Annotated in this window: 111 protein-coding genes and 1 riboswitch (1 of these 112 only partly in view); of the genes, 38 read left to right on the top strand and 73 right to left on the bottom strand. The window is 73.6% G+C overall.

What is annotated here, in order from left to right; all coding sequences use genetic code 11:
- Positions 1 to 1,088 carry the 3' portion of an ROK family transcriptional regulator gene (locus H9624_RS08140; protein WP_251839400.1) on the top strand. Its footprint begins 76 nt before the window's first position, so the window shows 1,088 of its 1,164 coding nt (coding positions 77–1,164); the start codon falls outside the window, past its left edge; it ends in the stop codon at positions 1,086 to 1,088.
- Between the two features lie 7 nt (positions 1,089 to 1,095).
- Here the strand turns inward: H9624_RS08140 and H9624_RS08135 are convergent, their stop codons facing one another.
- The gene (locus H9624_RS08135) at positions 1,096 to 2,694 is read right to left on the bottom strand and encodes a Y-family DNA polymerase (RefSeq protein ID WP_251839399.1); all 1,599 of its coding nucleotides are present in this window, start codon (positions 2,692 to 2,694) and stop codon (positions 1,096 to 1,098) included.
- Positions 2,694 to 3,572 carry a DnaE2-dependent mutagenesis accessory factor ImuA' gene (imuA', locus tag H9624_RS08130; RefSeq protein WP_251839398.1) on the bottom strand — a complete coding sequence of 293 codons (879 nt, stop codon included), beginning with the start codon at positions 3,570 to 3,572 and terminating at the stop codon, positions 2,694 to 2,696. Before imuA' ends, H9624_RS08135 begins: the two co-directional genes overlap by 1 nt.
- A 131-nt stretch (positions 3,573 to 3,703) precedes the next feature.
- Here imuA' and H9624_RS08125 point away from each other — a divergent pair, with 131 nt between their 5' ends.
- From H9624_RS08125 to H9624_RS08115, 3 genes are read left to right on the top strand one after another with little or no spacing between them, the layout of a single operon-like run.
- Complete coding sequence (locus H9624_RS08125) at positions 3,704 to 4,231, top strand: YbhB/YbcL family Raf kinase inhibitor-like protein (RefSeq protein ID WP_251839397.1); 528 nt, start codon at positions 3,704 to 3,706, stop codon at positions 4,229 to 4,231.
- Positions 4,228 to 4,803 carry a YbaK/EbsC family protein gene (locus H9624_RS08120; RefSeq protein ID WP_251839396.1) on the top strand — a complete coding sequence of 192 codons (576 nt, stop codon included), beginning with the start codon at positions 4,228 to 4,230 and terminating at the stop codon, positions 4,801 to 4,803. Before H9624_RS08125 ends, H9624_RS08120 begins: the two co-directional genes overlap by 4 nt.
- Positions 4,800 to 6,011 (top strand): MFS transporter, encoded by a 1,212-nt coding sequence (locus H9624_RS08115; protein WP_251839395.1) that lies wholly within the window; start codon positions 4,800 to 4,802, stop codon positions 6,009 to 6,011. Before H9624_RS08120 ends, H9624_RS08115 begins: the two co-directional genes overlap by 4 nt.
- Before the next feature lie 3 nt (positions 6,012 to 6,014).
- On the opposite strand, the gene H9624_RS08110 is transcribed toward H9624_RS08115, so the two are convergent.
- Positions 6,015 to 6,455 carry a hypothetical protein gene (locus H9624_RS08110; RefSeq protein ID WP_251839394.1) on the bottom strand — a complete coding sequence of 147 codons (441 nt, stop codon included), beginning with the start codon at positions 6,453 to 6,455 and terminating at the stop codon, positions 6,015 to 6,017.
- A gap of 76 nt (positions 6,456 to 6,531) precedes the next feature.
- Between H9624_RS08110 and H9624_RS08105 the strand changes: the two genes are divergently transcribed.
- Together H9624_RS08105 and H9624_RS08100 are read left to right on the top strand one after the other, a co-directional pair.
- Positions 6,532 to 6,993: a tRNA (cytidine(34)-2'-O)-methyltransferase gene (locus H9624_RS08105; protein WP_251839393.1), complete on the top strand. Its 462-nt coding sequence runs from the start codon at positions 6,532 to 6,534 to the stop codon at positions 6,991 to 6,993.
- A gap of 90 nt (positions 6,994 to 7,083) precedes the next feature.
- Positions 7,084 to 7,617, top strand: coding sequence for an OsmC family protein (locus tag H9624_RS08100; protein ID WP_251839392.1), 534 nt, complete (start codon positions 7,084 to 7,086; stop codon positions 7,615 to 7,617).
- 8 nt (positions 7,618 to 7,625) lie between these two features.
- On the opposite strand, the gene H9624_RS08095 is transcribed toward H9624_RS08100, so the two are convergent.
- Positions 7,626 to 7,988, bottom strand: coding sequence for a winged helix-turn-helix transcriptional regulator (locus H9624_RS08095; RefSeq protein ID WP_251839391.1), 363 nt, complete (start codon positions 7,986 to 7,988; stop codon positions 7,626 to 7,628).
- An 82-nt stretch (positions 7,989 to 8,070) separates the two neighbouring features.
- Between H9624_RS08095 and H9624_RS08090 the strand changes: the two genes are divergently transcribed.
- Positions 8,071 to 8,475, top strand: a complete 405-nt coding sequence (locus H9624_RS08090) for a RidA family protein (protein WP_251839390.1) — start codon at positions 8,071 to 8,073, stop codon at positions 8,473 to 8,475.
- 6 nt (positions 8,476 to 8,481) lie between these two features.
- Here the strand turns inward: H9624_RS08090 and H9624_RS08085 are convergent, their stop codons facing one another.
- From H9624_RS08085 to H9624_RS08055, 7 genes are all read right to left on the bottom strand, one after another.
- Positions 8,482 to 8,946: a hypothetical protein gene (locus H9624_RS08085; RefSeq protein ID WP_251839389.1), complete on the bottom strand. Its 465-nt coding sequence runs from the start codon at positions 8,944 to 8,946 to the stop codon at positions 8,482 to 8,484.
- 43 nt (positions 8,947 to 8,989) lie between these two features.
- Positions 8,990 to 9,811, bottom strand: coding sequence for a TrmH family RNA methyltransferase (locus tag H9624_RS08080; RefSeq protein ID WP_251839388.1), 822 nt, complete (start codon positions 9,809 to 9,811; stop codon positions 8,990 to 8,992).
- Between the two features lie 164 nt (positions 9,812 to 9,975).
- Positions 9,976 to 11,898 (bottom strand): ABC transporter ATP-binding protein, encoded by a 1,923-nt coding sequence (locus tag H9624_RS08075; protein WP_251839387.1) that lies wholly within the window; start codon positions 11,896 to 11,898, stop codon positions 9,976 to 9,978.
- On the bottom strand, positions 11,895 to 13,622 hold the full coding sequence (locus H9624_RS08070) for an ABC transporter ATP-binding protein (RefSeq protein WP_251839386.1): 1,728 nt from the start codon (positions 13,620 to 13,622) through the stop codon (positions 11,895 to 11,897). Before H9624_RS08070 ends, H9624_RS08075 begins: the two co-directional genes overlap by 4 nt.
- Before the next feature lie 265 nt (positions 13,623 to 13,887).
- A complete protein-coding gene (locus H9624_RS08065) occupies positions 13,888 to 15,204 on the bottom strand; it encodes an SPFH domain-containing protein (protein WP_251839385.1) in 1,317 nt (438 codons plus the stop codon).
- Positions 15,201 to 15,656: an NfeD family protein gene (locus H9624_RS08060; protein ID WP_251839384.1), complete on the bottom strand. Its 456-nt coding sequence runs from the start codon at positions 15,654 to 15,656 to the stop codon at positions 15,201 to 15,203. Before H9624_RS08060 ends, H9624_RS08065 begins: the two co-directional genes overlap by 4 nt.
- 24 nt (positions 15,657 to 15,680) lie before the next feature.
- Positions 15,681 to 16,475, bottom strand: coding sequence for an ABC transporter ATP-binding protein (locus tag H9624_RS08055; protein ID WP_251839383.1), 795 nt, complete (start codon positions 16,473 to 16,475; stop codon positions 15,681 to 15,683).
- A gap of 49 nt (positions 16,476 to 16,524) precedes the next feature.
- Here H9624_RS08055 and H9624_RS08050 point away from each other — a divergent pair, with 49 nt between their 5' ends.
- Positions 16,525 to 17,346, top strand: a complete 822-nt coding sequence (locus H9624_RS08050; protein ID WP_251839382.1) for an Rv1486c family protein — start codon at positions 16,525 to 16,527, stop codon at positions 17,344 to 17,346.
- A gap of 11 nt (positions 17,347 to 17,357) precedes the next feature.
- On the opposite strand, the gene glgA is transcribed toward H9624_RS08050, so the two are convergent.
- Positions 17,358 to 18,569, bottom strand: coding sequence for a glycogen synthase (gene glgA, locus H9624_RS08045; protein ID WP_251839381.1), 1,212 nt, complete (start codon positions 18,567 to 18,569; stop codon positions 17,358 to 17,360).
- A 67-nt stretch (positions 18,570 to 18,636) separates the two neighbouring features.
- Between glgA and glgC the strand changes: the two genes are divergently transcribed.
- Together glgC and serB are read left to right on the top strand one after the other, a co-directional pair.
- Positions 18,637 to 19,893 carry a glucose-1-phosphate adenylyltransferase gene (glgC, locus tag H9624_RS08040; protein WP_286010969.1) on the top strand — a complete coding sequence of 419 codons (1,257 nt, stop codon included), beginning with the start codon at positions 18,637 to 18,639 and terminating at the stop codon, positions 19,891 to 19,893.
- Between the two features lie 328 nt (positions 19,894 to 20,221).
- Complete coding sequence (gene serB, locus H9624_RS08035) at positions 20,222 to 20,896, top strand: phosphoserine phosphatase SerB (protein ID WP_504740248.1); 675 nt, start codon at positions 20,222 to 20,224, stop codon at positions 20,894 to 20,896.
- 18 nt (positions 20,897 to 20,914) lie between these two features.
- Here the strand turns inward: serB and H9624_RS08030 are convergent, their stop codons facing one another.
- The 5 genes from H9624_RS08030 to fabG form a co-directional block, all read right to left on the bottom strand.
- The gene (locus tag H9624_RS08030; protein ID WP_251839378.1) at positions 20,915 to 21,628 is read right to left on the bottom strand and encodes an ABC transporter permease; all 714 of its coding nucleotides are present in this window, start codon (positions 21,626 to 21,628) and stop codon (positions 20,915 to 20,917) included.
- Positions 21,625 to 22,377, bottom strand: a complete 753-nt coding sequence (locus tag H9624_RS08025; RefSeq protein WP_251839377.1) for an ABC transporter ATP-binding protein — start codon at positions 22,375 to 22,377, stop codon at positions 21,625 to 21,627. Before H9624_RS08025 ends, H9624_RS08030 begins: the two co-directional genes overlap by 4 nt.
- Positions 22,378 to 22,530: 153 nt before the next feature.
- The gene (locus H9624_RS08020; protein ID WP_251839376.1) at positions 22,531 to 23,037 is read right to left on the bottom strand and encodes a SixA phosphatase family protein; all 507 of its coding nucleotides are present in this window, start codon (positions 23,035 to 23,037) and stop codon (positions 22,531 to 22,533) included.
- Positions 23,038 to 23,805, bottom strand: coding sequence for an enoyl-ACP reductase FabI (fabI, locus tag H9624_RS08015; RefSeq protein ID WP_251839375.1), 768 nt, complete (start codon positions 23,803 to 23,805; stop codon positions 23,038 to 23,040). It lies immediately after the preceding gene.
- 26 nt (positions 23,806 to 23,831) lie between these two features.
- The gene (fabG, locus tag H9624_RS08010; protein WP_251839374.1) at positions 23,832 to 24,548 is read right to left on the bottom strand and encodes a 3-oxoacyl-ACP reductase FabG; all 717 of its coding nucleotides are present in this window, start codon (positions 24,546 to 24,548) and stop codon (positions 23,832 to 23,834) included.
- An 87-nt stretch (positions 24,549 to 24,635) separates the two neighbouring features.
- Between fabG and H9624_RS08005 the strand changes: the two genes are divergently transcribed.
- From H9624_RS08005 to H9624_RS07995, 3 genes are read left to right on the top strand one after another with little or no spacing between them, the layout of a single operon-like run.
- Entirely contained in the window at positions 24,636 to 24,971 is a 336-nt protein-coding gene (locus tag H9624_RS08005) for a DUF3099 domain-containing protein (RefSeq protein WP_251839373.1), read from the top strand.
- A complete protein-coding gene (locus H9624_RS08000; protein WP_251839372.1) occupies positions 24,968 to 25,186 on the top strand; it encodes a hypothetical protein in 219 nt (72 codons plus the stop codon). Before H9624_RS08005 ends, H9624_RS08000 begins: the two co-directional genes overlap by 4 nt.
- Entirely contained in the window at positions 25,183 to 26,013 is an 831-nt protein-coding gene (locus H9624_RS07995; protein ID WP_251839371.1) for an SURF1 family cytochrome oxidase biogenesis protein, read from the top strand. Before H9624_RS08000 ends, H9624_RS07995 begins: the two co-directional genes overlap by 4 nt.
- Before the next feature lie 127 nt (positions 26,014 to 26,140).
- On the opposite strand, the gene H9624_RS07990 is transcribed toward H9624_RS07995, so the two are convergent.
- From H9624_RS07990 to H9624_RS07945, 10 genes are all read right to left on the bottom strand, one after another.
- Positions 26,141 to 27,754 (bottom strand): ABC-F family ATP-binding cassette domain-containing protein, encoded by a 1,614-nt coding sequence (locus H9624_RS07990; protein WP_251839370.1) that lies wholly within the window; start codon positions 27,752 to 27,754, stop codon positions 26,141 to 26,143.
- Between the two features lie 105 nt (positions 27,755 to 27,859).
- Entirely contained in the window at positions 27,860 to 28,750 is an 891-nt protein-coding gene (gene ypfJ / locus H9624_RS07985) for a KPN_02809 family neutral zinc metallopeptidase (RefSeq protein WP_251839369.1), read from the bottom strand.
- A gap of 182 nt (positions 28,751 to 28,932) precedes the next feature.
- Positions 28,933 to 29,268: a metal-sulfur cluster assembly factor gene (locus H9624_RS07980; RefSeq protein ID WP_152189888.1), complete on the bottom strand. Its 336-nt coding sequence runs from the start codon at positions 29,266 to 29,268 to the stop codon at positions 28,933 to 28,935.
- A complete protein-coding gene (gene sufU / locus H9624_RS07975; RefSeq protein ID WP_251839368.1) occupies positions 29,265 to 29,753 on the bottom strand; it encodes a Fe-S cluster assembly sulfur transfer protein SufU in 489 nt (162 codons plus the stop codon). The genes H9624_RS07980 and sufU overlap by 4 nt, the downstream gene beginning before the upstream one ends.
- Positions 29,746 to 31,056 (bottom strand): cysteine desulfurase, encoded by a 1,311-nt coding sequence (locus H9624_RS07970; RefSeq protein WP_251839367.1) that lies wholly within the window; start codon positions 31,054 to 31,056, stop codon positions 29,746 to 29,748. Before H9624_RS07970 ends, sufU begins: the two co-directional genes overlap by 8 nt.
- Positions 31,057 to 31,076: 20 nt before the next feature.
- Positions 31,077 to 31,835, bottom strand: coding sequence for a Fe-S cluster assembly ATPase SufC (sufC, locus tag H9624_RS07965; protein ID WP_251839366.1), 759 nt, complete (start codon positions 31,833 to 31,835; stop codon positions 31,077 to 31,079).
- 30 nt (positions 31,836 to 31,865) lie between these two features.
- A complete protein-coding gene (locus H9624_RS07960; RefSeq protein ID WP_251839365.1) occupies positions 31,866 to 32,213 on the bottom strand; it encodes a non-heme iron oxygenase ferredoxin subunit in 348 nt (115 codons plus the stop codon).
- A complete protein-coding gene (gene sufD / locus H9624_RS07955) occupies positions 32,210 to 33,445 on the bottom strand; it encodes a Fe-S cluster assembly protein SufD (RefSeq protein ID WP_251839364.1) in 1,236 nt (411 codons plus the stop codon). The genes H9624_RS07960 and sufD overlap by 4 nt, the downstream gene beginning before the upstream one ends.
- Positions 33,445 to 34,875: a Fe-S cluster assembly protein SufB gene (gene sufB, locus H9624_RS07950; RefSeq protein ID WP_251839363.1), complete on the bottom strand. Its 1,431-nt coding sequence runs from the start codon at positions 34,873 to 34,875 to the stop codon at positions 33,445 to 33,447. Before sufB ends, sufD begins: the two co-directional genes overlap by 1 nt.
- On the bottom strand, positions 34,875 to 35,591 hold the full coding sequence (locus H9624_RS07945) for a helix-turn-helix transcriptional regulator (RefSeq protein WP_251839362.1): 717 nt from the start codon (positions 35,589 to 35,591) through the stop codon (positions 34,875 to 34,877). Before H9624_RS07945 ends, sufB begins: the two co-directional genes overlap by 1 nt.
- 181 nt (positions 35,592 to 35,772) lie before the next feature.
- Between H9624_RS07945 and H9624_RS07940 the strand changes: the two genes are divergently transcribed.
- Entirely contained in the window at positions 35,773 to 36,723 is a 951-nt protein-coding gene (locus tag H9624_RS07940; RefSeq protein ID WP_251839541.1) for an ABC transporter ATP-binding protein, read from the top strand.
- Positions 36,720 to 37,460, top strand: coding sequence for an ABC transporter permease (locus H9624_RS07935; protein ID WP_251839361.1), 741 nt, complete (start codon positions 36,720 to 36,722; stop codon positions 37,458 to 37,460). Before H9624_RS07940 ends, H9624_RS07935 begins: the two co-directional genes overlap by 4 nt.
- Before the next feature lie 2 nt (positions 37,461 to 37,462).
- Here the strand turns inward: H9624_RS07935 and H9624_RS07930 are convergent, their stop codons facing one another.
- Positions 37,463 to 37,837 (bottom strand): DUF5997 family protein, encoded by a 375-nt coding sequence (locus H9624_RS07930; RefSeq protein ID WP_251839360.1) that lies wholly within the window; start codon positions 37,835 to 37,837, stop codon positions 37,463 to 37,465.
- A gap of 64 nt (positions 37,838 to 37,901) precedes the next feature.
- Here H9624_RS07930 and H9624_RS07925 point away from each other — a divergent pair, with 64 nt between their 5' ends.
- A complete protein-coding gene (locus tag H9624_RS07925) occupies positions 37,902 to 38,639 on the top strand; it encodes a LysR family transcriptional regulator substrate-binding protein (RefSeq protein ID WP_251839359.1) in 738 nt (245 codons plus the stop codon).
- Between the two features lie 165 nt (positions 38,640 to 38,804).
- Here H9624_RS07925 and H9624_RS07920 read toward each other — a convergent pair whose 3' ends face one another.
- The 5 genes from H9624_RS07920 to H9624_RS07900 all read right to left on the bottom strand — a co-directional run bounded on the left by H9624_RS07920 (position 38,805) and on the right by H9624_RS07900 (position 43,291).
- On the bottom strand, positions 38,805 to 40,025 hold the full coding sequence (locus tag H9624_RS07920) for an RNA polymerase sigma factor (RefSeq protein ID WP_251839358.1): 1,221 nt from the start codon (positions 40,023 to 40,025) through the stop codon (positions 38,805 to 38,807).
- 8 nt (positions 40,026 to 40,033) lie between these two features.
- Positions 40,034 to 40,384 (bottom strand): YciI family protein, encoded by a 351-nt coding sequence (locus H9624_RS07915; protein ID WP_251839357.1) that lies wholly within the window; start codon positions 40,382 to 40,384, stop codon positions 40,034 to 40,036.
- Between the two features lie 42 nt (positions 40,385 to 40,426).
- Positions 40,427 to 40,771: a hypothetical protein gene (locus H9624_RS07910; RefSeq protein ID WP_251839356.1), complete on the bottom strand. Its 345-nt coding sequence runs from the start codon at positions 40,769 to 40,771 to the stop codon at positions 40,427 to 40,429.
- Positions 40,772 to 40,786: 15 nt separating this feature from the next.
- Positions 40,787 to 42,388 (bottom strand): signal peptide peptidase SppA, encoded by a 1,602-nt coding sequence (gene sppA / locus H9624_RS07905; RefSeq protein WP_251839355.1) that lies wholly within the window; start codon positions 42,386 to 42,388, stop codon positions 40,787 to 40,789.
- Positions 42,389 to 42,469: 81 nt separating this feature from the next.
- Positions 42,470 to 43,291, bottom strand: coding sequence for an SDR family NAD(P)-dependent oxidoreductase (locus tag H9624_RS07900; RefSeq protein WP_251839354.1), 822 nt, complete (start codon positions 43,289 to 43,291; stop codon positions 42,470 to 42,472).
- Positions 43,292 to 43,465: 174 nt separating this feature from the next.
- On the opposite strand from H9624_RS07900, the gene H9624_RS07895 reads away from it, so the two are divergent.
- On the top strand, positions 43,466 to 43,813 hold the full coding sequence (locus tag H9624_RS07895) for a DoxX family protein (RefSeq protein WP_251839353.1): 348 nt from the start codon (positions 43,466 to 43,468) through the stop codon (positions 43,811 to 43,813).
- A 3-nt stretch (positions 43,814 to 43,816) separates the two neighbouring features.
- On the opposite strand, the gene H9624_RS07890 is transcribed toward H9624_RS07895, so the two are convergent.
- Positions 43,817 to 44,194, bottom strand: coding sequence for a VOC family protein (locus tag H9624_RS07890; protein ID WP_251839352.1), 378 nt, complete (start codon positions 44,192 to 44,194; stop codon positions 43,817 to 43,819).
- 130 nt (positions 44,195 to 44,324) lie between these two features.
- Between H9624_RS07890 and H9624_RS07885 the strand changes: the two genes are divergently transcribed.
- The gene (locus tag H9624_RS07885; RefSeq protein WP_251839351.1) at positions 44,325 to 46,088 is read left to right on the top strand and encodes an alkaline phosphatase D family protein; all 1,764 of its coding nucleotides are present in this window, start codon (positions 44,325 to 44,327) and stop codon (positions 46,086 to 46,088) included.
- A 3-nt stretch (positions 46,089 to 46,091) separates the two neighbouring features.
- Here the strand turns inward: H9624_RS07885 and H9624_RS07880 are convergent, their stop codons facing one another.
- Complete coding sequence (locus H9624_RS07880) at positions 46,092 to 47,330, bottom strand: alpha-hydroxy acid oxidase (RefSeq protein WP_251839350.1); 1,239 nt, start codon at positions 47,328 to 47,330, stop codon at positions 46,092 to 46,094.
- A gap of 102 nt (positions 47,331 to 47,432) precedes the next feature.
- Here H9624_RS07880 and H9624_RS07875 point away from each other — a divergent pair, with 102 nt between their 5' ends.
- On the top strand, positions 47,433 to 48,368 hold the full coding sequence (locus H9624_RS07875) for an NAD(P)-dependent oxidoreductase (protein ID WP_251839349.1): 936 nt from the start codon (positions 47,433 to 47,435) through the stop codon (positions 48,366 to 48,368).
- A gap of 7 nt (positions 48,369 to 48,375) precedes the next feature.
- Here H9624_RS07875 and dinB read toward each other — a convergent pair whose 3' ends face one another.
- Both dinB and H9624_RS07865 read right to left on the bottom strand, forming a co-directional pair.
- On the bottom strand, positions 48,376 to 49,638 hold the full coding sequence (gene dinB, locus H9624_RS07870; protein ID WP_251839348.1) for a DNA polymerase IV: 1,263 nt from the start codon (positions 49,636 to 49,638) through the stop codon (positions 48,376 to 48,378).
- A 162-nt stretch (positions 49,639 to 49,800) separates the two neighbouring features.
- On the bottom strand, positions 49,801 to 50,634 hold the full coding sequence (locus tag H9624_RS07865; RefSeq protein WP_251839347.1) for an LLM class flavin-dependent oxidoreductase: 834 nt from the start codon (positions 50,632 to 50,634) through the stop codon (positions 49,801 to 49,803).
- Positions 50,635 to 50,693: 59 nt separating this feature from the next.
- Here H9624_RS07865 and H9624_RS07860 point away from each other — a divergent pair, with 59 nt between their 5' ends.
- Together H9624_RS07860 and H9624_RS07855 are read left to right on the top strand one after the other, a co-directional pair.
- The gene (locus H9624_RS07860; RefSeq protein ID WP_251839346.1) at positions 50,694 to 50,942 is read left to right on the top strand and encodes a hypothetical protein; all 249 of its coding nucleotides are present in this window, start codon (positions 50,694 to 50,696) and stop codon (positions 50,940 to 50,942) included.
- Positions 50,943 to 50,972: 30 nt separating this feature from the next.
- Positions 50,973 to 51,716, top strand: a complete 744-nt coding sequence (locus tag H9624_RS07855; RefSeq protein ID WP_251839345.1) for an AAA family ATPase — start codon at positions 50,973 to 50,975, stop codon at positions 51,714 to 51,716.
- A 6-nt stretch (positions 51,717 to 51,722) separates the two neighbouring features.
- Here H9624_RS07855 and H9624_RS07850 read toward each other — a convergent pair whose 3' ends face one another.
- The 6 genes from H9624_RS07850 to H9624_RS07825 form a co-directional block, all read right to left on the bottom strand.
- A complete protein-coding gene (locus H9624_RS07850) occupies positions 51,723 to 52,634 on the bottom strand; it encodes a universal stress protein (protein ID WP_251839344.1) in 912 nt (303 codons plus the stop codon).
- Between the two features lie 95 nt (positions 52,635 to 52,729).
- Positions 52,730 to 53,635 carry a universal stress protein gene (locus H9624_RS07845; protein ID WP_251839343.1) on the bottom strand — a complete coding sequence of 302 codons (906 nt, stop codon included), beginning with the start codon at positions 53,633 to 53,635 and terminating at the stop codon, positions 52,730 to 52,732.
- A gap of 71 nt (positions 53,636 to 53,706) precedes the next feature.
- Positions 53,707 to 55,203, bottom strand: a complete 1,497-nt coding sequence (locus H9624_RS07840; protein WP_251839342.1) for a UDP-N-acetylmuramoyl-L-alanyl-D-glutamate--2,6-diaminopimelate ligase — start codon at positions 55,201 to 55,203, stop codon at positions 53,707 to 53,709.
- A 37-nt stretch (positions 55,204 to 55,240) separates the two neighbouring features.
- Positions 55,241 to 55,765 (bottom strand): CarD family transcriptional regulator, encoded by a 525-nt coding sequence (locus tag H9624_RS07835; RefSeq protein WP_251839341.1) that lies wholly within the window; start codon positions 55,763 to 55,765, stop codon positions 55,241 to 55,243.
- 272 nt (positions 55,766 to 56,037) lie between these two features.
- Positions 56,038 to 57,213, bottom strand: coding sequence for an RtcB family protein (locus H9624_RS07830; protein ID WP_251839340.1), 1,176 nt, complete (start codon positions 57,211 to 57,213; stop codon positions 56,038 to 56,040).
- Positions 57,214 to 57,276: 63 nt separating this feature from the next.
- On the bottom strand, positions 57,277 to 58,485 hold the full coding sequence (locus H9624_RS07825; protein ID WP_251839339.1) for an MFS transporter: 1,209 nt from the start codon (positions 58,483 to 58,485) through the stop codon (positions 57,277 to 57,279).
- Positions 58,486 to 58,565: 80 nt separating this feature from the next.
- Between H9624_RS07825 and H9624_RS07820 the strand changes: the two genes are divergently transcribed.
- Positions 58,566 to 59,210: a FadR/GntR family transcriptional regulator gene (locus H9624_RS07820; protein ID WP_251839338.1), complete on the top strand. Its 645-nt coding sequence runs from the start codon at positions 58,566 to 58,568 to the stop codon at positions 59,208 to 59,210.
- Between the two features lie 17 nt (positions 59,211 to 59,227).
- On the top strand, positions 59,228 to 59,800 hold the full coding sequence (mug, locus tag H9624_RS07815) for a G/U mismatch-specific DNA glycosylase (protein ID WP_251839337.1): 573 nt from the start codon (positions 59,228 to 59,230) through the stop codon (positions 59,798 to 59,800).
- Between the two features lie 10 nt (positions 59,801 to 59,810).
- Here mug and H9624_RS07810 read toward each other — a convergent pair whose 3' ends face one another.
- Together H9624_RS07810 and H9624_RS07805 are read right to left on the bottom strand one after the other, a co-directional pair.
- Positions 59,811 to 59,990 carry a DUF5302 domain-containing protein gene (locus H9624_RS07810; protein ID WP_251839336.1) on the bottom strand — a complete coding sequence of 60 codons (180 nt, stop codon included), beginning with the start codon at positions 59,988 to 59,990 and terminating at the stop codon, positions 59,811 to 59,813.
- A gap of 91 nt (positions 59,991 to 60,081) precedes the next feature.
- Positions 60,082 to 61,215, bottom strand: a complete 1,134-nt coding sequence (locus H9624_RS07805; RefSeq protein ID WP_251839335.1) for a hypothetical protein — start codon at positions 61,213 to 61,215, stop codon at positions 60,082 to 60,084.
- A 63-nt stretch (positions 61,216 to 61,278) separates the two neighbouring features.
- On the opposite strand from H9624_RS07805, the gene H9624_RS07800 reads away from it, so the two are divergent.
- From H9624_RS07800 to H9624_RS07790, 3 genes are read left to right on the top strand one after another with little or no spacing between them, the layout of a single operon-like run.
- Positions 61,279 to 61,617 (top strand): DMT family transporter, encoded by a 339-nt coding sequence (locus H9624_RS07800; RefSeq protein WP_251839334.1) that lies wholly within the window; start codon positions 61,279 to 61,281, stop codon positions 61,615 to 61,617.
- Positions 61,617 to 61,934, top strand: coding sequence for a DMT family transporter (locus H9624_RS07795; RefSeq protein WP_251839333.1), 318 nt, complete (start codon positions 61,617 to 61,619; stop codon positions 61,932 to 61,934). Before H9624_RS07800 ends, H9624_RS07795 begins: the two co-directional genes overlap by 1 nt.
- Positions 61,931 to 62,536 carry a class I SAM-dependent methyltransferase gene (locus tag H9624_RS07790; protein WP_251839332.1) on the top strand — a complete coding sequence of 202 codons (606 nt, stop codon included), beginning with the start codon at positions 61,931 to 61,933 and terminating at the stop codon, positions 62,534 to 62,536. The genes H9624_RS07795 and H9624_RS07790 overlap by 4 nt, the downstream gene beginning before the upstream one ends.
- Here the strand turns inward: H9624_RS07790 and H9624_RS07785 are convergent.
- Genes H9624_RS07785 through gcvP form a run of 4 tightly spaced genes read right to left on the bottom strand, consistent with a single transcriptional unit; the run spans position 62,526 to position 67,291 of the window.
- On the bottom strand, positions 62,526 to 62,936 hold the full coding sequence (locus H9624_RS07785) for a PPOX class F420-dependent oxidoreductase (RefSeq protein WP_251839331.1): 411 nt from the start codon (positions 62,934 to 62,936) through the stop codon (positions 62,526 to 62,528). The genes H9624_RS07790 and H9624_RS07785 overlap by 11 nt on opposite strands.
- A gap of 3 nt (positions 62,937 to 62,939) precedes the next feature.
- Positions 62,940 to 63,326, bottom strand: a complete 387-nt coding sequence (gene gcvH / locus H9624_RS07780; protein WP_251839330.1) for a glycine cleavage system protein GcvH — start codon at positions 63,324 to 63,326, stop codon at positions 62,940 to 62,942.
- Between the two features lie 21 nt (positions 63,327 to 63,347).
- Positions 63,348 to 64,460, bottom strand: coding sequence for a glycine cleavage system aminomethyltransferase GcvT (gene gcvT / locus H9624_RS07775; RefSeq protein ID WP_251839329.1), 1,113 nt, complete (start codon positions 64,458 to 64,460; stop codon positions 63,348 to 63,350).
- Positions 64,457 to 67,291, bottom strand: coding sequence for an aminomethyl-transferring glycine dehydrogenase (gene gcvP / locus H9624_RS07770; protein WP_251839328.1), 2,835 nt, complete (start codon positions 67,289 to 67,291; stop codon positions 64,457 to 64,459). Before gcvP ends, gcvT begins: the two co-directional genes overlap by 4 nt.
- A 124-nt stretch (positions 67,292 to 67,415) precedes the next feature.
- Positions 67,416 to 67,506: riboswitch (glycine riboswitch) on the bottom strand.
- A gap of 108 nt (positions 67,507 to 67,614) precedes the next feature.
- Here gcvP and H9624_RS07765 point away from each other — a divergent pair.
- Complete coding sequence (locus H9624_RS07765) at positions 67,615 to 68,295, top strand: HAD hydrolase-like protein (RefSeq protein WP_251839327.1); 681 nt, start codon at positions 67,615 to 67,617, stop codon at positions 68,293 to 68,295.
- A gap of 51 nt (positions 68,296 to 68,346) precedes the next feature.
- Here H9624_RS07765 and H9624_RS07760 read toward each other — a convergent pair whose 3' ends face one another.
- Positions 68,347 to 68,796 carry a DUF4282 domain-containing protein gene (locus tag H9624_RS07760; protein WP_251839326.1) on the bottom strand — a complete coding sequence of 150 codons (450 nt, stop codon included), beginning with the start codon at positions 68,794 to 68,796 and terminating at the stop codon, positions 68,347 to 68,349.
- A 187-nt stretch (positions 68,797 to 68,983) separates the two neighbouring features.
- On the opposite strand from H9624_RS07760, the gene H9624_RS07755 reads away from it, so the two are divergent.
- The 3 genes from H9624_RS07755 to H9624_RS07745 all read left to right on the top strand — a co-directional run bounded on the left by H9624_RS07755 (position 68,984) and on the right by H9624_RS07745 (position 71,328).
- Entirely contained in the window at positions 68,984 to 69,262 is a 279-nt protein-coding gene (locus tag H9624_RS07755; protein ID WP_251839325.1) for a hypothetical protein, read from the top strand.
- A gap of 16 nt (positions 69,263 to 69,278) precedes the next feature.
- Positions 69,279 to 70,121, top strand: a complete 843-nt coding sequence (locus tag H9624_RS07750) for an SDR family oxidoreductase (protein WP_251839324.1) — start codon at positions 69,279 to 69,281, stop codon at positions 70,119 to 70,121.
- A 145-nt stretch (positions 70,122 to 70,266) separates the two neighbouring features.
- On the top strand, positions 70,267 to 71,328 hold the full coding sequence (locus H9624_RS07745; protein WP_251839323.1) for an ATP-dependent DNA ligase: 1,062 nt from the start codon (positions 70,267 to 70,269) through the stop codon (positions 71,326 to 71,328).
- Between the two features lie 18 nt (positions 71,329 to 71,346).
- Here the strand turns inward: H9624_RS07745 and H9624_RS07740 are convergent, their stop codons facing one another.
- The 5 genes from H9624_RS07740 to H9624_RS07720 form a co-directional block, all read right to left on the bottom strand.
- On the bottom strand, positions 71,347 to 73,278 hold the full coding sequence (locus tag H9624_RS07740) for a heavy metal translocating P-type ATPase (protein WP_251839322.1): 1,932 nt from the start codon (positions 73,276 to 73,278) through the stop codon (positions 71,347 to 71,349).
- Positions 73,279 to 73,369: 91 nt separating this feature from the next.
- Positions 73,370 to 74,428 (bottom strand): non-homologous end-joining DNA ligase, encoded by a 1,059-nt coding sequence (ligD, locus tag H9624_RS07735; protein WP_251839321.1) that lies wholly within the window; start codon positions 74,426 to 74,428, stop codon positions 73,370 to 73,372.
- Between the two features lie 231 nt (positions 74,429 to 74,659).
- Complete coding sequence (locus H9624_RS07730; RefSeq protein WP_251839320.1) at positions 74,660 to 76,999, bottom strand: amidase family protein; 2,340 nt, start codon at positions 76,997 to 76,999, stop codon at positions 74,660 to 74,662.
- 177 nt (positions 77,000 to 77,176) lie between these two features.
- A complete protein-coding gene (locus H9624_RS07725; protein WP_307784944.1) occupies positions 77,177 to 78,358 on the bottom strand; it encodes a Gfo/Idh/MocA family protein in 1,182 nt (393 codons plus the stop codon).
- A gap of 81 nt (positions 78,359 to 78,439) precedes the next feature.
- Positions 78,440 to 81,157, bottom strand: coding sequence for an ATP-binding protein (locus tag H9624_RS07720; RefSeq protein WP_251839319.1), 2,718 nt, complete (start codon positions 81,155 to 81,157; stop codon positions 78,440 to 78,442).
- Between the two features lie 286 nt (positions 81,158 to 81,443).
- Here H9624_RS07720 and H9624_RS07715 point away from each other — a divergent pair, with 286 nt between their 5' ends.
- From H9624_RS07715 to H9624_RS07705, 3 genes are read left to right on the top strand one after another with little or no spacing between them, the layout of a single operon-like run.
- Positions 81,444 to 82,400, top strand: a complete 957-nt coding sequence (locus tag H9624_RS07715) for an ABC transporter ATP-binding protein (RefSeq protein ID WP_251839318.1) — start codon at positions 81,444 to 81,446, stop codon at positions 82,398 to 82,400.
- 27 nt (positions 82,401 to 82,427) lie between these two features.
- Entirely contained in the window at positions 82,428 to 83,147 is a 720-nt protein-coding gene (locus H9624_RS07710; RefSeq protein WP_251839317.1) for an ABC transporter permease, read from the top strand.
- Complete coding sequence (locus H9624_RS07705) at positions 83,144 to 83,848, top strand: GOLPH3/VPS74 family protein (RefSeq protein WP_251839316.1); 705 nt, start codon at positions 83,144 to 83,146, stop codon at positions 83,846 to 83,848. The genes H9624_RS07710 and H9624_RS07705 overlap by 4 nt, the downstream gene beginning before the upstream one ends.
- A gap of 13 nt (positions 83,849 to 83,861) precedes the next feature.
- Here the strand turns inward: H9624_RS07705 and H9624_RS07700 are convergent, their stop codons facing one another.
- The 11 genes from H9624_RS07700 to iolC all read right to left on the bottom strand — a co-directional run bounded on the left by H9624_RS07700 (position 83,862) and on the right by iolC (position 95,873).
- Positions 83,862 to 84,839, bottom strand: a complete 978-nt coding sequence (locus H9624_RS07700; protein WP_251839315.1) for a Gfo/Idh/MocA family oxidoreductase — start codon at positions 84,837 to 84,839, stop codon at positions 83,862 to 83,864.
- Entirely contained in the window at positions 84,826 to 85,839 is a 1,014-nt protein-coding gene (locus H9624_RS07695; RefSeq protein ID WP_251839314.1) for a sugar ABC transporter substrate-binding protein, read from the bottom strand. Before H9624_RS07695 ends, H9624_RS07700 begins: the two co-directional genes overlap by 14 nt.
- Positions 85,836 to 86,642, bottom strand: a complete 807-nt coding sequence (locus tag H9624_RS07690; RefSeq protein ID WP_251839313.1) for an ATP-binding cassette domain-containing protein — start codon at positions 86,640 to 86,642, stop codon at positions 85,836 to 85,838. Before H9624_RS07690 ends, H9624_RS07695 begins: the two co-directional genes overlap by 4 nt.
- A complete protein-coding gene (locus tag H9624_RS07685) occupies positions 86,639 to 87,703 on the bottom strand; it encodes an ABC transporter permease (RefSeq protein ID WP_251839312.1) in 1,065 nt (354 codons plus the stop codon). Before H9624_RS07685 ends, H9624_RS07690 begins: the two co-directional genes overlap by 4 nt.
- Before the next feature lie 126 nt (positions 87,704 to 87,829).
- Positions 87,830 to 88,693, bottom strand: coding sequence for a TIM barrel protein (locus H9624_RS07680; RefSeq protein WP_251839311.1), 864 nt, complete (start codon positions 88,691 to 88,693; stop codon positions 87,830 to 87,832).
- Positions 88,690 to 89,700, bottom strand: a complete 1,011-nt coding sequence (gene iolG, locus H9624_RS07675) for an inositol 2-dehydrogenase (protein ID WP_251839310.1) — start codon at positions 89,698 to 89,700, stop codon at positions 88,690 to 88,692. The genes H9624_RS07680 and iolG overlap by 4 nt, the downstream gene beginning before the upstream one ends.
- Positions 89,701 to 89,720: 20 nt before the next feature.
- On the bottom strand, positions 89,721 to 91,220 hold the full coding sequence (locus tag H9624_RS07670; RefSeq protein ID WP_251839309.1) for a CoA-acylating methylmalonate-semialdehyde dehydrogenase: 1,500 nt from the start codon (positions 91,218 to 91,220) through the stop codon (positions 89,721 to 89,723).
- A 25-nt stretch (positions 91,221 to 91,245) separates the two neighbouring features.
- On the bottom strand, positions 91,246 to 93,150 hold the full coding sequence (gene iolD / locus H9624_RS07665) for a 3D-(3,5/4)-trihydroxycyclohexane-1,2-dione acylhydrolase (decyclizing) (RefSeq protein WP_251839308.1): 1,905 nt from the start codon (positions 93,148 to 93,150) through the stop codon (positions 91,246 to 91,248).
- Complete coding sequence (iolB, locus tag H9624_RS07660) at positions 93,147 to 94,031, bottom strand: 5-deoxy-glucuronate isomerase (protein ID WP_251839307.1); 885 nt, start codon at positions 94,029 to 94,031, stop codon at positions 93,147 to 93,149. Before iolB ends, iolD begins: the two co-directional genes overlap by 4 nt.
- Positions 94,028 to 94,894, bottom strand: a complete 867-nt coding sequence (locus H9624_RS07655; RefSeq protein ID WP_251839306.1) for a Cgl0159 family (beta/alpha)8-fold protein — start codon at positions 94,892 to 94,894, stop codon at positions 94,028 to 94,030. Before H9624_RS07655 ends, iolB begins: the two co-directional genes overlap by 4 nt.
- Positions 94,881 to 95,873 carry a 5-dehydro-2-deoxygluconokinase gene (gene iolC, locus H9624_RS07650; protein WP_251839305.1) on the bottom strand — a complete coding sequence of 331 codons (993 nt, stop codon included), beginning with the start codon at positions 95,871 to 95,873 and terminating at the stop codon, positions 94,881 to 94,883. The genes H9624_RS07655 and iolC overlap by 14 nt, the downstream gene beginning before the upstream one ends.
- A gap of 238 nt (positions 95,874 to 96,111) precedes the next feature.
- Between iolC and H9624_RS07645 the strand changes: the two genes are divergently transcribed.
- Positions 96,112 to 96,861 carry a GntR family transcriptional regulator gene (locus H9624_RS07645; RefSeq protein ID WP_251839304.1) on the top strand — a complete coding sequence of 250 codons (750 nt, stop codon included), beginning with the start codon at positions 96,112 to 96,114 and terminating at the stop codon, positions 96,859 to 96,861.
- Between the two features lie 444 nt (positions 96,862 to 97,305).
- On the opposite strand, the gene H9624_RS16490 is transcribed toward H9624_RS07645, so the two are convergent.
- From H9624_RS16490 to H9624_RS07615, 5 genes are all read right to left on the bottom strand, one after another.
- Positions 97,306 to 100,551, bottom strand: a complete 3,246-nt coding sequence (locus tag H9624_RS16490; protein ID WP_307784943.1) for a sugar-binding protein — start codon at positions 100,549 to 100,551, stop codon at positions 97,306 to 97,308.
- Between the two features lie 105 nt (positions 100,552 to 100,656).
- The gene (locus tag H9624_RS07630) at positions 100,657 to 101,475 is read right to left on the bottom strand and encodes a carbohydrate ABC transporter permease (protein ID WP_251839303.1); all 819 of its coding nucleotides are present in this window, start codon (positions 101,473 to 101,475) and stop codon (positions 100,657 to 100,659) included.
- Positions 101,472 to 102,404 carry a carbohydrate ABC transporter permease gene (locus tag H9624_RS07625; protein ID WP_251839302.1) on the bottom strand — a complete coding sequence of 311 codons (933 nt, stop codon included), beginning with the start codon at positions 102,402 to 102,404 and terminating at the stop codon, positions 101,472 to 101,474. Before H9624_RS07625 ends, H9624_RS07630 begins: the two co-directional genes overlap by 4 nt.
- Position 102,405: 1 nt before the next feature.
- The gene (locus tag H9624_RS07620; RefSeq protein WP_251839301.1) at positions 102,406 to 103,797 is read right to left on the bottom strand and encodes an extracellular solute-binding protein; all 1,392 of its coding nucleotides are present in this window, start codon (positions 103,795 to 103,797) and stop codon (positions 102,406 to 102,408) included.
- A 65-nt stretch (positions 103,798 to 103,862) separates the two neighbouring features.
- Positions 103,863 to 104,939 carry a PfkB family carbohydrate kinase gene (locus tag H9624_RS07615; protein WP_251839300.1) on the bottom strand — a complete coding sequence of 359 codons (1,077 nt, stop codon included), beginning with the start codon at positions 104,937 to 104,939 and terminating at the stop codon, positions 103,863 to 103,865.
- Positions 104,940 to 105,055: 116 nt separating this feature from the next.
- Here H9624_RS07615 and H9624_RS07610 point away from each other — a divergent pair, with 116 nt between their 5' ends.
- Together H9624_RS07610 and H9624_RS07605 are read left to right on the top strand one after the other, a co-directional pair.
- Complete coding sequence (locus H9624_RS07610; RefSeq protein WP_251839299.1) at positions 105,056 to 105,805, top strand: DeoR/GlpR family DNA-binding transcription regulator; 750 nt, start codon at positions 105,056 to 105,058, stop codon at positions 105,803 to 105,805.
- Positions 105,802 to 107,163 carry a family 4 glycosyl hydrolase gene (locus tag H9624_RS07605; protein WP_251839298.1) on the top strand — a complete coding sequence of 454 codons (1,362 nt, stop codon included), beginning with the start codon at positions 105,802 to 105,804 and terminating at the stop codon, positions 107,161 to 107,163. Before H9624_RS07610 ends, H9624_RS07605 begins: the two co-directional genes overlap by 4 nt.
- On the opposite strand, the gene H9624_RS07600 is transcribed toward H9624_RS07605, so the two are convergent.
- Positions 107,121 to 107,645, bottom strand: a complete 525-nt coding sequence (locus tag H9624_RS07600; RefSeq protein WP_251839297.1) for a DUF3995 domain-containing protein — start codon at positions 107,643 to 107,645, stop codon at positions 107,121 to 107,123. The two genes, H9624_RS07605 and H9624_RS07600, sit on opposite strands and share 43 nt — an antisense overlap.
- Before the next feature lie 81 nt (positions 107,646 to 107,726).
- Positions 107,727 to 108,224, bottom strand: a complete 498-nt coding sequence (locus H9624_RS07595) for a pyridoxamine 5'-phosphate oxidase family protein (RefSeq protein WP_251839296.1) — start codon at positions 108,222 to 108,224, stop codon at positions 107,727 to 107,729.
- A gap of 321 nt (positions 108,225 to 108,545) precedes the next feature.
- Here H9624_RS07595 and H9624_RS07590 point away from each other — a divergent pair, with 321 nt between their 5' ends.
- Together H9624_RS07590 and H9624_RS07585 are read left to right on the top strand one after the other, a co-directional pair.
- On the top strand, positions 108,546 to 109,175 hold the full coding sequence (locus tag H9624_RS07590) for a phosphotransferase family protein (protein ID WP_251839295.1): 630 nt from the start codon (positions 108,546 to 108,548) through the stop codon (positions 109,173 to 109,175).
- 432 nt (positions 109,176 to 109,607) lie between these two features.
- Complete coding sequence (locus tag H9624_RS07585) at positions 109,608 to 110,390, top strand: alpha/beta hydrolase (protein WP_251839294.1); 783 nt, start codon at positions 109,608 to 109,610, stop codon at positions 110,388 to 110,390.
- Positions 110,391 to 110,532: the final 142 nt, after the last annotated feature.

Genomic DNA, 110,532 nt, shown 5'->3' with positions numbered 1-110,532 from the left:
TCGCCCGGCGCACCGGGCTGCCGAAGTCGACCGTCTCGGGCGTCGTCGCCGCCCTCCTGACGGCGGGGACCATCCACGAGACCGGTCAGGCGACCCGGGCCCTGCCCGAGGGACGGCGCGCCGAACGAGGGCGCGGGCGGCCCGGGACGCTCCTCGCCCTCGACGCCGGGCGCGGTGAGGTCGTGGGGGTCGAGTTCGGCGCCTCCCACGTCCGGGCACGGGTGGTGGACGCCGGGCACGGCCACGGACCGGGCGCGGTGCGGCGCCTCCCGCTGGCGTACGGCGCCGGCGACGCCCTGGACGCGACGCTCGACCTCGTGCGCGAGCTCAGCGGCCGGGAGGACGCCGCCCCGCTGCTCGGTGTGGGGCTCGCCCTGGCGCTGGGGCTCGGACCGGCGGCGACGCCGGCCCCGACCGGGCCGCAGGGCATGCGTCAGGGGTGGGAGGACCTCGACCTCCCGGCGGCGCTCGCCGAGGCCCTCCGGGCGCCGGTGGTGGCGGACAACGACGCGAACTGCGCGGCGCGCGGGGAGCTCCTGTGGGGTGCGGCCCGCCCTTACGACGACCTCGTCCTGCTCAAGTTGCACGCCGGCGTCGGCGGAGCCGTGGTCATCGACCGTCAGGTGCAGACCGGCCGCCGCGGGGGCGCCGGGGAGTTCGGGCACGTGCCCGTCGACCCGCGCGGACCGCTGTGCCGGTGCGGGGGCCGGGGGTGCCTGGAGGTCTACGCCGGGGTCCCCGCCGTGCTCGAGGCGCTGACGGTCCGGCACGGGGGACTGCCGACCCCGCGCGAGGTGCTCGGGGCCGCGGCCGCCGGTGACCCGGCGTGCCGCCGCGCGCTGCGGGACGCCGGGGAGGCGACGGGGCAGGTGGCGGCCTGGCTGTGCAACGCGCTCAACCCGCAGGCGATCGTACTGACCGGGGCCCTCGCCGGGGCCGGTGAGCTGCTCGCCGGCCCGGTGCGCGAGTCGGTGGCGCGCACCGCGCTGCCGCTCAACGCCGACGTCGACGTGGTCGTCGGGACGCTGGGCCGCGACGCCGGCCCGCTGGGAGCCGCGGCGCTGGCCCTCGCCTCCCTGCCGGTCTGAGCCTCGGTCAGTCGTACAGGCCCTCCACCCACCACTGGCCCGACTCGAGGGCGAGGAGCTGGGCGACGCCGTCGGACAGGGCCACCTGGAGCCAGGCACGGCGGCGCCCCTTGCCCCACCAGCGCTCCCACATCGGCCACGGGCCGGCCCAGCCGACCACCTCGCGGCTGCCGTCGTCGTCGACCACCCGCGCGGGCTCCCCGCTGAGCCGCACGCGTCCGTCCACCGTCACCGGGGCGCCCGCGGCGTCGAGGACGACGACGGCGCGCCGCTCGTCCAGGAGGGTGGCCGGGGCGGGGTCGGGCAGCCGGCCGGGCCAGGGGGCGTCGGGACGCAGGACGGGCACGGGGTCGTCACCCCAGGCGACCAGCCGCACCCGGGTGCGCGGGTCGCGCCCGCCCTGGAGGACGGGCACGAGCACGCCCTCGGCACCGAGGAGGCCCTGGACGCGCAGCGCGGCCCGCTCGGCCTGCACCTCCCCGCGCCCGCGGCGCCCCCACAGGCCGTCGCTCACGACCCCGGCGGGGCTGATCTCCTGGGCGAGCAGCTCGAGGTGGACGAGGGGCGCGCTGGGCGGGCGGGCGCTGCGGCCCGAGAGCCAGCCGTCCAGCTGCCAGCGCACGCGGTCGGTGAGGTCGGCGGGGCTGGGGGCGACGTCCAGGCGCCAGGTGCGGGCCAGCTCGGTGCCGTCCTCGGTGCGGGCGAGCACCTGGACGCGCCCGCACACGACGCCGCGGCGCTGCAGCCGCTCGGCGAGCTCCTCGGCCAGGGCGCGGGCGGCGAAGGCGGCGACGTCGGAGCGGGCGGCGGGCGGGTCGAGGTCGGTGCGCACGGTGACGTCCTGCTCCGGGCGGCGGGGCGCGGGCACGGAGACGTCCCCGCCGCGGGCGAGGCGGTGGGCGAGCAGCCCGAGGGTGCCGAAGCGGGCGGCGACGTCACCGGGGGCCAGGGCCGCGAGCGCCCCGAGGGTGCGCAGCCCGAGCCGGCGCAGAAGGTCGGTGAGCTCGCCCAGCTCGGCGCGCCGCTCCCGGGTGGTGGCGGCGAGCTCGAGGCGGCGCACGTCCTGCGGGGCGAGGAAGGCCGGCCCCTGCCCGGGCGGCACGACGATCCCGGCCCGCGAGGCGAGGAGGGCGGCGAGCAGGCCGTCGGCCACCCCCACCTGGCACTCGGCGCCGGTGTCCTCCGCGACTGCCCCGACGAGCAGCTCGGCCAGCGCGTCCTCTCCCCCGGCGTGACGGGCCGGCCCGCGGGCGGCCATGAGGAGCACCCCGGGACGGGCGACCTCGACGCCGGCGACGACGTCCTCGACCGCCTGGACGAGCGGCTCGAAGGCGCGGGCGTCACGGTTCTCGTCCGCGGCCAGCAGGACGAGCTCGGGGCACAGGCCCTGGGCGGTGCGCCGCCGCATGCCCTGCCGCACGCCCTCCGCGCGGGCGGCCGCCGAGCAGACGAGGACGCCGCGGGAGTCGTGGACGGCGACCGGCTCGTGGCTGCCGACGACACCCTCGGCGACGGCGGCGGCCACCGGCCAGTCCGGCACCCACAGCACCGCCCGGCGCAGGGCCGACACCCCGGCCTGCGCCGGGTCCGCGGTGGGCGCCGTCATCAGGACACCGCCCGCAGGCGGGAGCCGGTACCGGCCGCCACCACCTCGGGGGCCGGAGCCGCGACCTCGCGACCGCCGTCGGCCACGACGTCCAGGCCCGTGGAGGTGAGGCGCACCCGGACCCGGCCGGCGACGCCGCTGCGGCCGCGGCCGTGCACGGTCATCTCCCCCGCCTCCACCCGCCCCCAGCCACGCCCGAGCCCGCCGGTGCGGGCCTCCCCCGCCCGGAGCACGACGTCGGCGCCCGGCCAGTGCGCCGTGCTCAGCAGCACGGCCCCGCGGGTGCGCAGCCGCGCCGACAGCAGCCGCCGGTCGCGCGCGCTCAGGGCGCGGCAGTCCCCGACGGCCAGGACGTCGACGCCGTCGACGAGGGCACCGACGACGGAGGCCGCCTCCGGCCCCGGCCTGGGCACGAGGAGGCTGCGGCCCAGGTGCAGCCCGGCGTCGGCCGCGGCCTGCAGCCCGATGTCCGGCAGGGCCGCGAGCGCGACCCAGCCCTCCCCCTGGGCGGCGGCCAGCAGGGTGAGGAGCAGGGAGGAGGAGCCGCCGACCTGGACGACGCTGCCCCGGCGCAGCCCGGCGGGCGGGAAGAAGCCGGCCAGTGCCGAGGGGACCGGCAGGTGGTCCGCGCCCGCGGCGGTGCGCGCCCCGGCTCGCGACGGGACGGGAGCGGGGGCGGCGGGCCCCTCGGGAGCCGGCACGGTGCCGGGAGCCGGCACGGCGTCGGGAGCCGGCACCGCGGGGAGGCGGGAGGCGACGGGACGGCGGGAGGAGGCGTCGTCGTCGGCAAGAACCGCCAGCCGCGTCCGCAGGCCGGCCGCCGCCTCGGCCCGTTCCAGGGCCCGGCGCGCGGTCGCCATGCGCTCTGCCGGGGTCATCGCCACCTCCACAGTCTATCGAACAGTTGTTCGATGATGACAGGTGGGACCGACATCGTCGGCGTGCCCGTCGCGGCATCCCGCGCCCCCACGCCGTAGGTTGAGAGTGAACCCACACCAAGGAGGCCTCGATGGACCTGCAGCGCCCCGTTGCACCCGCACCCTACGACCTGCTGCCCCCCGTGCCGTCCTTCACGGTGACGAGCACCGACATCACCGACGGGCAGCCCCTGGACCGGATGTTCGCCGCCGACGGCGAGAACGTCTCGCCGCAGCTCGCGTGGTCCGGCTTCCCCGAGGAGACGCAGAGCTTCCTCGTCAGCTGCTTCGACCCCGACGCCCCCACGCCGGCCGGCTACTGGCACTGGACCGTCGTCGACCTGCCCGCCGACCTCACCGAGCTCGAGCAGGGCTGGGGCGAGAGCGACCTCATGCTCCCCGGCGCGGCCTACCACGTGCGCAACGACGCCGGCACCCACGACTTCACCGGTGCGGCCCCGCCCGCCGGGGACCGCCCGCACCGCTACGTCTTCGCCGTCCACGCCCTCGACACCGACTCCCTCGAGCTCGACCCCGACGACAGCCCGACGAAGGTGGCCTTCACGGCCCTCTTCCACACCATCGCCAGGGCCGTCATCACCCCCACCTACCAGAAGTGAGCGAGCCGACGACGACGGCGGACGGCTCGGTCCGGTACGGCACCCTCACCTGGGTGCCGGCCCTGCAGCGCCCGGACCTGCTCGCCGAGCCCGTGCGCGCCGCGCTCGAGGCGCTCGAGCAGGCCGACCGGGTGCACGTCGCCGAGATCGACCCCGAGCTCGCCGACACCGCGGCGATGACCGAGGCCTACGAGCTGCCGCTGGAGGCCTCGGTCAACTGCGTCCTCGTCGCGGGCAAGCGCGCCGGCGAGGAGCGGGTGGCCGCCTGCGCGGTCCGCGCGACCACCCGGGCGGACGTCAACTCCACCGTGCGGCGCCTGCTCGACGTCCGCAAGGCCTCCTTCTGGCCGACCGACCGCGCCGTGGAGGCCTCGGGGATGGAGTACGGCGGCATCACGCCCGTCGGCCTGCCCGCCGGGTGGCGGCTGCTCGTGGACGCCGCGGTCGCCGGCGGGCCGGTGATCGTCGGCAGCGGCGTGCGCCGGTCCAAGCTGCTGCTGCCCGGCGAGGTGCTCCTCGCGCTGCCCGGCGCCGAGCCGGTCGAGGGGCTGGGCCTGGCCGCCGAGCCGTGAGCACCGCCCCCTCCTCCCGCCCTGTGCCGTCGCGTCTCCTGCGTCACGCGCGGGTGGCGACCGGCGCCCTGTTCTTCACGAACGGGGCGCTGTTCTCCAACCTGCTGCCGCGCTACCCCGCGATCAAGTCCGGGCTGGACCTCACGAACACCGAGTTCGGGCTCGTCGTCATCGCCTTCCCCGTCGGCGCGATCATCTCCGGACTCGCCGCCGCGGCGGCGATCCGCCGCTGCGGGGCGGCGAACGTCGCCGTCGCCGGCACGGTCCTCACCGCGGCCGGGCTCGTCGCCGTCGGCTGGGCGCCGGCGCTGTGGCTGATCGTCGCCGCCCTGTTCGTCGCGGGCTCGGCCGACTCGATCACCGACGTCGGGCAGAACAGCCATGGGATCGCCGTCCAGCGCGGCTACGGCCGCTCGATCATCAATTCCTTCCACGCGGTGTGGAGCGCCGGGGCGGTGACCGGCGGCCTCATGGGCACGGCGGCGGCCGCAAACGAGGTGCCGCTCGGGGTGCACCTCACGGTCTCGGGCGTGCTCTGGGTGCTCGTCGCACTCGTCGCCCGCCGCTTCACGCTCCCGGCCGGGATGTCGGTGGGGCCGCCGCTCGTCGAGGAGCACCACGCCACTGCCGGCGGCGCCGTGCCGGCGTGGCTGCGCCGCCCGCCCGTGTTCCTCGCCGCGCTCGTCCTCATCGCGATGAGCGGGACGATGGTCGAGGACGCCGGGAGCACGTGGTCCGCGGTCTTCCTCACCCAGGAGCTCGACGCCGGTCCCGCCCTGGCGGGCCTGGGCTTCGTCGCGATGGTCGGTGCCCAGCTCGTGGGCCGGGTGCTCGGGGACCCGATGACCGACCGCCTCGGTCAGCGGGCCGTCGCCCGGTTCGGCGCCGTCCTCATCCTCGTCGGCATGGGGCTGGTCGTGGTCGGGCCGTCCGCCGTCGTCGTCATCGTCGGGTTCGCGCTGGCCGGCTTCGGTTCCGCCACGCTCGTCCCCGCCGCCATGAACGCGGCCGACGACATGCCCGGCATGCGGGCCGGGAGCGCCCTCACCATTGTCTCCTGGCTCATGCGGGTGGCCTTCGTCGTCTCCCCGCCGCTCGTCGGGGCGATCGGTGACGCGCTCGGTCTGCGGGCGGGTCTGGCCGTCGTGCCGGTCCTCGCCGTGGGGACGCTGCTGCTCGCCGGGGTGCTGCGGGGCCGGGAGCGCTGAGGCTCAGGCGGGCGGGAGCCGGCGCTGGTCGCCGTCCTGCTCGACGAGCGCGGTGAAGATCTGGGCGAAGAGCTCCTCGACGCGGGCCTCGATGGCGGCGGCGTCGGTGGTCTGACCCTTGCGGTCGTGCAGGGCCATGAGCTGGATCGCGCCGTCGAGCTTGTCGGCCTGGGCCAGCCAGCCCTCGGCGCGGGTGACCTCCTCGGGGCTCGATGCCGTGGCGAGGGCGCGCTGGGCCTGCCCGCGCAGGACGTCCACGGAGCGGCGCAGCCCCTCGGGACGGGAGCGGGAGGCGCGGGCCTTGGTGAGGCTGTCGAGGATCCTCTGCGCCTGCCGGGCCAGCTCGGGGTTCTCGCGCAGCATGGCGGCCCCCTTCTTCACCACGGGGTAGACCACCGGCCCGAACTTCGCCGCGGTCTTGAGGATCGTCGTCACCTTGCCCATGTGTCCTGCTCCTTCCGTCTGCCCCGAGGTTATGTCCTCGGCCGTGCCTCCCGCGCGCCGGTGGGAGGATGTCCCGGTGTTCCATGTCATCTTCCACGAGCCGAAGATCCCGCCGAACACCGGCAACGCCATCCGGATGGTCGCGTGCACCGGGGCGACGCTCCACCTCGTCGAGCCGCTCGGCTACGAGCTGACCGACGCGCACCTGCGCCGCGCGGGGCTGGACTACCACGACCTCGCGCGCGTGGTCGTCCACCCCGACATCGACGCCGCCCTGGCGGCCGTCGCGCCGGGCCGCGTGTACGCCTTCACGGGGCACGCGACGGTGGGCTTCTCCGAGATCCGCTACGAGCCCGGCGACGCCCTGCTCTTCGGGACCGAGACGACTGGCCTGCCCGCCGAGCTGCTCGCGGACCCGCGCGTCACGGAGCGGGTGCGCATCCCGATGGTGCCCGGCGTGCGGTCGATGAACCTGTCGAACTCCGCGGCGATCGGCGTCTACGAGGCATGGCGCCAGCAGGGGTACGCCGGAGCGTGAGAAGGCGTTGCCCGTGCCGGGGGCGTGTGTTGTGATGCACACGCCCGAGCGCTGCGCGCTCACGCCAGCACCGACGGAGGACGCACGACGATGACCGCGACCAGCACCGACGAGACGCAGACCCCCTCGGCCGCCCTCCGTGCCCGCCAGCGCCCGCTCAAGGACGCCTACAAGCAGGACCCGGCCGGCGCGCTCGTCACGAGCACCGCGACGGCGCGGGTCGACCAGGGTGCGCTGACCGCCACCGTCCCGACGTGGGCGGGGGACGTCGTCGCCGGCCTCCACCCGGCCACCGGCGGTGACGGCAGCCAGGCGTGCTCGGCGGACATCGTCCTCCAGGCGCTCGTCGCCTGCGCCGGCGTCACCCTGTCCTCCGTCGCGACGGCGATGGGCGTCCAGCTGCGCTCGGCCTCGGTCACGGCCAACGGCACGTGGGACGCCCGCGGCACCCTCGGGGTCGACCGCGAGGCGCCGGTCGGGCTCAGCTCCGTGGAGGTGCTCGTCGACCTCGACACGGACGCCGACGACGCCACCGTCGCCAAGCTGCTCGAGCTCACCGAGCGCTACTGCGTCGTCGCGCGCACGCTCACCGCTCCCCCGCCGGTCACCGTCCGCCGCGCCTGACGGCGGCGCTACTCGAGGTCGAAGCGGTCGCGCGCCGCCTCGATCTCCTCCTCGTGCGCGGCCGACCAGGCGAGCAGCGCGTCGACCGGTTCGCGCACGGTCTTGCCCAGGGGCGTCATCGCGTACTCGACGGCGACGGGCCGGGTGGCCAGCACCGTGCGGCTGACGAGCCCGTTGCGCTCCAGGCGCCGCAGCGTGGCGGTGAGCGACTTCTGGGTCACGCCCGGGACGGCGCGCCGGAGGTCGTTGAAGCGGCTGGGCCCCTCGCACAGCTCACTGAGCACGTGGAGGCTCCACCGGTCGAGCACCTGACCGACGAGCTCGCGGTGCGAGGCGCTGACCTGCGCGGACAGTGACGCGGTATCGCTCATGAAACCTGGTCTCGTTGAGGTGCTCGCCGGGCGGCCGGTAGGAAGGGGATGCCCCCTTCCGCCACACCCTAGAGGAGTCCCCATGACCGTCCACCGCCTCAGCCCCGCGGGCCTCGCCCGCGACACCCCGTACCACCACGTCGCCGTCGCCACCGGTACCCGGCACGTCCACGTCGCCGGCCAGGTGGGTCAGGACCCCGACGGTGTCCTCGCCGAGGGTCTCGCCGGCCAGACGGCCCAGGCCCTGCGGAACGTCGCCGTCGGACTGCGCGCCGGCGGGGCGACCTTCCACGACGTCGTGCGGCTCACCGTCTATGTCACCGACTGGGAGGTGGAGCGGATCGCGGACTTCATGGCGGGCGTGGAGGCGGTGGCCGAGGAGGTCGGCCTGTCGCTGCCGATGCCGGCGGCGTCGCTCATCGGGGTGAGCACGCTGTACACGCCGGAGATCCTCGTCGAGGTCGAGGCGACCGCCGTCGTCGACTGACGCCGCTCAGGCGGTGACGTCGATCGACGCGAAGGGGTCCCGCGCGCACTGCATCGTCGGGTCGATCTCGCAGATCGTCTCGGCTCCCGTGAGGTCGACGGACACCTCGACGACGCCGGGCGGCACGTCGTCCGGGAGGCGCACGGTGCCGACCGCCCCACCGTCCGCACCGGGCTCGAGCACGCCGAGGGTCGCCGTGTACGGCCCGTCGGCCGAACCCTCGGCGGTCCGCTCGGACGTCAGCCGGATCTCGTAGCGCGCGCGGTCCGGCAGGCGCTGCTCGCAGCCGTCGACTACGGCGGCCCCGGCCACCTCGACGCGCAGCTCGTCGCCGGGCCCGACGGCAGCGGGCGCGAGGACCGGCTCGGCCGGCCCGCAGTACGCCGTCGTCGGCCCGGTATCGACACAGCCCGCAAGCCCCACCGCGGCGAGCAGCAGGGCGGCCGCCGTCGGCCGGGTCCGTGTGGGCACCTCACCACGGTAGCGGTGAGGGCGCCCGCCGGGGCGCGGTCGGCTACCGCGTCGCGTAGAAGACGACGGCGGCGGAGGCGGCGACGTTGAGGGAGTCGACTCCTGCAGCCATCGGGATGCGGACGACGCGGTCGGCCATCTGGAGGACCCGCGGGGCGAGGCCGTGGCCCTCGGGGCCGAAGACGAAGGCCGAGCGCTCGTGGCCCTCGGCCACGTACTCGTCGAGGCTGATCGAGTCGTCGCTCAGCGCCAGCGCGGCGACGGTGTAGCCAAGACGCTGGGCCTCCTCGATGGCGCCGGGCCACGAGTCCAGGCGGGTCCACGGCACCTGGAACACCGTGCCCATGGACACCCGGACGGAGCGGCGGTACAGCGGGTCGGCGGAGGTGGGCGTCATGAGCACGGCGTCCACCCCGAGCGCCGCGGCGCTCCGGAAGGCGGCGCCGAGGTTCGTGTGGTCGACCATGCCGTCGAAGACCGCCACCCGGCGGGCGCCGGCCACGACGTCCGCGACCTCGCGCAGCGGCGGGCGGTGCATCGCCGCCAGCGCGCCGCGGTGGAGGTGGAAGCCGGTGATCGCCTCGAGCACCGGCTCCTCGGCGACGAACACCGGCACGTCCGATCCGCCGTCGTCGGCGCCGCAGGCCCCGGTGATGACAGGCGCCATCGTCCCGAGCCACTTCTCCGCCATGAGGAAGGAGCGGGGACGGTGGCCCGCCCGGATCGCCCGCGTGATGACGTTGGTGCTCTCGGCCATGTACAGGCCGCGCTCGGTCTCCAGGCGCCGGCGCAGCGCGAGGTCGGTGAGGCCGGTGTAGTCGAGGAGGCGGTCGTCGGTGGGGTCGGTGATGCGGATGAGCGGCACCGGACCATTCTGCCGTGCGCGATCCAGCTGTCGGCGCACGGGGGTGGGGGTGCGCGATCCAGCTGTCGGCGCAAGGGGGTGGGCGTACGGGATCCAGCTGTCGGCGCACGGGGGTGGGGGGGTGCGGGATCCAGCTGTCGGCGCGAGGCGGTACCGGGGTGCCTCTACTCCTCGGCGAGGGCGGGGGCGGCGAACTGGCTGCGGTAGAGGCGGGCGTAGGCGCCGTCGGCGTCCAGGAGCTCCTCGTGGGTGCCCTGCTCGACGATGTCGCCGTGCTCCATGACGAGGATGACGTCCGCGTCACGGATGGTGCTCAGCCGGTGGGCGATGACGAAGGACGTGCGGCCGCTGCGCAGCCGGGTCATCGCCTGCTGGACGAGCATCTCGGTGCGGGTGTCGACCGAGCTCGTCGCCTCGTCGAGGATGAGGAGCTGCGGCTCGGCGAGGAAGGCGCGCGCGATGGTGATGAGCTGCTTCTCGCCGGCGGAGACGCCGCCCCCCTCCTCGTCGATGACGGTGTCGTAGCCGTCCGGCAGGCTCTGGACGAAGCGGTCGACGCTCGCCGCCTCGGCCGCCCGGTGCACGTCCTCCTCGGTGGCGCCGTCGCGGCCGAAGGCGATGTTCTCCGCGATCGTGCCCTCGAAGAGCCACGTGTCCTGCAGGACCATGCCGATCGGCTCGCGCAGGTCGTGGCGGGTCATCTCACGGGTGTCGACGCCGTCGATGAGGATGCGGCCGGAGTCGATCTCGTAGAACCGCATGAGGAGGTTGACGAGGGTGGTCTTCCCCGCCCCGGTGGGCCCGACGACGGCGACCGTCTGCCCCGGCTGGACGTCGAGGTCCAGGTGGGTGATGAGCGGACGCTCGGGGTCGTAGCTGAAGGCGATGTCCTGCAGGCGCACCGCGCCGCGCACCTGGGCGGGCCGCTTGCCCGGATCGGGGTCGGGCGACTGCTCGGCGGCGTCCATGATGTCGAAGATCCGCTCCGCGGAGGCCACACCGGACTGGACGAGGTTCGCCATCGACGCGAGCTGCGCCAGCGGCTGGGTGAACTGCCGCGAGTACTGGATGAAGGCCTGCACGGAGCCGAGGCTGAGGTCGCCCGAGGCGACCCGCAGCCCACCGACGACGGCGACGAGCACGTAGTTGAGGTTCCCGACGAACCCCATGACCGGCATGATCGTGCCGGAGATGAACTGGGAGCGGAAGCTCGCGCGGAAGAGCCGCTCGTTGTCCTCGTCGAAGCCCTCGCGCACGGCGTCCTGCGCGTTGAAGGCGGTGACGAGCTCGTGGCCGGTGAAGGCCTCCTCGACCTTCCCGCCGAGGTCACCGGTGGACTTCCACTGCGCCACGAAGTGCGGCTGCGCGCGCTTGGCGATGGTGGCCGTGGCCCACGCGGAGACCGGCACGGTGACGAGGGCGATGAGGGCGAGCTGCCAGGACAGGACGAACATCATGACGAGCACCCCGACGACCGTGACGATCGAGGTGACCACCTGGGAGAGCGTCTGCTGGAGGGTCTGGGAGACGTTGTCGATGTCGTTGGTGACGCGGGACAGGACGTCGCCGCGCGCCCGCGAGTCGAGCTCGCGCAGGGGCAGGCGGTCGATCTTGGCCTGGACGTCGCGGCGCAGCTGGAAGGCGGTGCGCTGGACGATGCCGGCGAGCATCCGCCCCTGGATCCAGAGGAACACCGCCGAGCCGATGTAGACGGCGAGGACGAGCATGGCCATGCGACCGAGCGCGTCGAAGTCGATGCCCTGCCCGGGCACGACGTTCTCCATGCCGCCGACCATCTGGGCGACCTGGTCCTGCCCCGACGCGCGCAGCGCCGCGACCGCCTGCTCGAGCGTGGAGCCCGGCGGCAGCATCCGGCCGACGACCCCGTTGAAGACAATGTCGGTGGCGCGCCCGAGCAGCGTGGGTCCGAGCACCTGGAGCCCGACGGCCACGACCGCCAGGACGAGCACGACGACCAGCCGCACCCGCTCCGGCGCCATGGCGCGGAGCAGCCGCTTCAGCGAGGCGCCGAAGTTGGCCGACTTCTCGCCCGGGGGAAGGCCCGGGCCTGGACGGTGGTGGCTCATGCCGCCTCCTGCGCGCTCAGCTGGGACAGCACGATCTCCTGGTAGGTGGGGTTGTCCTCCATGAGGCCGGCGTGGGTGCCGCGGCCCACCACCCGGCCCTCGTCGAGGACGACGATCTCGTCGGCGTCGCGGATGGTCGCCACCCGCTGGGCGACGATGAGGATGGCGGCGCCCGCGGTGGCCCCCGGCAGCCCGGCCCGCAGGCGGGCGTCGGTGGCGTAGTCGAGCGCCGAGAAGGAGTCGTCGAAGACGTAGAGGTCCGCCGGCTTGAGGAGCGCGCGGGCGATCGCCAGGCGCTGCCGCTGCCCGCCGGAGAAGTTCGAGCCGCCCTGCTCCACCCTGGCGTCCAGGCCCAGCCCGGTGACGAACTCACTCGCCTGGGCCGCCTCGAGCGCGGTCCACAGCTCCGCGTCGGTCGCCTCGGGCCGCGCGAAGCGCAGCGTCGAGGCGATGGTGCCGGAGAAGAGGTAGGCCCGCTGCGGCACGACGGAGACGCGCGCCCGCAGGTCCGCGGGCTCGAGCTCGCGCACGTCCACTCCTCCGGCTCGCACGACGCCACCGGTGGCGTCGACGAGCCGCGGCAGGAGGTTGACGAGCGTGGACTTGCCCGAGCCGGTGGAGCCGACGATCGCCGTCGTGCGTCCCGGTTCCAGGCGCAGCGAGACGTCGTGGAGCACCGGGGCGGCCGCGCCCGCGTAGCCGAAGCTCACGCCGTCGAGCTCGATGACGGTGCGCCCGGCGGGCAGCCGGCGGGGCCGCGACGGGGCGACGATCGCGGGCTCGGTGCCGAGGACCGCCTCGATGCGGTCGGCGGACACCGCGGCGCGCGGCACCATCATGAACATCATCGAGGCCATGAGGACCGACATGAGGATCTGCATGAGGTAGTTGAGGAAGGCGACCAGCGAGCCGACCTCCATCGCCCCGGAGTCGATGCGCCCGGCGCCGAACCACACGACCGCCACCGACGAGGCGTTGATGACCACCTGGACGGCGGGGAACATCAGCGCCATGAGGTAGCCGACGGTCAGGCTCGTGCCCATGAGCTCGCTGTTGGCGCGGGCGAAGCGCTGCCGCTCGCTCGGCTGGCGGTTGAAGGCGCGGATGACCCGCACACCGGAGATCTGCTCGCGCATGACGAGGTTGATCCGGTCGATGCGGCCCTGGATGAGCTTGAACAGCGGCCCCATGCGCAGCGCGATGACGACGATGAGCCCGAGCAGCACCGGGACGACGACGAGCAGCAGCGACGAGAGCCCCACGTCCTGGCGCAGCGCCATCACCACGCCGCCGACCATCATGATCGGCGCCATGACGATGACGGTGAAGGTCATGAGGGTGACCATCTGGACCTGCTGGACGTCGTTCGTCGAGCGGGTGATGAGCGAGGGGGCGCCGAAGCGGCCGGCCTCGGCCACCGAGAAGCGCTGCACCCGGCTGAAGACGGCGCGGCGAAGGTCGCGGCCCACGCTCGTCGCGGCACGCGCACCGAGGTAGACCGCGCTGATCGCGCAGGCGACCTGGACGGCGCTGATGAGGAGCATGAGCGCGCCCACGCGCATGATGTAGCCGGTGTCCCCCACGACGACGCCGTTGTCGATGATGTCGGCGTTGAGGCTGGGCAGCGACAGCGCGGCGAGCGTCTGGACGAACTGGAGCAGCACGACCACCAGGACGTCGCGGCGGTACGGGCGCAGGTGGCGCCGCAGCAGGGTGAGGAGCATGTCAGCCTTTCACTTCGCCGCCGGTGGGTCGGCTCCGTCAGGGTAAGACGCCCCACCGACATCCCCCGACCGATTTCGCTGAGGGCGGGCACGGACGATGACGCCGACGCCGTCCGGCCCGCGTTGCGTCGCCCTTTCCCCACCTGCGCCACCCGCCGGAAAGTGCGACCCGTGACCGGGAAGGACGACCCAAGGTGCAGGGACGCGGGCATGACGACGGCGCCCCCCCCCCCGGGGGGGGGGGGGCCCCCGTCGTCGTCGCTGGCTACTGCTGGGGCCAGTCGGGATCCTGCTCCGGCTGCGCCGTGGTGGGCGGGCCGGCCGTGGGGCCGGGCTGGTTCGCGCTCGGCGGCGGCGGCTGACGGTGCGAGCCCGGCGCCGGCGGCGGGGGCGTGGGCGCGCCCGCGGGCGGGGCGAAGCGCGACTGGTCGGCGGCACGGCGGCCGCCGGCCTGCGGCTCGTCCTCCGCCGGCCGCTGGCCGCGCTCGGCGGAGTCGGAGAAGGGACGGCCGGAGCGCTCCCCGGCGGCGTTCGCCTCCGACGTGGCCTGCTGCGCCTCGCTGCGGGCCTGGGCCAGCGCCTCGTCCGGGTCCTGGAGGTTCGTCTCTGCCAGGCCCGAGGCCATCGAGCTGTCGTGCGGGCCGAAGTCGACCTGCGGGGCCGGGCCGTCGTCGTCGTCGGGACCGCCGAGCGGCCCTCCCCCGCCGAAGCCCTTGGAGATCGCACCCAGGGCGGCGGTGAACTCGGTGGGGATGACGAAGAACTTGCTCGACTCCTTGTTCGCCAGCTCCGGCAGCATCTGCAGGTACTGGTAGGCGAGGAGCTTGGGGTCGGGCTTGCCGCGGTGGATGGCGTCGAAGACCTGGAGGATGGCGCGGGACTCACCCTGCGCCTTGAGGATCGCGGACTGCGCCTCGCCCTCGGCACGGAGGATCGCGGCCTGCTTCTCACCCTCGGCGGTGAGGATCTGGGACTGCTTGACGCCCTCGGCGGTGAGGATGGCGGCGCGGCGGTCCCGCTCGGCGCGCATCTGCTGCTCCATCGAGCCCTGGACGCTCTGCGGCGGGTCGATCGCCTTGAGCTCCACCCGGTTGACGCGGATGCCCCAGCGGCCGGTCGCCTCGTCGAGCACCCCGCGCAGCTGGCCGTTGATCTGGTCGCGGCTGGTGAGGGTCTGCTCGAGGTCCATCGAGCCGATGACGTTGCGCAGCGTCGTCACCGTCAGCTGCTCGATACCGGTGATGTAGTTGGCGATCTCGTAGGTCGCGGCCTTGGGGTCGGTCACCTGGAAGTAGATGACGGTGTCGATCGACACGACGAGGTTGTCGGACGTGATGACCGGCTGCGGCGGGAAGGAGACGACCTGCTCGCGGAGGTCGACACCGGCGCGGACGCGGTCGACGAACGGGATGAGGAAGTGCAGGCCCGCGTACATCACGGTGTTGAACTTGCCCAGCCGCTCGACGATGAGCGCGACGGCCTGCGGGACGATCCGCACCGCCCGCCAGATCGCGATGATGACGAAGAGGGCGAGCAGGACGAGCACGACGGTGAGCACGAGGCTCCCGGTGTTGTCGTTCACATGGCTCCTTCGGGGTAGGTGACGGGCAGGGGCGCGACGACGGCGGTCGCCCCGTCGATCCGGACCACCTGGACGGTGGTGCCCGTGGGCAGCAGGCTGCCGGGCTCGGCGGCGCGGGCGGTCCACACCTCACCGGCGAGCTTGACGCGCCCGGCGCGGTCGGTGCAGTCGACGAGGACCTCGGCGCTGCGGCCGACGTGCGCCGCGACGTTGGTGAGCGTGTCAGGGGTGGAGCGCTTGAGGTAGCCCAGCGCCCACGGGCGCACGACGGCCAGGAGCACGACGGAGACGACGGCGAAGGTGAGGATCTGGGCCCACAGCGGCGCCCCGAGCATCGCGACGCCACCGGCCGCCAGCGCACCGCCGGCGAACATGAGGAAGATGAGGTCGACGGTGAGCATCTCGACCACACCGAGGACGAGTGCTCCGCCCAACCACCACAACCACGCCATCGTCGTCCCTCCTCCGCCCCGATCCTAGCGACCGCGTCCGGCCGCGCGGGCGGTCCAGCGCCCGCGGTGCCGCTCGACCTCGAGGTCGAGGCCGAAGGCGCGCGACAGGTGCTGGGGGGTGAGGACCTCCTCCAGCGGGCCGGCCGCCTCGACGTGTCCCTCGCGCAGGAGCAGCCCGTGGGTGAAGCCCTCGGGGATCTCCTCGACGTGGTGGGTGACGAGCACGATGACGGGCGAGCGGCGGTCGGTGGCGAGCTCCCCGAGGGCGGCCATGAGCTCCTCGCGGCCCCCGAGGTCCAGGCCCGCGGCCGGCTCGTCGAGGAGGAGCAGCTCGGGGTCGGTCATGAGGGCTCGCGCGATCTGGACGCGCTTGCGCTCCCCCTCGCTGAGGGTGCCGAAGTTCCGGTCGGTGAGCTGCTCGACCCCGAAGGCGGCGAGCAGGTCCCGGGCGCGGGAGGTGTCGTAGTCGTCGTAGGACTCGCGCCAGCGGCCGGTGACGCCGTAGGAGGCGGTGAGGACGACGTCGAGCACGCGCTCGTGGCCGGGGATGCGGTCGGCGAGGGCGGCCGAGGCCAGGCCGATCCGGGTGCGCAGCTCGGAGGTGTCGACCGCGCCGAGGCGGTCCCCGAGGACACGGACCGTGCCCTCGCTGGGGAAGAGCCGACCGGCGGCCATCTGGAGCACGGTCGTCTTGCCGGCGCCGTTGGGGCCGAGCACCACCCAGCGCTCGCCGTCGTTGACCGACCAGCCCACGCCGTCGAGGATCGTCTTCGACCCGCGTCGCAGGGTCACGTCGGCAATCTCCAGCACATCGCTCATGGACCGACCCTATCCGTCACCAGGGCCGCGAGCCGTCTACGGTGGGGGCGTGCCCGAACTCGTTCTTCCTCATGCCGTGCTCGGGGCGCTGTGGCTCCCGTCCGTCGTCGCCGCCGGTCCGTCCGGGAGCGGCGAGGGGAGCGACGTCGTCGATGCCGCCCTGCGTGCCGTCGCCGGGGACGAGACGCACGTCGTCCTCCGTCCCGACGGCGAGGTCCGCTCGCTGCGTCAGATGACCGGACGCCTCGTGGGCGAGGAGCTGACGGACGTCGGCGCCGTGCTCCCCGCGCCCGGGCACGTCGCCGGGCTGCCGGGGGTGGCGCTCCTCGACGCCGTCGACGCCGGCCAGTGCCTCCTCATCCGCTCCGAGGGCGGCTCGTGGGCCGTCGTGCCGCAGGTCGAGTCCTTCGGCAGCGAGCTCGAGCCCGGCACCCTCGTGCGCTGGGTGCTCCACCCCTTCCCCTTCGCCGAGCGTCCCGTCCCCACGCTGCTCGGGCTGACCGGCTCGCTGCGGCAGGCCCGCCAGGAGATCGTCCGGGCACTCGTGACGGCCGGGGACGCGCTCGAGCAGCTCGACCTCGCCGGCTGGCGGCCGGACGTCGCCCGCGAGGCGGCGCACCTCCTGCGTGAGGACGTCTCCAGCGACCTCCTGCCCCCGGGCCTGGAGCCCGTGCGGGTGGAGGTGCTCACCCGCGCGGCGCGGCTGCTCGCCGTCGTCCAGCTCGCGCTCGAGGACGACGGCGGTGCGGTCGTGGCCCGGCAGGGTGCGGCGCGCGCGGAGGTGCTGCGCGAGCTCGAGCACACCGCCCGCCGAGCGCTGGCCGCCGCGAGCGTCAGCCACGTCTCCGGCGGTGTCGCCCGCGCCCGCTGAGGCCGGCCCCGTCAGGAGCCGGCGAGGACCTGCTCGTAGAACGCCATCGTGCGGTCGGCGATCGACTCCCAGGAGAAGTGCTCCTCGGCGCGGCGACGCCCGGCGGCGCCCATCTCGGCGGCACGGGTCTCGTCGGTGACGACGGCGGTGAGCGCGGCGGCGAGGTCGGCCTCGAAGCGCGCGGGGTCCACCGGCGTGCCGGTCCCGTCGGTGACCTGGTCGATGGGGACGAGGGTGCCGGTGACGCCGTCATCGACGACCTCGGGGATCCCACCGGTGGCCGAGCCGACGACGGGCAGGCCCACGGCCATCGCCTCGAGGTTGACGATGCCGAGGGGCTCGTAGACCGAGGGGCACACGAAGACGGTGCAGGCCGTGAGCACGGCGATGAGGTCGGCACGCGAGAGCATCTGCTCGATCCACACCACGCCCCCGCGGGTGGCCTTGAGCTCCTCGACACCGGCCTGAACCTCGGCCATGAGCGCCGGGGTGTCCGGGGCGCCGGCGCACAGGACGAGCTGGACGTCCTCGGGCAGCGCGCGGGCCGCGCGCAGCAGGTGCGGCAGGCCCTTCTGCCGGGTGATGCGCCCGACGAAGACGACGGCGGGGCGCGTCGGGTCGATGCCGTGCGAGCGGGCCACCTGCTCGGCGCGCTCGGACTCCTCCCCGGCGGGCCGCTGCCAGCCGGCGAGGTCGATGCCGTTGTGGATGACGGTGACCTTCGCGGGGTCGACGGCGGGGTAGCTGCGCAGGATGTCCTCGCGCATCCCGCCGCTCACCGCGACGACGCCCGCGGCGCCCTCGTAGGCCGTGCGCTCGGCCCAGGAGGACAGCGCGTACCCGCCACCGAGCTGCTCGGCCTTCCACGGCCGCAGCGGCTCCAGGGAGTGGGCGGACAGGACGTGGGGGACGTCGTGGAGCAGCCCGCCGAGGTGGCCCGCGAGGTTCGCGTACCAGGTGTGGGAGTGGACGATGTCGGTCCCCCGGACGGCGTCGGCCATCGCGAGGTCGACGCCGAAGGTCTGCAGGGCGGCGTTCGTGCCCGCGAGCTCGGCGACGGCGGAGTAGCCGCGCACGCCCTCCTCCCCCTCCCGGGGGCCGTCGAAGCAGTGGACCCGGACGTCGGCGCGGCTGCGCAGCACCCGGGCCAGCTCGGCGACGTGGACGCCCGCACCGCCGTACACGTGGGGCGGGTACTCCCTGGTGAGCATGTCGACACGCATGCTGGACCCTCCTCCGGGACCGACGAATAGCCTGCAGGACCATCTAAGCAGCCCTAGAGTCAGCGTCATGTCACCTCGGCGCACCCATCAACCCAGAGTCCTTGCCATCGTGCTCGCCGGCGGCGAGGGGAAACGGCTCATGCCGCTCACCGAGGAGCGCGCCAAGCCGGCCGTTCCCTTCGGCGGGATCTACCGGCTCATCGACTTCGCCCTGTCGAACATCGTCAACTCCGGCTACCTGCGCGTCGTCGTGCTCACGCAGTACAAGTCCCACAGCCTGGACCGCCACATCGCCAAGACGTGGCGCCTGTCCACGCACCTGGGCAACTACGTCGCACCCGTCCCCGCACAGCAGCGGATCGGCAAGCACTGGTTCCTCGGCAGCGCCGACGCCATCTACCAGTCGCTCAACCTCATCGACGACGAGCAGCCCGACATCGTCGTCATCGTCGGCGCGGACAACATCTACCGCATGGACTTCTCCCAGATGGTCGACCAGCACATCGACTCCGGCGCCGCGATGACCGTCGCGGGGATCCGGCAGCCGATCTCGCTGGCCGACCAGCTCGGCGTCATCGACGTCGACCCCGCCGACCCCAAGCGCATCCGCGCGTTCCTCGAGAAGCCCGCGAAGGCGCAGGGCCTGCCCGACGCCCCCGACGAGGTGCTCGCCTCCATGGGCAACTACGTCCTGTCGACCGACGCGCTCATCGAGGCGCTGCGGGTGGACGCCGAGGACCCGGACTCCAAGCACGACATGGGCGGCAGCCTCGTGCCGTGGTTCGTCGACCGCGGCCAGGCCGGCGTCTACGACTTCAAGGACAACGAGGTGCCCGGTGCCTCGGACCGCGACCGCGGCTACTGGCGCGACGTCGGCACGATCGACGCCTACTACGACTCCCACCAGGACCTCATCTCGGTCTCCCCGGTCTTCAACCTCTACAACCAGGAGTGGCCGCTGTTCACGGGCATGCCGAGCATGCCGCCGGCGAAGTTCGTCTACGGGCACCGGGAGCGGCTGGGGCACGCGCTCGACTCGCTCGTGTCCCCCGGCGTCATCGTCTCCGGCGGTGAGGTCGTGGGCTCGGTCATCTCCCCGAACACGAAGATCAACTCGTGGTCCTCGGTCCGGGACTCGGTGATCTTCGACAACGTCGACATCGGCCGCAACGCCGTCGTCGAGCGGGCGATCATCGACAAGAACGTCCGCATCGCCGACGGCGCGCACGTGGGCGTGGACCTCGAGCACGACATGGAGCGCGGCTTCGTCGTCACGGAGTCCGGCATCACGGTCGTGCCGAAGGGGGCCACGGTCCGGCGCTGAGCGCCCCCGCACCGCCGCTCGAGTCGCCCTTCCCGATCATCCGTCGCCCGTCCCGGCGCTCGGGCATGAACGGAGAGGGCGACCCGTCGTCGTGCCCCCGTAACCTGGCCCGGTGATCCGCATCGGCCTCGTCTCCGCCCGCCCGGTCCCGCCCGCGCTCCTCCAGCACGCTAGCGAGCTGCTCTCCGCCGTCGCCGACGACGTCGTCACCGCCGACACGTCCCGGCCCGGCTGGTCCGGGGTGACCGTGGAGGGGGTCGCGCGGCCCGGCGCGGCGGCGGACGTCGACGTCGCCCTCACGGCCGAGCTCCGCGGCCCGGCGACCGCGCTGGGGGTGGACGTCGCGGTGACCGCCGGTCCGCTCGCCGCCGACGGCGTGGGCCTGCTCGTCATGGACGTCGACTCCACCCTCATCACCGCGGAGGTCATCGAGCTGCTCGCCGAGCACGCCGGCACCCGCGAGCAGGTGGCCGAGGTGACGGAGCGTGCGATGCGCGGGGAGCTGGACTTCGCCGCCAGCCTGCGCGAGCGGGTCGCGACCCTGGCCGGGCTGGACGCCGGGGTGGTGGACGCGGTGCGCGAGGCCGTCGAGCTGTCCGCCGGCGCCCGCGAGCTCGTCGCGGCGGTCCACGAGCGCGGGGGGAAGGTCGCCCTCGTCTCGGGCGGCTTCCTCGAGGTCGTGGGGCCGATCGCCGAGGACCTGCGCATCGACCACCTCACCGCCAACCGGCTCGAGGTGGAGGACGGGCGGCTCACCGGCCGCACGACCGGACCGGTCGTCGACCGCGCCGCCAAGGAGCGCCACCTGCGGGCGTGGGCCGCCGAGGACGGCGTCCCGCTGGAGCGGGTGGTGGCCGTCGGCGACGGCGCCAACGACCTCGACATGCTCGGTGCCGCCGGGCTGGGCGTGGCGTACTGCGCCAAGCCGGTGGTCCAGGAGCAGGCCCGTGCGGCCGTCACCTTCCCGCGGCTGGACGCGGTGCTGGGCCTGCTCGGCCGCTGAGCCGGGCCGCCGGCGCCCTCAGGGCGTGCGCCTCCGCAGCGTCACGGCGCCGAGCACGAGGACACCGGCGATGACCCCGACGAGGACCCCGACCTCCAGCCACAGGTCGGGGCTGGACCGGGTGGAGATCTCGTTCATCGCGTCGACGGCGTAGGACAGCGGCAGGAGGTTCGACACGTACTCCAGCGCGCGCGGCAGCTCCTCGCGGGGCACGAGCAGACCGCACAGGAGGAACTGCGGCAGGATGACCGCCGGCATGAACTGCACCGCCTGGAACTCCGTGTGGGCGAAGGCCGAGACGAACAGACCGAGCGCGACGCCGAGCACCGCGCCCAGCACAGCGAGGCCGATGAGTGCCCACCAGGGCCCGGCGACCTCCAGGCCGAGCGGCCCGAGCGCCAGCCCGGTGGTGACGAGCCCCTGGACGACGGCGACGAGCCCGAAGGCCAGCGCGTAGCCGAGGATGAAGGACAGCTTGCCCGTCGGCAGCGTGAGCAGGCGCTCCAAGGTGCCCGAGCGCCGCTCGCGCAGTGTCGTCACCGAGGTGATGAGGAACATGATGATCACCGGGAACAGGGCGAGCAGCGCCGGCCCGATGCGCTGGAAGACCGGCCCTCCGTCGTACACCCACCAGAGCAGGGAGATGAGGACGCCGGGGACGACGACGATCATCGCGATGGTCCGCGGGTCGTGCCGCAGCTGCTGCAGCACGCGGACGGCGGTGGCCGTCATGGCCCGGCCTCCCCGGTGACGAGGGCGAGGAAGGCCCCCTCCGCCGTCGTCCGTCCCGTCCGCTCGAGGAGCGCCTCCGGGGTGGCCTGGGCGAGCACGCGGCCAGAGCGCAGCAGGACGAGCTCGTCGCAGCGGGTGGCCTCGTCCATGACGTGGGAGGAGACGAGGAGCGTGGTGCCGCCCGCGGCGAGGCCGCGGAACATCGTCCACAGCGACTCGCGCAGCACCGGGTCGAGCCCGACGGTCGGCTCGTCGAGCACGAGCAGCTCGGGCCGCCCGAGCAGCGCGGCACCGAGCGAGACCCGGGACGTCTCGCCGCCGGACAGGGTGTGGACCAGCTGGTCGCGGCGCCGCGCGAGGTCGACGTCGTCGAGCACCTCCTCGACGCGGTCACGCCCCACGCCCAGGACGCGGGCGAAGTACCGGAGGTTCTCACCGACGGTGAGGTCCTCGTACACGCTCGGTGACTGGGACACGTACCCCACCCGACGGCGCAGCCCCCGGCTCCCGGCCGCCTCCCCGAGCACCTCCACCGTCCCGCGGTGGACGAGCTGGACCCCGAGGATCGCCCGGAGCAGGGTCGTCTTGCCCGACCCGGACGGACCGAGCAGCCCGGTGACGCGGCCCGGTGCCACCCGCAGGTCGACGCCGTCGAGCGCCGTCGTCGACCCGCGCCGCACGTGCAGGCCGTCGGTGAGGACCGCCGGACGCGCTCGGTCCACCCCACCTGCGCCTGCCACGCTGGCCATGGGCCCACCGTAGCGAGGCGGCCCGCCCCCGGACAGGGGCCGCCGGTGCGTCCGGCCCCTGACCCGAGGTCCGCGACACGCGCGCGACACACCGGGACAGGTGACGATCAAGCGGCCGTCGCCCCGACTTCCGATCAGGTCAGCAGCAGGCGCTCAGAGCTCGGGGCGGACGATGGTGACGAGGCGGGCGGTCGAGCGGTCGAGCTCGGCCCACGGCACCGGCACCTCGAGGACCGCGGCGTTGGCGGTGCTCATCCCGAGGGACACCATCTCCGCCAGGGTGCTGCGCTCCCCGTCGAGCAGGTGCGCGAGGGAGGACATCGTCGGCTCGTGCCCGACGACGAGGACGCTCCGGACCTCCTCCGGCAGCTCGGCGAGGACGGCGAGGACGTCGCGCGGCCCGGCCTGGTAGAGCTCGTCCCGGACGTCGGCCGCGGGAGCGGCGTCCCAGCCCGACGCGACGATCTTGTACGTCTCGGTGGTCCGCAGCGCGCTCGACACGAGCGCCCGGTCCAGCCCGCCCACCTGGGCCGCGAGGATCGGCCCGAGGGAGGCCCCCTGGCGCCGGCCGTGGGCGGACAGCGGCCGCTGCTCGTCGCCCAGGCCGTTCTCCGGCTCGGCCTGGGCGTGACGCAGCAGCACGAGGGTGCGAGGGGTCACCTACTGCCCCATCGCGTGGACGCCGCCGTCGACGTGGACGATCTCCGCCGTCGTCGCCGGGAACCAGTCCGAGCACAGGGCCACGACGGCGCGGGCGGCCGGCTCGGCGTCCTTGACGTCCCAGCCGAGCGGCGCGCGCTCGGCCCAGACGCTCTCCATCTGCTCGAAGCCCGGGATGGAGGTGGCGGCCGTCGTGCGGATCGGGCCGGCGGAGACGAGGTTGACGCGGATGCCCTCCGGGCCGAGGTCGCGGGCCAGGTAGCGCGCGGTGGACTCGAAGGCGGCCTTGGCCACGCCCATCCAGTCGTAGACCGGCCACGCGAAGGACGCGTCGAAGGTGAGCCCGACGATCCCGGCGCCCTGGGTGAGCAGCGGCTGGGTCGCCACGGCGAGCGACTTGAGCGAGAAGGCCGAGACCTCCATCGCCGTCGCGACGTCGGCCCACTCCCCCGCGAGAAAGTTGCCGCCCATGACGGACTGGGGCGCGAAGCCGATCGAGTGGACCACGCCGTCGAGGTGGTCGGCGTGCTCACGCACGCGGTCGGCGAGGGCGGTGAGGTCCTCGGGGTTCGTCACGTCCAGCTCCACGACGGGTGCCTCGACCGGCAGCCGCCGGGCGGTGACCTGCGTGAGGCGCAGCTGGCGCCCGAAGGAGGTGAGGATGACCGTGGCGCCCTCCTCCTGAGCGAGGCGCGCCACGTGGAAGGCGATCGAGTTGTCCTTGAGGACGCCGGTGACCAGGAGGGTCTTGCCGTCGAGAAGTCCCATTGCTGTCTCCTGTCGCGAGGGTGAGGTCAGTGGCCCATGCCGAGTCCGCCGTCGACGGGGATGACGGCCCCGGTGACGTAGGCGGCGGCGGGCGAGGCGAGGTACTGGACGGCGCCGACGATGTCGGAGACGTCCCCGAAGCGGCCGGCGGGGATCGCGGTGCGCAGCTTGTCCTGCTGCGCCTCCGGCAGCGCGCGCGTCATGTCCGTGTCGATGAACCCGGGGGCGATGACGTTCGCGGTGATCCCGCGGGAGCCGAGCTCGCGCGTGATGGACCGGGCCATCCCGATGAGGCCGGACTTGGTGGCCGAGTAGTTGACCTGCCCGGCGTTGCCGTACATGCCGACGACGGAGCCCATGAGGATGATGCGGCCACCGCGCTTGCGGATCATGCCCTTGGACACGCGCCGCACGCAGCGGAAGACGCCGGTGAGGTTGACGTCGAGGACCTCCTCGAACTCCTCGTCGCTCATCCGCATGAGGAGCTGGTCGCGGGTCATGCCGGCGTTGGCGACGAGCACCTCGACGGGCCCGTGGGCCGCCTCGATCTCGCCGATCGCGGCGTCGACGGCGGCGGTGTCGCGCATGTCACCGCGCACGCCGAGGACGCCCTCGGGCAGCTCCCCACCGCGGTGGATCGTCGCCACCTTGTCGCCCGCGGCGACGAAGGCCTCGGCGACGGCGCGGCCGATCCCCCGGCTCGCGCCGGTGACGAGCACGCTGCGTGCGTCGGTGTCGTTCACGATGTCCTCCTGTGATGTTCGTCCGGGGGAACGGTATCCGACGGCAGCCGCCACGCGCGGGAGGCGTCCGGGAACTACCCTTGCTCGGTGAGCAGGAAACAGCGTGTTCACGCGATCACCTCGGTGGGGCGACCGCTGAGCGAGGATGTCCACGGCCGGGCCGTCCGCTACGTCATCTCGATGGCCATCCGGTCCGCGTGCCTCGTGGGGATCCTCTTCACCGACGGCTGGCTGCGCTGGGTCATGGTCGCCGGCGCGGTCCTCCTGCCGTACTTCGCCGTCGTCCTGGCCAACGCGGGCAGGGAGCACCCGACCCCAGCGGATACGCTGATGGAGCTCCAGCTCCCCGAGATCGAGGCGCCTCCCTCCGAGCAGCGCCCGACCTACCCGCCCATCGACCTGAGAGGTGGCTACCTGAGGTGACCCTGGCCGACGAGTCCGCGCCCGCCGAGCAGGTCTGCAGCGCCAAGGGCTGCCGCCAGACCGCCGCGTGGGGACTGCTGTGGAACAACCCCCGGCTGCACACCGAGGAGCGCCGCAAGACGTGGCTCGCCTGCGAGGAGCACCGCACGCACCTGGAGACCTTCCTCGGGTCGCGCTCGTTCCTGCGTGAGGTCGTGCCGGTCGCCGACCTATGAGCCGGTACCGCTTCCTGCTCTCCCGCCGGTGGGTCGGTCTCGCCGCCGTCTTCCTCGTCATCGCGGTGGCCTGCGTCTTCCTCGGTGCGTGGCAGTGGAGCCGGCACGAGGACCGGTCGGCCGCCAACGCCCTCGTCAACGGCAACTACGACAGCGCCCCGCAGCCCATCGAGGAGGTCGTCGAGGACACCGTGCCGGACGACCTCGTGTGGCGCCGGGTCGTCGTCGAGGGCAGGTACACCGGGGAGCAGGTGGTCGTGCGCAACCGTCCCGTGGACGGCAGCGCCGCCGCGCGCGTCCTCGCCGTCCTCGAGGTGGAGGAGGACGACGACGGCGGCCGGCTCGTCGTCGTCGACCGCGGGTGGGTGCCGCTCGGGGAGGGCGACCCGCAGCTGCCCGACTCCCCCGCCGGTGACGTGACGCTCGAGGGGCGCCTGCGTGCGGCCGAGGGCACCGACGAGCGGACGGCGCCCGCCGGCCAGGTGTACCGGATCGAGCCGGCCACCGTGGTCGAGGCGGCCGGCGTCGCGGGCGGTGAGCTGTTCGACGGGTACCTCCTGGCCACCGCCGAGGACGGCGCGCCGGCCGCCGGCCTGGAGCCCTTCCCCCGCCCGGACACGAGCCCGGGCAACCACCTGTCCTACGCCTTCCAGTGGTGGGTCTTCGCGCTCGGCGCGATCGTCGGCTACGTCGTCCTCGCGCGCCGCGAGGCGGCCGAGCTGGTGGGCGCGCCGCAGCGCCCCGCCGAGCCCGCGCGGTCGCCGCGGCGCCGCTCGGACGCCGACGAGGAGGACGCCCTCATCGACGCCCAGCTCCAGGACCAGTAGCCCGCCCCACGTGGCCGAGCGCTGAGTTGCTACCTATTCCCTTATCGCCGAGCGCTGAGTTGTTACCCGTCCCGCCGTCGAGCGCTGACTTGTTACCAGCCCCCGCCGCCGAGCGCTGAGTTGTTCCTCAGGCCAGGGCGATGAGCTCGCGGTAGGAGTCGTTCCACAGGTCCTCGTCGCCGTCGGGCAGGAGGAGGACGCGGTCAGGCTCGAGCGCCTCGACGGCGCCCTCGTCGTGGGTGACGAGGACGACGGCGCCGGTGAAGGTGCGCAGCGCCCCGAGGATCTCCTCCCGGGAGGCCGGGTCGAGGTTGTTCGTCGGCTCGTCGAGGAGCAGCACGTTGGCCGAGGACACGACGAGCACGGCCAGCGCGAGGCGGGTCTTCTCGCCGCCGGACAGCACCTTGGCGGGCTTCTCGGCGTCGTCCCCGGAGAAGAGGAAGGAGCCGAGGACCGAGCGCACCTGCGTGTCGGTGAGGTCCGGCGCGGCGGAACGGAGGTTCTCCACGACGGTCCGCTCGACGTCGAGGGTCTCGTGCTCCTGGGCGTAGTACCCGACCTTGAGCCCGTGACCCGGGACGACCTCCCCGGTGTCCGGCTCCTCGACGCCGCCGAGCATGCGCAGCAGCGTCGTCTTGCCCGCGCCGTTGAGGCCGAGGACGACGACCTTCGCGCCGCGGTCGATGGCGAGGTTGACGTCGGTGAAGACCTCGAGCGAGCCGTAGGACTTCGACAGGCCCTCCGCGGTGAGCGGGACCCGGCCGCAGGGCGCGGGGTCGGGGAAGCGCAGGTGGGCGACCTTGTCGGCGCGACGCGTGTCCTCCAGCCCGGCGACCATCCTCTCGGCGCGGCGGATCATGTTCTGGGCGGCAACGGCCTTGGTGGCCTTGGCGCGCATCTTGTCGGCCTGGGCGAGGAGCACCGAGGCCTTCTTCTCGGCGTTCTGGCGCTCCTTGCGACGGCGGCGCTCGTCCTGCTCACGCTGCTTGAGGTAGGCGTCCCAGCCGAGGTTGTAGACGTCCAGCTCGCCGCGGTTGGCGTCGAGGTGGAAGACGGTGTTGACCGTCGCGCGGAGCAGCTCGACGTCGTGGGAGATGACGATGAGGCCGCCGGAGAAGGTGGAGAGGTACTCGCGCAGCCACACGATCGAGTCGTGGTCGAGGTGGTTGGTCGGCTCGTCGAGCAGGAGCGTCTCGGCGCCGGAGAAGAGGATGCGGGCGAGCTCGACGCGGCGGCGCTGACCACCGGACAGGGTGTGGAGCGGCTGGTCGAGGACCCGGGTGGGCAGGCCGAGGTTGGAGGTGAGGCGCGCGGCCTCGGACTCCGCGGCCCAGCCGCCCTGGGCGTCGAACTCCGCGTCGAGGCGGGAGTAGCGCTCCATCGCCTTGACCTGGGCGTCACCGGTCTTGGTGCCCATGTCCGACTCGGCCTTGCGGATGCGGCGCAGGATGCCGTCGATGCCGCGGGCGGAGAACACGCGGTCCCGCGCGAGGACGTCCATGTCGCCGGTGCGCGGGTCCTGCGGGAGGTAGCCGATCTCGCCGGTGCGGGTGATCGTGCCGGTGTGCTGGACGACGCCGGAGGTCGCGTCCTCACCGGCGAGCAGCTTGGTGAGGGTGGTCTTGCCGGCGCCGTTGCGCCCGACCAGCCCGATCCGCATCCCGGTGTCGACGCGGAACGTCGCCTCGTGGAGCAGCTCGCGTGCGCCGATGCGCATCGAGACGTCGTGGGCGGTGATCACAGGCAGACCTCAAAGCATGGTGGGGGTGTGGGGTGCCGGCGGCAGGGCCGCGCGGCGCCATCCAGTCTACGGCCGCCCCGCCAGTCCTTTCCCAGGAGATGTGTCTCAGGGCGTCGCGACGGCGAAGGTGTCGCAGGCCGGGAGGGTGCCCTGCTCGTAGCCCGTGGTGAACCAGCGGGTGCGCTGCTCGGCGGAGCCGTGGGTCCACGTGTGGGGCTCGACGTCCCGGCCGCTCGTCTCCTGGATGCGGTCGTCGCCGACGGCGGCCGCGGCCTCGAGGGCCGACGTCACCTCGTCGCGGGTCGGCTGCTGGAGGAAGGTCTCACCGGAGTCGGGGTCGACGGTGCCGGCCGCCTGTCCGACGAACATCCCGGCGAAGCAGTCGGCCTGGAGCTCGGTACGCACGGCATCGCCGGAGGGGCCGGTGTCGGTGCGGTCGGCCTGGTCCATGATCCCGAGGGCGTGCTGGGCGTGGTGGCCCCACTCGTGGGCGACGATGTAGATCTGCGCCAGCGGCGCGTTGCGCGCGCCGAGCTGGGTCTCGAGCTGGTCGAAGAAGCCGAGGTCGAGGTAGACCGAGGAGTCGGCCGGGCAGTAGAAGGGGCCGACGGCGGCGGTGGCCGACCCGCAGCCGGTTCCGACAGAACCGGTGAAGATCTCGAAGCCGGGCATGGCGTACTGCTCCCCCACCTCCGCCATCGCGCCGTCCCAGTAGACGTCGAGGGCGTCCGCGGTGAGGACCATGCGGCACTCGGTGTGCTCGTTGGCGTCCGCGCCTGTCTGGCAGTGGCTGAGGTCCACGCCCGCGCCGCCGCTGCCCGTGTCGGTGCCACCGCCGCCGAGCAGGCCGGCGGGGTTCTGCCCCGTGAGGAGCATGATCGCCAGGACGAGCAGCAACCCTCCCCCGCCGATCCCGCCGCCGATCGCCATGCCGCGCCGTCCGCCGGACGTGCGGACCCGCCGCGAGTCGGCCCGGACTCCCTCGTTGAACGTCATGACTCGATCTTGCGACGAGAGCTCTCACCGTGCGCGCGGTGAGCTCCGCGGTTCACCTCACCAGAACCTGCGCGGACGAGGGAGCTCGGAGGAGAACCGGGGAGGTCAGCGGTGGAGGCAGACGTCGAGAGCCGGATTCCTCGGCGGAGCAAGCGGGCTCTCGGCGGATGGGCGCGGTGGGCTCAGACGTTGAAGCCGAGGGCGCGCAGCTGCTCGCGGCCGTCGGGGGTGATCTTCTCCGGGCCCCACGGCGGCATCCAGACCCAGTTGATCCGCATGTCGTTGACGAGGCCGTCGAGGGCCTGGGCGGACTGGTCCTCGATGACGTCGGTCAGCGGGCAGGCCGCCGAGGTGAGCGTCATGTCGATGACCGCGTTGTTGTGCTGGTCCACGGTCACGCCGTAGACGAGCCCGAGGTCGACGACGTTGATGCCGAGCTCGGGGTCGATGACGTCCCTCATCGCCTCCTCGACGTCCGCAGCGGTCGTCGGGGACGGGTTGGTCGTGGTGTCACTCATCGGTCCTCCTCCTGTGTGGCGGGCGCGCTGGTCAGTGCATGGGCGAGGGCGTCACGCAGCGCCATCCACCCGAGCAGGGCGCACTTGATGCGCGCCGGGTACTTCGCCACCCCGGTGAACGCGGTCGCGTCCCCCAGCGTGTCCTGCTTCTCCTCGGGCAGCTCGACCCCGCGGCCGTGCATGAGCTCGCGGAAGGTCTCGTTGATGGTGTCGACCTCGTGGACGGTCTGGCCCACGACGAGGTCGTTGAGCACCGACAGCGAGGCCTGGGAGATCGAGCAGCCCTGACCGACCCAGCCGACCTCGCCGACCCGGGGGCCGTCGTCGCCGTGGGTGAGGCGCACCCGCAGGGTCACCTGGTCCCCGCAGGTGGGGTTCACCTGGAAGGACTCGGCGTCGTAGGGGGCCAGCTCGCCCGCCCCGTGCCGCTCGCGGGCGTGGTCGAGGATGACCTGCTGGTAGAGCTGTTCCATCGGGTCAGCCATGATCGACTCCGAAGAAGTGACGCACCTTGCCGAGCTCCTCGACGAAGACGTCGATCTCCTGCTCGGTGGTGTAGATGGATGCGGACGCGCGGGCCGAGGCGTGGACCCCGAGCCGCTGGTGCACCGGCTGGGCGCAGTGGTGCCCCACGCGGACGGCGACGCCCGCGTTGTCGAGCACCTGGCCGACGTCGTGCGGGTGCACTCCGTCGACGGCGAAGGCGACGACGGCGAGACGGTCCGCCGCGTCCTGCGGGCCGAGGACCCGCACGCCGGGCACCGAGGAGATGCCGGCGAGCAGCCGCTCGGTGAGCGTGTGCTCGTGGGCGGCGACGGCGTCCATCCCCAGCTCGGCGAGGTAGTCGACCGCGGCACGCAGACCGACGGTCTGGGACACCATCTGGGTCCCGGCCTCGAAGCGCTGGGGGGCGTCGGCGTAGGTGGTGCCCTCCATGGTGACGATCTGCACCATCGAGCCGCCGGTGAGGAAGGGCGGCATCGCGGCGAGCAGCTCGCGCCGCCCGTAGAGCGCCCCGACGCCGGTGGGCCCGAGCATCTTGTGGCCGGAGAAGACGGCGAAGTCGACGTCCAGGGCGTGGAGGTCCACGGGAAGGTGGGGCACGCTCTGGCAGGCGTCGAGCAGGACGAGTGCGCCGGCCGCTCGTGCCCTGCGCACGACCTCCGCCACCGGGCTGAGCGCGCCGGTGACGTTGGAGGCGTGAGTGAGGGCGACGAGGCGGGTGCGCTCACCGATGACGTCGAAGGTGCCGGCGTCCAGCCGGCCCTCGTCGGTCAGGCCGATCCAGCGCAGGGTGGCGCCGGTGCGGGCGCACAGCTCCTGCCACGGGACGAGGTTGGCGTGGTGCTCCGCCTCGGTGACGACGATCTCGTCACCGGGACGCAGGGCGAAGAGCTCCACCGCGCGGTCCCCGCCCCGGCCGATGCTCGCGTTGGACATCGCGTACGCCACGAGGTTGATGCCCTCGGTGGCGTTCTTCGTCCACACGATCTCGTCGGTGTCGACACCGACGAAGGCCGCGACGGCCGCCCGGGCCTGCTCGTAGGCCTCGGTCGCCTCCTCGGCGAGCTGGTGCGCGCCGCGGTGGACCGCGGCGTTGCGCTGCTCGTAGAAGTCCTGCTCGGCGTCGATGACGCACTGGGGCTTCTGCGAGGTGGCCGCCGAGTCGAGGTAGACCAGCGGCCGGCCGCTGCGGGTCGTCCTGCCCAGGATCGGGAAGTCGGCGCGCACGGCCGCCAGCTCGGACGCGCTCAACGCGCCCGAGCCGGCAGTGACCGGTGCACTCATCTCTGTCCTTCCGGTGCGGGTCAGACCGCTGCCGTCACGTACTTGTCGTAGCCCTCGGCCTCGAGGCGGTCGGCCAGCTCGGGGCCACCCTCCTCGGCGACGCGGCCGTTGACGAAGACGTGGACGTAGTCGGGCTTGATGTACCGCAGCACCCGCGTGTAGTGGGTGATGAGGAGGAAGCCGGCGTCCGTCTCGGAGTGGACGCGGTTGACGCCCTCGGCGACGATGCGCAGCGCGTCGACGTCGAGGCCGGAGTCGGTCTCGTCGAGGACGGCGAACTTCGGGCGCAGGAGCTCCATCTGGAGGATCTCGTGGCGCTTCTTCTCGCCACCGGAGAAGCCGGAGTTCACGTCGCGCTGGGCGAAGACCGGGTCCATCTTGAGCTTGTCCATGGCCGCGTTGACGTCCTTGACCCAGGTCCGCAGGGCGGGGGCCTCGCCGTCGATGGCGGTCTTGGCGGTGCGGAGGAAGTTCGAGACCGTGACGCCGGGAACCTCGACCGGGTACTGCATGGCGAGGAACAGGCCGGCGCGGGCGCGCTCGTCGACGCTCATCTCGAGGACGTTCTCGCCGTCCAGGAGGATCTCGCCGTCGGTGACCTCGTACTTGGGGTGGCCGGCGATCGCGTAGGCGAGGGTCGACTTGCCCGAGCCGTTGGGGCCCATGATCGCGTGGATCTCACCGCTCTTGATGGTGAGGGTGGCGCCCTTGAGGATCTGCTTCGGGCCGTCGTTGGTCTCGACGTTGACGTGGAGGTTCTTGATCTCAAGCGTGGACATTCAGGTTCTCTTCCTTCAAGTTTCGGCGGGTCAGGCGGTGGCTGCGACGGTCGTGGTGACGTCGACGAGCACGGAGTCGCCCTGGACGGTGACGGGGTAGACGGGCACGGGCTGGGTGGCCGGCAGGCTCAGCGGCTTGCCGGTGCGCAGGTCGAAGCTGGAGCCGTGGAGCCAGCACTCGATCGCGCCGTCCTCCACCTCCCCGTCCGAGAGGCTGACCTGACCGTGGGAGCAGGTGTCGGAGATGGCGTGGTACTGCCCGTCGTTGTCGCGGACGACCGAGACCGGCACGGGCCGGCCGTCGGCGTCCTCGATGTCGACGCGCATCGCCTCACCGGGCTCGAGGTCCCCGGTGTCGCACACGTACTGGGCGCTCATGCCGTGGCGTGCTCCATCGTGCGGTCCAGCTCGGCCTCGATGGCCTCCATGAGGCGCTCGGAGACGAGCGGGACGCCGATCTGCGCGATGAGCTCGGCGAAGAAGCCACGGACGACGAGGCGGCGGGCCTCGGCCTCCGGGATGCCACGGGAGCGCAGGTAGAACAGCTGCTCGTCGTCGAAACGGCCGGTGGCGCTGGCGTGCCCGGCGCCCTCGATCTCACCGGTCTCGATCTCGAGGTTCGGCACGGAGTCCGCGCGCGCGCCCTCGGTGAGGACGAGGTTGCGGTTGAGCTCGTAGGTGTCGGTGCCCTCGGCGGCGGCCCGGATGAGGACGTCGCCGATCCACACGGTGTGGGCGTCCTGCCCCTGCAGCGCACCCTTGTAGGTGACCCGCGAGACGCAGTTCGGTGCGACGTGGTCGACGAAGAGACGGTGCTCCTGGTGCTGGCCCGCGTCGGTGAAGTAGAGACCGAGCATCTCGACGTTCCCGCCCGGCGCGCTGAGCGCGGCGTCGGGGGTCACGCGCACGACGTCGCCGCCGAGGGTGACGACGATGTGCTTGAGGCTGGCGTCCTGGCCGAGGCGGGAGCGGTGCGCCGACAGGTGCAGGGCGCCGTCCTCCCAGTCCTGGACGCTGACGAGCGTGAGGCGGGCGTTGGCCTCGACGTCGATCTCGACGGTCTGGGCCAGCTTCGCGTTGCCGCGGTGGTCCAGGACGACGATCGCCTCGCTGCTCTCCTCGGCGCGCACGAGGAGGTGCTGGGCCGCGACGCCCTCGGCGCCGGTCCCGTTGACCGTGATCATCGTGTGCGAGGCGGCCACGTGGTTCTTCGGCACCGTGACGACGAGGGCCTCGGTGAAGGACGTCCAGGCCGCGGCCGCGGTGCGGTCACCGGGGGCGCCGACCTGGCCGAGACGGGAGTCCTCGCGGCCCACGCGCTCGACGGTGACGCCGTCGCCGGCCTCGATGGTGACGTCCGGGGCCGCGCCGTCGAGCTGGTCGGCGAAGAAGCCCTGGAGGCGGTCGACCGGCGTGAAGCGCCAGTCCTCCTCGCGCCCGTTGGGCACGGGGAAGTCGGACAGCTCGAAGGAGGTGGCGCGGTCGGCGCGGGAGGCCTCCGGGACGGTGCCGCCGCCGTGGGTGTGGGCGGCGTCCGTGGTGGCGCGTGAGTGGTCGGTCTTCATCTGGTTGTTCGTCGTCCCCTTGGTCGTGTCGGTCGTCGCGGTCATCAGCCCACCGCCCCTTCCATCTGCAGCTCGATGAGGCGGTTGAGCTCGAGGGCGTACTCCATGGGCAGCTCACGCGCGATCGGCTCGACGAAGCCACGGACGATCATCGCCATGGCCTCGGGCTCCTCCATGCCGCGCGACATGAGGTAGAAGAGCTGGTCGGCGCTCACCTTCGAGACGGTGGCCTCGTGGCCCATCTCGACGTCGTCGACGCGGACGTCGACGTACGGGTAGGTGTCGGAGCGGGAGATGAGGTCGACGAGCAGCGCGTCGCACAGCACCGTGGACTTGGAGTGTGCGGCGCCCTCGAGGACCTGGACCAGGCCGCGGTAGGAGGCGCGGCCACCGCCGCGGGCCACGGACTTGGAGACGATCGACGACGAGGTGTGCGGCGCCATGTGGACCATCTTCGAGCCGGTGTCCTGGTGCTGGCCCTCGCCGGCAAAGGCGATGGACAGCGTCTCGCCCTTGGCGTGCTCGCCCATGAGGTAGACGGCCGGGTACTTCATCGTCACCTTGGAACCGATGTTGCCGTCGATCCACTCCATGGTGCCGCCCTGCTCGACGGTCGCCCGCTTGGTGACGAGGTTGTAGACGTTGTTCGACCAGTTCTGGATCGTCGTGTAGCGGACGCGGGCGTCCTTCTTGACGATGATCTCGACGACCGCGGAGTGCAGCGAGTCGCTCTGGTAGATCGGGGCGGTGCAGCCCTCGACGTAGTGCACGTAGGAGCCCTCGTCGGCGATGATCAGCGTCCGCTCGAACTGGCCCATGTTCTCGGTGTTGATCCGGAAGTAGGCCTGGAGCGGGATCTCGACGTGGACGCCCTTGGGCACGTAGACGAAGGAGCCACCGGACCACACGGCGGTGTTGAGCGCGGCGAACTTGTTGTCACCGGAAGGGATGACGGTGCCGAAGTACTCCTCGAAGATCTCCGGGTGCTCCTTGAGCGCGGTGTCCGTGTCGAGGAAGAGGACGCCCTGCTGCTCGAGGTCCTCGCGGATCTGGTGGTAGACGACCTCGGACTCGTACTGGGCGGCGACGCCGGAGACGAGACGCTGCTTCTCGGCCTCCGGGATGCCCAGGCGGTCGTAGGTGTTCTTGATGTCCTCGGGCAGGTCCTCCCAGCTGGTGGCCTGCTTCTCGGTCGACCGCACGAAGTACTTGATGTTGTCGAAGTCGATGCCGGAGAGGTCGGCGCCCCAGTTCGGCATGGGCTTCTTGTCGAAGAGGCTCAGCGCGCGCAGGCGGCGCTTGAGCATCCACTCCGGCTCGTCCTTCAGCTCGGAGATGTTGCGCACGACGTCCTGGTTGAGGCCGCGACGCGCGGTTGCACCGGCGTCATCCTTGTCGTGCCACCCGAACCGGTAGTTCCCAATCGAGGCGATCGTCTCGTCCTGGGTCATGGGTGTGTCGGTCGTACTCGTCATCAGATTCCTTCCGTCTCGTCACCGTGCGGTGACGGGGTGGTGCTCGGGCGGCCGGTCGGGACAGTCGTGGGGATGTGGGTGGTGCACACGTGCTCGCCGCCGGCAAGCGTAGCCAGCCGTTGGACGTGGACACCGAGCAGGCGGGAGAACGCGCGTGTCTCGGCGTCGCACAGCTGGTGGTAGGACTCCGCCACGGCGAGCACCGGGCAGTTGCCCTGGCACAGCTGGACCGCCAGGCCGCGCGGGCCGACGGACCGGACCGTCGCGGCGTAGCCGTCCTGGGTGAGGGCACCGGCCAGGGCGCGGGCGCGGTCGGCGACGTCCTCCCCCGCGGCCTCGACGACGGGCGCGTAGCGCTCCTCCAGGCCGCTGACCCGCTGGTTGGCGAAGTGGTCGACGGCGTCGGGCCCCGCGACGTCGCCGATGAACTGCAGCGCGTGGGTGGCGAGGTCGGAGTAGGCCTGGGACAGGCCCGAGCGGCCGGTGTCGGTGGCGACGTAGTAGCGCGCGGGGCGCCCGCGACGGCGCTGGCCCGGGCCGGAGGGCTCGTGGACGACGATGCGCTCGTCGCGCTCGAGGGCGGCGATGTGGCGCCGCACGCCGGCCGGGGTGAGGGCGAGGAGGCGGGCGAGCTCGGCGGCGCTGACAGGGCCGTGCTCGACGACGAGGCGGAGCACACGGTCCTGCGTCGCTGACTCGACGCTGGTCTCGCTCACGGCTCGCTCCTCCTTCTGTCCGGCGGGTGGGAGGCACACCTGAGGTGTGCCGTCACATTAGGGAACAGTCTCGTTGCCGAAATGCTTCCCGGCAAGGAAGGCATACCTCACTGTGGCCCGTCCCACGCTGCTGCGGCGGGGGCCGGAGCGCCCGGAGCGCGCGGTTAGGCTGGGCCGCGTGCTGACGGACTCCCCCGCCCTCCTCGTCGACGGCCTGCGTAAGCGCTACGGCGACCGGGACGTCGTCTCCGGGCTCAGCCTGCGGGCCGCCCGCGGGGAGCTGACCGCCGTCCTCGGGCCCAACGGCGCCGGGAAGACGACGACGATCGAGTGCTGCGAGGGCCTGCGCCGCCCCGACGGCGGACGGGTCGAGGTGCTCGGGCTGGACCGGGCACGCCCTGAGAGCGCCGCCGAGCTGCGCCACCGCGTGGGCGTCATGCTCCAGGAGGGCGGGCTGCCCATGGCGCCGCACGCCGGGGCCGTGCTCCGGCACGTCGCCAGCCTCCACGACCGTCCCGACGCCGCCGGCCCGCTCCTCGAGCGGCTCGGCCTGACCAAGGTCGCCCGCACCCGGGTGCGGCACCTGTCCGGCGGGCAGCGCCAGCGCCTGGCCCTCGCCTGCGCGATCGTCGGGGAGCCCGAGCTCGTCTTCCTCGACGAGCCGACCGCCGGGCTCGACCCGCAGGCACGCCTGGCCGTGTGGGACCTCGTCCGCGAGCTGCGCGAGTCGGGCACCTCGATGGTCCTCACCACCCACCTCATGTCGGAGGTGGAGGAGCTGGCCGACCACGTCGTCGTCGTCGACCGCGGGGCCACCGTCGCCGCCGGCCGCCCCGCCGAGCTGCGTGGCGCGCCGCACGTGCGCATCACTCCCCCGCCCGGGACACCGCCGGCGACGCTCGCGACGGACCTCGCCGCCGAGCTGGCCGGGCACGCCGGACTGAAGACGTCCCCGGAGCGGGGCGACGTCGTCGTGCGGGGTGAGCGGATGGACACGACCGCCCTCGCCGTCGTCGCCCGCGCCCTCGCCGACACCGGCCACGGGACCGCGGAGGTCGCCCTCACCAGGCCCACCCTCGAGGACGCCTTCCTCTCCCTCACCGGCCGCGAGCTGCGGGCGGACGCGGCGTGAGCGCGACCAGCCGCCGGGTCCTCGCGCAGACCCGGTTCGAGACCCTTGCCGTCCTGCGCAACGGGGAGCAGCTGCTGCTCACCCTCCTGCTGCCCGCGATCGCGCTCGTCGCCCTCGCGTCGACCGACCTCGTCCCGCTGCCCGGTCCGCGGGCGCACGCCGCGCTGGGCAGCGCGCTGGCGATGGCCGTGGCCTCGTCCTTCACCTCCCAGGCCATCGCCGTCGCCTTCGACCGGCGCTGGGGGGTGCTGCGCATGCTCGCGACGACGCCGCTCGGGCCGCGGGGGCTGCTCGCCGGGAAGCTCGGCGCGGTGCTCGTCGTCCTCGTCGTCCAGACGGTGCTGCTCGGCGCGATCGGGCTGGCGGTGGGCTGGCAGCCCGAGGGGCTCGACGTCGCTCAGGTGGCCGGCGCAGCCGCGCTCATGGTCGTGGGGACCGGGGTGTTCGTCACCTTCGCCCTGCTCGTCGGCGGCACCCTGCGCCCGGAGGCGGTCCTCGCGATCGCGAACCTGCTCTTCGTGCTCATGGTCGTCGGAGGCGGGCTCGTGCTGCCGCTCGACATTCTCCCCGACGCCGTCGCCACCGTGCTCGCGTTCCTGCCCCCGGGGGCGCTCGGCGAGGCGCTGCGCACGCTCCTCACCGACGGGACGGTGAACCTCGTGGCCCTCGCCGTGCTCGCCGCGTGGGCGGTGCTCGGCGGCGTGCTCGCGACGCGCGCCTTCCGCTGGGACGCCTGAGCTCAGTCCTGCTCGGCGGCGCGGCGCTCGGCGAGCCGGGCCTCCTCCGCGCGCACCCGGTTGAGGGTGACGCGCTCCTCGTTGAGCCACGTGGGCGGCTCGTCGAGCAGGGCCTTGATCTCGTCCGTGGTCAGCGGCTCGGTGACACCGGCGCGGGCGAGGCCGGAGGTCGACACGCCGAGCCGGCGGGCGACCTCCTGGCGCGGGTGCGGGCCGTTGCGGCGCAGCTCGCGCAGCCACTCCGGCGGGTCCGCCTGGAGCGCGTTGAGCTCGTCACGGGAGATCTCGCTCTGCTGGAACTCCTGCGGGGTCGCGGAGAGGAGCACCCCGAGCTTGCGAGCGGCGGTCAGGGGCTTGAGCATCTGCGGCTTGGCCATTGCTGGATCGTATCGGCCGATAGTCTCGACCCGCGCCACCCCACCCGTCCCCCGAGGAGCAGCCATGGCCGAGCCCTTCCGTGTCGGCTTCGCGCCCGGCGTCAGCCCCGGCAAGTGGTTCACCCGGTGGGAGCAGCGGCTTCCCGACTCCCCGCTGGCACCACGGCTGGTCGAGGCCGAGGACCAGCAACGGCTGCTCGCCCAGGGCGAGGTGGACATGTGCTTCGTCCGTCTGCCCCTGGAACGTGACGGGCTCCACCTCATCCCGCTCTACGAGGAGCAGCCGGTGGTCGTGGCGGCCAAGGACCACCCGGTCACCGCCTTCGACGAGGTGGACGTCGCCGACCTCGCCGCCGAGCACCTCCTCCAGGACGCCGACGCGTGCCCCGAGTGGGCCGCCGTCGCCGACGAGGTGCGCGAGGGCCGACGGGTGGAGCCGCCGCCCATGACGGTGGCGCAGGCGGTGGAGGTGGCCGCGAGCGGGGCGGGGATCCTCGTCCTGCCGATGTCCGTGGCGCGCCTGCACCAGCGCAAGGACGTGCGCGCCGTCCCGGTGACGGGTGTGGCGACCACCCGGGTGGGCCTCGCCTGGCGGGCGGACAACGAGGACCCGCGGGTGGAGACCTTCGTCGGCATCGTCCGGGGGCGCACCGAGCGCAGCTCGCGGCAGCCCGACGCGCGCCCGGCCGACAGCAGCGCCCGCCCGGAGGCCAAGCACCCCGGCCCGGGTCGTGGCCGGGGCGCCGGTGGCGGCCGCCGGCGGGGTGGACCCGGGCCGCGCAAGGGCCGTCCGGGCCGCTGAGCCTGACTCTCGCCGCCGGTGCCGCGCGCGCCGGCCGTGGGCTGCACGGCACTCCGCGCCGCGCGCGGTGACCGTGGGCTGCACCAAAGTCCCGGACACGCCGCCGACACGCCGGGACACCTGTCGCGCTGGAGGCCTCCTGCGCGACTTGTGCGCAGATCAGCGTCAGCCACCTGGGTCGAGTGAGGCGAGCCGCGCGCGCAGGTAGGACTGCTCCGCGGCGTTGGCGGTGTGCTCCAGCGCTGCCGCGTACTCCTCGGCCGCCTCCGCGCCCCGACCGAGCCGGCGGAGGAGCTCGGCGCGGACGGCGTGGAAGGGGTGGTAGCCATCGAGTCCCGTGGCCTCGACCAGTTCCAGGGCCGGTGACGCGCCGTGCACCTCCGCGACTGCCACCGCCCGGTTGAGCGCCACGACCGGCGTCGGGCTCAGGGCGAGGAGCTGGTCGTAGAGCGCGAGGATCTGCCACCAGTCGGTGTCCGCGGCCGCGGCGGCGTCGCTGTGGACGGCGGCGATGGCCGCCTGCAGCTGGTAGGGCCCGGGCCGGCCGAGCCGCAGGCACTCCCGGACGAGGTCCTGGCCCTCGGCCACGAGCGCGCGGTCCCAGCGGCTGCGGTCCTGCTCCGGCAGCGGCACGAGCGCGCCGGTGCCGTCGTCCCGCGCCGGCCGCCGGGCCTCGGTGAGCAGCATGAGCGCGAGCAACCCGCGCACCTCCGGCTCCTCGGGCAGGAGTACGAGGAGCAGCCGGCCCAGCCGGACGGCCTCGGCGCAGAGCTCGGCGCGGGCCAGCTCGTCGCCGGACGTCGCGGTGTGGCCCTCGTTGAGGACGAGATAGACGACGGCGAGGACGGGCTCCAGCCGGCCCGGAAGGTCCTCCGCGGCGGGGACGCGGTACGGGATGTGGGCGGCGCGGATCTTGTTCTTGGCACGCACCAGCCGCTGCGCCATCGCGGTCTCCCGGACGAGGAAGGCACGGGCGATCTCCCCCGTGCTCAGCCCGCCGAGCAGCTTGAGCGTGAGCGCCACCTGCGCCTCGCGGGACAGCGCGGGGTGGCAACAGGTGAAGATGAGTCGTAGTCGTTCGTCGGGCACTGGGCCCACCTCCTCGACGTCCTCGGCGGCGTGGAGCAGCGCGGCCTCGGCGAGCTTCACCCGGCCCGCGGTCTCACGCCGCAGCCGGTCGATCGCGCGCCGCCGGGCCGTGGTGACGAGCCACCCGGCCGGGCTGGGTGGCAGGCCCTGCGCCGGCCAGCGCTCGACGGCGGCGGCGAAGGCCTCCTGGGCCGCGTCCTCGGCGAGGTCGATGTCCCCGAAGGCGCGGACCAGGACGGCCACGACGCGGCCGTACTCCGCGCGGAAGACCCGCTCGACGTCCGCCGCGGAGACCATGGCCGTGCCTACTGGAAGGGTCGGACCTCGACGGGCAGGGTGGTCGCCCGCGCCAGGCGCTCGCCCCACGCCAGGGCGGCGTCGAGGTCCTCGACGTCGATGACGGTGAGGCCGCCCAGGTGCTCCTTCGCCTCGGCGAAGGGTCCGTCGGTGGTGACGACGTCCGCCCCCTGCGGCCGCAGCACGGTGGCCGTCGTGGGGGCGTGCAGCCCGCCGTCGAAGACCCACACCCCCTGGCGGTGCATGTCCTCCTTGAGCGCGGTCACCTCACGGATGATCGGCTCGAGGAACTCCGCGTCGGGGAACTCCTCCATCGTCTCGCCGTAGGGCTGGTAGATGCTCAGCAGGTACTGGCTCATCGTGTCTCTCCCCGGTGTGCGGCGCCGGTCCCTCCGGCGCTCTCACCCTCTGGACGAACGGGGACGCCCGGTTTCGACACCCGTGTTGATCCTCAGCGCGCGCTCCGAGCCCGCCATCCACACGCTGAACACGGCGACCCCCGCCTCGAACCAGTGGAGCCGCTCGTCCCAGCGCAGGGACGACGGTGCTCCCGCCGCCCGCCGCAGGAGCAGCAGACCGCCGGCCAGGTTGGCCACGCCCCAGGCCCCGTTGACCGCCGGGGACGACTCCCGTCCCGCGAGCGGGGTGAGGTGACGTCGGCCGGTGACCGCGCTCGCCAGGTGCGGCGCGCTGTTCGCCACGAGCACCCCGCTGAGGAGCGAGGTCCACCGCTGGTTCCCCCTCATGGTGTGCCCAGCCTCTCAGCGGATCCGGACGGAGCGGTCGAACCAGGTGAGGACCTTCTCCGAGCCGAAGGGCCACAGCCGCTCCACGGCTCCTGCAGGCTGCGTGGCGAAGCTCGGCAGGCCGGGCAGCGTGAGCCCCGCGGACACGGTGCGCACGGGGGCGTGCTCGCCCAGGCCGGCGAGCCGGCGGGCGGCGGCGATTCCGTCGTGGAGGTCCCCCAGCTCGTCGACGAGGCCGATGCCGGCGGCGTCCTGCCCGCTCCAGATCCGACCGCGGCCGATCTCGTCCACGCGCTCGTGGCTGAGGCTGCGGCCGGCGGCCACGCGGTCGACGAAACGGGCGTAGACCTCCTCCATCATCTTCTCCGCCCACGCGCGCTGCTCGGCGGTGAAGGGCCGGTGCGGGCTGGCGAACAGCGCGGCCTCCCGTCCGACGGTCTGCGGGTTGAGCCCCTGGCGCTCGTCGAGCTGGGCGAGGACCGGCTTGCCGACGACGACGCCGATGCTCCCGGTGATCGTGTACGGGTCGGCGACGACGTGGTCGGCGTGGGTGAGGACGTAGTAGCCCCCGGACGCGGCGACCTGCCCCATGACGGCGACGACGGGCTTGGCGCACCGCGCGACGGCGCGGCCGATGACGTCGGAGGCGAGCGCGGAGCCGCCCGGGGAGTCGACCCACAGGACGACGGCCTTGACGTGCTCGTCGCGCTCGGCCCGGCGCAGCGCGGTGACGACGGTCTCCGAGCCGGCCGTGGGTCCGGGACCGATCGGCAGCGGCGGGGTGCTCCGCGACCGGCCCGAGACGATGGCGCCGACGACGGGCACGATCGCCACGCCGTCGGCCTTCCTCGCGAGCTTGCGGGCGGAGAGGTCCGGCAGGAGCAGCTCGAGGGCGCGCGGCCAGTGCTGGTCGACGACGGTGACGATCTCGTCGTCGTAGGCGATGCGGCTGACGAGACCGGCGGCGAGCAGCTCCTCCGCGTTCGTGAAGCCGGCGCCGAGGACGGACGCGGGGTCCGCTCCGTCGGCCACGGCGTCGAGCCAGGTCCGCTCGGCGGAGTCGAGGTAGGCGGTGAGCTGCTCGCGCTCGTACTCGTCCATACGGTCCTCGGAGAAGGCCGTGAGCGCGGACTTGTACTCGCGGATGCGCAGGTTCTCGAAGGTGATGCCGTGCTTGGCGAGGAAGGCCCCGAGGAAGACCTGCTCGGCCGCGAAGCCGGGCAGCGAGACCTCGGCGGACTCGGGGACGACGACCTCGCTGGCCCGAGCGGTGACGAGCAGGGTGCGCATCGACACCTGCGGCACGTAGCCGACGACGTGCTTGCGGGCGGCCAGCCGGCCCAGCGCGGCGCCGAGGGCGCGCGCCGTGCTCAGCCCGACCTTCAGCTCGCCGACGCGCACGAGGACGCCGGTGAGCCAGTCGGCCTTGGCGAGCCTGTCCAGGCGCTCGGTGAGCGCCTCGAAGGTGTCGTCGCGCTGGAGGAGCGCCGCGGCCGCGCCCGCCGGCGCGTGCGTGGGGTAGCTGCCGTGGAGGTCGAGGACCACCCAGTCGGGGGCGCTGCCCGCGGCACGGGTGCGGCTGACGGCGAGGCGGAGCTTCTCTGGGATCAAGGCCATAAGGCACCCTAACCGGGGCCTGTGACAGCCGTCACGGACGCCTGCGGGCGGGCACCGGCGACCGGTGCCCGCCCAGGGGCCTCAGACCTTGGCGGGAGCCATGCTCTCGAGCATCGCGCCCATCTTCTTCGTGATCATCTCGGTGGTCCGGCGCGGCATGAGCCGGGAGAGAAGGTCGATCATCCGGGCGTCGCTGCCGATCGTCGCCCGGTAGGAGCCCTTCTCGACGGCGGCGATGATCTGGCGGGCGGCCTCCTGAGCCGTCGTCGTCCGCATCTTCGTGTCGCCCGCCTCGGGGTCACGCTTCGCGCCCACGCCGGAGTTCGCGCTGATGTTCGTCGCGATCGCGCCGGGGAAGACCACCGTGACGGCCACGGGGGTGTCGAGCAGCTCGGCGTACAGGCCCTCGGTGAAGAGCTTGACGGCGGCCTTGCTCGCGCCGTAGACGGACTGGCCGGGGACCGGCGAGAGGCCGCCCATGCTGCCGACGTTGACGATGCACGCGGCGGGCCGCTCGAGCAGGTGGGGCAGGAACGCCTTGCACATGTGGACCACGCCCCAGTAGTTCACCGCCATGACCTTCTCGACCTCCTCGTAGGAGAGGTCGTTGACGGGGACGAAGCGCTGGATGATCCCCGCGACGTTGAGGACGCCGTCCACCTGCCCGTGGGCGGCGATGACGGCCTCGGGCAGCGCCTCGACGGCGTCCCGGTCGGCGAGGTCGACGACGTGGGTGGAGAAGAGGCCGGCGTTGCCCGCGAGCGCCGCAGTCTCGGCGAGAGCGGCCTCGCTGACGTCGACGGCCGCGACTCCCGCGCCGCGGGCCAGCAGGTCGAGGACGACGGCGCGACCGATGCCGTTCCCGCCCCCGGTGACGACGAACACCTTGCCGGCGATCTCCATGTGCCCCAACTCCTCGTGTCGCGGCCCTCCTGGGGCCCCTCCGCTGCCGGTGTCTCCCGGCTGATCCCATCGTGCCCGGGTGAATTGCCCGGAAAGGGGGCCCATGGTCCCGCCTCCCGGCCCGCGGCCGAATTCCGAGGACAGCAGCGGCCCGGGTGGGGCACGCTCGAGCGGATGGAGACCGCACGCATCGTCCTCGCCGCCCTCACCTGCGCCCTGCTCCTCGTCGCCGCGCTGAGCAAGGTGACCGAGCAGCAGTCGATGCGCGACACGGCGGCGCACCTCGGCGTCCCGTGGCCGCGCTACCGGGCCATCGGGTACCTCGAGCTGGCGGCGGTGGCCGGGATCGTCGTCGGGCTGTGGTGGGCGTGGCTCGGGGTCGCGGCGGGTGCGGGCGTGGCGCTCCTCATGGTGGGCGCCGTCGTGTTCCACGCCCGCGCGAAGGACGCGCCGGCGGACATGGTCCCGGCGCTCGCCCTGCTCGTCCTGGCCGCCGGCTACACGCTCACCAGCCTGCGGTAGGCGCTACGCGCTCTGCCACAGGCCGACGACGTTGCCCTCCGAGTCCTTGAAGTACGCGGCGAAGCCCATGTCACCGACCGGAGTGCGGCCCTCGAGGACCTCACCGCCGTGGGACTCCACCCGGGAGAGGTCGGCGTCGATGTCGGTGCTGTCGAGGACGATGACGGTGGCGGTGTTCGACCCGGCCCGGGCAGTCATCCCGCCGCCGATGTAGCCGGGCTCGCTCGCCATGCCGTCCTGCCCCGTGGGGCCGGTCTGCACACCGACGTAGTCGAGCTCGGGCATCTCCTCCACCTGCCAGTGGAAGACGTCGCTGTAGAAGCGCTTGGCACGGTCCTTGTCCTCGAAGGGGATCTCGAAGTGGACCACTCGACCAGTCATGAGAACCTCCGCGTCCGAAGGCCGGCACCGGCGCCGGCGCTGACCCTCCGATCGTAGGACCGTGCGGGCCTGCTGCACAGACCCCACCGAACCACCGACGCGACCGGCCCCGCACGGGGACACTGCTCGCATGGCAGCCGAGCTGGTGCTGGGACCGATGGTCCGCCGCGTCGACGGGACGACGGCCGCGGTGTGGGTGGAGGTGGCCCGCGCGGCCACGGTCACCGTCCGTCTCACCGACGACGGCGGCGCCTGGTCCGCCCCTACCTTCGCCGTCCACGGGCACCACTACGCGCTCGTCGAGGTGGACGGCCTGCCTCGCGACACTCGCGTGCCGTACGAGGTGCTCGTCGACGACGACGTGTGCTGGCCTGCCCCGGCCGCCACCTTCCCCCCGAGCACGCTGGCGGCGCGAGCCGACGACGCACCGGTACGGCTGGCCTTCGGCTCGTGCCGCACGAGCGTCCCGCACGACGACGTCCACCACCTCACCCACGGCGTGGACGCCCTGCGCACCTACGCGCTGGCGCTGGCCGACGGCGAGGCGGGGCAGGCGCCGGACCTCCTCCTGCTCCTCGGTGACCAGGTCTACGCCGACGCGACGTCCGCCGAGATGCGCGAGTTCATCGAGGCGCGGCGGGACATCTCCGCGGAGCCGGGCGACGAGCTCGCGGACTTCGAGGAGTACGCCCACCTCTACCGCCTGGCCTGGGGCGAGCCGGCGCTGCGGTGGCTGCTGTCGTGGCTGCCGAGCCTGATGATCTTCGACGACCACGACGTGCGCGACGACTGGAACACCTCCCTCAGCTGGCGTCGGCAGATGGAGGCGACGAGCTGGTGGCACGGGCGCATCGTCGCCGCGCTGGGCTCCTACTGGGTCTACCAGCACCTGGGGAACATGTCCGCGACCGAGCGGGCCGAGGACCCGCTGTGGGCGGAGCTGCGGCGCCGTCAGGAGGCGGCGCCGGGCACCGAGGTCGACCTCACCGACGCCGTCGACGCCTTCGCCGAGCGGGCCGACCGCGAGCCGGAGAGCTACCGGTGGAGCTACACCCACCCGCTGGGTGGCTCCCGGCTGGTCGTCGTGGACTCGCGGGCGGCGCGGGAGCTGGAGCCGGCCCGCCGGTCGATGCTCGACGACGACGAGACGGCCTGGCTGGACGAGCAGCTGACCGGCGACGTCGAGCACCTCCTCGTGGCGACGTCGCTGCCCTTTCTCCTGCCGATGGGGCTGCACCGCGTGGAGGCGCTGGACGAGGCCCTCGCCGAGGGGAGGCTCGGGCGCCACCTGGCCCGCGCCGCGGAGTGGCTGCGCCAGGAGCTCGACCTCGAGCACTGGGGCGCGTTCAGCCGGTCCTTCACCGCCGTGGCGCAGATGGTCACCGAGGTCGCCGACGGACGGCGCGGCGCGGCGCCGTCGTCGGTGCTCTTCCTCTCCGGTGACGTCCACTTCTCCTACATCACCGAGGTGGACCGCGAGTCCGGCTCCCGGATGCTCCAGCTCGTGTGCTCCCCCATCCGCAACCCGCTCCCCCGGGCGCTGCGGGCCTTCGCGGCGCTCGGCTCCCACGGGGCCCGGCCGCTGGGCGCACTGCTGTCCCGGCTGGCGCGGCTGCCCGAGCCGCCGTGGCGCTGGCACGGGATCGCCGGGCCGTGGTTCGACAACAACCTCGCCGTCCTCGAGGTCGACGGCGAGCAGCTGCGCACCGTCTGGCTCGGTGGGCGGGTGGTCGGCGCGTCGGAGGACCGGCCCGACCTCGTCGCCGTCGCCGACCTCGAGCTCGACGTCCCGCCCGCCGGGACGGCGCACCGCCGGCCGCTCGCCCGGGTGCACCGCGACGGGCGGCGCGGGCTGCTGGCCCGGCTGCGGCGGCGCACCGGCCGCCGTCGCTGAGCCCTAGCGGCGCGGCCGCGGCACGAGGCGCTGGAGCTGGGTGACGTGCTGGGGACCGAGCTCCTCGAGGGAGGTGACCTGGAGGAGCTTCATCGTGCGGCGGACCTGGTCGGCGAGGATGGCGATCGCGCGGTCCACGCCCTGCCGGCCGCCGGCCATCAGCCCGTAGAGGTAGGCGCGGCCGATGAAGGTGAAGCGGGCGCCGAGGGCGACGCTCGCGACGATGTCGGCGCCGTTCATGATGCCGGTGTCGAGGGTGACCTCGAGGTCGCTGCCGACCTCGCGCACCACCTCCGGCAGGAGGTGGAACGGGACGGGCGCGCGGTCGAGCTGGCGCCCGCCGTGGTTGGACAGGACGATGCCGTCCACGCCGAGGTCGGCGAGCCGCTTCGCGTCGGCCACCGTCTGGACGCCCTTGACGACGATCGTGCCCGGCCACATGGCCCGGATGGTCGCGAGGTCCTCGTAGTCGATCGAGGGGTCCATCGCCGAGTCGAGCAGCTCCCCCACGGTCCCGCCGGTGGAGGACAGGGAGGCGAACTCGAGCTTGGGCGTGGTGAGGAAGTCGACCCACCACCACGGTCGCGGCACCGCGTTGGCCACGGTGCGCACGGTGAGCTGAGGCGGGATGGAGAAGCCGTTGCGGGTGTCGCGCAGCCGCGCCCCCGCCACCGGGGTGTCGACCGTGAAGAAGAGGGTGTCGAAGCCGGCCGCCGCAGCCCGCTCGACGAGGCCGTAGGAGATCTCGCGCTGCTTCATCACGTACAGCTGGAACCAGTTGCGCCCGTGGGGGTTGGCCGCCCGGACGTCCTCGATGGACGTCGTGCCCAGGGTCGAGAGGGTGAAGGGGATGCCCGCCGCCCCGGCGGCCGCAGCCCCGGCGCTCTCCCCCTCGGTGTGCATGAGCCGGGTGAAGCCGGTGGGCGCGATCCCGAAGGGCAGGGCCGAGGGCCCGCCGAAGACGGTCGTGCTCGTGTCCACCCGCGAGACGTCGCGCAGGATCGAGGGGTGGAGCTCGATGTCCTGGAAGGCCTGCCGCGCCCGGCGCAGGGACAGCTCCCCCTCCGCGGCGCCGTCGGTGTAGTCGAAGGCGGCCGCGGGGGTGCGTCGCTTGGCGATCGCGCGGAGGTCCTCGATGGTGAGCGCCGCGTCCAGGCGCCGCTTGCGGGCGTCGAGGCTGGGCCGCTTGAACTGGACCAGCTCGAGGATCTCCCGCGGGTTGGGGACCTGCCGCCTGACCATGGACCGACCTCCTCGACGTGACTGCGTGCCCGAGACTACGGCGCCGGGCACCACACCCGCCCCTGCAGGTCGAGCGGCGGATGCTGTCGGTACGGTCGGTGCATGCCTCACAGCTTTCACCGCATGCTCCTCGCCGGGCGCGACGCCGCCGGCCTCGCCGCGGACCTCGCCTCTGCCCTGCCGGCGCTCGAGACCCGCACCGTCCCGCACGGGCCCCTCTCCCCCGAGGACGCCGCCTGGGCCGACAGCTACACCGGCTACACCGTGCCGCCGAACCTCGCGGACTCCGGCGTGCGGTGGGTCCACCTGCCGATGGCGGGTGTCGACCGGGTGGTCGAGGAGCTACGGGGCACGGACGTCGTCCTCACGCGCACGGTCGGCGGCATGCCGGAGGCGATCGGCAGCTACGTCCTGGCCCACCTGCTCGCCGACGCGTGGCACCTGCGGGAGTACGCCGCCCAGCAGGAGCGGGCGCAGTGGCAACCGCTCGAGCCGGTGCGCACGCGGGGCGCCGCCGTTGTCGTCCTCGGCACCGGGGAGATCGGTGCCGGCGTCGCCCGGGTACTGCGCGCCGCCGGGTACCGGACCGTCGGCGTCAACACGCGCGGCACGGCCGCGGACCCCTTCGACGACGTCGCCGCCCTGGCCGACGCCGCCCCGCACCTGGGGTCGTGCGCGGCGCTCGTCAACGCGCTCCCGCTCACCGACGGCACCCGCGGCCTGGTCGACGCGAGCGTGCTCGACCAGCTCGACGGCGCCGTCGTCGTCAACGTCGGCCGTGGCGCGACGCTCGTGGCCGACGACCTGCGGACCGCCCTCGACGCCGGCACGGTCCGCCGCGCCGTGCTCGACGTCCACGAGACGGAGCCGCTCCCGGCCGACGACTGGCGCTGGTCCCACCCGGCGGTCACCGTGACGCCGCACGTGTCGGGGCCGACGCTGCCCGAGGACGTCGTCGAGGCCCTCGTGGCGGCACACGGCGCGCTGGCCGACGGTCGCCGGCCCCCGCACGTCGTCGACCTCGGCCGGGGCTACTGACGGCCGCTCACAGGTCCTTCTCGGCCAGCTCCCGGAACTCCTCGGGCACGCCCGCGCCGCGACCCATCGCGGCGGGCAGGTAGCCGACGGCGGAGCGGCCGAAGCGTTCCCGGGCGGCGTCCACCGAGCGGTCCAGCACCCAGCGCGCGGCCCCGGTCTCCGAGCCCGGGCGCCACGGGTCGGGCGGCGGGAGGGGCAGCTCGAGCTGGATGGCGGCCTGCGACGTCAGCTTGGACACCGAGATGCCGAGGAGAGTGATCTCGGGCCGCTCGCTCTCCTCCTCGTCGATCGCCTGCCACACGAGACGCTCGGCAACCTCGGTGAGGGTGAGCGTGGCCGACACCGGGCCCGGGAGCGTGAGGGCGCGGGTGACCGAACGCATGGCGAGGAAGCGCACCCGCACGGTGACGGTGCGTCCGGCGTGGTCCTTGGCGCGCAGCCGGCCGGCCACCCGCTCGGCGAGGTGGCTGAGGACCTCCCGGACGAGCTCGGGGGTGGCCGGGCGGCGGCCCACGGCGGACTGCGCACCGACGGAGCGGGCGCGGGTGGAGGTGCTCACCCGGCGCGGGTCCTCGTTGTGGGCCAGGCTGTGGAGCGTCCCGCCGGTCGCGTGCCCGAGGTAGCGCTCCATCGCCGAGCGCTCGGTCCGGGCGAGGTCGCCGATGGTGTGGATCCCGCGGTCCGCGAGGCGCTGCTTCGTCACCGGTCCGACACCCCAGATGAGGCCGACGGGCAGCGGGTCCAGGAAGTCGCGCTCGTCGTCGGGCTCGACGACGACGAGCCCGTCCGGCTTGGCCACCTGCGAGGCGATCTTGGCCAGGTGCTTGGTGCGAGCCGCGCCGACCGAGATGGGCAGGCCGACCTCGGTGCGGACCCGCTCGCGGAGCAGCGCCGCGATGGCAGCGGGCGGGCCGAAGAGGTGCGTGGAGCCCGAGACGTCGAGGAAGGCCTCGTCGATGGAGATGCGCTGCACGAGGGGAGTGACGTCGCCGAGGATCGCCATGACGTCGTCGGCGATGGCCTGGTAGCGGTGGAAGGAGCCGCGCACGAAGGTGAGGCCCGGGCACAGCTGCGCCGCCTTCCACCCGGCCATGCCGCCCTGGACGCCGTGCGCCTTGGCCTCGTAGGACGCGGCGAGGACGACGCCCCCGCGGTCGCTGCCGCCCACGGCGATGGGCCGCCCCCGCAGCGCGGGCTGGAGCAGCTGCTCGACCGAGGCGTAGAACGCGTCGAGGTCGGCGTGGAGGATGGTCGGTCCGGTGGTGGACACAGCCTCAGCATACTCGCACGTACGTTCGAATTGCGCGTCGTTGTGAGATCCCGCCACAACCGGCGCAGTTGCCCCTCCGTGCGCGGCGTGTCGCGTGCGGCGCACGGCGTGTCGCGCGCAGGTCTGCGCCCTTTGTGGCGGGATCGGGACGCCCCCTGGACGTCAGACCCGCGGCGGGCCGCTGCGGATGTGCGCGAGGAGGTTCTCCGGCCGCGCCTCCTCCCCCTCCCAGCGCGACTCGATCCACCAGGTCGCCCCGGCGTCGGCGAGGTCGCGGACACGGGCCTCGGCCGCCGCATCGCCCTCGCGCACCACGCCCTCGACGACGACATCGAAGCCCGCTCCCCCGTCCTCGCGCCTCTCGGCCGCGAGCGCCCGAATGTCGGCGACCATCTGTGCCGTCACCGGCTCCCCCGGCCCGCCCATGGGCTGCGGGAGGACACCGTCCCAGCGCAGCGCCCGGTCCATCGACCGCCGCGAGGGCCACGCGCCCACCACCCAGACGGGCACGCGCGGCCGCTGCACCGGCCGCGGCCGGAAGACGAGGTCCTCCACCCTGTGGTGCGTGCCGGTGTAGCTGAAGGGCTCCCCGCGCCAGGCGAGGTCGAGGATGGCGAGCGAGTCGTCGAGGAGCTCGGCGCGGGTACGTCGCTCGGTGGGTGCGCCCGAGACGCGGCTGAACGCGCCGTCGTCGACGGCACCGAGCCCCACCGGCATGACGAGACGCCCGCCGGAGAGGTGGTCCACGGTGATCGCCTCCCGCGCGACCTTCCACGGGTGGCGGCGGGCGAGGGCGAAGACCATCGCGCCGAGCCGGATCCGCGTCGTCGAGACGGCCACCGCCCCGAGCAGCGCCCACGGGTCGAAGGTGTCCATGGTCCCGACGCTGATGCCGTCCCACGTGAAGAAGCCGTCCCAGCCGGCCTCCTCGGCGGCCACCGCCATCTCCAAGACCTGCTCGACGGAACCGAAGGACGCGACGACGCCGTACCTCATGGTCCGACGGTACTCGCGCGGGTCTGGTCAGAACAGGGTCGGCGGAGGATCATGGGTCCATGGGACGCATCGTCGCGCTGCCCGCGCGGGGCGAGGTCGTCGCGGACGTCCGCGGCGGCGGTCGTGCGCTGCGCGTGTCCTGGCACCACGACGACGGCGTGGCCGTCCTCTCCCTGTGGCACGACCACGTGTGCACCGGCACCGTCCGGGTGGCCGCCGAGGACGTCCCGGCCCTGGTCGCCGCCCTCACCGAGGGACTGGCCGGCGGGTACACGAGCAGCGCGGCCCGGGTGAGCCAGGGCGGCTGAGTGTCGGCGCGTCCTGGCACAGTGGGGCGCGTGACCGCACTGCTCCGGATCGAGCTGGACCCCAAGGCCTCCGTCGACGTCGCCGCCTGGCCGGACTCCGTGCCCGCCGTCGCCCACCTGCTCGAGCACGGGCTGGAGATCCCGCCCGGCGTCACCTTCCTCGTCGGGGAGAACGGGGCGGGGAAGTCGACGATCGTCGAGGCGGTCGCCGAGGCGCTCGGCATCCCGGCCGACGGCGGGTCGACCGACCACGTCGGAGGCGCCGCGCGGGGGCGTGCCAGCGACCGCTCCGACCTCGGCGGTCGCCTGCGCCCCGTGTGGCGCGACCGCGCCGCCTGGCGCCGGGGCTTCTTCCTCCGCGCGGAGACGATGCACCGCTTCGTCAGCTACCTCGAGGACGCCTCGGCGCCGGCGGACGGGCCCGCGTCCACCCACCAGCTCCACCAGCTCAGCCACGGCGAGTCCTTCGTCGAGATGCTCACCGGCTCGTGGGTCCGCACGGCCGGCGTCGTCCTCCTCGACGAGCCCGAGTCGGCGCTGTCCTTCACGACGTCCCTCGCGCTCCTCGACGTGCTCGCCCAGCTCGCCGGCGCGGAGCGGCACGTCCTGTGCGCCACGCACTCCCCGATCCTCACCGCCCTGCCCGGTGCCCGCGTCCTCCAGCTCGACGACGCCGGGATCACCCCGGTCGTCTGGGACGAGCTGGAGGTCGTGCGTCACTGGCGCGCCTTCCTCGACGCGCCCGGGCGCTACCTGCGCCACCTCGCGGAGTAGGGCAGCTCAGCCGGCGTGCGGGGTGTCGGGGTGCTCGACCTCGACACCCGCCGGGACGACCGCAACCGTCACCTTCGCCCGGGACAGCACGCCCTGACTCACCGAGCCGAGCATGAGGCCGGCGAAACCACCCAGGCCGCGGCTGGCGACGACGAGCATCTCCACCTCGGCGGACGCCTCGACGAGAGCCGTCTCCGGGTGCTCGCGGACCACGCGGAGCTCGATGTCGACGTCCGGCAGCTCGGCGGCCACCTCCTCGACAGTCCGCCGCGCCTCCTCGGTCGCCCGGGCGACATGCTCGACGAGGGCGCCGTACCAGTTCCCGTCGGGAGCGCCGACGGGGATCTCGACGTACTCCGAGCGGATCGCCCGCACGGACGCACCGCTCGCCGCCGCGTGCTCGGCCGCGAAGAGAAGCGCTTGCGCCGCGGCCGGCGAGCCGTCGACCCCGACGACGACCGAGGTGGCGGCCTTCTCGTCCTTCTCGCGCACGACGACGACGGGGCAGTGGGCGTGCGTCGCCACCTGCTGGGAGACCGAGCCGACGATGACGCCGGTGAGCCGGCCGTGCCCCCGCGAGCCGAGGACCATCATGGCGGCGTGGTCAGACGCCTTGACGAGCTCGGGAGCGGCTCGACCGACGCGGACCTCGGTCGTCACGGCGAGGTCGGGGTGCGCGTCCTGCGCGCTCGCGACCGCGCGCTGACACATCGCCTCGCTCACTCGTGCCGGGGCGTCGGGGTCGTAGGTCCCGACGTACCCGCCGGGCGCGTGGGCGTAGGTGAACGCGTGGACGACGTGGAGCGTCGTGCCCCGGCGCGCCGCCTCGTCCGCCGCCCAGCGGACCGCTTCCTCGCTGACCGGGGACCCGTCGATCGCCACGACGATCGGGAGGGTCAGTGTGCTGTGGTTCGTCATCTTCATCGCCTCCATGTCTCTGTTTCAGGACGGACGCAGGCCGACGGAGAGGACCGTTGGTCCTCCGGGGCCAGGTCACGCAGCTCGCGGACGGCTCAGCGCACGTGCGGGTCGTCGGGGTGCTCGGGCTCCTCGCCACCGGGCACGACGGCGACGGTCGCCCTCGCCCGGGACAGCACGCCCTGGCTCACCGAGCCGAGCATGAGGCCGGCGAAGCCGCCCAGGCCGCGGCTGGCGACGACGAGCAGGCTCGCGTCGGCAGCCTCCTCGACGAGGGCCGCCTCGGGGTGGCGGCGCACGACCTGCAGCTCGATGTCCACGGCCGGGTGCTCGGCCGCGGCCTCCGCCACGGCGCGGCGTGCCGCCTCGGTCGCCTCGGTCGACCTGTCGACGAGGTCGGAGTACCAGTCGCCCGGGGGCGCACCCATCGGCAGCTCGACGTACTCGGCCCGCACGGCCCGGACGGCCGCACCGGTGGCGGCGGCGTGCTCGACGGCGAAGCGCAGCGCACCGGCCGAGGCCGGGGAACCGTCGACGCCGACGACGACGGGCCCACGCTCGGCGGTCCCGCGGACGACGACGACCGGGCAGCCGGCGTACATCGCCACCTGCTGGGACACCGACCCGATGAGCAGGCCCGTGACGCGGCCGTGGCCCCGCGCACCGAGGACGACCATGGTGGCCTCGCGGGAGGCCTTGATGAGCTCCGGGGCCGCCCGGCCCACACGCACCTCGGTGGTGACGGTGAGCCCGGGGAACGCCTCGCGGGCCTGGCGTGCCGCCCGCTCGCACACCGCGCCGCCGATCTCGAGCGGGTCTGCGGTCTCGAGCACCGTGAGGTACCCGCCGACGGCGTGCAGGTGGACGAACGCGTGGACGACGTGGAGCGAGGTGCCCCTGCGGTCCGCCTCGGCCGCCGCCCACAGGACGGCGGCGTCGGCGAGTGCGGAGCCGTCGACCCCCACGACGATCGGACGAGTGGTGTCGGATGAGCTGGTCATGGTCTTCGCCTCCCACCTCCTTGATACCGCGTCGGGTGGTGGGAGAACTGGGACCTTCGGCCCCGTGACCGCTAGGCCGTGGGGCCGGCGTCCTGCTCCCGCCGCGCGGCCAGCGCCGCGCGTGCCTCGCCCATCTCGTCCCACGGGATCGTCTCGGTGTCACGCTCCAGCGTGGCCTCCGGGCCCTTGCCGGCGAGCACGACCGTGTCCTGCGGGCCGGCCTGGCCGACCGCGTGGCGGATCGCCTCACGCCGGTCACCGATGCTCACGTAGTTCGAGCGTCCGGCCTCTCGGGCACCCCGCTCCATCTCGGTGAGGATGTCGGCCAGCGGCGTGTCCCGGTGGTCCTCCTCGGTGAAGACGGCGACGTCGGCCATCCGGGTCGCCACCTCCCCCAGCGGGGCACGCTTGGAGGGGTCCCGCGGGCCACCGGCGGAGCCGATGACCACCCACAGGCGACCCTCGGTGGTGACCCGCACGGTGGCCAGTGCCTTGTCGAGGCTCGGCGGGGTGTGGGCGAAGTCGACGATGACGCGCGGGTCCCCGTCCCGGCGCTCGCACATCTCCATGCGCCCGGGCACGCCGGGGAAGGTGGCCAGCCCGGCGACGAGCTCGGCGAGCGGGACGCCGGCCGCGTGGACCCCCGCCATGGCGGCCAGGGCGTTGGCGACGTTGAAGCGACCGATCATCGGCAGCACGGCCGCGGCGGAGCCGGCCGGGGTGTGCACGGTGAACCGCAGGTCATCCGGGCCCTCAACGACGTCCCCGGCCCACCAGTCGGCGGGCTGCCCCTCGGCGCTGTAGGTGGTGCGGCTGGGGGCCATGGGCAGCAGCTGCGTCGTCCACGGGTCGTCGGCGTTGAGGACGGCGTGCCGGGCGCGCTGGACGAGGAGGGACTTGTCGGCGAAGTACTGCTCCATCGTCCCGTGGAAGTCGAGGTGCTCCCCGGTGAGGTTCGTCCAGATGGCGACGTCGAAGTCGACGCCGCGTACGCGGTCCAGGGCCAGCGCGTGGCTGGAGGCCTCGACGACGGCGTCCGTCGCGGCGTGGTCGACCATCTCGCGCAGGATCTGCTGGACCTGCGGCGCCTCGGGGGTGGTGAAGTGGGTAGGCGGCTGACGCAGCACGCCGTCGGGCAGCTCGTAGCCGATCGTCGAGAGCAGCCCGGTGGGGCGGCCGGCGCTGCGCAGGAGGTGGCGCGCGAGGGCGGACGTCGTCGTCTTGCCGTCGGTGCCGGTGACGCCGAGGACGGTGAGCCCGCGGCTGGGGTGGCCGGCGAGGACCGACGCGGCGTCGGCGAGGGCGGCCCGGGCGCCCGCCACCCGCAGGTACGGGACCGGGCAGGTGACGCCGTCGGGCAGGCCCTCGCCGAGGACGGCGACGGCGCCGCGCTCGACGGCGTCGGCGATGAAGCCGTGGCCGTCGACGCGCGCGCCGCGCACGGCGACGAAGACGTCGCCGGGGCCGGCCCAGTCGGCCTGGTGGGTGGCACCGCGGACCTCGGTCGCGGGGTCTGCCCCTGCGGGCAGCTCGAGGTCAAGCGCGGCAGCCAGGTCACCAAGTCTCATGCGGCCAAGCCTAGGTGCCCCGGGCGGGGGCAGCGGATCAGCTCGCGGTGGCGAGCTCCTGGCCGATCGCGGGACGAACGCCCTCGAGGATCGCGGCGTCGACCATGGCGGTGATCTCGTCCTCGGTCCGGGACAGGACGAGGGCGAGCTCGGTGACGAAGGGGGCGCTCGCGTCGCGCAGCAGCTTCATCTCGCCGAAGGCGAGGCGCTTCTCCTCGTTGCTCCGGGTGAGGTCGCGGATGAGGGCGGCGATGATGAGGATCTCACCGGTGCGCAGGCGGTCGCCGTTGGCCTTGATGCGGCGCGACCAGACGGTCTCCTGCTCGGGGCTCGGCGCGAGGAGGACGTCGAGGATCTCGCGGACACCCGCGAGGTCGACGGCGGGACGGACCCCGACCTCGGCGGCGCGGTTCTCCGGCATCGTGACCTCGAGGTCGGAGTTGTGCACGTCGAGCTGCACGTAGGTCACCTTCTCCTTGCGGATGGTGCGCGTGGAGACCTTCTTGACCGTCGCCGGTCCGTGATGGGGGTGGACGACAACCTGACCAGTGGTGAAATTCAACGCGTGACCCTTCGCTAAAAGAGCGCCACACTCGGTGCCGGCAAATACCTGAATAGGCAGCCGACGACTGTCTCAAACCGCCCTACCGCTGATTTCCCGACATCGTCCGGGCGGTATGAGGACACGGAGGAATTCGCAGCCACATCCAGTGGGAGCGCCCGACCTCCGCGAGCCAGCGCATATCATCATCGCATATCTGGCAACAAATTGCCACCCCGTGGCCTGCCCCACAAATTTCCGCCAAAGCGCAATCGGTGCCGTGTGCCGCCGGCTCACTGACCCTTGACGTTGACGAGCTGCCGCAGCACGTGGTCGACGGAGACGAGGTCGGCGGCGTCGGCCATGACGACGTCGACGTCCTTGTAGGCGTCGGGGATCTCGTCGACGAAGGCGGCGAGGTCGCGGTACTCGATGCCGGCCATCCGCCGTCGCAGGTCGGCCTGGGTGAAGGTGCGTCGCGCCTGCGTGCGGGAGTAGGCGCGACCGGCCCCGTGCGGGGCGGAGCACAGGGACATCTCCTCGCCCTTGCCGGTGACGACGTAGGACGCCGTGCCCATCGAGCCCGGGATGAGCCCGCGTACACCCTCGTGGGCCGCGATGGCGCCCTTGCGCGAGACGAGACGGCGACCGCCGGCGTGCTGCTCGACGGCCGTGTAGTTGTGGTGGCAGTTGACCTCCTCGAGGCGCTGCACGTCCTCGTCGAGGAAGCGGCCCAGCTCCTCGACGACGCGGTCCATCATCACCTCGCGGTTGAGGCGGGCGAACTCCTGGGCCCAGTGGAGGTGGGAGAGGTAGGCGTGGAACTCGGCGTCGTCCTCGGTGAGGTAGGCGAGGTTGCGGTCGGCGAGGTGGTGCCCGCGGCGGTCGGCGACCCGCTGGGCCGCGGTGATGAAGCGGCGGGCGATCTGGTTGCCCACCCCGCGGCTGCCGGAGTGGAGGAAGGTCCACACCCGGCCCTCCTCGTCGGCCGTCACCTCGATGAAGTGGTTCCCGCCGCCCAGCGAACCGAGCTGCAGGCGCCAGTTCTTCGCGTAGGTCTCCGGCGTGACGTTCTCGTCGCGGGCGAGGCGCTCGAGCTCGGTGACGGCCTGCGGCGCGCGGCCCCACACCTTGCGGTTGTAGTTGCCGGGGCTGAGCGGCACCGCGCGCTCGATCGCCTCGCGGAGGACGGCGAGCGGCCTCCCGGCCCCGCGGAGGCGATCGACGGTGAACTGGGTGCGGACGGCGACCATCCCGCAGCCGATGTCCACGCCCACCGCGGCGGGGATGACCGCGCCCACCGTCGGGATGACCGAGCCGACGGTGGCCCCCATGCCGACGTGCGCGTCGGGCATGAGGGCCACGTGCGGGTCGACGATGGGCAGCTCGGCGGTGAGACGGGCCTGGGCCAGGGCCTGCGGGTCGATGATCGAGGCCCAGGAGTACAGCTTGTCCGTGACGCGCTCCATGCCCCGACCATGGCAGGTCAGCGGCGGTCCGGCACGGGCAGGTGCACCGGCAGCCGCGACCGGTCAGACGCGGGCCAGCACCGGGGCGGGGCGCACCTGGTCCTCGAGCAGCGTGGGACGGCAGGCGACGAAGCCGCTGACGAGCAGCACCGCGAGGCTGGCGAAGAGGACGACGAAGGCTCCCGTCCACGACCCGGAGCCGGCGTAGAGCGCACCGACGCCGAAGGGGCCGATGCAGGCGATGGCGTAGCCGCCGCCCTGCATGGCGCCGGACAGCACCGTGGAGCCGGCGGTCGTGCGGGTGCGGGCGTTGACGAGGGTGAGGCACAGCGGGAAGGTGCTCACGCCCAGGCCGAGGAGCACCACCCAGACGACCGCGCCGGCGTCGGGCGAGAGCAGGAGGCCGGCGTAGCCCGCCACCATGGCCGCGGTGCACACGACGACGATGACGAAGGGGTTGCGCAGCCGGATCGCCAGGGGCGGGACGACGAACGCGGCGGGCAGCCCGATGACCGAGAAGAGCGCGACGAGCGCGCCGCCGGACTCGGGGTCGGCGCCCGCGTCGATGAGGATCGCCGGGAGCCAGGTGAAGATCGCGTGGACGTTGAGGCTCGTGATGCCCATCATGAGCACGAGCGACCACAGCAGCGGCGTGCGCCACGCTCCGTGCAGCCGCTGCGGCCCGGTCTCCACCGGCGCCGCGGCGCCGCCCCCGCGTGCGGCCAGGACGACCCAGAGCACGAGGGCGACGGCGGTCGTCGTCGCCCACATCGCGATGGCCCACCGCCACCCGGCGACGAGCGCGACCGGGACGGCGGCGAGGGGGGCGACGAACTGGCCCACCTGGAGGAGCGCGATGTACATCGAGCTCACCGCCTTGAGGTGCGCCGAGAAGTACTTCTTGACGAGCGGGATGACGAGGACGTTGGACGCCCCGACCCCGACGAAGGCGACGACGGTGGAGGCGACGAGCACACCGGTCGACGGCGCCAGCGCCCGCAGCACGATGCCGCCGGTGGTGAAGGCGACGGCGATCGCGATGGTGCGCTCCAGGCCGAGCCGGCGGGCAACGGGTGCCGCGACCAGCCCGAAGACGGCGAAGCAGGCGGTGACGATCGTGCCGAACACGCCGTACAGGGACGGCCCGAAGTCGAGATCGGCACCGATCGTGTCGAGCAGCGGCGTGAACCCGGTGACCGCGGTGCGGAGGTTCAGCGCGGTCAGGACGATTGCCAGGAGGGGCAGCACGCTCGCCCGGGCCTTGTCGCTCATGTCGACCTCAAAGGTAGGATGATGGGATGAATCGGGCAGACACTAGCGCACACCAGGCACCCCTGCGCAAGGCGCCGAGCATGACCGACACCGTGACGGCGCGCTTCCACGAGGCGATCGCCTCCGGCGAGTGGCCCGTCGGCGAGCGGATCCCGGTCGAGGCCGAGCTCATGTCGTGGGTCGGCGCCGGGCGCAACACCGTGCGCGAGGCGGTCCAGTCGCTCGTCCAGGCGGGCCTCGTCCGCCGGGAGCAGGGACGTGGCACCTTCGTCATCGCCCGCTCCGAGCTCGCCACCACCCTCACCCGCCGGGCGACACGCGCCCACCGCCGCGACGGGCTCGAGCTGCGCGCCGCCCTCGACGGCGCAGCGGCCCGGATCGCCGCACAGCGCCGGGAGGCCGCGGACGTCGCCGCGCTGCAGCAGGCCCTCGACGCGCGGGCCCGCGCCTGGGAGCAGGCCGACCACCAGGTCCGCATCGCCGCCGACCTCGCGCTGCACCGCGCCGTCGTCGCCGCCACGCACAACGAGCTGTTCACCGAGCTCTACGACGGGCTCGTCCCGCTCTACGAGGAGGTGCTCGCGGACGACGTCGACGAGGACGAGGACCCGCACGCCGACGAGCACGAGCGGCTCGTCCACGCGATCGTCGACCGGCGACCGGCCGACGCGGAGGCCGCCGTCGTCGACATCCTCGCGCCCCTCATCGACGAGCTCCCCCGCTGACCTGGCAGGCTGCCCCCATGCCTGCCGACCGGCGCCCCACGCGCGAGGAGCTGCTCGCCTCGGCCGACCGCACCCTCCCGCTCGTCGTCGCGCCGGGCCTGCGGGTGCTCTTCTGCGGCATCAACCCGGGGCTCTACTCGGCGTGGTCCGGGCACCACTTCGCGCGGCCGGGCAACCGCTTCTGGCCGGCGCTGCACCGCTCCGGCTTCACGCCGCGCCAGCTCCACCCCTCGGAGCAGGAGGAGCTCCTCTCCCTGGGGCTGGGGGTGACGAACGTCGTCGAGCGCGCGTCGGCGACCGCCGCGGAGCTCTCCCCCGCCGAGCTGCGCGCCGGCGGGGAGCGGCTGCGGGCCGAGGTCGCGGAGCACCGCCCCGCGTGGCTCGCCGTGCTCGGCGTCACCGCCTACCGCACGGCCTTCGACCGGCCCCGCGCGACCTATGGCGAGCAGGACGTGCGCCTGGGCTCGACCCGGGTGTGGGTCCTGCCCAACCCGAGCGGCCTCAACGCCCACTTCACGCCGGCGCGACTGGCGGAGGCCTTCGCCGAGCTGCGCCGCGCCGTCGAGGGGCGCGGCGCAGACCCGGCGTGAGCAGCGCGGTCTAGCCGGACTTGCGGCGGAAGGTGCGCTTGCCTCCGCCGTTCACCTGGCTCCCGTGGACCGCGCCGGTGTTCTGCTGCGCCTGGTGGTTCTGGTGCGCGCGCTCGTTCTTGCGTTCGAGCGCCTGGCGCATCTTCTCCTTGGCCGTCTCGGGCTGCGGTTCCGGCGTCGTGTCAGCCATCGTCCCTCCAGGTGTCTCGTGGGCGAAGCGGTCCTGGCCAGCCTGCCCTGCCGCGGCGCGGATGGCCAGGACTTAACGCGCGCGGCGGAGCTCAGTCCGTCAGCTCGGCCAGCCGCCGACGCGCCTCCTCGACGGTGTGGCGGGCGGCCTCCTCACGGGCCTCGGCGTCCTCCCGCTCCTCGGTGGCCTGCGCCCGCTCCTCGTCCAGCTCCGCGAGCTGCTCCTCCAGCCGCTCGAGCTCGCGGCGCAGCTCCTCGGTGCGGGCGGCGGCCTGGAGCACCTGCGCCTCGATGCGCGAGAGCTCCTCGGCGGCGTCGTCCAGCTCGGTGCGGGCGTGCTCGGCCACACGCTCCCGGGCGCGCAGCTCGCGCTCCGCCCGGCGGACCTCGCGGGCGGTGTCCGCCCGCCCGGGCGTGGGCTCGGGAGCCTTGCGGCGGGTGCGGCCGACCGCCCGGTCCGGCCGGGTCTGCCGGTCCGGCTCCTCGTCGGGCTCAGCACGGCGCGGCCGGCGGCTGATCGCCCGGCGCGGCGGCGTCTGCTCCTCTGGCTCCTCCTCACGCTCGATGCCGCGGGGCCGGCGGCTGATCGCCCGGCGCGGCCTGGCGTCGTCGTCGTCCGCCGCCGGGTCCTTCCTCGCGGGAGCGGCGGGCCGGATGCGCCGCGCCGGGCGGGCCGGAGCCGCGGGCTCCTCCTCCGGCTCGGCGGTCTCGACGGCACCGGCCACCGCGAGCGCGTCCTCGAGGCCACCGCTCGGTTCGAGGGCACGCACCAGCAGCAGGCTGCGCACCGCCCGCTCGGCGTCGCGGTCGATGACGACGGCGGACCACGTCGCCTCCACCTGCTCCTGCGCCGCCCCGGACAGCCCGACGCCACGCTCCTCGGCCAGCCGCGCCGCCGTGCGGGTCACCGCACCGGTGAGCTCACGCCGGCGCCTGCTCAGCGCCCGGAGCTCGGCGGGGTCCGCGGCGACCTGCGCCACCCGCAGCTCGGCGCCGAGCTGGCCGAGAGCGTCGAGGTCCTCCGGGTGCTCCCGGGCGACCGCACCCACCGCCCACGCCGCGACCGAGGCCTTGGGCAGCGCCTTGACGGCCGTCGCCAGCTCCCGGTCGCCGGCCCGGCGCGTCGCGGCGGCACGCGCGTTGCGGGTCGCGATGAACTCGGCCGGCGGGTGGGCGTAGAGCTCCCGCGCGACGGACACCAGCTCGGCGTCGGGGGTCTGGGTCACGGCCGTAGCCTGGCACGGAAGCCCCGGCCCGCGCCCTCCCAGCGGCTCTGCGAGGATCGTCCGGTGACCTCGCTCCTCCTGGCCGGCGCCATCGTCTGCGAGGTGACCGGCTCCCTGTCCCTGCGTGCCGCCGTCGACGACCCCCGCTGGTACGCGCTCGTCGTCGTCGGCTACGTGTCCGCCTTCCTCCTCCTCGCGGCGGTGCTGCGCCGCGGGATGCCGCTCGGCGTCGCCTACGGCATCTGGGGCGCCACCGGGGTGGCGCTCACCGCGGTGCTGTCCGCGGTGATCTTCGGTGAGCCGGTCACGCTCCTCATGGCAGCGGGGATCGTCCTCATCATCGGCGGCGTCCTGCTCGTCGAGGTGGGCTCCCACCGGGCGACCGAGGCGGCGGACGCCTGATGGGCTGGCTGTTCCTCACGGGCTCGATCCTCGCCGAGGTCACCGCCACCCTCTCCCTGCGCGCCAGCGTCGACGGCCGCAGGGCGTGGCTCGCCGTCGTCGGCGTCGGCTACCTCCTCGCGTTCACCCTGCTGTCCCTCACCCTGCAGGCCGGCATCGGGATCGGTGTCGCGTACGGGATCTGGACCGCCGTCGGGGTCGCGCTCACCGCCGTCGCGAGCAAGGTGCTCTTCGACGAGCCGCTCACGCGGACGATGGTCGGCGGCATCCTCCTCATCGCCGCGGGGGTCCTCCTCGTGGAGCTGGGAGCGCGGTGACGACGACGTACTGGAACCACAACACGGCCTTCCACGGCGAGATCGTCGCGGACGCCCGACGGCGGGGCGGTCGCGTGCTCGACGTCGGGTGCGGGGAGGGACTCCTCCTCGAGCGGCTGGCCGGGGTGGCGGACGAGGCCGTCGGTCTCGAGCCGGACCCGGAGGCCGTCGCCCGCGCACGTGCCCGGGACGCGCCCCGGGCGCGGGTGGTGCAGGCGGGGCTCCTCGACTCCGGGCTGCCGGCGCTCGGGCTCTTCGACACCGTCGCCTGCGTGGCGACCCTCCACCACCTGCCGCTGCGGCCGGCGCTGCGCCGGCTCGGTGAGCTCGTCACGCCGGGCGGACGGCTCGTCGTCGTCGGGCTCGCGGCCAGCGCCTCGGTGGCCGACTGGCTCGTGTCCCTCGCGCAGGTGCTGCCGGTGCGGGTGCTCGACGTCGTGCACCGGGCGCAGGCCGACGTCGGGGTCGCGATGACCGACCCGGTCACCTCGCTCGCCGAGATCCGCGCGGCCGCCGAGGAGGTCCTCCCCGGCGCGCGGGCGCGACGGCGCCTGTACTACCGCTACTCCCTCGTGTGGGACCGGCCCCCGCTCAGCCGCTGACCGTCGGCCCGGCCTCCTCCGGGGTGAGGACGACGACGCAGCGGCGCTCCCGCTCCATCGCCGCGCGGTACTCCTCCCAGTCCTCGTGCTCCCCCGAGACGCGGCGGTAGTAGTCGACGAGGAGGTCCATCGCCTCGGGCAGCGAGACGATCTCCACGGGGCCCGTCAGCTGCACCCACGGCCCGAAGAACCGCTCGCTGAGCTGGCACAGGGACGCGCGGGGCGTGCGCCGGAGGTTGCGGACCTTGACCGCCGTCTCACGGGTGCTGATGAGGACGCGCCCGTCGTCGTCGACCGCTGCCAGGACCGGTGGCTGCTGCGCGTCGCCGCTGCGCCTGCGGGTGGCGAGGATGCCGCGCGGGTTGGCCCGCACGAACTCGAGTGCCGCGCCGGTGTCCACGGCTCAGCCCACGATCTCGGCGCCGGTGGTCTCGGCGTACTCCTCGGGCGAGAGCAGCTCGGACTCCTCCGCCACCTCGACGGCGAAGAGCCAGCCGTCCGCGAAGGGCTCGCGGTTGACGAGCGCGGGGTCGTCGACCGCCTCCTGGTTGACCGCCGTCACCGTGCCGGTGACCGGGGCGTAGAGGTCGGAGACGGACTTCGTCGACTCCACCTCCCCGCAGGTCTCCCCCGCCGTCACCTCCGCGCCGACCTCGGGCAGGTCGAGGTAGACGATGTCTCCGAGGGCGTCGGTCGCCACGGTCGTGATGCCCACGCGGACAGGTGAGACGGAGTCGTCCACCCACTCGTGCTCGGCGGTGTACTTGAGGTCGGGACGGATGGTGGCCATGGCATCTCCTCGGCAGATGGGTCAGGGACGACGGTAGAACGGACGCTCGACGACGGTGAAGGCTTCACGCCGGCCGCGCACGTCGACGTCGAGCGCGGTGCCGACCTCCGCGACGGCGCGGTCGACGACGGCGAGGGCGATCGGGTGGCCCAGGGTGGGGCTGGGCAGGCCGGAGGTGACGACGCCGACCTCCGCGTCCCCCAGCAGGACGGCTGAGCCCTGCCGCGCGGCGCGGCGGCCCTGGCCGGCGAGGCCGACGAGGACCCGCCGTCCGGGCTCGCCCGCCTCGTGGGCCGCTCGGACGCGTTCCAGCGCCGTGCGGCCGACGAAGTCCGCCGTCTTGCGGCGCAGGCCGACGATGCCGCCGAGCCCCACGGTGAAGGGGTCGACGTCGCGGCCCAGCTCGTTGCCGTACAGCGGCAGCGCGGCCTCCAGCCGCAGCGAGTCGCGCGCGGCGAGCCCGGCGGGGACCAGGCCGGCGTCCGCGCCGGCGTCCAGCAGCGCGCGCCACAGGGCGACGGCGTGCTCCCCCGGCACGAGGACCTCGACGCCGTCCTCCCCCGTGTAGCCGGTGCGGGCGAGCAGCACCCGCTGCCCGGCCACGGTGGTTTCACGGGCCCAGTAGTAGCGCAGGTCCCCGACCGGCCCGTCCGCGAGCGCCTCGACGATCCCGAGGGCGCGGGGCCCCTGGACGGCGAGGAGCGCCGTCCCCTCGGTCGCGTCGGTGACCCGTGCGTCGAAGCCCGCCGCGCGCTCGCCGAGCTCGGCGAGGACGGCGGCCGTGTTGGCCGCGTTCGGGACGGTGAGGAACCGGTCCTCCCCCACGCGGTAGACGATGAGGTCGTCGACGATGCCGCCCTCGGACGTGCACAGCAGCGTGTACTTCGCCCGCCCCACCTCGAGGGTGGAGATCGAGCCGACGACGGCGTGGTCGAGGAAGGCGCCGGCCTGCGGCCCGTCGACCCAGACGGTGCCCATGTGGCTGAGGTCGAAGAGCCCCGCCGCCTCGCGCACGGCGCGGTGCTCGGCCAGCTGGGAGCCGTAGTGGAGCGGCATCACCCAGCCGGCGAAGCCGGTCGTCGTCGCCCCCAGCGCCTCGTGCTCAGCGCGCAGGGCGGTCTCCTTGTCGCTCATCGGTCCTCCTCGAAGGCCTCGGGCGGCGGGCACGCGCACACGAGGTTGCGGTCCCCGTAGGCGTTGTCGATGCGGCTCACCGGCGGGAAGTACTTGTCCTGCCGCAGCCCGGGGACCGGGAAGACGGCCTGCTCACGCGGGTAGGCGCGGTCCCAGGCATCGGTGGCGACGTCGGCCGCCGGGTGCGGGGCGCGGCGCACCGGGCTGTCGGCGACGTCGACCTCGCCGTCGAGGATCTGCTGGATCTCCCCGTGGATCGTCACCATCGCCTCGACGAAGCGGTCGAGCTCGGCGAGGTCCTCGCTCTCGGTGGGCTCGACCATGAGGGTGCCGGCCACCGGGAAGGACAGCGTGGGGGCGTGGAAGCCGAAGTCGACGAGCCGCTTGGCCACGTCCTCGGCCGTCACCCCGGAGCGCTTGGTGAGCTCGCGCAGGTCGAGGATGCACTCGTGGGCCACGAGCCCGTCGGCGCCGGTGTAGAGCACGGGGAAGTACGGGTCCAGGGCCTTGGCGACGTAGTTCGCCGCGAGCAGTGCGCTGCGGGTCGCCGCCGCGAGGCCCTCGGCGCCCATGAGCGCGATGTACGCCCAGGAGATGGGCAGCACCCCTGCGGACCCGTACCGGGTGGCCGAGACCGGCACCGCGCCGTCGTCGTCGCCGGCGGCGTCCCCGGGCAGGAAGGGGGCCAGGTGCTCGCGCACGGCGACCGGGCCGACGCCGGGACCACCGCCGCCGTGCGGGATGCAGAAGGTCTTGTGGAGGTTGAGGTGGGAGACGTCCCCGCCGAACTCCCCCGGCTGGGCGAGCCCGATGAGCGCGTTGAGGTTCGCGCCGTCGACGTAGACCTGACCGCCGGCCGCGTGGACCGCCTCGCACACCTCGCGCACCTCGGTGTCGAAGACGCCGTGGGTGGAGGGGTAGGTGAGCATGATCGCGGCGAGCTGCTCCCCGTGCTGCGCGATGCGGGCGTGGAGGTCGGCGGTGTCGATCGAGCCGTCCTCGGCCGTCCTGACGGTGACGACCCTCATCCCGGCCAGCACGGCGGAGGCCGCGTTCGTCCCGTGGGCGGAGGACGGGATGAGGCACACCGTGCGCTCGTCCTCGCCGCGCGAGCGGTGGTAGCCGCGGATGGCGAGGAGACCGGCGAGCTCGCCCTGGGAGCCGGCGTTGGGCTGGACGGAGACGCGGTCGTAGCCCGTGATCTCCGCGAGCCAGCCCTCGAGCTCGGTGACGAGCTCGCGCCAGCCCTCGGTCTGGTGGTCCGGGGCGAGGGGGTGGACGGAGGCGAAGCCGGGCCACAGCATCGCCCGCATCTCGGTGGCGGCGTTGAGCTTCATCGTGCACGAGCCGAGCGGGATCATCGTGCGGTCCAGCGCGAGGTCCCGATCGGCGAGCCGGCGCAGGTAGCGCATCATCTGCGTCTCGGAGCGGTGCGCGTGGAAGGTGGGGTGGGTGAGGAACGCGCTCGTGCGGCGCAGCGGGGCGGGGATCTCGAAGCCGCCGCTGCCCGGCGCGGCCCCGTCGGTGCCGAAGGCGGCGAGGACGGCGGCGAGGTGCTCCGGTGTCGTCGTCTCGTCGCAGGAGATGCCGACCGTGTCCTCGTCGACGAGCCGCAGGTTCACCCCGGCCCGCTCCGCCTCGGCGACGACGACGGCGGCCCGCCCGGGCACACGGACGGTCACGGTGTCGAAGAACGCGTCGTGGACGACCTCGACCCCGCCGGCGGTGAGGCGCAGGGCCAGGGTGCGGGCGGCGCCGTGGGCGTGGCGAGCGATCTCCCGCAGCCCCTCGGGCCCGTGGTAGACGGCGTACATGCCGGCGACGACGGCGAGCAGGGCCTGCGCGGTGCAGATGTTGCTCGTCGCCTTCTCCCGGCGGATGTGCTGCTCGCGCGGCTGGAGGGCCAGGCGCAGGGCGGGGCGGCCCTCGCTGTCCTTGGAGACGCCGACGAGCCGGCCCGGCAGCTGGCGCTCCAGGCCCTCGCGCACCGCCATGAAGGCCGCGTGCGGCCCGCCGTAGAACAGCGGGACGCCGAAGCGCTGGGCGGAGCCGACAGCGACGTCGGCGCCCTGCTCCCCCGGCGGCGTGATGAGGGTGAGGGCGAGGAGGTCGGCCGCGACGGTGACCATCGCGCCGCGCTCCTTCGCCGCCGCGACGAGGCCCGCGTGGTCGCGCAGGCGGCCGGAGGTGCCGGGCTGCTGGAGGACCAGGCCCGTGACGCCGTCGGGAAGGTCGGGCAGGCCGGCGTCGAGGTCGGCGACGACGGCGGCGATCCCCACCGCCTCGGCGCGGGCGCGGACGACGGCGACGGTCTGCGGGTGGAGCTCGGCGTCGAGGACGACGGTGGCGGCCGTGGAGGCCTTGTTCGCGCGCTGCATGAGGAGCACGGCCTCGGCGACGGCGGTGGCCTCGTCGAGGAGGGAGGCGTTCGCGACCGGCAGGCCGGTGAGGTCGGCGACCGCCGTCTGGAAGTTGAGCAGGCCCTCGAGGCGGCCCTGGGAGATCTCCGGCTGGTAGGGGGTGTAGGCGGTGTACCAGGCCGGGGACTCGAGGACGCACCGCTGGATGACGCTGGGGGTGTGGGTGGCGTAGTAGCCCTGGCCGATCATCTGGACGCGCTGGACGTTGCGCCCGGCGAGCTCGCGCAGCCGGTCGAGGACCTGCGCCTCGGTGCGCGCGGCCGGCAGGTCGAGGGCGTGCTGCTGCCGGATGGCGGGCGGCACCGAGTCGAGCAGCGGGCGCCAGTCGGCGTGCCCGAGCGAGTCGAGCATGGCCGCGGTGTCGGCGGCGCGGGGGCCGACATGGCGGTCGGCAAAGGACGGTGAGGACATGGACACGGCTCCGGGGTGGCGGGGAACTGGGTCCTCCCCGCTCTGTCATGGGACCTGAGAGTTTTCGCGAGCCGGGCTCGCCTGCACCGTCGGTGAGCGCTGACGCGCTGCTTTCCAGAGCTGCCTGATCGCGGCGGTACCGGGGCCTGAGAGATTAGCGGGAGGGCTTGCTCCTTCGGCGCCCGCACGGAGCGGGACTCTCCCGCCGCGGGTGGGCGGCGTATCGAGTTGTCCAGGTCACACTACCCGGCGGCGCGGACATCGGTGCCTCACCGGTCCGTGGGACCCTGGGGGAAGACCCCCTTCCCGAGCAAGGATGACGATTGACGCACGCCGCCGCCCCCACCGCCCTCGAGCCGATGCACCCCACGGCCGTCCTCCTCGACCTCGACGGCACGATCAGCGACTCCGGTCCGGTCATCACCGCCTCGATCGCCGAGACCCTCGCGCACTTCGGCTACCCGGCACAGACGCAGGAGGAGCTGCTGCGCTTCGTCGGGCCGCCCATCCGCGACGGCTTCCGCGCCTTCGTCGGCGTCCCGGAGGACCGGCTCACCGCCGTCGTCGAGGACTACCGCGCCCGCTACAACGAGCGGATGCTCCAGGCGCCGGTCTTCCCGGGCATGGCCGAGCTGGTCCGTGAGCTCCACGGCCGGGGCGTGCCGATCGCCCTGGCGACGTCCAAGCGCCAGTCGCTCGCCGTGCCGATCCTCGAGGACGCCGGCCTCGCCCAGTACTTCACCGTCATCCGCGGCGCCTCGGAGGACGAGACCCGTGCGGTCAAGGCCGACATCGTCGAGGACGCGCTCGCCGGGCTCCGCGACCGGGGCGTCGACCTCACGCGCGCCGTCATGGTCGGGGACCGGCACCACGACGTCGACGGCGCGGGCGTGCACGGCCTGCCGACCGTCCTCGTCGCGTGGGGCTACGCCCGGCCCGGCGAGGATGACGGCGCCCACGCCGTCGTCCACGAGGCCGCCGAGCTCGCGCGGCTGCTCTCCTGAGAGACGACTGCGCCCCGTGCCGGCGGCACGGGGCGCAGTGTCACGCGCGGGTCAGGAGCGCGGCAGGCCCTGGCTGCGGTGGATGTCGTCGGACATCCGCACGAGCGCGAAGTAGAACTCGAGCGTCATCCGGAAGAACGCGAGGCTGACGAGCAGCACGACCGGGCCGACGAGCAGGACGAGCACGCCCACGGCCGGCTCCGTCGCGAAGCCGGCAAAGACGAGGAACAGCCAGTACAGCGCCGAGAGGATCATGACGGCGAGGTACACCCAGCTGACGAGCTTGGGGGTGATGAGGGTGTGGAACTTCCAGTCGAAGAGCGCCGCGAAGAAGTTCTTCGGCGTCTCACCGCTCGGGCCCTGCGGGGCGGCCGGGGCGCCGTAGCCCCACTGCTGCTGGCCGGGCTGGGCGGGCTGCTGCCCGTAGGCGGGCGGGGGCGGCGGGACCTGGCCGGGCTGGCCCTGCTGCGGCTGGTAGGGGCTGGGAGGAGGGGTGGACACGATGGAGCCTTTCCGGTCGGGGGTCATCGGGCATCGGCGAGGCTAGCGGAGGCCCTGCGGGTGCCCCGGGACGGCGAGCTCGGGCCCGGTGTGACCCTGGTCACCGGCACCGGATGCGCGCGTCCGAGGGCGTGCCTACCGTCGAGGGGCGGCCACGTCCGTGGCCGGCGGGAGGAGGAGCAGGACGATGGCATCCGAGACGAGCACGACGACCGACCACGACGAGATCCGCCGCTGGGTCGAGGAGCACGACGGGAAGCCCGCGAGCGTCCGCGGCACCGAGGACGGCGACACCGCCGGCATCCTGCGGATCGACTTCCCCGGCGGCGCCGGCACCGACGACCTCGAGCACATCAGCTGGGAGGACTGGTTCGCGAAGTTCGAGGACGAGAAGCTCGCCTTCCTCTACCAGGAGCACAAGGCGAGCGGCGAGGACAGCACGTTCTTCAAGCTCGTCTCCCGCTGACCGGAGGGCACCGACCATGAGCGAGAGCACCCAGTCCGCCCAGCCCGACCCCCGCGAGGAGGGCGTGCAGCCACGCCGCGTCATCGTCACCGGCGCCGACTCCGGCATCGGCAGGGCGAGCGCCGTCGCCCTGGCGGCACCCGGCCGGCACGTCGCCCTCACCTGGCACACCGACGAGGACGGCGCCGAGCGCACCGCCGAGGAGGTCCGCTCCCTCGGCGCGACGGCGCACGTGCGCCGCCTCGACCTCACCGACCCGCAGAGCGGGACCGCGGTGGTCGACGAGCTCGCCGGGGCGATGGGCGGCGTCGACGCCCTCGTCATGTCCTCGGGCACCGGCAGCTCCGAGCTGCTGCTCGACATGGACTACGCCACGTGGCGCGAGGTCGTGTCCGTCGACCTCGACGGCGCGTTCTGCTGCCTCCAGGCAGCGGCGCGGCACATGGTCGCCGGCGGGACGGGCGGGCGGATCGTCGCCATCACGAGCGTCCACGAGCACGCCCCGCGCGTGGGTGCGGCCCCCTACTGCGCGGCCAAGGGCGGGCTCGGGCTGCTCGTCAAGGTCGCGGCCCTGGAGCTCGCCGAGCACGGGATCACGGTCAACGCCGTCGCGCCCGGTGAGATCGCGACCCCGATGACCGGCCAGGAGGACGAGACGGTGATGGAGGGCAAGGAGCGCCCGGGCATCCCCGTGGCCCGGCCCGGTGACGCCCGCGAGATCGCCGCCGTCGTCGCCTTCCTCTGCGGCCCGGAGGCGGGCTACGTCAACGGCGCCTCGTGGGCGGTGGACGGGGGCATGCTCCAGATGGGCCCGCAGGCGGGGTCGCACCTCGAGAGCAACGACTGGCGCCGCCCGTAGGAGCCCCCCCCTTGGCCCCGCTGCTGATACCGGTCCGCGCTGCCGACATGTCCGCAGCGCGGACCGGTATCAGCCGCGCGGATCCGTGGAGACCCGGTGCGCGGACCGGGGGCGCCGCCCTCGCGCGCCCAGTAGCGTCTGCGGGATGGACCTCCCGCTGCTCCCGCCGGTCGCCCCGATGCTCGCGAAGTCCGTCAAGGACGTGCCCGATGGCGAGTACCTCTACGAGCCGAAGTGGGACGGCTTCCGCGCGATCATCTTCAAGGACGGCGACGACGTCGAGATCGGCAGCCGCAACGAGAAGCCGATGACGCGGTACTTCCCCGAGCTCGTCGAGAGCCTGCGCGCGCAGCTGCCCGAGCGCTGCGTCGTCGACGGGGAGATCGTCATCGTCACCGGCGCGCGCCTCGACTTCGAGGCCCTGCTCCAGCGCATCCACCCCGCCGACTCGCGCGTGCGGCTCCTGGCCACCGAGACGCCCGCGTCCTTCGTCGCCTTCGACCTCCTCGCGCTCGGCGACGAGGACCTCACCGGCCTGCCCATGGCGCAGCGGCGCGAGCGGCTGGAGCAGGCGCTCGCCGACTCCCAGGCACCGGTCCACCTCACCCGCGCGACGACGGACACGGCCCTGGCCCGCGAGTGGCTCGACCTCTTCGAGGGCGCCGGGCTCGACGGCGTCGTCTCCAAGCCGCTCGACCTCACCTACCAGCCCAACAAGCGGCTCATGCTCAAGACGAAGCACGAGCGCACCGCCGACTGCGTGCTCGCCGGCTTCCGCTGGCACAAGAGCGGTGACGTCGTCGGCTCCCTCCTCCTCGGCCTGTACGACGACGGCGGGAAGCTCCAGCACGTGGGCGTGGCCTCCTCCTTCACGATGAAGCGCCGGGCCGAGCTGGTCGAGGAGCTCGCGCCGCTGCGCCTGGCCGAGGGCGAGAGCCACCCGTGGGCCGACTGGGAGAACGCCGCCGCGCACGAGAAGAACCGGCTGCCGGGCGCGCAGAGCCGCTGGTCGGCGGGCAAGGACCTGTCCTTCGTGCCGCTGCGGCCCGAGCGGGTCCTCGAGGTCGCCTACGACCACATGGAGGGGACCCGCTTCCGGCACAGCGGGCAGTTCCGCCGCTGGCGGCCCGACCGCGACCCGGAGTCGTGCGGCTACGAGCAGCTCGAGGAGCCGGTGCGCTTCGACCTGGCGGACGTCCTCGCCTGAGCGCCGGGGTCCCGGCTCTCAGCCCGCGCTGGGCACGAGCGGCGCGCCGGTCCGCCGGCCCGCGTCGGGGCGCGGGGCGTCCCCGGCCGCCGCGGCCGCGGCCAGCCGCTCGACCTCCGCGCGCTCGGCGCGGCCCGGTCGCATCGCCAGCAGCGCCCACAGGATGCAGGCGAGGTCGACCGCCTCCTGCAGCCAGGCGCCGACAATCGCGGGCAGCACCCCCGCCGCCGCGACGAGCATGAGCCCGACGGACATCGCGACGCCGATGGCGATGGACTGCCACGCCACGCGCAGGGTCCGCCGGCCGATGTGGACGGCGCGGGCGCTGCGGGAGAGGTCGTCGACCGTGATGACGACGTCGGCGGACTCGCTCGCCGCGCTCGCACCGCGCGCCCCCATCGCCACCCCGACGTCCGCCGCCGCGAGGACGGGCGCGTCGTTGACGCCGTCGCCGACCATCATGACCGGCCGCGGCGCGGCGGCCCGGACGGCATCGACCTTGTCCTGCGGGAGGAGCTCGGCGCGGACGTCGTCGATGCCTGCCTGGCCGGCGATGTGGCGGGCGACGTGCTCGCCGTCGCCGGTGAGCATCATCGTCGTGCGCACCCCGGCACGGTGCAGGGAGGCCATCGTCGCGGGGGTCTCGGCGCGTAGCTCGTCGGCGAGCGCGACGTAGCCCGCGTAGCGTCCGTCGACGCCGACGTGCACCCCCGTGTGCCCCTCGGGCGGGCGGGCCGGCTCGACGCCGGTCTCCCGGGCGACGAAGCGGGCGCTGCCGACGACGACGACGCGCCCGTCCACGACCCCCCGGACGCCGTTCGCCGGGATCTCGGTGACGTCGTCGGCGGTGGGCAGGGCGCCACCGGCGGCGAGGGCCTCCTCGACGACGGCCGCGGCCAGCGGGTGGCCGGAGTACTGCTCGACGGCCGCCGCGAGGGCGAGGAGCTCGTGCCCCTCTCCCGCCTGCGCCTGGACCGACGTGACCCGCGGCTCGCCGTAGGTGAGGGTTCCCGTCTTGTCGAAGGCGACGGTACGGGCCCGGGCGAGCTGCTCGAGCGTGCCGCTGCTCTTGACGATGATCCCGCTGCGGGCCGCGCGGGACATGCCGCCCATGAACGCGACCGGGGCGGCGATGATGAGCGGGCACGGCGTCGCGACGACGAGGACCTCCGCCAGCCGGCTCGGGTCGCCGGAGACGACCCACGCCCCGGCGGCGAGGGCCAGGGCGAGGACGGTGAAGGGCACGGCGACGCGGTCCGCCAGACGCACGAACGGCGCCTTGGACTCCTGCGCCTCCCGGACGAGGGCGACGATGCGCTGGTACTGGGACTCCGCCGCGGCGGCCGTGGCCCGGACCTCGATGGCCTCCCCGCCGTTGACCGCGCCGGAGAGCAGCTGCTCGCCGCGAGCGCGGTCCACCGGGAGCGACTCACCGGTGAGCGAGGACTCGTCGAGGGTCGCGGCGTCCGACTCGAGGACGCCGTCGACGGGCACCACCTCGAAGGGCCGGACGAGCAGCCGGTCACCGACGGCGACCTCCTCGACGGCGACGTCGTCGAGCGCGCCGGCAGCGTCAAGCCGGTGCGCGGTCTGCGGGGCGTTCTCGAGCAGTCCGGTGAGCTCGCGGCGCGCCCGGCCGGCGGCGTAGTCCTCGAGCGCCTCACCGCCGGAGAGCATGAGGCAGACGACGAGCGCGGCCCAGTACTCCCCCACGGACACGGCGGAGCCGATCGCGGTGACCGCGAGGATGTCGATGCCGTAGGTGCCCGAGCGCAGGTCGTCGACCATCCCGCGGGCCTGCAGGAGGGCGACGACGACGGCGAAGGCCGAGACGACCCAGCGGGCCGCGCCGTGCTGCCCGCCGAGCTCGAGCACGCCTCCGAGGATCCCCACCGTGAGTGTCGCGAGGACCACCGGGTACTGACGCAGGCCGTCGAGGATCGTGCGCATACCTCAGTCGTACGCCTGACGGCCGTGCCTGTCCAGCAAGGAAAGGCTGCCCTAAACCGCGGAATCGCGGTGAAAAGTGGGTGTCGAGGTCTCAGTCCGGCTTGCGCGCACGGGAGGGCTGCACCCGCGCCGGCTCGCCCGGCATCTTCGGGTACTCCGGCGGGTAGGGCAGGTCGCTGTGCCCCTCGGCCTCCTGCTTCGCGTAGAGCTCGAGGAGCGGGGTGAGGTCGTGGGCGACGTCGTCGATCTCGGCGTGGAGGTCCCCGAGCTCGGCGAAGCGGGCCGGCATGGTGCGGACGGTGAGGTCGCGGGGGTCGACGTCGGGCAGCTCGTCCCAGGTGAGCGGCGCGGAGACGGGCGCGTGGGCGATGGGCCGGATGCTGTAGGCGCTGGCGATCGTCCGGTCGCGGGCGTTCTGGTTGTAGTCGACGAAGATCGTCTCCCCGCGCTCCTCCTTCCACCAGTTCGTCGTCACCTTCCCGGGCATGCGGCGCTCGAGCTCGCGGCCGAAGGCGATCGCGGCGTGGCGCACCTGCGTGAAGTCCCACTGCGGCTCGATGCGGACGTAGATGTGGACCCCGCGGTTGCCGGAGGTCTTGGGGAAGCCCCGCCAGCCGAGCTCGGCGAGGTACTCGCGGGCGACGGCGGCGACCGCGACCGCGTCGGCGAAGTCGGTACCGGGCTGGGGGTCGAGGTCGATGCGCAGCTCGTCGGGGTGGTCGACGTCCTCGCGCCGCACCGGCCACGGGTGGAAGGTGATGGTCCCGAGGTTCACGGCCCAGGCGACGGCGGCGAGCTCGGTGGGGCACAGCTCGTCGGCGGTGCGGCCGCTCGGGAAGGCGATCTCGACCGTCTCGACCCAGTCCGGCACGCCCTTGGCGGGCACGCGCTTCTGGTAGAACGCGTCACCGTGCGGGTCGCTGCGGGTGGCCCGCTTCATCCCCTCGAGCACGCCCTTGGGCCAGCGCTCGAGGGTGACCGGCCGCTCGCGCAGCGCCCGCAGGATCCCGTCCCCGACGGCGAGGTAGTAGTCGACGACCTCGCGCTTGGTGATCCCCGGCTCGGGGAAGATGACGCGGTCCGAGCTCGTGATGCGCACGGGCCGTCCGGCCACGTCGATCTCGACGGCGGGGCTCTTCGTCGGTGCCATGGCCAGACGCTACCGCCCTGGGCTCCTGCGGCCCACCGTTCGGCCGCGAGTCACGCGGGACCCCCGGGCCCGCCGCCACCCGACCGCCGACGGGCTCGGGGGCGACGGCGTCGCGGACGAGGTTCTCCGGGTGCAACGGCCGACCACGCAGAGAGGCCCGCACTCCACCGAGTGCGGGCCTGCTCGCGGGGGTGACGACCGGCCGCTGGCTGCGGTCAGCGCGTCATCGGGTCACGGGGCGCGGCGGACGCCGAGGGTGTCGGTCCCGTCCCCGTTCCAGTCCCCGACGTAGACCTCGTCACCGCTGCGCCCGTAGGTCTGCACCAGGTCCGGGTCACCACCGGTGAGGCTGTTCTTCACGTGGTAGGTCGCCCCGCGACGCACCGCGAAGGTGTCCACCCGGTCACCGTCCCAGTCACCGGCGAGGACGGTGTCCCCCGCCCGGCCGTACGTGATGACCGCGTCGGCGTCGCCCGCCGTCACGCTGTTCTTCACGTGGTACGTCGCCCCGCGGCGCACGGCCAGGGTGTCCCCGCGCCGTCCGTCCCAGTCCCCCACGACGACGGCGTCATCCGCCTTGCCGTAGCGGACGACGACGTCGGCCGCCCCGCCGCTGATGGTGTTCTTCAGGTGGTACTCGTTGCCGCGCCGCACGGCCAGCGTGTCGATGCCGTCCCCGTCCCAGTCCCCGACGAGGACGACGTCCCCGGCGCGGCCGTAGGTGAAGGTGCGATCGGCGTCGCCGCCGCGCTGGGCGTCGGACACGTGGAACTCCCGGCCGCGGCGCAGGGTGATGGTGTCGGTGCCGTCCCCGTCCCAGTCCCCGATGAGGACCTCGTCGGTGAACCGGCCGTAGCGGAAGACGTGGTCGGCCCACGCGTCCCAGCCGTCGTTGAGGAAGAAGCCCGTGCGCGGGGTCGTCGGCTCACCGGGCTCCTCGGGCTCCTCGGGCATCCCCGGCACCTCGGGCTCCGGCTCCTCCGGCCAGCTCGGGGGGTTCTGGGCGCACGACTCGTCCCACTCGGTCTCCTCGCTGATGCCGGTGCACCGGAACAGCGAGGGGTTGATCTCCTCGGGCGACCGCCACGCCTGGGAGGCGTCCTCGTAGTCGGAGGCGAGGGCGAGGAGCTCCGCCTCGCTCCACGCGGTACCGAGGAAGACGATGTTGACCGGGCGGCGGTTGTTCTCCGCGTAGCCGGCGGGCACGCTCACGGAGGGGTAGCCCGCGCTCGCCCCCGTCCCGGTCGTCGCCGAGGCGGAGACGATCGCCTCGACGTCGGCCTCCTCGAGCACGGAGTCGATCGCCTCCCGCGACTCGCTCACGAGCTGGTCGCGCTGAGCGGTGTACTGCTCGTAGGTCGCCGGGTCCTCGAGGTCGACCTCCTGCGAGGCGAGGAGCAGCGTCTGGCCGAACTTCAGCGCGGCGCCCGCGTGCTCGTTGTTGTACTCGATGATGTCGCTCAAGGTCTTCATCGGGGCGTCCGCGGGCAGCCGGGACAGGTAGGCGTTGAGGTCCCGCTTGTACTCGCTGGTGAGGATGCTCCCGGCGGAAGATCGTCCGACCTGGACCGGCACGAGCGTGGCGCCCTGCTCCTCGAGCGTCTCCAGGGCGGCGGCGTAGACGGGGTCGGTGGACTCGACGTACCCGAGGCGCGCGCCCTCCAGGGCCGTCGTCGACAGCGACTCGGTGAAGTCGACACCGACGCTCGGGTTGTCCGCCGTCGCCGGGTCCTCCGGGTCGACGGTCACCATGCCGGTGAGCAGCGCGGCGGCGTCGTACACGCTGCGCGTCATCGGCCCGGCGGTGTCCTGCGTCGCGGAGATCGGCACGATGCCCGTCCTGCTGATGAGGCCGACGGTCGGCTTGATGCCGACGGTCGAGTTCGCCCGGGCGGGGCTGAGGATGGAGCCGGAGGTCTCGGTGCCGACGGTGACCGTGGCCAGCGCGGCGGCGGCCGCGGAGCCGGAGCCGGCACTGGAGCCGCTGGGGCTCTGGCTGGTGTCGTAGGGGTTGAGCACCTGGCCACCGAGGGAGCTGTACCCGCCCGGCATCCCGCTCGTCATGAAGTTGGCGAACTCGGTGAGGTTGACCTTGCCGAGGATGATGGCGCCGGACTCCTCAAGAGCGGCCGTCACCGGTGCGTCGGTGGCCGGGTAGGAGCTCGCCAGGGCCACCGATCCGGCGGTCGTCGCCATGCCGGCGACGTCGATGAGGTCCTTGAGCAGCACCGGGATGCCGTGGAGCGGCCCGTGCACGGTCCCGGCGGCGCGCTCGGCGTCGCGCTGCGCAGCCTGCTCGAGGGCGGCGGGGTTGATGGACCGCACCGCGTTGAGCGCCGGTCCGTCGATGCTCAGCGCCTCGATACGTTCGAGGTAGGCCCGGGTCAGCTGGACGGAGGTCAGCTCACCGGCGGCGAGCGCGGCCTGGATCTCCTCGATCCCCGCCGTGGCGAGGTCGAGGGGGATCTCCTCGTGGACCGACGTCGCGGCAGCGGCCGGGGTGGGGACGGCGAGGGCTCCCGTGACCGGTACTGCAGCGACGGAGCAGGCAGCGAGCGCGGCTGCTGACACACGCGTGACAGCCCGGCGTCTGCTCCATCGGTGGGACTGCGGTTCGACGCTCATCACACTTCTCCCAGTGTCGTCGGTCGCCACGCGCGACCGTTGACACGGAGCATGGCCAGCGACCGTTTCCGGCGTGTGAGCGCACGTTCCCACCACGTGACGAACTCGCTCCGCCCGACGCCGTCAGCGGTCGTAGGTGGTGCCGGGGACGTCCGGGACGGTGTGCCAGCCGCCGTCGGCAGCCGATGCCACGACCGCCTCCCCCACCGCCGCGGCGGCCCACCCGTCCGCCACGGACGGGGCACGCTGCTCGCCGGTGAGGACCGACCCGAGGAACAGGGCCGCCTCGACCGTCTTGAGGTCGTCGAAACCCATGCTCGTCCCCGCCCCGGGCTGGAAGCGGGCGAACTCGCCGTGCTCCGGGCCGGCCATGACGGTGCGGTAGCCGCCCCGCTCGTCGGCGACCCGCAGCTCGTTGAGCCGCTCGAAGCTCCACCGCACCGAGCCGCGCGTGCCGTAGACCTCGACGACATACTCCGCCCGCGGCCCGTGCGCGACGCGGCTCGCCTCGAGCGTCCCGACGGCGCCGGACCCGAACCGGACAAGCGCGGCGGCGTGGTCCTCGTTCTCCACCGCGCCGAGCTCCTCGCCGACCTCGTGGCCGCCGTGCCCCACGCCGAGCCTGGTCGGCACCGGGCGCTGGTCGATGAAGGTGCTCGTCGTCGCCGTCACCTCGGTGATGCGGCCGACGAGCTGCTGGACGAGGTCCGCGCCGTGGGAGAGCAGGTCCCCGACGACGCCCGCGCCGGCGAGCGCGCGCTCGTAGCGCCAGGTGAGCGGGGCGTCCGGGGAGGCGGCGTAGTCGGCGAGCAGCCAGGCCCGCACGGTGGTGACGCGGCCCAGCGCACCGGAACGGACGAGCCCGCGGGCGTGGGCGATCGCCGGCGCGTGGCGGTAGTTGAAGCCGACGGCGGTGACGAGGTTGCGTGCCGCCGCCGCCCGGGCGATGGCCTCGCTGTCCGCGACCCCGACGCCCATCGGCTTCTCGATCCAGAAGGGCGTGCCGGCGTCGGCCGCGGCGAGCGCGATCTCGCGGTGCAGGTGGTTGGGGGCGCAGATCGAGACGACGTCGACGTCCGGGCGGGCAAGCACCTCCCGCCAGGCGGCGGTCGCCTCGGCGAAGCCGAGATGGTCGACGGCGGCCTCCCTGGCCGCCTCGTGCGGGTCGGCGGCGACGACGAGCCTCGGGTCGACGCGCAGCTCGGGGTACCGCTCGGGGACGGCCCGGTAGCTGCGGGCGTGCAGCCGGCCCATCCAGCCCAGGCCGATGACGCCGATGCCGACGCGTCGTCGCGGTGCTCCCACGTGTTGCCCTCCTCGACACCTCGACGGTGAGGCCCCGTCCCGGGTGGTCGTGCGCCACCCATCCTGCCTGCGCCGTCGCCGTCAGGGAAGGGAGAGCTCCCGCAGCTGCCGACGTGAGGTGATCCCCAGCTTCGCGAAGATGTTGCGCAGGTGCGCCTCGATGGTGCGCGGGCTGAGGAACAGCTGGGCGCCGACCTCCCGCGACGTCGCGCCGGTGGCCACCAGCCGGGCGATGTGCAGCTCGTGGGGCGTGAGCGTGTCGGTCGGCTGGGTGGACCGCTTGCGCGGGTGCTCGCCGGTGGCCTGCAGCTCGCGGCCCGCGCGAGCGGCGAAGGCCTCGGCTCCCATCTCCGACAGGCTCTCGTGGGCGACCCGGAGCTGCTCGCGGGCGTCCTTGCGCCGACCCTCGCGGCGCAGCCACTCGCCGTAGACCAGGCGTGCCCGGGCGGTGTACGCGGCCATCCGGCAGCCCTGGAGGTGGTCGATCGCCTCGCGGTAGTGCTCCTCGGCCCGGGCGCCGGTGCTCGTCAGCGCTCTCGCGCACGCCGCCGTCCCCAGCGCCCACCGGGTGCCGCTCGCCGCGGCGCGGGAGGTGACCTGCTCGACCGCGGACGCGGCCAGCTCGGGTCGGCCCGCACGGGCGCACGCCTCGACGTACTCGGGGAGGCTGGCGCTGCTGAGCGCCAGCTCCGGCGACCCGCAGGCCCGGATCGCGGCCTCCTGCGCAGCCGGATAGTTGCCCAAGCCGTTGTGGAGGACCGCCAGGGCGTACTGCGCCTGGGCGGCGTCCGTGCTCCCGTCGGGGTAGGCAGCGTCCTCGGCGGTGCTGACGGTGAGGGCGGTGGTCGCGGCCTCGTCGCCCCGCCACGCTCCCAGGATGACCCGTGCGTGCGGGAGCTGCACACCACCGGTCGCCTCCGTGACCGCCGACGCCTCGGCGGCCAGCTCGGCCGCCCGGACGAGCTGGCCCATGAGGACCGAGGTGATCGACAGGAGGTTGAGGGCGGTGGGGAGCGTCGCGAGCGCCCCGGTGGCGCGCGCCCGCTGGACGTTGCGGGTGGCCAGGGCGTGGACGAGGTCGTCGTCGAGGAGCCCCACCGCGGTCCGGCCCGCGAGCCAGAGCCAGGCGTCGTCGTGGCGGCCAGGCTCGGAGGCGGTGTGGACGCCGTCCCGGAACGCCTCGAGGGCGTGCCGCAGCTGCGGCACGCCCGTGGCGTACCCCTGCGTCAGCGCCGTCGCGAGACCGTCGAGGAGGAGGTCCACCGGCCGGGCAGGGACCTGGGACGCGGGCGCGATGCGGACCGCCTCGGCGATGCCCACCGCGTCCCCGCCGTTGAGGATCGCCGCGTCGAGCGCGTGCAGGTGGGTCTCGCGGGACAGCGCGGGCTCGAGCGGCGCGAGCATGCGGGCTGCGTGCAGCAGCATGCCCGGCGCCTCACGGTCCCGTCGCAGATGGAACGCGACCTGGGCGCGCAACAGCTCGAGGCGGGCGCGCTCCGAGGCGTCCAGCGGTCCCGCCTCGGCGACCGTCACGAGCGCCAGTGCGGCCTCCGGCGCCCCGGCCTGGTACTTCGCGTGCGCCGCCTCCAGGGCTCGCCGTGCTCGCTGGGCGGGTTCGGGGGACAGCTCGGCGGCCTCCTGGAGGAAGGCGGCGGCGGCGGCCAGCCCGCCGCGGTCGCGTGCTCGGCCCGCCATGCGCTCCACCTCGCCGGCGACCTCCTCGTCGACGCCGAGCACCGCCCGCGCGCGGTGCCAGGCGAGCCGGTCGGGATCACGGGCGGGGTCGGTGGCGGAGGCCAGCGCACCGTGCGCACGACGACGGTCGGAGGGGGTGGCGACGCCGTACACGGCCGAGCGCGCGAGCGGGTGGCGGAACCGCACCCGGCTGTCGATCTCCAGCAGCCCGGCCGCCTCCGCCGACGCGGCGGCGTCGACAGCGATGCCCAGGTGGGCCGCCGCGCGCCACAGCAGGGACACCTCACCCGTGGGCTCGGCCGCCGCGACCAGCAGGAGCTGCTGCGTCTCGGCCGGCAGGCCGCTCGAGCGACGGCGGAAGCTCTCCTCCACACGGTGGGGAACGCCCGCGGGGTCGGGCAGGTCGAAGCCGCCCGCCAGCTGTGCGGGCGGCGCGCTCCGGGGCAGCTCCACCAGCGCCAGCGGGTTGCCCCGCGACTCGGCGAGGATCCGGTCACGGACCCCGGCGTCGAGCGGTGCGTGCACCCCGGAGCTCAGCAGGGCGCGTGCCTCGTCGTCGCTGAGCGCTCCCACGCGCAGCTCGGGCAGGCCGACGAACGCGCGGGCCGCCGGGCCGTCACGCACCGCGACGAGCATGGCCACCCGCTCGGCCGCCAGACGCCGCGCGACGAACGCCAGCACCTGTGCCGACGCCTCGTCGAGCCACTGGGCGTCGTCGACGAGGCACACCAACGGCCTCTCCTCGGCGACCTCGGCGACGAGGTTGAGCACCGCCAGGCCGACGAGGAAGCGGTCCGGGGCGGCACCGGTGTGCTGACCGAACGCCACCTCGAGGGCGGTCCGCTGCGGCGCGGGCAGCGCACCGACCTCGCTCAGCAGGGGCGCACACAGCTGGTGCAGGCCGGCGAAGGCGAACTGTGCCTCCGCCTCCACCCCCACCAGGGTCTCCACCCGGAACTCCGGGCCGGCCGCGGTGCGGGCGTGCTCGAGCAGGGCGGTCTTCCCGATCCCGGCCTCGCCACGGACGACGAGCGTCGCGCTGCGTCCGGACCTCGCCTGCGCGAGGAGCTGCTCGACCGCGTCGCGTTCCGCGCGCCGACCCACGAGGTGCACCAGGTTCGGCCCCCATCCGAGTCCGACTGAGTCCGCCCGCACCGAGCTACGTGTCTCCTACCGACGCGAACACTACCCGTCGAGCCCGTCGGTGCGGGCCGGAACGGTGGCAGGACCGGCCCGACGCCGCAGGTGGACGCGGTGCGGGCCCCGTTCCGGCGCGGTCCGCCGGGGGCTGCGCCAGGCGGCGCGACGGCGGTGGGTACCACCGACGCGAACGCACCAGCGGCGGTGCGAATCTCCAGCTACACCCACCAGACCCAGGAGGTTCACCATCATGGAACACCAGCTCACCGACCGGACGGCCGCGTCGACCACCCGCGGCTCACTCGGGGGTCCCGCACCCGGGCCCGTCGTCGAGGTCGAGGCACTGAACGTCGACTACGGCGACTTCCGCGCGGTCAAGGGCCTGTCCTTCCAGGTGCAGCGCGGAGAGCTGTACGCCCTGCTCGGCACGAACGGGGCGGGCAAGACCTCGGCGCTGGAGGTGATCGAGGGACACCGCACGCCCTCCTCGGGCACGGTGCGGGTGTTCGGCAAGAGCCCCACGGACCGGGCCGCGGTGCGTCCCCGGATGGGGATCATGCTCCAGGAGAGCGGCTTTGCCGCCGACCTCACGGTCGCCGAGTCGGTCCGGCTGATCGGCCGGCTCACCGGCCGCTCGGACACGGTCGAACGGGTGCTCGGCGCCGTCGACCTCACCCGCAAGGCCGACACCCGCGTGGAGCAGCTGTCCGGGGGCGAGAAGCGACGTCTCGACTTCGCCACCGCGGTCTACGGACAGCCCGAGCTCATCATCCTCGACGAGCCCACCACCGGCCTGGACATCCAGTCCCGCGACGCCCTCTGGGACGTCGTCGAAGGGCTCCGGCAGGACGGCTCGACCATCATCCTCACCACTCACTACCTCGAGGAGGCGCAGCAGCGCGCCGACCGCATCGGCCTCATGCACCAGGGCACCTTCCGCCACCAGGGCACCGTCGCCGACCTCACCCGCACCCTGCCGGCGTCGATCAGGTTCACCCTTCCCCCCGGCACCCCGACCCCGCCGCTGGCCACCGCCCCGGCGCACGACGCGGCCTACCAGCTCGAGACCTACCAGCTGCAGCGAGAGCTCAAGCGGCTCCTCGACTGGGCCGACACCAACGGCGTCGAGCTGCTCGACCTGTCGGCCGCACCCACCCGCCTCGACGACGTCTTCCGCGCCATCGACACCGCGCCCGTCCGCTCCTGACCCCGCCACACCGACAAGGACCCACTCATGTTGACCATCGCCCGCAGCGAGCTCATCCAGCTCAGCCGCGACAAGACCGCGCTGTTCACCAGCCTGCTCATGCCGCTGGCCGCCAGCATCTTCTTCATCTACAACCGTGACCTGTTCGCCGGCGCAGGCGCGTACGGCTACATCGCCGTCCTGCTCATCTTCACCCTCGCCGGGTTCAGTCTCTACGCCACCGTGGTGACCACCCTCGCCGCCCGACGGCAGAACCTCTTCCTCAAGCGGCTGCGGTCCACCGCCGCCAGCGACTCGGCCATCGTGTCGGGGCTGGTGCTCCCGATCACCGTCATCTCCCTCGTCCAGGTGAGCCTCATCCTCGTGGCGTTCGCCGTCGTCAGCGATGTGCCGGCCAACGTCGCGCTCCTCGTGGTGGCGATCGCTGCGTCGTTCGCCATGATGCTCGCGCTCGGGATGGCCACCGCCGGGGTGACGAGCTCCTCCGAGCGGGCCCAGATCACCACGCTGCCGGTCAGCCTGGGCATCGTGGCGGTCGCCATCTGGGTCGGTGTCACGGGCGCCGAGGACCTGTCGCTGCTCAAGCGGCTGCTCCCGGGCGGGGCCGCGACCGAGCTGGTCGTCCAGGCCTGGAACGGCGGTACCCCGATCGCCGACTCGCTCCTCCTGCTCGCCCCCACCCTCGCCTGGGTCTGGGTCGCGGTCGCGCTGGCCGTCCGGTTCTTCCGCTGGGAGCCGCGCCGATGAGCGCCGTACCGACCGGTAGCCGGCGGGGGACGCCCGTCCCGGCCGACCGGACGCTGGCGGAGGACCTGCTCCTCGTGCTGTTCCAGCCCGGGTCGGGGACCATCGCCGGCGAGACCACCCTGTCCTACGTGCTCGCCGGCGCGGTCCTCGCCGAGCTCGGGCTGGGCGGGCACGTCCGCGCCGCGGCGGGACGGCTGGGCTCCACGACCGTGTCCGCCGTCCCGCACCGTCCGCCGGCGGACCACCTGCTGCGCGACAGCTGGGAGTACGTCTCCGACAGGGCCCGCGGGGTGCAGACGGTCCTGCCGGCGACCGGACCCACGCTGCGGGAGCCGCTGCTGGACCGTCTGGTGGAGCGCGGTGACCTGCGCCGGAGCACCCGCAGGGCGCTCGGGCTGTTCTCGGTCACGACACTCGAGGAGGGCACCACGGGCCGCCGGCCGGCGCTGCTCGCCGACCTCCGCGCCGTGCTGGTCGACGGCGGGGAGCCGTCCCCGCGTGTCGCCGCGCTCGCCGCCCTGCTCCACGCCAGCGGCGCCCTGCCCCAGCTCCACCCGGACATCCCCTGGACCTCCCCGGTGATCACCCGCGCGGAAGCACTCCAGGACGGCCAGTGGGAGGCCGGTGCGGCGGCCGAGGCGGTGGGCCGGACCGTGATGGCCTACCTCGTCTCCGTCACCGCTGCAGCGTCGCGCCCGTAGCGGGGGCGCTCGCTCAGCCGGGCGGGACGGCCACCCGGCGGCCGCTGGACAACGACTCGATGCCGGCGGCGGCGACGACGGTGGCGCGGTGGCCGTCCTCCGCGGAGGCGCCTGTCGCTCCCCCGCGGCCGGCGGCGGCGACCCAGGCGGCGAGCTCAGCGCGGTAGGCCTCGGCGAAACGCTCCCGGAAGTCCGCCGCCACGACGACGCCGGCCCGGCCGTCGCGTGCCACGTCCAGCCGGGCCGGTGGGCGCAGGCTCACCGCGCCCTCGGTCCCGACGACCTCGCAGCGCACGTCGTACCCGTACCGCACGCTGAGGGACACCTCGACCGTCGCGAGCACCCGTCCGAGCTCGACGACGGCGAGCTGCGGCTCGCGCAGCCCCTCCGACCGCGGGGAGCGCACCTCGATGCCCGTCACCGGCAGCCCGGTGAGCCACGGGAGGATGTCGAGCTCGTGGACCATCGAGTTCCCCACGACGCCCTCGGTCGTCGCGTCCGGGTGCGGGGAGGCGTTGCGGTGGACGCAGTGGACGAGCACCGGCTCACCGACCCGGCCGCCGAGCACGGCCTCCCGCAGCTCGAGGTAGCCGGGGTCGAAGCGGCGCATGAAGCCCACGGTGACCAGCCGCCGCCCGGCCGCCTCCTCCGCCGCCACGACCTGCGCCGTCTCCGCCACGCTGACGCCCAGCGGCTTCTCGCACAGCACGGGCTTGCCGGTCGCGAGGCAGGCGAGGGTGAGCGGCGCGTGCGTGCGGTCCGGCGAGGCGACGACCACGGCGTCGACGTCCGCGTCGGCGACGAGCCCCTCGGCGCTGCCGGCCACCCGGGCCCCCACGGACGCCGCCACCTCCCCCGCCCGGTGCGCGTCGACGTCGTGCACCGCGACCACCTGCGCGCCGGGGACGTGCTCGCTCAGCGCGAGCACGTGCTCGGCGCCCATGGCGCCGAGCCCCACGACCCCGACGCGCAGCGGCTCAGCCTGCGACATCCTCGTCGGCGGCCTGCTCCTCGAGCTGGCTGCCGTACTCCTCGGCGTTCTCCTGGGTGACGACGGTGACGCCGGTGTCGACGCGCTCCTCGATCGTGCCGCCCTCGAGCAGCTCGACCGCCAGCTCCACGCTCGTGCGGCCCATGTCGTAGGAGTTCTGCGCGATGCTCGCGTCCAGCTCCCCGGCCGTCATCGAGGCGACCGCGTCGCTCGTGCCGTCCACGCCGATGACGAGGATGTCCTCCATCGTGACGCCGGCGGACTTGATCGCCTCGAGCGCACCGAGGGCCATGTCGTCGTTCGCGGCGAAGACGATGGAGACGTCGGGGTTGGACTGGAGGATGTCGGCCATGACCGAGCGGCCCTCGGCACGGTCGGAGTTGGCGGCGAGGTCGGCGACCACCTCGATGCCGCTGTCGGCGATCGTTTCCAGCGCGCCGTCGATGCGGGAGTCGGTCGACGGGTTGCCCGGCACGCCGCGGATGACGGCGATGGAGCCGGTGTCCGTCTGCTCGAGGATGTACTCCCCCGCCGTGACACCCGCCTGGTAGTTGTCCGTGCCGACGAAGGTCTCCTTGCCGTCCCAGCCCTCGATGTCGGTGTCCACGAGCAGCACGGGGATGTCCGCGGCGACGGCCTGCTCGAGGATCGGCTGGAGCTGCTCCGCCTGCGTCGGGGCGACGACGAGCGCGTCGACCTGCTGGGTGATCGCGGCACGGACCTTGTCGATCTGCTCCTGGACCTGGGTCTCGGCGGTGGCGCCGGCGAGGGTGACCTCCACGCCCGCGGCCTCCCCGCCGTCCTCCACGCCGCCGGCCACCTGGAGCCAGAACGGCGAGGAGAGCGTCTTGAGGACGACGGCGACGGTGTACTCCTCCCCGCCGTCACCTCCACCGTCGCCGGTCCCGCCCCCGCCGTCGTCCCCGCCGCACGCGGCGAGGACGAGGGAGCCGGTGAGTGCTGCCGCGCCGAGCGCGGCCGTGCGTCGGGTGAGCCTCATTGCTGGTGTCCCTTCGTGGCGGCGCCCTCGGTGGCGCCGACGATCATCGCGACCATGTCCTGCGCCGTCTCCGGGGAGGGACGCGTGCTGCCGACGACGCGGCCCTGCCGCATGACGACGGCGTTGTCGCACACCTGGACGACGTGGTCCATGTTGTGCGAGATGAGGATGATGGAGATCCCGTGCTCCTCGGGCAGCCGCCGGATGACGTCGAGGACGTTGCGGGTCTCCCGCACCCCGAGCGCCGCCGTCGGCTCGTCGAGGATGAGCACCCGGCGGGCGAAGGCCACGGCCCGGGCGACGGCGATGGCCTGGCGCTGCCCGCCGGACATGAGGCCGACGTGCCCCTTGAGGTCGGGCAGGTGGACCTGGAGCGTCCTCAGCCGCTCCTCGACGTCCCGGCGCATCGCCTTGCGGTCGAGCCAGCCGAAGCCGCGCCAGCCGCGCGGCTTCGTCAGCTCCTGCCCGACGTAGAGGTTGGTGGCGACGTCGAGGTTGTCGAAGAGCGCGAGGTCCTGGTAGACCGCCTCGATGCCGTGGTTGCGGGCCCCGGTGGGGCTGGTGACCGCCACCCGCTCGCCGTCGAGGAGGATCTCGCCCTCGTCGAGCTGGTGGACGCCGGTGACGGCCTTGATGAGCGTCGACTTGCCGGCGCCGTTGTCGCCGAGCAGGCCGAGCACCTCCCCGCGGTGGACGGCGAGGTCGACGCCGGCCAGCGCGGTGACCGCGCCGAAGCGCTTGACGGCGCCGCGCACCTCGAGGACCGGCACGGTGCCGGGAGCCCGCTCCGTCGTCGTCGTCATGTGCCCGCCTCCGTCTCCTCGGTCCGGACCACCCGCAGCCGCGTCTCCAGCCGGGAGCGGACGACGTCGAGCTCGACGGCGATGACGACGGCGGTGCCCAGGGCGACGTACTGCCAGCTGCTCTGGACGTTCATGAGGTTGAGGCCGTTCTGGATGACCCCGAGGATGAGCGCGCCGACGAGGGTGCCGACGACGGTGCCGCGGCCGCCGAAGAAGCTCGCCCCGCCGATGATGACGGCGGCGATCGCGGACAGCTCCATGAGGTTGCCGGCCGTGGGGTAGGCGGAGTTCGTCTGGCCGGAGACGACGATCGCGGCGGTTCCCGCGCACATCCCGCTGAACACGTAGACGGAGATGAGCACCCTGTCCACGGGCACGCCCACGCGCCGCGCCGCCTCGCGGTTGCCGCCGATGGCGTAGATCCACTGGCCCCACGTGATGCGGCGCAGCAGGACGTAGACGAGGAGGGCGAGCACGGCGACGAGGACGACGGCGTAGGGCAGGTAGCCGATGCGCCCCGAGCCGATGAGGTTGACGGCGTCGGGCATCCCGGTGATGGGCTGTCCCCCGCTGACGATGAGCGCGACGCCGCGCGCGACCATGAGCATCGCGAGGGTGGGCAGGAAGGGGTGGGGCAGCTTGCCCTTGACGAAGAGCGTGCCGTTGACCCCGCCCGCCAGGCCTCCGGCCAGGATCATCGTCGGGATGACGAGCCAGCCGGAGACGAGGTCGAGCTCCCGGATCCACAGGGCACCGAAGATGCTCGACATCGCGATGACCGAGCCCTGCGACAGGTCGATGCCCGCGGTGACGATGACGAGGAGCTGACCGAGCGCGAGGATCGCGACGACGGACGCCTCCAGGCCGACGTTGCCGAGGTTGACCGGCGAGAGGAACAGCGGGTTGAGCACCGCGAGGACCGCCATGATGATGGCGAGCAGGAGCACCGGCCCGAGCCGCACGACGGTGAGGGCGGCGTGCAGGCCCCGGCTCTGCTGTCCGGGGCGCCCCGAGGCGGGGCCGCCCGGTGGCGCGGCTTCGCGGTCAGCAACGGCCGTCATCGGCAGTCCCCTCGTCGGTCCAGGGGCAGGTGACCGCCCCGTCGCGCCCAGTGTGGTGCCGGCCACACCCACTGTCAAGGATTGTCCGGACAATCCGACATCGCGGCGTGTCGCCGACGGCGGCGGCTACCCGGCGAGCGCGCGCAGGTGCTCGAGCGAGCGGCGCACGTCCTCGAGCGGGCCGGTGCCCTCCGGCGGCTCGCCGGTGAGGACGGTGTCCTGCTCGAGGACGTACCACCCGTCGAAGCCGGCGGCGTCGAGGGCCGCGACGATGGCGGCGAAGTCGACGTCGCCCGTCCCGACCGGGGTGTAGATGCCCTGCCGGACGGCGTCGGTGTAGGTCGTCTCCCCGCGCTGGACGCGCAGGGCGAGGTCCAGGCGCACGTCCTTGACGTGGACGTGGTTGATGCGGGCGGCGTGCTCGGCCGCGAGCGCCACCGGGTCGGTGCCGCCGATGAGGAGGTGGCCGGTGTCGAGGCACAGCGGGACGACGGAGCCCGCGAGGACGCGGCGGACCTCCTCCTCGCGCTCGACCATCGTCCCCACGTGCGGGTGGAGGCTGGCGCGCACGCCCCGGGAGGCGGCGAGCTCGGTGAGACGGTCGAGGTTGCGCAGCAGGGTGGCCCAGCCGGCGTCGTCGAGCTCCGGGCGCTCGTCGTAGCCGTCCTGGCCCGAGGCGGCGGACAGGACGAGGACGTCCCCGCCGGCGGCCTCGAAGCTGTCGAGCTCACGGTCCACCTCGGGGACCGGGTCGTGGTGGGGGTCGTGGAGGACCACGGGGACGAAGGCGCCGACGGCGGCGAGCCCGTAGGGCGTGAGCGCCTGCGCCCGCTCGGCGGGGGCCTCGGGCAGCCAGCCCTGGGGGCCGAACTCCGTCGCGGTGAGGCCGAGCCCGGCCATCTCGGTGAGCACGCGGTCCGGGCTCAGCTGGTGTCCCCAGCCGGGGACCTCGCACACGCCCCAGCTGATGGGCGCTCCGGCGATCCTCATGGGTGGCTCCTCGCGGTGGTCGGCAGCAGGACGCGCTCACCGGTGGTGGCGCTGCGGGTGGCGGCGTCGGCCAGGACGAGGGCGGCGCGGCCGTCCTCGATCGTCGGGGACGGTGCGCGTCCGGTGCGCACGGCGTCCACGAAGTGGCTGAGCTCGTCGCGGTAGGCGGTCGCGTACCGGTCGAGGAAGAAGCCGAGGTAGGGCCCCGCCGCGCCCGCGTGGGTGGCCGACGAGTGGCGCACCGAGCCGGCGGTCTGGTTGAGCGCCTCCAGCGACCCGAGCGGGCCGAAGGCCTCGAGGCGCTGGTCGTAGCCGGTGGCGCAGTGGCGGGAGTTGACGATCGTCGCCACGGCGCCGCTGGCCGCGACGAGCGTCGTGACGGCGCCGTCGAAGTCCTCGAGGTGCGCGTACGCGGGGTCGAGGCGCTGGCCGACGGCGCTCACCTCGACGATGTCCCCGAGGAAGAAGCGCGCGGTGTCGAGGTCGTGGATCGTCATGTCGCGGAAGATGCCCCCGGAGACGGCGACGTACGCGGGCGACGGCGGGGCGGGGTCGCGGCTGACGATCGTCAGCTGCTCGAGCGGCCCGATCTCCCCCTGCTGCACGCGGGCGTGGATCTCGGCGAAGCTCGGGTCGAAGCGGCGGTTGAAGCCGACCATCACCCGGTGCTCGTGACCGGCGATCGCGGCGATGCACTCCTCGACCCGGGCGAGGTCGAGGTCGACGGGCTTCTCGCAGAGCACCGCCTTGCCGGCGCGGACCGCGCCGACGAGGTGCTCCACGTGCAGGGGCGTGGGCGAGCCGATGATGACGGCGTCGACGTCGTCGGCGTCGTAGACCTCGGCGAGGTCGTGGGTGGCGCGCGCGCCGTGCGCGGCGGCGAGCTGCTCGGCGGCGTTGCCGACGGGGTCGTGGATCAGACGCAGCTCTGCGTCGGGGTGGCGCGCGACGGTCGCGGCGTGGACGGCGCCGATGCGGCCCGCGCCGATGACGGCGATCCTCACCATGGGGGTGGGTCCTCTCGAGGTCAGTCGGTGGTGGAGGGGAAGCTCATCGACGCCTGCACGGGACGGTCCACGTGGGGCCAGCGGCTGGTGACGACCTTGTTCCGGGTGTAGAAGCGCACGCCCTCGGGTCCGTGGGCGTGGTGCTCCCCGAAGAGCGAATCCTTCCACCCCCCGAAGGAGTAGTACGCCACCGGGGTGGGGATCGGGACGTTGACGCCGACCATCCCGGCCTGCACCTCGTGGGTGAAGCGGCGGGCGTACTCCCCGGAGGCGGTGAAGATCGCGGCGCCGTTGCCGTAGGGGGAGGAGTTGACGAGCGCGAGGGCCTCCTCGAAGGTGTCCGTGCGCACGACCGTGAGGAGCGGGCCGAAGACCTCCTCGCGGTAGGCCCCGGCGTCCAGGCTCACCCGGTCCAGGACGGTGGGGCCGACGAAGTAGCCCTGCTCGTGGCCCTCGACGGTGAGCCCGCGCCCGTCGACGACCGGCTCGGCGCCGGCCTCGATCGCCTCGGTGGCGTAACGGATGACGCGCTCGCGCGCCTCGGCGGTGATGACCGGGCCCATCGCGACGCCGTCGCGGTCCCCGGGGCCGACGACGATCTGCTCCGCCTCCCGGCGCAGCGCCGCGACGAGGAGGTCCCCGGCCTCCCCGACGGCCACGGCCGCGGGCACCGCCATGCAGCGCTCCCCCGCCGAGCCGAAGGCGCCGGAGGCGATCTGCGCGGCGGCGTACTCGATGTCGCCGTCGGGCATGACGATGGCGTGGTTGTTGGCCCCGCCCAGGGCCTGGACGCGCTTGCCGCGGGCGGCGCCGCGCTCGCGGACGTACCGGGCCACGGGGGTGGAGCCGACGAAGGAGACGGCGGCGATGCCGGGGTGGTCGAGGATCGCGTCGACGGCAGCCTTGTCGCCGTGGACGACGCTGAACACGCCGTCGGGCAGGCCCGCCTCGCGGTAGAGCTCGGCGACGAGGTTCGCGGCGGAGGGATCGCGCTCGGAGGGCTTGAGGATGAAGGCGTTGCCGGTGGCGATCGCGATGGGGTGCATCCACATCGGGACCATGACGGGGAAGTTGAAGGGCGTGATCCCGGCGACGACGCCGAGCGGCTGGCGCAGGGAGTGGACGTCCACGCCGGTGGAGGCGTCGGCGGTGTACTCCCCCTTGCTCGCCTGGTTGATCCCGCACGCGAAGTCGAGGGTCTCCCGACCGCGACCCACCTCCCCGCGCGCGTCGTCGAGCGTCTTGCCGTGCTCGGCCGTGACGAGCCGGGCGAGGTCGTCGGTGTGCCGGACGACGAGCTCGCGCATCCGGAACATGATCTCGGTGCGCCGCGCCAGCGAGGTGGCGCCCCACTCACGCTGCGCCGCGGCGGCCGTCCGCACGGCCTCGTCGACGACGGCGGCGTCCGCGCGCGCGAGGCGGCCGCTCACCTCCCCGGTGGCGGGGTCGTGGACGGGGGTGGCCGCCTCGGTGCCGCCCTCGTAGGGCGCACCGGCGATCCAGTGGTGGATGGTCCTCATCGCTTCCTCTCCTCCCGGCGGGCGGTCACAGGTAGGGCCGCTGGTCGCGCCGGGCACGCTCGTACTCGAGGCGGGCGCGGCGGGTGCTGTCCAGGCGGGCGGTCTCGGCCACGGGCACGTCCCACCAGGCCGACGACGGCGGGTTGGGGCCCTGGAGATCGGTCTCGATGACGATCGCCGTCGTCTCCCGCGCCGCCGCGGCGACGGCGTAGGCCTCGCGGAACTCGGCGACCGACCGCGGCTCGAGGACCTCGATGCCGTAGCTGCGGAGGTTGGCCGCAAGGTCGACGGGGAGCGGCTCGCCGTCGAGCATCCCGGTGCCGGGGTCGCGGCGGCGGTAGGCGGTGGCGAAGCGCTGGGAGCCGTGGGACTCGGAGAGCGCGCCGATCGAGGCCCAGCCGTGGTTCTCGAGGACGACGACGACGATCTTCAGCCCCTCGGCGACGATGGTCGCGAGCTCCTGCGGGGCCATCTGGTAGCTGCCGTCCCCGACGAGGGCGACGACCTCGCTGTCGGGCCGCGCCAGCTTGACCCCCATGGCGGCGGGGATCTCGTAGCCCATGCAGGAGTAGCCGTACTCGAGGTGGTACTGGACGGGGGTGCGGGCCCGCCACAGTGCCTGGAGGTCACCGGGCATGGAGCCGGCGGCGTTGACGAGGACGTCCTCGTCCCCCATGAGCGCGTTGAGTGCGCCGAAGACCTCGGTCTGGGCGGGCAGCGGGCCGTGGCCGCGGTGGTAGCACTCCTCGGTGACGCGGGCCCAGTCCGCGACGAGCCCGGTGACCTCCCGGGAGTAGGCCTCGTCGACGCGGTGTCCTGCGAGCGCCTCGCGCAGCGCGTCCAGCCCGGCGCGCGCGTCGGTGACGACCATCTCGGCGCCGTGCTTCGCGGCGTCGAAGGCCTTGACGTTGAGGTTGACGAAGCGCACGCCGGGGTGGCGGAAGGCGGTGCGCGACGCCGTCGTGAAGTCGGTGTAGCGGGTGCCGACGCCGATGACGACGTCGGCCTCCGCGGCGAGCGCGTTGGCGGCGGCGCTGCCGGTGGACCCCACCCCGCCCGCCGCGCAGGGGTGCTCCCAGCTGAGCGCGCCCTTGCCGGCCTGGGTGTCGACGACGGGGATCCCGGTGGCGTCGGCCAGCGCGGCGAGCGCCGCGCTCGCCTCGGAGTAGACGACCCCGCCGCCGGCGACGAGGAGCGGCCGCCTGGCGCCGCGGATCACGGCGGCGGCGCGCTCGAGCGCCGCCTGCTCGGGGACCGGGCGGGGCACGTGCCACACGCGGCGGGCGAAGAGCTCGGCGGGCCAGTCGTGGGCCTCGGCCTGGACGTCCTGCGGGAGGCAGACGGTGACGGCGCCGGTCTCGGCGGGGTCGGTGAGGACCCGCATCGCGGCCAGCAGGCTGGCGGGCAGCTGCTCGGGGCGGTGGACGCGGTCGAAGAAGCGGGAGACCGGACGGAAGGCGTCGTTGACCGAGACGTCGAGGTGCTGCTCGTTCTCCAGCTGCTGGAGCACGGGGTCGGGGCTGCGGGTGGCGAAGGTGTCGGACGGGAGGAGGAGGACGGGGATGCGGTCGATCGTCGCGAGCGCCGCGCCGGTGACCATGTTCGTCGAGCCGGGCCCGATCGAGGCGACGCAGGCGAGGGTCTGCAGCCGGTTGGCCGTGCGGGCGTAGCCGACCGCCGTGTGGACCATGTTCTGCTCGTTACGCGCCTGGTAGAGGCGCAGGTGCTCCTCGCCCGCCGCCGGGTCGAGCTCGTTCTCCAGGAGGGCCTGGCCCACCCCGGCGACGTTGCCGTGGCCGAAGATCCCCATCACCCCGGCGAACAGGCGCCGCTCCACGCCGTCGCGCTCGGTGTACTGCACGGACAGGAAGCGCACGAGCGCCTGGGCCACGGTGAGGCGCACGGTGCGCGGCGTCGTCGTCTCGGTCATGTCGGGCCCCCCTGCTCGACGGGACGGGTCATGGGCAGGCGCGGGTCGACGTCCTGGTCCTCCCAGGTGCCGCGGACCCAGGTGTGCGCCGGGTCGTCGGTCATCAGCCAGGTGCGGTCCTCCGCGGGGCCGGCCATGACGTTGAGGTAGTAGAGGTCGTAGCCCGGCGCGGCCATCGAGGGGCCGTGGTAGCCGTGCGGGACGAGGACGGCGTCCCCGGAGCGCACCTCGACGAGGAGGTCGAGGGGCCGGCCGGTGGTGCCGTAGGTGCGGTGGTAGGCGACGCCGGGGCCGGAGGGCCCGGGGCGGACCGCGAAGTAGTAGATCTCCTCGAGCTCCCGCTCGACCTCGCTGTGCTCGTCGTGCTTGTGCGGCGGGTAGGAGGACCAGTTCCCACCCGGGGTGAGGACCTCGCACACGAGGAGCCGGTCGGTCCCGAGCCCGCCGGCCATCGCGTAGTCGTTGACCTGGCGGGAGGCCCGCCCGGCCCCGCGCAGCTCGGTCCGCACGCCGTCGGCGCCCTGGTAGGCGACGGGCCGACGGCGGGTGGCGCGCGCCGTCGGGAGCGCAAGGGTCGCACCGCCCACGGAGGTGACGGTGACGGTGGTGCCGACGGGCACGTAGAGGGAGTCGGTGACGGCGGTGAAGACGTCGGGGCGGCCGGCGAGCGGGAAGGTGGCGCCCTCGACCTCGACGGCGCAGGAGCCGGACAGCGGCAGGACGACCATCTCGTCCGGCCCGGTGTCCAGCGTCTCGCCGGCGCCCGGGGCGAGCTCGAGGACCTTGAGGCCGCTGAAGCGCCACCCGGCACGCTCGGGGGTGACGTCGAGGGCGTAGGCGCCGCCGGCGGTGTCGCCGGCGCGCAGGACGAGGTCGCTCACAGGAGTGCCACCGCCCGGTCGACGGCGCCCTCGACGTCGTCGTCGTGGGGGTAGAGGAGGGCGCGGCCGATGACGAGCCCCTCGATGCCGGGCAGCCGCAGCGCCTGCGCCCAGCCGGCGGCGGTGGCCTCGGCGTCCTCGCTCACCTCACCACCGAGGATGAGCGCCGGGAGGGTCGAGGCGGCGGCGACGGCCTCCATGTCCGGCACGAGCGGGAGCTTGAGCCAGGTGCGCGCGGAGGTCCCGCCGAGGCCCGCGGCGATCGCGACCGAGGTGACGACGGCCTCGGTGGTGAGGACGTTGACCGCCCGGCCGTCCTCGCGGCGGGAGAGGAAGGGCTCGACGATCGCGGTGAGGCCGGCGGCGGCGAGCTCGTCGACGGCGCGGGCGGTGCTCTCCACGGTGCGCAGGGAGCCGGGGTCCTCGAGGTCCACGCGCATGAGCACCTTCCCGCCGTCGAGGCCCGACGCCGCGACGGCGCGGGCGGTGTACCCGGTGAAGCGGTCGTCCATCTCGAAGCGCGAGCCGCGCAGGCCGCCGCGGTTCATCGAGCCGTAGACGAGCTTGCCGTCCAGGGCGCCCATGAGCGTGAGGTCCTCGACGACGTCGGCGGTGCCGAGGAAGCCGTGGACGCCCGGGCGGGCCAGGGCCGCGGCGCAGCGCCGGAGCAGCTCGCGCCGGTCCCCCATCGCCATCGCGGAGCTGCCGGCGGCGAGGGAGCCGCGGGCGGGGTGGTCGGCGGCGATGACCATGAGCTTGGTGCCCGGCTCGGGCAGGCGGCCGCGGGGACGGTCCGCCAGCGCCCGGGCGATCCGCCCGGGCTCGTGCAGGCGCACGTGCCGGATCTCCTCAACGCTGAGCACGTGCCCGCCTCTCGACGTCCTGCGGGCGGGCGCCGTGGTCGAGGACCTCGAGCAGCTCCTCCTCGGTGGGCATCGCGGTGGAGCACTCGAGCCGCGCGGCGACGATGGCCCCGGCGGCGCTCGCGGACGCGATGGTGCGGCCCAGGGACCAGCCGGCGAGCAGGCCGTGGCACAGGGAGCCGCCGAAGGCGTCCCCGGCGCCGAGGCCGTTGACCACCTCCGTGGGGGTCGGCGGGACCTCGACGCGCTCCTCGCGGGTCTTGGCCAGCGTCCCGAGCGGCCCCTGCTTGACGACGGCGAGCTCGACGCCCGCCTCGAGCAGCGCGTCCGCGGCGCGGTCCGGGTCGCTCTCCCCGACCGCCACCTCGCACTCCTCCCGGTTCCCGACGGCGACGGTGACTCCCGGCAGGAACTCGCGGACCGCCGTCGTCGTCTCCTCGCGGGAGGACCAGAACATCGGGCGGTAGTCCAGGTCGAGGACGGTGAGCGGGCGGCGGGCGCGCGCCTCCAGGGCGGTGTGGTGGGCGGCGCGGGAGGGCTCCTCGCACAGGCCGGTGACGGTGAACCACATGACCCCGGCGCCACGGACGGCGTCGACGGGCACGTCCTCGGGGCGCACCTGCAGGTCCGGGGCGCTGGGCTCGCGGTAGAAGTAGAGCGGGAAGTGGTCCGGCGGGAAGATCTCGCAGAGCGTGATCGGGGTGTGGAGGGTCGGGTCGGTGACGACGAACGCGTCGCTCACCCCGAGCCGGACCATCTCGCGGCGCACGTAGCGCCCGAAGGGGTCGTCGCCCACGCCCGTGACGGTGGCGGCGCTGCGCCCGAGGCGGGCGGCCGCGACGGCGACGTTGGTGGGGCTGCCCCCGAGGAACTTGCCGAAGGTCGCGACGTCCTCGAGGCCCATCCCCGTCGTCAGGGGGTAGATGTCGACACCGCTGCGTCCGAAGGTGAGGACCTCCGGTGGCGCCGAGCTCGTCATCGCACTCTCCTCATCTCGCGCCGCGCTCCTGTGCGCGGCCCGTGGACGCCTCGATTCTTCCCCAGCCCTCCCGTCCGGTCAACCGTTTGTCGTGACAAACTGATGTCCCGTCCCAGAGCCCTTCCGAGTGGCAAGATGTGTTGTCCCGACAACTCCCCCGTCCCCTGCTCGCCGGCGGCGGAGCTGTTGCGGACAGCCCACCCCACGACCACCTCGTCGCCGATCCAAGGACGGACACATGACGCCGCCGGAGATGTACCGCCCACAGGTGCACCTGGACCGCGCGAGCCCGGTGCCGCTCTACCACCAGATCTCCTCGGTGGTGCAGGAGGCGATCGTCTCGGGCGAGCTGCCGCCGCACACGCGGATCGAGAACGAGCTCGCGCTGGCCGACCGGCTCCAGGTCTCGCGGCCCACCGCGAGGCGGGCCCTGCAGGAGCTCGTCGACAAGGGGATGCTCGTGCGCAAGCGCGGGGTGGGCACGGAGGTGGCGCCCGAGCTCATCCGCCGCTCCGTGGAGCTCACCAGCCTCCACGACGACCTCGCGGCGGCCGGCCGTGAGCCGCGCACCGAGGTCCTCGAGCACGAGCTGCGTCCCGCCGACGACGAGATCGCCGGGCGGCTGCAGATCGAGGTGGGGACCGACGTCGTCGTCGTCCGGCGCCTGCGCTACGCCGACGGCGAGCCGCTCGCCCTCATGACGAACTACGTGCGGGCCGAGCTCGCGCCCTCCCGCGCGGACCTCGAGCGGGCCGGCCTGTACGCCGCCCTGCGTGAGCGGGGGGTGCGGCTGCGGCTGGCCCACCAGACGATCGGCGCCCGGCAGGCCACGGCCGCGGAGGCACGGACCCTCATGGAGCCGGCCCGAGCTGCGGTGCTCACGATGGAGCGGCTGGCGATCGCGGACAGCGACACGGTCGTCGAGTTCGGGCGTCACATCTACCGCGCCTCCCGCTACACCTTCCAGACCACCCTCCTCGCTCGGTAGCCTCGCCCACCTCCTCGCCCCCTCCCCCCCACCGCCGACAGCTGACTTGTTACTGCCGCCGCCCGCCGGGAGCCGCGACCGTCAGGAACAACTCAGCTGTCGGCGACAAGGAGGTGGGGGTGGGACGCCGCGAGGCACCCCTCGCCCACTCCCTCCCCCCCCTCCGCCGACAGCTGACTTGTTACTGCCGCGGCCCACCGAGAGCCGCGATTCTCTGGAACAACTCAGCTGTCGGCGACAAGGAGGTGGGGGTGGGACGCCGCGAGGCACCCCTCGCCCCTCCCCCCACCGCCGACAGCTGAGTTGTTACTGCCGCGGCCCCCGAGAGCCGCGATCCTCTGGAACAACTCAGCTGTCGGCGACAAGGAGGTGGGGGTGTCGCCGGGTGACGCTTCCCTACCGCCGACAGCCAGGAACAACTCAGCTGTCGGCGGTAGGGGGTGGTCAGCGGGTGCGGCGGTGGCGGGTCACGAGGGCCACGGCGCCGCCGGCGAGGGCCAGCAGGACGGCGACGAGGGCCACCGTCCCGACGTCCGCACCGGTCGACGGCAGCGGACCGCCGGCGGCCGGGGGCGTCGTCGGGTCACCCGGCGTCGTCGGCCCGTCGGTCGGGGCCGGTGACGTCGGCTCCTGCGTGGGCTCGTCGGTCGTCGGCTCCTCGGTGGGCTCCTCCGTGGGCTCCTCGGTGGGGATCTCCCCCTCGATCACGGGGAAGTACCACGCGTTGACCCCACCGTCGGCGGCCTGGAAGGACACGAGCACCGAGCCGTCGGCGCGCAGCGCGTCGAGCGCGTCGTCGCCGATCTCCACGGTGAGCGTGTCGGTCCCCGGCGCCACGTCCGTGGCCCCGGCCCCGAGGAGACGGCCGCCCATGTCGGGCGCCCACGGCGCCGCGGCACCATCCTCCTCCGAGCAGGCGGAGAAGCCGAGCTCGTCACCCTCGCAGCTGGACACCCAGACGGGCACCATGCCGAGGTCACCCTGCCACACGAAGGCCCGGACGGTCCCGGCCTCGGTCGCGTCGAGCGACAGCGTGACCGACGGGTTGCCGATCTCGACGTCGGAGACCGTGAGCCCGTGGCTCGCGGGCAGGCCCGAGATCGTCACCCCGCGCACCGCGGACTGGTAGATCGTCTGCGGTGACTCCACGCCCATGAGCGCGGTGTCGGGGATGATCGGGTCGGACGGCTCGGTGGGCCGGTCCGCCGGCGGCTCGTAGCCGTCGAGGTAGGCGTGGCCCCACCGGTAGGGCTCGGACTGCTGGCTGCCGAAGGGCGACCACGCCGTGCGCGTCTCCCCGATGAAGTCCTGGTTGTCCGAGTCGTAGGGCGTGACGTTGAGACCGAGGAACTGCGGGTCGACGTCGTTCGTCGCCGCGTCACCGGTCGGCACCGCGCTCGTCGGGCCGACGGCGGCGGGCAGGTTCTCGAGCGGGATCTTCGTCTCCACGGTGTAGGAGCCGCCCTCGTAGCTGCCGTCCGCGCCGCGGGTCACGGTCACCGCGACCTCCTGGCCCGGGGAGTTCGGCGCCTCCTCGACCGTGTCCGCGAGCGGACCGGAGGAGAAGCCCTGGTGGGCGTCGGCGTCACGGCTCCAGCACGGCCCGTCGGGGCCGTTGCCCGCCGCCCCCGAGGGGTCGTCGGTGAAGGGCATGATCCCGGACTTGAAGGTCGTCGAGGTGTCCCGCGACGTCGCCTGCGGGTCGAGGAGCACCTCGACGGAGTCGACGAGCCAGTGCCCGAAGCAGCGCTCGGGGGTGGCCGCCGCGCTCGCGACGTCGTCGACGACGTGGGCGAGGACGTAGAGGTCGTCGCCGGACCACGCGAGCCGGGCGTAGCTGCCGGCGCCGCAGTCGGTGCCGTCGGGCTCGCACGCCGCGCCCTCCCAGCGGCGGCCGATGTCGATGGGCTCGCCGTAGCCGGCGTCCTCCTCGCCGTCGACGGCGGGTGCGTCAGCGGCCTCGGGGATGACGGTGGTCGGCACGACGTACATCTGGAGCGTCTCGCTGCTCGTCGAGCCGGCCGGGTCGGCCGTCGTCGAGATGGTGAGGTCGGCCGTCACTCCCCCGGCAGCCGCCGGGTCGGTGTGGGTGACGGTGAGCTCGACGGTCGTCTGCTCCCCCGGGGCGAGGTCGGTGTAGGCCACCGAGGCGGGCTCGACGTCGAACGGCGCGGGCGCCGCGAGCGTCACCTCACCGTCCTGCGCGGTGGTCGTGCGGTTGGTGACGACGACGGGCACGGTCACCGACTCCCCGGCGCCGATGCGGCTCACCGCGGAGGACCGGCCCGCGACGTGGGTGAAGCTCTCGGCCCAGTCCTCGTACTCGGCGAAGTTGCCCCAGCGCTCGAAGCGGCCCTCGACGCCCGGGACGATGTCGACGCGGGTGTCGTTGTAGGCGGTGACGCTGCCGTTCGCGAAGCGTGCGGCGAGGCGGTAGCGCCCGGTGGCGGCGTCCTCGGACGGCGTCACCTCGAAGGTCACGCTGGACTCGGCCTCGCTGCTGATCGGTCCGAGCCGCTGCGGCTCGCTGACGTCCCAGCCGGAGGGGACGTCGAGGGTGACGTCGCCGGCGGCGACGGTGCCGGCCCCGGCCTGGCTCTCGACCGTGACGTCGAAGGGGACGCCCGGTGCCTGGAAGTTGTCGGCGATGTCGAAGGAGAAGGTCGAGCCGAGGGGCATGCCGCCCGGGTCGGCGATGACGGAGCCGAAGAGGATCGCGTCGTCGCGGGCGTTCTCGGGCGAGCCGTTCGGCTGGAAGGGCACCTGGGACTCGGCGATGCCGTAGCGCAGGCACTGCGGGTCCCAGATCCCGGTGTGCTTGACGCGCGCCTGGGTGGGGTGCGCGCGGTTGCCCTCACGGCCCACCTGCGCCCACGTCTGCGCGGTCCCCGGCTCCTGGCCCTGGACGTTGCCGGGCAGCCAGGTGTACGGGGAGAGGTAGCCGCTCCACGTCCCGACGACGGTGAAGGGGTTGGTCGGCGCGGGCACGAAGCCGGCGTTGCAGCTCGGCCCGTTCGTGCCGCCCTCGCCCTGGGTGCCGGCGCCGGAGGTGATCATCTTGACCTGCCAGACGTCGACGGCGTCCGGTCCGGTGAGCTGCTCGGGGAAGGCGGTGGGGTCGGCGGCCATCTGCGCGGCCTCCCAGACCACCCGGCCGGCGTACTGGTGGTTGCCGTGCCCGACCGCGAGGGAGGGCGAGAAGCCGGTGAGGATCTCGGGCTGCGTCTGGCGGATGACGTGGACGACCTGGCGCTGGATGCGCTCGGAGCCCCACACCTCCTCGGTGAGGGCGGCGCTGGTGTTGTAGAAGAAGTCGACGGCGTCGATGTTGTAGATGTCGACGGTGCCGGAGCGGTAGTGGGAGGCGCGGTCCTCGTTCTCGCGCCGCAGGCCGAGCGCGGGGCCGGCCTCGTCGCCGACCGAGTTCGACCCGCCCTCGCCGCGGGTGAGCATGATGATCCCGCACTGGACGTCGTACTTGTCGTTCCAGACGCCGCAGGGCGTGGTGAAGCCGGCGTCGTCGTCGGGGTGGGCCCAGATGCCCATGACGTCGATCTTGTTCGGTGAGACCTCGGTGGAGATCGAGGGCTCGTCCACCGTGAGCGGTGGCGTCTCGTCACCCGACGCCGTCGGGACGAACGCCCCCAGTGCCAGCGCCGCGAGCGCTGCGGCGGCTATGCCTCTCTTCACGACTACCTCCTCGTCGAGCAGACGACGTCGTCTGCGCGTGACGCCCATCACTGGACTTTGTGCGGACAACCTAACGACGTGGTGCTCACTTGTGCAAGCACCTGCTCAGTCCTTGACCGCTCCCTCGAGCATGCCGCGGATGAAGTGGCGCTGGAGGAAGAGATAGAGGATCACCATCGGCAGCGCCACGAGGACGGCACCGGCCGCGAGGAGCACGGTGCCCTGCGTGTACTGGCCCTGGAAGAGCGCCAGGCCGAGGGGCGCGGTGCGCAGCTGGGCGTTGGGCGACATGACGAGCGGGATGAGGAACTCGTTCCACGTCCACATGAAGGTGAGCAGGACGAGGGTGACGACGGCGGGCCGCGCCACCGGCAGCAGGACCTGCCACAGGACGCGGTGGTGCCCCGCGCCGTCGAGCCGGGCCGCCTCGATGATCGAGCGGTTGGCCCCGCGGAAGTAGGCCCGCATCCAGAAGGTGCCGAAGGCGACGGACTGGGCGATCTGCGGCAGCGCGATGCCCCAGAGCGTGTTGGTCAGCCCCAGGGCCTGGAAGTCGAAGAAGAGCGGGACGATGATCGCCTCGGCCGGGACCATGATGCCGAGGAGGAAGACGTAGAAGAGCACCTGGGAGCCGGGGAAGACGAAGGCGCCCAGCGCGTAGCCGGCCATGATCGACAGCAGCGCCGCGCTCGTGACGACGATGGCGGCGACGAGGACCGAGTTCGTCATGTACTCGCCGAACTTGCCCTGCTCCCACGCCCTGGCGAAGTTCTCCCAGTGGACCGGGCCGCCGGTCTCGGCGTCCTGCGGCGTCTCCGGGCCGAGCGCGGTGGTGAGGATGGTGGCGATCGGCGCCAGCGCGAAGAGCGCGAAGCCGATGAGGATGACGTAGTTGCCGAGGCGCTCCCCGGTGGAGACCCTCATCGCTCCCGCTCCCCGATGCGGTTGACGAGCAGGTTGATGCCGAAGATGAGGATGGTGAGGACGACGGCGACGGCGGCCGCCGAGCCCACCCGCCCCTCCATGAAGGCACGCCGGTAGACCTCGTAGCTCGGCACCGTCGTCGACGTGCCGGGCCCGCCGCGGGTGGTGACGTAGACGAGGTCGAAGGTCTTGAGCGCCGCGATGATCGTCAGGGTGAGCGCGACGACGATCTCCGCCCGCACCGACGGCACGGAGATGGCGAAGAACGTGCGGACCGCGCCCGCGCCGTCGAGGGTCGCGGCCTCGTAGAGGTCCTGGGGGACGCGGGCCATGCCGGCCATGAGGAGCACGGTGACCAGGCCGGTGGAGACCCAGGTGCCGACGAAGCCGACGGCGGGCAGCGTCCACGTGAAGTCCCCGAGCCAGGCCCGGGTGAGGGAGCCGAGCCCGACGGCGTCGAGCACGCCGTTGAGCGGGCCGTCCGGTGCGTAGATCTGCCGCCACGCGACGGCGACGACGACCATGGCGATGACCTGCGGGAGGAAGACGACGGTGCGGAAGAACGGCAGGCCGCGCACCTGGGCGCGCACGAGGAGCGCCGCGAGGACGAGGCCGATGCACAGCGGCAGGACCGAGAAGAAGAAGATGAGGACGAGGGCGTGCCAGAAGGACTCGCGCAGCCGCTCGTCGGTGAGGACGTCGACGTAGTTGTCCAGGCCCACGAAGGTGGCCAGGCTCAGCCCGTCCCAGTCGTAGAGGGAGATCTGCACGGCCCGGCCGAGCGGGTAGAGGAGGAAGGCCGCGTAGACGACAAAGGCCGGGGCGAGGAAGAGGTAGGGGGTGAGACCGAAACGGCCCAGCCCCCGCGGGCGACCCTTGCGGGCCGCCCGCGGGACGGGCGCGACGATGCCCCTGGGCTGGGCCGTCATGTCACTCCGCCGAGGCGACGAACTCGCTGTAGTCGGCCTCGAGCGCGGCGAGCAGTCCGTCGACGTCGAGCTGGCCGCCCATGAACGACTGGAGGGACTGGCCCAGGGTGTCGCTCATCGTCGGCGTGCCCCAGTCGAGGTAGGGCACGAGCGCCCCGTCCTCGGTGACCTCGCCGTAGGCGGCGTAGATGTCGGCCTGCAGGCCGGCCTCGGGCATGTGCTCGGCGGTCTCGACGACGGGCATGTTGCCGGTCTCGGCGAGCACGGCCATGGCGTCCTCGCTCGTGATGAAGTCGATGTACGCGGCACCGACGTCGGGGTTCTCGGAGTTCGCGGTCACCGCGAAGGGGATGCCGGTGCCTCCGGTCGTCACCTTGCCGGCGCCTGCCTCGGCGGGCGGCGGGGCGATGAAGCCGGCGTCCTCACCCATGGCGGCCTCGACGTCCGGGCCGATCCACGAGCCGGCCATGAGGTAGACCCCGGCGCCCTCGGTGAAGGACTGCCACACGGCGTCGTAGTCGGCGCCGTTGAAGCCCTCGTTGAAGTAGCCGGCCTCGATCCACGACTGCAGCTCCTCGGCGGCGGCGCGGTTCTCCTCGGTCTCCCAGCTCGCGCCCTCGTTGCCGAAGCCGAGCGCCCGGATCTCCTCGGGGTCCACGTGCGCGCCCTGGATGGGGCCGAAGACGTGGGCGGCGGGCCACTGGTCGAGGTTGCCGAGCAGCATGGGCGTCTCGCCGGCCTCGGCGATGGTGCCGAGCTGCTCGCCGAAGTCGGCCCACGTCTCGGGCAGCTCCAGCCCGAGCTCCTCGAGCTTGGACTTGGAGTAGTAGATGCCGACGACCTCGCCCACCTGCGGCAGGCCCCAGACGGAGCCTTCGCCGAAGGTGACGCCGTCCTCGGAGTACCGGGTGTTCTGCAGCACCGAGTCCGGGAAGCGGTCCTCCCAGCCGTAGGCCTCGGCGTAGGGGTCGAGGTTGAGCAGCTGGCCCGCGGCGACGTACTGGCTCATCTGCGAGCGCGAGTTGTTCACCTGGGTGACGTCGGGGGCGTCCTCGCCCGTGAGCGCCAGCCGCAGGGTGGTGGTGAGGTCGTCGTTGGACTGGGTGACCCGGTCGATCGTGACGTTCGGGTACTCCTCCATGAAGGCGGCGTTGAGCTGCTCGATCTGCTCGTTCTGGCCGCCGCGGACCTCCTGGTCCCACACGACGAGCGTGACGTCACCGAGTTCGGAGATGTCGGTGACGACCTCCTCGCTCGCCGTGGCGCCGTCGGTGGCGGGCTCGGTCTCGTCGTCGTTGCCGCCGCTTCCGGGGGTGCACGCCGCGACGAGCGCGAGAGTCGCCACGGCAGCTGTGACGACGCCGGTGGAGCGGCGGTTTCGTAGTGGGCTCATGGTGCTGATTCTCCTTCGTCGTGGGCGGTGGTGGGTACCGCCCGGTGATCCCCGTTGATACTCGCTCAGAGGTCGGACTCGAGCGCGAAGGTCGCTTCCGCCCGGCGGGTCACGCGGCCGGGCCGGGCCGGTAGCACGTCCGGGAGGAAACGGTAGTGGTCGTGCAGGGCGGTGGCGTCCGGCTCGCCCGCGGTGCGGGCGGCGTCCAGGCGCTGCCACCAGTCGTGGAGGTCCCCGATGCCGGGGGCCGCGAGCGACCCGCCGAACTCCTGGACGGCGAGCCCCGAGCACAGGGCCGCGAAGCGCAGCCGCTGCTCCAGCGGCCACTCCGCCAGGGACCCGCGGGCGAAGGCGGCAAGGAAGACGTCACCCGCGCCCGTGGGGTCGATGGCCGCGACGTCCAGCGCGGGGACGTGGGTCTCCTCCCCCGTCTCGGAGTCGATGGCCACGGCCCCGTCCGCGCCCATCGTCACGACGACGAGCGGCACGCGGTCCGCCAGGGCGCGTGCGGCCGCGCGGGGGTCGTCCGTGCGGGTGTAGGCCATGGCCTCGGCGGCGTTGGGGAGGAAGGCGTAGCAGTCCTCGAGGGCGGCCAGCCGGCTCGCGTCCCACTTCTCCGAGGGGTCCCAGCCGAGGTCCGCGAAGACCCGTGCCCCCGCGGCACGGGCCCGGCGCCACCAGCGCTCCTGGGCCCGCTCGTCGTCGAGGTCGATGATGACGGCGCGCACCGGGGGCGGGTCGCCGATGAGGTCGTCGTAGCTCATCGGGAGCTCGTGGCCGTGGGTGATCATCGACCGGTCGCCGTCGTAGGCGAGGGACACGGTCACCGAGGTGTGGTGGGAGGCGATCCGGGTGGAGCGGGAGAGGTCGATGGCCTCGTCGGAGAGGATGTCCCAGCACCACCGCCCGTAGACGTCGCCGCCGAAACCCGTGGCCAGGCCGGTGGACAGGCCCAGGCGGCTCGTCGCGACGGCGAGGTTGGCGATGCCGCCGGGCAGGGAGCCCATGCCGCTGGCCCACACCTCGGTGCCGGGCCGCGGCGGGGTGGGCAGGCCGGAGAAGACGACGTCGAGGAAGAGCGGTCCGGACAGGAACACGTCCAGCACGCTGCCTTCCGGCGCCTCCGCGGTCTCGTCGGTCACGCCTGCTCCTCCCGGCTTCGGACCCCCTCGTCCGTCGGCCTCTCGTCCGATTCCATGTTCGGACATTCTATGCACACTCCTGCCCGGTTCTGCATGATCCTGCTAATGTCAACTGCGTGCTCACCACGACCCGCCGGGACGCGATCCTGGCCGAGCTGCACGACCACGGTGAGGTCGCCGTCGGGCACCTCGCCGCACGCTTCGGGGTGAGCACGTCGACGATCCGCCGGGACCTCAACCTACTGAGCAAGCAGGGTCGTCTCCAACGTGTCCGCGGTGGCGGCGCCGCCGAGCCCGACGCGCGGCCCTTCGAGGCGGTCGCCGGGGACCGTGCCGCCGGCCGGCAGCGCATCGGCGCGCGGGCCGCCGCGCTCGTGCGGGACGACGACATCGTCGTCCTCGACATCGGCACGACGGTCGCCCAGGTCGCCCGGCACCTGCGCGGGCGCCGCGTCACCGTCGTCACCGCCTCCCTCGCCGTCGTCGACGAGCTGCGGGAGGACCCGGTGGTCGAGCTCGTCGTGCTCGGCGGGGTGCTGCGCCGCTCGTACCACTCCCTCGTCGGCTCCCTCCCCGAGCAGGCGCTGGGCCAGATCACCGCCGACATCGGCTTCCTCGGCACGAGCGGCGTGCGCGACGACGGCAGCGTGCTCGACTCCACGAGCATCGAGGTGCCGGTCAAACGTGCCATCCTCGCGGCGTCCGAGCGGCGCGTCCTCGTCGCCGACGACGACAAGTTCCCGGGGTCCGGTGTGCTCGCGGTCTGCGGGCCCGAGCGCATCACCACCCTCGTCACCAGTCCCACGTCGAGCTCACCCGGGCTCGACGCCCTCAGCTCCAGCGGCACGGAGGTCATCACAGCGTGAAGCTCACGGTCATCGGCGGCGGCGGTTTCCGCGTCCCCCAGATCTTCCAGGCCCTCTCGGCGGGGGACGCGCGGCTGCGCGTGGACGAGCTGTGGCTCTACGACGTCTCCGCCGAGCGGCTCGACGTCGTCGGCAGCGTCCTCGCCCAGCTCGCCCCGTCCCTCGCCCGGCCCCCGCGGGTGCACACGACGACGACGCTCGCCGACGCCCTGACCGGAGCCGACTTCGTCTTCTCCGCGATCCGCATCGGCGGGACGGCGGGACGGATCGTCGACGAGCGGACCGCGCTGCGCCTCGGCGTCCTCGGGCAGGAGACCGTGGGCCCGGGTGGGCTCGCCTACGCGCTGCGCACCGTGCCGCACGCGCTGGGTCTCGCCCAGGAGATCGCCACCCACGCCCCCGACGCGTGGACGATCAACTTCACCAACCCGGCCGGGATCCTCACCGAGGCGATGCGCCGGGTGCTGGGCGACCGCGTCGTGAGCATCTGCGACACCCCGATCGGGCTCATGCGACGTGCCGCGCGCGTGTTCGGCCAGGACCCGCGGCGCGTGGACTTCGACTACGTGGGCCTCAACCACCTCGGCTGGCTGCGCACCCTCATGGTCGACGGGCGTGACGTCCTGCCCGAGCTGCTCGCCTCCGACGAGCGGCTGGACCACATGGAGGAGGCACGCCTCTTCGGCTTCGACTGGGTGCGCGCGATCGGCGCCATCCCCAACGAGTACCTCTTCTACTACTACCGCCACCGCGAGGCGATGGAGCGGATCACCGGCGGGGAGCCCACCCGCGGGGAGTACCTCGACGCCCAGCAGAGCGCCTTCTACCGCGAGGCGGCCGCCGCGCCCGACCGCGCCCTGGAGATCTGGGACGCGACCCGGCACGACCGCGAGTCGAGCTACATGAACGAGTCGCGCCCCGAGGAGGAGCGTCACGGCCGTCGCGCCGAGGACGTCGAGGGCGGCGGCTACCAAGAGGTCGCACTCGACCTCATGACCGGCCTGGCCACCGGTGAGGCCGCGACGATGATCCTCGGGGTCGGCAACGACTCCCTCGGCGAGGGCCGGCTCCTCGTGCCCCAGCTCGACGCCGCCGCGGTCCTCGAGGTGCCGTGCACGGTGGAGCGCGGCGCCGTCCGCCCCCACGCCGTCGCGCCGCTCGACGGGGAGATGGCCGGTCTCATCACGACCGTCAAGGCGAGCGAGCAGCTCGTCCTGCGGGCGCTGGACGAGGGCTCGCGCGAGCTCGCCTGGCGCGCCTTCGCCAACCACCCGCTCGTCGACTCCACCGAGGTGGCCCGCCAGCTGGTCGAGGACTACTGCGCCGCCATGCCCGACGTCGCCGCCCGCCTGCGCTGAGCCTCCGCCCGGCCCGGCCGGGAGAGCCACAGGTGCGTGAGCAGCGCGCCGCCCCACAGGGCGAACAGCGGGTCCCACAGCCAGGCGTGGCCGACCATCGCCGCGCGGTCGTACTCGGCGGGGTCGCGGGTGGCGAGGACGGCGTTGCTCACGACGAGGTTGACCCCTCCGTAGACGAGGAGCCCGGCACCTCCGGCCCAGCTCAGCCCGCGCCACAGCCGCCGGCCGGGGAGCCGGCCCGTGTCCACGGCGACGGGCACGAGCGCTGCGAGGCCCTTGACCAGTGCGATGCCCGCCAGCCCCCAGGCGGCGGTGACGGGTGACGACCGGCGGAGGTCCACCGCCCACTGCCCGACGGTCCCGAGCAGCCACTCCCCGCCGAGCGCCCATGAGGCGCTGAACCCCGCGTGGACCAGCCCGGCGGCGCACGCGACCCAGAGCCACGAGCGCGCGGCTCGGCCGGAGGCTGGCGGGACGGTCACTCGTCGAGCGTGCCGTCCCCGGCGCCCGGTGGCAACGGCCTCCGGACGCGGGTGCTGCGAGCCCCGGCCCACCGGCACCGCTCACGCGGGCGCGAACCGGTACGTCGTCTGCCCGTGCGGGTCCTTGGCGAAGGCGATCACCCGCTCCGGGCGCACGCGCACCACCCACGCGGTGCCGCCCGGCGCGGCGAAACCCTCGCCCTCGACCTCGAAGCGCCACGCCTCCCCGTACTTGGCGAGGAAGGCCGCGGCCACGTCACCGAGGCCCGTGCGGACGCGGGCCGCGTGCCCCTCGACGACGACGTCGGTGCCGCTCGCCCACGTGTTGCGACCCGTCGTCACCGTGACCGCGTCGGCGTACTCGAGGTTGCGCGCCTTCTGCTCGCCCGTGCCGGTGACGACGCACAGGCCCTCGCCGTGCCACACGCCGACCACGGGGGTGACGTGCGGGCGGCCGTCACGGCGCACGGTGGTGAACCAGTAGAGCTCCGCGTCGCGCAGCAGCGCGAGCGTGCGCTCCCAGGGCAGCGGCCCGGCGTCGGGGTCGCTGAAGCGGGCGTCGAAGGTCGTCGTCGGCATGGGTCCTCCTCGGGCGGTGGATGTGGAACTACCGACCGTGCCGGGACCGGGGAGTCATCGCCGCCACGTCAAGGGCTCTGGAGGCGGCAAGCCAGCACTGGGAGGAAGCGCACTGCGCGCGCACGCCGGCCCACCACCACGACCGAGACGATCGGCACCACCTCTCGGGCATCCACTGGGAGCAGCACACACAGCACGGGGGACACCGACCCCGTCGAGGTGAGGGTGGGTGCTGTCGGGCAGGATGGGAGCATGCTGCAGGGTGCGGTCGGTCACGTTCGTTTGGTGAACAGGAGCCGCCGGCAGCTGGTGGAGAAGCGTATGGCTGATCCGCTCCGCCACGACACAGAGGTGGGTGCGTTGCGCGCGCTCGCCGGGAGCGGTCTACCGGTCCCGGCGCTGGTCGAGGTCGCACCCGGGTCGATCCTGATGACATACCTGCCAGGTGAGCGACTCGACCGCCTCGATGCCCAGCGACAGCTGGACGGGCTCACTGCATCCTCAGGCCTGCTCCGGCAGCTTCACCAGATGCCGCTACCTGCGGGGTTGCCGAAGGCCCCTGACGACGAGTTGATCATTCGCCGCTACCGCGATGCCGGCGGCCCACCGCTCCCGCTCCGGATCCCTCCCGCCCACCGCCCGGTGTTCTGCCACGGGGACTGGACGAATGGCAACCTTCTGGTCACCGACACGGAGATCACTGGGGTCGTCGACTGGGAGGCCGCGCACATCGGAGATCCGCTGAGAGAGCTGTCTCGCGCAGCTTGGGGAGCATCGCTCAACGACCCGCGCTCCTTCGATGCACTCGTCGACGGATACGGCGCGGACCGCGCTGACGTCATGGCGTGGACGCCGGTCCATGCCGCCGAACTCTGGCTGTGGTTCGTCGAGGCCGGGCCGCCCGAGTACCTCGCCAGCCTCACCCAACGGCTGACGAACTGGCCGGCGTAGGGGCAACGACGTCCATCCCTACGCGCCGGGCGACAACTGCGACGTGTAGCGCAAGCAGCCCGGCTTGTGGTGACGCCCTTCGGCGTCTAGCACTCGCTCATGCCGATGAGCGGTGTGTTGGTGTTCGTCTCCGTCCGCGTGGTCATACTCGCGGACAGCGGTCGACGGGTTCCCCTCGGGTGGCGTCGGAGGTTTACGGTTGATGCCGAGGCGAGCGAGGGAGCAGGGCGCCGAAGAGTCGGTCGAAAAGGGAGACTGCGGAAGATGCAGGAGATGACGCGAATGCCCTCGGGAGCATCTACGCCGCCTGTGGTTCCTGTTTCGACGATCGTTCCTGAGCTCCCGCCCCTACCGTCTCCGCGCGCGACGGACGACCGCCTGGTCCTCGACTCGGTCACGTACGCGTGTCCGCTCGGCTTTCGCCCGCTCCTCATGGACGTGCATCTGCCGAGCGAACGTGGCGGTCCTGTGCCGTGCGTGGTCTGGATCCACGGCGGCGCGTGGCGGGAGGGTGACCGACGGTTCCCGCCGGGGAACTGGGGGCAGGACGACCACTGGTTCCGGCTGCTGGTCGCGTCGGGTATGGCGGTGGCGACGATCGACTATCGGCTCTCGGGTGAGTCGCGCTATCCCGCGCAGCTCGCAGACGCCCAGGCCGCGATCCGTTTCCTTCGTCACCATGCCGGTCCGCTTGGTATCGACCCGGACCGCATCGGTGTCTCTGGGGAGTCCGCCGGAGGCCACCTCGCGGCTCTCGTCGCACTCACCGGCGGCAGCCCGGTCGCTCCGACCGACCGCAGCGTGGTGGGCCCGAGCAGCGAGGTCGCGGCCGCGGCGCCGATGTATCCCGTGACGGATCTCCTCGCCTTTGGTCCTGATGGCCCGGACGGAACCGGGGAGGAGCCTTGGGCGGGCCCGTACCCGGAGGATCTCCTCCTGGGACTGCGTGCTGCTGACGTGGTCGATGTCGCCCGGGCCGCGTCACCGGTCAGTCACGTGCACCGCGCCGCACCGCCGATGCTCCTCCTGCACGGCATGGAGGACACCCTCGTTCCCCGTGGGCACAGTGAACGTCTTGCTGCCGCACTGGCGCGCGTTGGCGCACCGGTGCGCCTCGAACTCGTATCGGGCGGCGAGCACTGCTTCGCAGGCGTAGACCCATCGCCTGCCCTCCAGTCCGCCGTCGCATTCCTCGTCGAGCACCTGGGCGCCTGACCGATCGGCCCCAGCCGCCGCCGGACACGGTGCATGTCAGCCATCCGCACAAGCCGCGGTGCGCATGAATCGCCCCGGGTCTGGTGGAGGCTCTCAATCCATGGAGGATGAGAGTCATGGCAGCACCGAGGAAGTACCCCGA

It is taken from the genome of Oceanitalea stevensii (assembly GCF_014837105.1).
Lineage (GTDB): Bacteria > Actinomycetota > Actinomycetes > Actinomycetales > Actinomycetaceae > Oceanitalea > Oceanitalea stevensii.
The sequence above is the reverse complement of the archived record's forward strand: the minus strand, read 5'-3'. Positions and strand labels throughout refer to the sequence as shown.

Bases quoted from the DNA above. Each gene is read 5' to 3' on its own strand.
- H9624_RS08135 (WP_251839399.1), bottom strand. From the start codon at position 2,694: ATGACGGCGCCCACCGCGGACCCGGCGCAGGCCGGGGTGTCGGCCCTG.
- imuA' (WP_251839398.1), bottom strand. From the start codon at position 3,572: ATGACCCCGGCAGAGCGCATGGCGACCGCGCGCCGGGCCCTGGAACGG.
- H9624_RS08125 (WP_251839397.1), top strand. From the start codon at position 3,704: ATGGACCTGCAGCGCCCCGTTGCACCCGCACCCTACGACCTGCTGCCC.
- H9624_RS08110 (WP_251839394.1), bottom strand. From the start codon at position 6,455: ATGGGCAAGGTGACGACGATCCTCAAGACCGCGGCGAAGTTCGGGCCG.
- H9624_RS08100 (WP_251839392.1), top strand. From the start codon at position 7,084: ATGACCGCGACCAGCACCGACGAGACGCAGACCCCCTCGGCCGCCCTC.
- H9624_RS08095 (WP_251839391.1), bottom strand. From the start codon at position 7,988: ATGAGCGATACCGCGTCACTGTCCGCGCAGGTCAGCGCCTCGCACCGC.
- H9624_RS08090 (WP_251839390.1), top strand. From the start codon at position 8,071: ATGACCGTCCACCGCCTCAGCCCCGCGGGCCTCGCCCGCGACACCCCG.
- H9624_RS08075 (WP_251839387.1), bottom strand. From the start codon at position 11,898: ATGAGCCACCACCGTCCAGGCCCGGGCCTTCCCCCGGGCGAGAAGTCG.
- H9624_RS08070 (WP_251839386.1), bottom strand. From the start codon at position 13,622: ATGCTCCTCACCCTGCTGCGGCGCCACCTGCGCCCGTACCGCCGCGAC.
- H9624_RS08060 (WP_251839384.1), bottom strand. From the start codon at position 15,656: ATGGCGTGGTTGTGGTGGTTGGGCGGAGCACTCGTCCTCGGTGTGGTC.
- H9624_RS08055 (WP_251839383.1), bottom strand. From the start codon at position 16,475: ATGAGCGATGTGCTGGAGATTGCCGACGTGACCCTGCGACGCGGGTCG.
- glgA (WP_251839381.1), bottom strand. From the start codon at position 18,569: ATGCGTGTCGACATGCTCACCAGGGAGTACCCGCCCCACGTGTACGGC.
- glgC (WP_286010969.1), top strand. From the start codon at position 18,637: ATGTCACCTCGGCGCACCCATCAACCCAGAGTCCTTGCCATCGTGCTC.
- H9624_RS08030 (WP_251839378.1), bottom strand. From the start codon at position 21,628: ATGACGGCCACCGCCGTCCGCGTGCTGCAGCAGCTGCGGCACGACCCG.
- H9624_RS08025 (WP_251839377.1), bottom strand. From the start codon at position 22,377: ATGGCCAGCGTGGCAGGCGCAGGTGGGGTGGACCGAGCGCGTCCGGCG.
- fabI (WP_251839375.1), bottom strand. From the start codon at position 23,805: ATGGGACTTCTCGACGGCAAGACCCTCCTGGTCACCGGCGTCCTCAAG.
- H9624_RS07995 (WP_251839371.1), top strand. From the start codon at position 25,183: ATGAGCCGGTACCGCTTCCTGCTCTCCCGCCGGTGGGTCGGTCTCGCC.
- ypfJ (WP_251839369.1), bottom strand. From the start codon at position 28,750: ATGACGTTCAACGAGGGAGTCCGGGCCGACTCGCGGCGGGTCCGCACG.
- H9624_RS07980 (WP_152189888.1), bottom strand. From the start codon at position 29,268: ATGAGTGACACCACGACCAACCCGTCCCCGACGACCGCTGCGGACGTC.
- sufU (WP_251839368.1), bottom strand. From the start codon at position 29,753: ATGGCTGACCCGATGGAACAGCTCTACCAGCAGGTCATCCTCGACCAC.
- H9624_RS07970 (WP_251839367.1), bottom strand. From the start codon at position 31,056: ATGAGTGCACCGGTCACTGCCGGCTCGGGCGCGTTGAGCGCGTCCGAG.
- sufC (WP_251839366.1), bottom strand. From the start codon at position 31,835: ATGTCCACGCTTGAGATCAAGAACCTCCACGTCAACGTCGAGACCAAC.
- H9624_RS07960 (WP_251839365.1), bottom strand. From the start codon at position 32,213: ATGAGCGCCCAGTACGTGTGCGACACCGGGGACCTCGAGCCCGGTGAG.
- sufD (WP_251839364.1), bottom strand. From the start codon at position 33,445: ATGACCGCGACGACCGACACGACCAAGGGGACGACGAACAACCAGATG.
- sufB (WP_251839363.1), bottom strand. From the start codon at position 34,875: ATGACGAGTACGACCGACACACCCATGACCCAGGACGAGACGATCGCC.
- H9624_RS07930 (WP_251839360.1), bottom strand. From the start codon at position 37,837: ATGGCCAAGCCGCAGATGCTCAAGCCCCTGACCGCCGCTCGCAAGCTC.
- H9624_RS07925 (WP_251839359.1), top strand. From the start codon at position 37,902: ATGGCCGAGCCCTTCCGTGTCGGCTTCGCGCCCGGCGTCAGCCCCGGC.
- H9624_RS07920 (WP_251839358.1), bottom strand. From the start codon at position 40,025: ATGGTCTCCGCGGCGGACGTCGAGCGGGTCTTCCGCGCGGAGTACGGC.
- H9624_RS07915 (WP_251839357.1), bottom strand. From the start codon at position 40,384: ATGAGCCAGTACCTGCTGAGCATCTACCAGCCCTACGGCGAGACGATG.
- H9624_RS07910 (WP_251839356.1), bottom strand. From the start codon at position 40,771: ATGAGGGGGAACCAGCGGTGGACCTCGCTCCTCAGCGGGGTGCTCGTG.
- sppA (WP_251839355.1), bottom strand. From the start codon at position 42,388: ATGGCCTTGATCCCAGAGAAGCTCCGCCTCGCCGTCAGCCGCACCCGT.
- H9624_RS07900 (WP_251839354.1), bottom strand. From the start codon at position 43,291: ATGGAGATCGCCGGCAAGGTGTTCGTCGTCACCGGGGGCGGGAACGGC.
- H9624_RS07895 (WP_251839353.1), top strand. From the start codon at position 43,466: ATGGAGACCGCACGCATCGTCCTCGCCGCCCTCACCTGCGCCCTGCTC.
- H9624_RS07890 (WP_251839352.1), bottom strand. From the start codon at position 44,194: ATGACTGGTCGAGTGGTCCACTTCGAGATCCCCTTCGAGGACAAGGAC.
- H9624_RS07885 (WP_251839351.1), top strand. From the start codon at position 44,325: ATGGCAGCCGAGCTGGTGCTGGGACCGATGGTCCGCCGCGTCGACGGG.
- H9624_RS07880 (WP_251839350.1), bottom strand. From the start codon at position 47,330: ATGGTCAGGCGGCAGGTCCCCAACCCGCGGGAGATCCTCGAGCTGGTC.
- H9624_RS07875 (WP_251839349.1), top strand. From the start codon at position 47,433: ATGCCTCACAGCTTTCACCGCATGCTCCTCGCCGGGCGCGACGCCGCC.
- H9624_RS07865 (WP_251839347.1), bottom strand. From the start codon at position 50,634: ATGAGGTACGGCGTCGTCGCGTCCTTCGGTTCCGTCGAGCAGGTCTTG.
- H9624_RS07860 (WP_251839346.1), top strand. From the start codon at position 50,694: ATGGGACGCATCGTCGCGCTGCCCGCGCGGGGCGAGGTCGTCGCGGAC.
- H9624_RS07850 (WP_251839344.1), bottom strand. From the start codon at position 52,634: ATGACGAACCACAGCACACTGACCCTCCCGATCGTCGTGGCGATCGAC.
- H9624_RS07845 (WP_251839343.1), bottom strand. From the start codon at position 53,635: ATGACCAGCTCATCCGACACCACTCGTCCGATCGTCGTGGGGGTCGAC.
- H9624_RS07840 (WP_251839342.1), bottom strand. From the start codon at position 55,203: ATGAGACTTGGTGACCTGGCTGCCGCGCTTGACCTCGAGCTGCCCGCA.
- H9624_RS07830 (WP_251839340.1), bottom strand. From the start codon at position 57,213: ATGGAGCGCGTCACGGACAAGCTGTACTCCTGGGCCTCGATCATCGAC.
- H9624_RS07825 (WP_251839339.1), bottom strand. From the start codon at position 58,485: ATGAGCGACAAGGCCCGGGCGAGCGTGCTGCCCCTCCTGGCAATCGTC.
- H9624_RS07820 (WP_251839338.1), top strand. From the start codon at position 58,566: ATGACCGACACCGTGACGGCGCGCTTCCACGAGGCGATCGCCTCCGGC.
- mug (WP_251839337.1), top strand. From the start codon at position 59,228: ATGCCTGCCGACCGGCGCCCCACGCGCGAGGAGCTGCTCGCCTCGGCC.
- H9624_RS07810 (WP_251839336.1), bottom strand. From the start codon at position 59,990: ATGGCTGACACGACGCCGGAACCGCAGCCCGAGACGGCCAAGGAGAAG.
- H9624_RS07795 (WP_251839333.1), top strand. From the start codon at position 61,617: ATGGGCTGGCTGTTCCTCACGGGCTCGATCCTCGCCGAGGTCACCGCC.
- gcvH (WP_251839330.1), bottom strand. From the start codon at position 63,326: ATGGCCACCATCCGTCCCGACCTCAAGTACACCGCCGAGCACGAGTGG.
- gcvT (WP_251839329.1), bottom strand. From the start codon at position 64,460: ATGAGCGACAAGGAGACCGCCCTGCGCGCTGAGCACGAGGCGCTGGGG.
- gcvP (WP_251839328.1), bottom strand. From the start codon at position 67,291: ATGTCCTCACCGTCCTTTGCCGACCGCCATGTCGGCCCCCGCGCCGCC.
- H9624_RS07755 (WP_251839325.1), top strand. From the start codon at position 68,984: ATGGCATCCGAGACGAGCACGACGACCGACCACGACGAGATCCGCCGC.
- H9624_RS07750 (WP_251839324.1), top strand. From the start codon at position 69,279: ATGAGCGAGAGCACCCAGTCCGCCCAGCCCGACCCCCGCGAGGAGGGC.
- H9624_RS07745 (WP_251839323.1), top strand. From the start codon at position 70,267: ATGGACCTCCCGCTGCTCCCGCCGGTCGCCCCGATGCTCGCGAAGTCC.
- H9624_RS07740 (WP_251839322.1), bottom strand. From the start codon at position 73,278: ATGCGCACGATCCTCGACGGCCTGCGTCAGTACCCGGTGGTCCTCGCG.
- ligD (WP_251839321.1), bottom strand. From the start codon at position 74,428: ATGGCACCGACGAAGAGCCCCGCCGTCGAGATCGACGTGGCCGGACGG.
- H9624_RS07715 (WP_251839318.1), top strand. From the start codon at position 81,444: ATGGAACACCAGCTCACCGACCGGACGGCCGCGTCGACCACCCGCGGC.
- H9624_RS07710 (WP_251839317.1), top strand. From the start codon at position 82,428: ATGTTGACCATCGCCCGCAGCGAGCTCATCCAGCTCAGCCGCGACAAG.
- H9624_RS07705 (WP_251839316.1), top strand. From the start codon at position 83,144: ATGAGCGCCGTACCGACCGGTAGCCGGCGGGGGACGCCCGTCCCGGCC.
- H9624_RS07700 (WP_251839315.1), bottom strand. From the start codon at position 84,839: ATGTCGCAGGCTGAGCCGCTGCGCGTCGGGGTCGTGGGGCTCGGCGCC.
- H9624_RS07695 (WP_251839314.1), bottom strand. From the start codon at position 85,839: ATGAGGCTCACCCGACGCACGGCCGCGCTCGGCGCGGCAGCACTCACC.
- H9624_RS07690 (WP_251839313.1), bottom strand. From the start codon at position 86,642: ATGACGACGACGACGGAGCGGGCTCCCGGCACCGTGCCGGTCCTCGAG.
- H9624_RS07685 (WP_251839312.1), bottom strand. From the start codon at position 87,703: ATGACGGCCGTTGCTGACCGCGAAGCCGCGCCACCGGGCGGCCCCGCC.
- H9624_RS07680 (WP_251839311.1), bottom strand. From the start codon at position 88,693: ATGAGGATCGCCGGAGCGCCCATCAGCTGGGGCGTGTGCGAGGTCCCC.
- iolG (WP_251839310.1), bottom strand. From the start codon at position 89,700: ATGGTGAGGATCGCCGTCATCGGCGCGGGCCGCATCGGCGCCGTCCAC.
- H9624_RS07670 (WP_251839309.1), bottom strand. From the start codon at position 91,220: ATGAGGACCATCCACCACTGGATCGCCGGTGCGCCCTACGAGGGCGGC.
- iolD (WP_251839308.1), bottom strand. From the start codon at position 93,150: ATGACCGAGACGACGACGCCGCGCACCGTGCGCCTCACCGTGGCCCAG.
- iolC (WP_251839305.1), bottom strand. From the start codon at position 95,873: ATGACGAGCTCGGCGCCACCGGAGGTCCTCACCTTCGGACGCAGCGGT.
- H9624_RS07645 (WP_251839304.1), top strand. From the start codon at position 96,112: ATGACGCCGCCGGAGATGTACCGCCCACAGGTGCACCTGGACCGCGCG.
- H9624_RS07630 (WP_251839303.1), bottom strand. From the start codon at position 101,475: ATGAGGGTCTCCACCGGGGAGCGCCTCGGCAACTACGTCATCCTCATC.
- H9624_RS07625 (WP_251839302.1), bottom strand. From the start codon at position 102,404: ATGACGGCCCAGCCCAGGGGCATCGTCGCGCCCGTCCCGCGGGCGGCC.
- H9624_RS07620 (WP_251839301.1), bottom strand. From the start codon at position 103,797: ATGAGCCCACTACGAAACCGCCGCTCCACCGGCGTCGTCACAGCTGCC.
- H9624_RS07595 (WP_251839296.1), bottom strand. From the start codon at position 108,224: ATGCCGACGACGACCTTCGACGCCCGCTTCAGCGACCCCGACGCCGGG.
- H9624_RS07590 (WP_251839295.1), top strand. From the start codon at position 108,546: ATGGCTGATCCGCTCCGCCACGACACAGAGGTGGGTGCGTTGCGCGCG.
- H9624_RS07585 (WP_251839294.1), top strand. From the start codon at position 109,608: ATGGACGTGCATCTGCCGAGCGAACGTGGCGGTCCTGTGCCGTGCGTG.